The organism is Massilia pinisoli (assembly GCF_024753285.1).
Lineage (GTDB): Bacteria > Pseudomonadota > Gammaproteobacteria > Burkholderiales > Burkholderiaceae_D > Telluria > Telluria pinisoli.
Window position 1 is genome coordinate 1 of the sequence record NZ_JANUGW010000027.1, and the last position, 88,293, is coordinate 88,293.

The following is an 88,293-nucleotide window of genomic DNA, read 5'->3' on the forward strand; positions in this document are numbered from 1 at the left end:
AAAAAAATTGCAGTATGGAAGCTGGGTATGCGCCGGACAGGGCGCAGGAGACGCGGCCGCCAAGGCGGCAGCCGGTACGGGACGCAGAAAAAACGCTTATTTCTGCTGCTGGTGATTCATGCGCACGAGCATGCGGATGAATTCGCGGGCCAGCTGCTTGTGGTGCTCGTCCAGGCGCTGCAGGTCGGCGATCAGCTTGACGTCGGCCGATTCGAAGCGGGTGCTGCCATCGACGCTGTCGCCGTTGCCGGCGGCATTTTCCGAACCGCCGAAGCGCAGCCAGTCGGCCGGCACGCCCAGCCATTGCGCGATCATGCGCAGTTTTTCCTGCGTCGGAATCGCTTCTCCGACCAGCCATTTACGCGCCGCGTGGACGGTGATGGGACGGCCTTCGAAGCGAATGTTAAATTCGCGCGCGAGACGGGTCGGGCTGTCCGGGGAATAATGGGCGTTCTTCAGGGCTTGCTGCAGGCGCTCGCTGAAGCTCTCCCGTTCGTTTGTCGAATTCATGGGTGGCACTAAGGGTTCATGCAAAGCCGTCATTAGGTCGCTCCGTTGACCAGACCGTCTGTGACGGCAGGAGAGGCTGTTAGTAACAAATAAGTGAGTATTGACCAATTCTCACAGTGCTGTCCAGCAATTCCCAATGATTTCCGCGCACCATGAGCGATGTGTGAAAAATATCCTACAGGAAAAAGAAAACGTTTGCCCACACAATTCCCGTGAAGAAAGGTAACAAACATTCCTCCAGGCATCGAAAATGATGCCAACAGTCAACAAAATTACGGGAACAGTCACTAGTATGTCGCGATTTCTGCGACATGCAGGACGCGTAAATATGTTGTTTTACGTCAACTTAAACCGCACGATACCGTCGCCGCCGGTTACACGCACGAGACTACCGTCGTACCAAAGATAATGGAGGTGGGCGAGGGCCTCGCCGATCGCGAAACTGAGCTGGTGCGCGTCGAGTTGTCGCTTGAACATCAACGGAACGATATCCACGGCCGACTTCGGTTCGACACAAACGGCGCGCACCTCGTCCAGCCGCGCCGCGTGATGGCCACGCAATTGGGCGATCCGCGTGTGCAGGCCGCGGAACGGTTTGCCGTGTGCGGGCAGGACGAGCGTGTCGTCGGGCAGACCGGCGAATTTGGCGAGCGAATCCAGATACAACTGCAGCGGATTGCCGTCCGGTTCGACGGCGAACACGGACACATTGGTCGAAATGCGCGGCAACACCATGTCGCCGGAGATCAGGATCCGGTGCTGCTCGTCATACAGCGACACGTGTTCCGGCGAATGGCCGAACCCCGTGATCACGCGCCAGGTGCGCGCACCGACGGCGACGCGCTGGCCGTCCTGCAACCGGGTGTACGCGGGCGACACGGCCGGCACGAGCGACGGGTAGTAATTCTTGCGGCTTCGCATCTGCTCGAGCATGCCCGCATCGACGAGGCCGTGGCGCTGGAAATGGGGGATCGCCGACGGGCCGTCGACGCCGGGCAGCGCGGCGGCCATCATGCGCGCGAAGCCGAACTCGCCCGTGCTCGTCCAGAACGGCGCGCCGAACCGGTCGCACAGCCAGCCGGACAAACCCACGTGATCCGGATGGCAATGGGTCGCGAACACGCGCAACAGCGGCTTGCCCTCCATCGCGCCCACGAACAATTGCTCCCAGGCGGCGCGCGTCGGGTCCGTCCCGGCGCCACAGTCGACGAGGGACCAGCCGCGCCGCGCGCCGTCGACATCGTCCAGCAGCCACAGGTTGATGTGGTCGAGCGCGAACGGCAGCGGCATGCGCAGCCAGTGCAGACCGGGGGCCACCTCCGTCACGGTGCCCGGCGGCGGGATGAGGTCGCCGAACGGATAGCCGAGCTGGGATTCGAGAGGGTTCATGCGGGTCAACTTTCGTGTCGATACGGGGCGTAGCGCGTTACAATGCCGCAAACGCTTTGACGTAAACGTAAACGGAAGGCGCAGGCTGTGATTCTAAGCGATTCCAGACTTCGCCACTTCAGGACACCATGGCCACGACCTACACCATCGCCGAACTGGCACGCGAATTCGACATCACCGCCCGCGCCATCCGCTTCTACGAAGACCAGGGGCTGCTCAGCCCGAAACGCGAGGGCCAGGGCGGCCGCAATCGCGTCTACACGCCGCGCGACCGCACCCGCCTGAAACTGACCTTGCGCGGCAAGCGCCTGGGTCTCACCTTGTCGGAAATCAAAAGCATCATCGACATGTACGAGACCCCGAAGGACACGGTCGCCCAGATCAACCGCTTCCTGGGCGTGCTGGCGCACCAGCGCGAGACGCTGGAACAGCAGCGGGCCGATATCGAGATGTCGCTGGCAGAAATTTCCGTGCATGAAGAAGAGTGCCGGCGCCTGCTGGGCGAGGCGGGCGTCGCCGACGAGCAACTGGCCGGCGAAAAGGACGCCGCCTGACGGCATCGTCCCCGCTTACTTGACGTTTACGTTAACGTCACTCCGCGCTATCATGCAGGCTGGCCTACCCGCCATCACCTAGACGAGAACGAGGACGACATGCTGCATCTCCCTGGCTTGACCTTTGACCACGGCGAAGACATCGCCGCGCTGCGCGAAGCTGTACAACAGTTCGCCGCCAGCGAAATCGCCCCCCGTGCTGCCGAGATCGACCGCACCGACCAGTTTCCGATGGACCTGTGGAAAAAGATGGGCGAACTGGGCCTGCTGGGCATCACGGTCGGCGAGGAATACGGCGGCGCCAACATGGGGTATCTGGCGCACATCGTCGCCATGGAAGAGATTTCGCGCGCGTCGGCGTCCGTCGGCCTGTCGTACGGCGCCCACTCGAACCTGTGCGTCAACCAGATCAAGCGCAACGGCACCGAAGAACAGAAACGCAAATACCTGCCGAAGCTGATCTCGGGCGAGCACGTCGGCGCCCTGGCCATGTCGGAGCCGAACGCGGGTTCCGACGTCGTCAGCATGAAGCTGCGCGCCGACCTGAAGGGCGACCGCTACGTGCTGAACGGCACCAAGATGTGGATCACGAACGGCCCGGATGCCGACACGCTCGTCGTCTACGCCAAGACCGACATCGAGGCCGGCCCACGCGGCATGACCGCGTTCCTCATCGAAAAAGGCTTTAAAGGATTCTCGATCGCACAGAAGCTCGATAAGCTCGGCATGCGAGGTTCACATACAGGCGAGCTCGTGTTCCAGGATTGCGAAGTCCCGGTGGAAAACGTGCTGGGCGGCGTGGGCAAGGGTGTCAACGTGCTGATGTCGGGCCTGGATTTCGAGCGCACCGTGCTGTCCGGAGGCCCGCTGGGCATCATGTCGGCCTGCATGGATGCCGTCGTGCCGTATATCCACGAGCGCAAGCAATTTGGCCAGGCAATTGGTGAGTTCCAACTGATGCAGGGCAAGATCGCCGACATGTATTCGACGATGATGGCATGCCGCGCGTATGTGTACGCTGTCGGCCAGGCCTGCGACCGCGCATTGAACCCCGAGCAGGTGCGCGCCCTGCGCAAGGACGCGGCCGGTGCCATCCTGTACAGCGCGGAAAAGGCGACGTGGATGGCCGGCGAGGCGATCCAGACGCTGGGCGGCAACGGCTATATCAACGAATACCCGGTGGGCCGCCTGTGGCGCGACGCCAAGCTGTACGAGATCGGCGCGGGCACGAGCGAGATCCGCCGCATGCTGATCGGGCGCGAGCTGTTCGGCGAGACGATGTAGGTTTGTGGAGAGAGGGGAGACGCGGGCGAACAAGAAGATCGGTTGTAAAACCGGCACAGACAACACTCCACGCCGCCCGCTTTAAGAACGTCATTCCCGCAACGGCGGGGCTTCATGCCAGGTCTTCGGCCACGCAACTGCCGCGTTGCCGCGAGCCGCATGAAGCATAACGTGCCGGGGGGCTCGCCTCCCGCTCGCGCGGGGATGACGTTTCTTACGCCGTGTTGCATATCGTTCCCCGCTACAATGACCGCTGCCCCGTCCACCGCGCGAGACGCCCGATGACCCAGGCCACCTTTCCCAAGCTGCTGTCGTCGCAAATCGCCTTCGACATCGCCCGCACCATCCTGGACGGCTTCGACCGCCACTACACGCTGTTCCGCCAGGCCAGCAAGACGGCCAAGACCTATTTCGAGCGCGCCGACTGGATGACGGCCCAGCAGGCCGCACGCAAGCGCATCGACTTCTACGACAAGCGCGTGCAGGAATGCGTGCGCGCGCTGGAAGACGAGTACGCCCCCGAAGACCTCGACGACGACACGTGGCGCGAAACGAAGCTCCATTACATCGGCTTGCTGACGGACCACAAGCGCCCGGAACTGGCGGAAAGCTTCTTCAATTCCGTCTGCTGCCACATCCTGCACCGCAGTTACTACCGCAACGATTTCATCTTCGTGCGCCCGGCCGTGTCGACGGAATACATCGAGACGGACGAGCCGGCGCCCACGTACCGCGTCTACTACCCGGCGGCGGACGGCCTGCGCTTCGCGCTGCGGCGCATGGTCACGAACTTCCAGCTCGACTGCCCGTTCGCCAACCTCGACCGCGACATCGCGCTCGTCGAAGCGCGCATGGCCGAGCACTTCGGCCTGCACGAACGCGAGCCGAACCAACAGTTGCACGTGCTGTCGAGCCTGTTCTTCCGGAACAAGGCCGCGTACATCGTCGGCCGCGCCATCAACGGCGCGCGCGAGCATCCGTTCGTCGTGCCGATCCTGCACGACCGCGCCGGCCGGCTCGTGCTGGACGCCGTGCTCACCGATCCGGAGCAGGTGGTGCTGCTGTTCTCGTTCACGCGCGCCTACTTCATGGTCGACATGGAAGTGCCGTCGGCCTTCGTGCAATTCCTGCGCAGCCTGATGCCGAAGAAGCCGCGCAGCGAGATCTACACGGTGCTCGGCCTGCAAAAACAGGGCAAGACGCTGTTCTACCGCGACTTCCTGCAGCACCTGCAGCACAGCTCCGATTCTTTCCGCAGCGCGCCCGGCATCCGCGGTCTCGTGATGCTCGTGTTCGAACTGCCCTCCTTTCCATACGTGTTCAAGGTGATCAAGGATTTCTATCCGGCGCCGAAAGAAACGACGCGTGCGCGCATCAAGGAAAAATACCTGCTCGTGAAACACCACGACCGCGTGGGCCGCATGGCGGACACGCTCGAATACTCGGACGTGGCGTTCCCGCTGTCCCGCTTCGACGAGGAACTGCTGGCCGAACTGCGCCGGTTCGCGCCTTCGCTCGTCGAGATCGAAGGCGACCGCATCATCATCAAGCACCTGTACATCGAGCGCCGCATGGTGCCGCTGAATATCTTCCTGGACGATGCGCAGCGCAGCGGCAACGACGACCGCATCGAGCACGCGGTCTTCGAATACGGCAACGCGATCCGCGACCTCGTCGCCGCGAATATTTTTCCAGGCGATATGCTGTACAAAAATTTCGGCGTGACCCGACATGGCCGCGTCGTGTTCTACGACTACGACGAGATCGAGTACCTCACCGACTGCAACTTCCGCGACATCCCGCAGCCCCGCAATGAGGAAGACGAGATGGCCGCCGAGCCGTGGTACCCCATCGGCAGGCACGACGTCTTTCCGGAACAGTTCGCGCGCTTCCTGCTCGGCCATCCAAAGATACGCGCGGCGTTCATGAAACACCATGCCGCACTATTGACGCGCGTCTGGTGGCAATCGCACAAAGACCGCATCCTGGCGGGCGAAGTCGAGGACATTTTTCCGTATCCGCAGCACATCCGGTTCCATCACACGGACCCATCGAGCCCGGCGTTACCCACGCCGCAATCCCATTACTTGGAGACCTTACACAATGAATGATCCTATCGTTATCGTCGGCGCCGCACGCACCCCGATGGGCGCCTTCCAGGGCGACTTTTCCTCGAAGTCCGCGAGCGACCTGGGCGCCGTGGCGATCAAGGCGGCCGTCGAGCGCGCCGGCGTCGACGCGAGCCTCGTCGAGCACGTCTACTTCGGCAACTGCCTGATGGCGGGCCAGGGCCAGGCCCCGGCGCGCCAGGCGCTGATCAAGGCGGGCCTGCCGATGTCGACGGGTGCCGTCACCCTGTCGAAAATGTGCGGCTCCGCGATGCAGGCCGCGATCTTCGCGCACGACGTGCTCAAGGCCGGCAGCGCCGACGTCGTCGTCGCGGGCGGCATGGAATCGATGACCAACGCGCCGTACCTGATCCCGAAGGCGCGCGGCGGCTACCGCATCGGCCACGCGCCGATGTTCGACCACATGATGCTGGACGGCCTGGAAGACGCGTACTCGCGCAACGAGAAGACGGGCGAAGGCCGCTCGATGGGCACGTTCGCCGAGGAGTGCGTGGCCAAGTACGGCTTCTCGCGCGAGCAGCTGGACGCGTTCGCGATCGAATCCGTCAAGCGCGCGCAGCAGGCCACGGAATCCGGCGACTTCCAGTGGGAGATCGCACCGGTGACCGTCGCGAACCGCCTGGGCGAGACCGTCATCGAGAAGGACGAAGGCCCCGTCAAGGCCAAGGTCGACAAGATCCCCACGCTGCGCCCCGCGTTCAAGAAGGACGGCACCATCACGGCCGCCTCGTCGTCGTCGATCAACGACGGCGCCGCCGCGCTCGTCATGATGCGCGAATCGACGGCGAAGGAACTGGGCGTCACGCCGCTCGCGCGCATCGTTGCGCACACGACGCACGCGCAGGAGCCGGACCAGTTCTCGACCGCGCCCATCGGTTCGCTGCAAAAACTGTTCAAGAAGACCGGCTGGTCGCCGAAGGACGTCGACCTCTTCGAGATCAACGAAGCCTTCGCCGCCGTGCCGATGGCCGCGATGCACGAGCTGGACATCCCGCATTCGAAGGTCAACGTCCACGGCGGCGCGTGCGCGCTGGGCCACCCGATCGGCGCATCGGGGGCGCGCATCATCGTCACCTTGCTGGGCGCACTGAAGAAGACGGGCGGCAAGCGCGGCGTGGCGTCGCTGTGCATCGGTGGTGGCGAAGCGACCGCGATGGCGATCGAGATGGTGTGATGGTAGGGTGGACGGCTTGGCCGTCCACGCGTTCGACACACGCATGCATGGATGCGACAACGTTTATCCCGCGCTGGTTGAACGCGTGGACGTATGTAATCCAGGCCCCCGGCCTGGATTACCCCGTCCACCCTACCGGTCACGCGCCCCTCTTCAAAACACGGTAAGGTGACCACCTGTCATCGCTACTGAAGGAGAACCCCATGCCCACAGCCCTCATCATCGGCGCCTCGCGCGGCATCGGCCACGAACTGGCCCGGCAATACCGCGCCGACGGCTGGCGCGTCATCGCCACCGCGCGCAAGGCGGCGGACTGCGACGCGCTGCGCCGGCTGGGTGCGGAAGCGCACCAGGTCGACGTCACCAACGCGGAATCGATCGGCGGCCTGGGCTGGAAACTGGACGACGAGAAGATCGACGCTGCGTGGCTCGTCGCGGGCGTGTACGGCCCCGACCACGCGGGCTTCCCGACCGAAAAGGAGTTCGACGACGTGATGCACACGAACGTGCTGGCCGCGATGCGTTTATTACCCATCGTCGCCCCGCTCGTCGCCGCCACGCGCGGCAAGGTCGCGGTGATCTCGTCGCGCATGGGTTCCATCGGCGCGCGCACGAGCAATCAGGGCTCGCTGTACCGCGCCAGCAAGGCCGCGCTGAATTCCGTGCTGGCCGACGCCGCGCTGACCTACGGCCCGCAAGGCGCGACATGCCTCACGTTCCATCCGGGCTGGGTGCAGACCGATATGGGCGGCGCCGGCGCCACGCTCACGGTCGAGCAAAGCGCGGCCGGGCTGCGCGCCACGCTGGCGCAAGCGGCACCCGCGCAGAACGGCGCCTTCCTCAATTACGACGGCACGACCATCCCGTGGTGAAGCCGTCCACGATAACAGACAACGAGACACGATGATTCTGAACGAAGAACACCAGATGATCCGCGACGCCCTGCGCACCTTTGCGCAGGAGCGCCTCGCGCCGAACGCCGCGCGCTGGGACCGCGAGCACCATTTTCCGAAAGACGAGCTGAAGGAACTGGCCCAGTTGGGTGCGTTCGGCGTGGCCGTGCCCGAGCAGTACGGCGGCGCGGGCCTCGACTACGTGGCGCTGGCCCTCGTGCTGGAAGAAATCGCCGCGGGCGATGGCGGCACGTCGACCATCATCTCGGTCAACAACTGCCCCGTGTGCTCGATCGCGATGACGTACGCGAGCCCCGCGCAGAAAGAGCGCTGGCTGCGCCCGCTGGCGCAGGGCGAGCTGCTGGGCGCGTTCGCGCTGACGGAGCCGCACACGGGCAGCGACGCCGCCGCCCTGCGCACGACGGCCGTGCGCGACGGCGACCACTACGTCCTGAACGGCACCAAGCAATTCATCACGAGCGGCAAGAACGGCGACGTCGCCATCGTCATGGCCGTAACAAGCAAGGCGGCCGGCAAGAAGGGCATCAGCGCGTTCTGGGTGCCGACCGACACGCCCGGCTACATCGTCGCCGGCATCGAGCACAAGATGGGACAGCATTCGTCGGACACGGCGCAGATCGTGTTCGATCAGTGCCGGGTGCCTGCGGAAAACCTGATCGGCGAAGAGGGGCAAGGCTACAAGATCGCGCTGTCCGGGCTGGAGGGCGGCCGCATCGGCATCGCGTCGCAATCGGTGGGCATGGCGCGCGCCGCGTTCGAGGCCGCGCTGGCGTATGCGAAGGAACGTGAAAGTTTCGGCACGCCGATCTTCGACCACCAGGCCGTGCAATTCCGCCTGGCCGAGATGGCGATGCAGATCGAGGCTGCGCGCCAGTTGATCCTGCACGCGGCGTCGATGAAGGACGCGGGCCTGCCCTGCCTGAAGGAAGCGGCGATGGCCAAGCTGTTCGCGTCCGAGATGGCGGAGCGCGTCGTGTCGGCCGCGATGCAGGTGTTCGGCGGCTACGGCTACGTGGCCGACTTCCCCATCGAGCGCATCTACCGCGACGTGCGCGTGTGCCAGATCTACGAAGGCACGAGCGACATCCAGAAGATCCTGATCGCCCGGGCATTGTGACGACGGCGCTGAACAACGCGCGGGCGTTGACGATCCGCGCGGCCGGTGAAGCCGACCTCGCGCCGTTCTTCGCCTACCTGGACGACCATCTGCGCGACAACGGCGCGGAAGGTACGCCGCTGTTCCAGCCGATGGCGCCGGGCCAGCCACGCTTGCCGGCCGGGCTGCGCATCGCGTTCATCAAGGGCCTCGACATCCCGATCGGGCTGCCGGGCTGGCGCCGGCTGTGGCTCGCGATCGACGCGGGTGGCGAGATCGCCGGCCACATCGACCTGCGCGCGCGTCCCGAGCCGGCCGCCACGCACCGCGCCATGCTGGGCATGGGCGTGCACCGCGTGTGGCGGCGGCGCGGACTCGGGCGGCGCCTTCTCGAGACGGCCGCCGGCTGGGCGCGCGCCGACACGGATATCGCCTGGATCGACCTCGAAGTCCTGTCCGCCAACCTGCCGGCCGTCGACCTGTATGCGCACGCCGGCTTCACGACGGTGGCGCGCGTGGCGGACATGCTCAGGATCGAAGGCGTCAGCCATGACCTGAGCTATATGACCATCCACTTGCGCGAACGGTAATGTCGGGCGTGACAATTGGTGAAAAAATCGGACGGGTCGAACTGCTAGAGTTGGCGGACTATCTTTACCGGACCGTCCCACGATGAAAACCACCCTGACCCTGTTGCTCGCCTGCTGCCTGGCCCCGCTGGCCCATGCGGAGGGCGCCCCCGACTGCCAGGTCGGCAAGCTGTCGCCGGCACCCGTCGACCAGTCCGTGCACTGGAACGGCCCATGCAAGGACGGGTATGCAGACGGCACCGGCGTGCTCGAATGGACGACGAAGGACGGCACCGTCCGGCGCATCGAAGGCAAGTTCACGCATGGCGCCGTCAGCGGCGAAGCCAAGCTGAAGGCGGGCGACAAGTTCACCTACGTCGGCTCGCTCACGGACGGCGTGCCGGACGGCGAAGGCTATCTCCACTTCGCGAGCGACCTGCGCTATGAAGGCGGCCTCAAGATGATGCGGCGCGAAGGCAAGGGCGTGCAGATCTACCCGAACGGCGACACCTACCAGGGCGAATTCCACGCCGACCGCCCGAACGGCAAAGGCGTCCTCACGTTCGCCCTCGGCGGCACGATCGAGGGCGAGTTCCGCGATGGCCGTGCGGTCGACGGCGCCAAGATCACGTACGCGGGCAGCGGCCGCACGGGCACGTTCGACGCCGCCGCACGCGATGCCGGGCGCACCGGTCCCAAGCCGGACAACACGTTCAAGCAGCACCAGGACGAGGCTGACGTCGGCACCTTGCTGAAGAAGACCGTCGTGAAGTCCTCGCTGCCGACCAACGTCGGCTGGGACGGACTCACACCCGAGCAGAAGGACCAGTTCCGCAACGACTACCCCGCGCTGGAGCCGGGCGACGAGCCGCCGTATCCCGTGCACGGCCTGGCCGAATTCAACAAGGTCATCCTGGCCGCCGCGGGCAAGTTCAACGCGCAAGGCATGCTGCGCATGAACGTGCTGGTCGGCGCCGACGGCCGCGCGAAGGAAGTGCGCCGGATCGGCAATTTCGACGACGAGGTGGTGCGTTACGTCGCCGCCGCCGCCATTGCCCTGCGCTACAAGCCGGCCGTCTGCCACGGCCAGCCGTGCGAGATGCTGTATCCGATCGCGATGAACATCACGCACACCCTGCAGTAAGCCGACCGGTCAGAACCCGGCCAGCACGATCTTGCCCTGCGCGCGGTTCGACTCGATCAGCGCGTGCGCCCGCTTCAGGTTCGCGGCATCGATGCGGCCGAAGTTCTCGTTGGCCGTCGAGCGGATCGTGCCCGCGTCGATCAGGTCCGCCACGCGGTTCAGGATCTCGTGCTGGCGGATCATGTCGGCCGTGCCGAACAGCGACCGCGTGAACATCAATTCCCAATGCAGCGACACGGACTTGCGCTTTAATTTGCGCACATCGATGGGCGCAGGGTCGTCGATCAGGCCGAACTTGCCTTGCGGCGCGATGACCTCGGCGATCTGGTCGAAGTGCTCGTCCGTGTGCGTGAGGCTGATAACGTAGTCGGGTGCGGCGAGGCCCGCGCGTTTGATCTCGTCCGCGAGCGGCTTGCCGTGGTCGATCACGTGATGAGCGCCGTTGGACAGCACCCAGTCGCGCGTGGCGGCCCGCGACGCCGTACCGACGACCGTCAGCCGCGTGAGCTTGCGCGCCAGCTGCACGAGGATCGAGCCGACGCCGCCAGCCGCGCCGATCACGAGCAACGTCTTGCCCGCGCCCCGTTCATCGGTCGGCACGTCCAGGCGGTCGAACAGCATTTCCCATGCCGTGAGGCTCGTCAGCGGCAGCGCGGCGGCAGCGGCGAAGTCCAGCGATTGCGGCATGGTGCCCACGATGCGCTCGTCGACCAGTTGCAGTTCGCTATTGCTGCCGGCGCGGGCAATCGAGCCGGCGTACCACACGCGGTCGCCCGGCCGGAACAGGGTGACGTCCGGCCCGACGGCCTTGACGACACCGGCCGCATCCCAGCCCAGCACTTTCCGCTCGCCGTCGGGCGGCTTTACGCCGGCGCGGATCTTCACGTCGACGGGGTTCACGGACACTGCCCTCACTTCCACGAGCAGGTCGTGTCCCGTCGCGACGGGGTCCGGCAGGGTGACGTCGACGAGGGCGTCGGCATGGTCGATGGGCAGGTTGTTCTGGTAGGCGATGGCTTTCATGGATGGCTCCTTGGTGATCGATGACGTCATTCTGAGCGCGCCGATCTTTTTGATAAACTGGGCCATTACGAAATCAATTTCAATTTTTGTTTGAAAATGAACCTGCGCGACCTCGACCTTTTCGTGGCCACGGCCGAGCAAGGCGGCCTGTCGGCGGCCGCACGCCTGCTGGAGATCTCGCCCGCCGTCGCCAGCGCGAGCCTGAAACGGCTGGAGGCGGACCTCGGCGCGGCGCTGTTCGTGCGCACGACGCGCAGCATGCGCCTGACGGTGGCCGGCGAACGGCTGCTGGCACGCTGCCGCCCGCTGCTGGACGGCCTGCGTGCGGCGGAGGACGAGGTGCGCGCGGGCGGCGATGCGATCGACGGCCAGTTGCAGATCTCGATGCCGTCCGACCTCGGCCGCCACGTCGTGCTGCCATGGCTGAACGCGTTCCAGGCGCGCCACCCGGGCGTCACGTTACGCCTGCAGCTGACGGACCGCGTGGCCGACATCTACCGGGAGCCCGTCGACATCGCGCTCCGCTTCGGCAAGCCGCGCACGTCCGGCATGGTGGCGTTGCCGCTGCTGGAACACAATCACCGCGTGCTGTGCGCGGCGCCCGCGTATCTCGCGCGCCACGGCGTGCCCGCGTCGCCGCATGAACTCGCGGCGCACAACTGCCTGTGCTTCATGGTCGACGAGACGGTCAACAACCGCTGGCGCTTCAGGAAGGGCGACGAAGCCATCGAGGTCACCGTGCGCGGCGACCGCGTGGCCGACGATTCCGAGATCGTGCGGCGCTGGGCGCTGGACGGCCTGGGCGTGTGCTACCGCTCGCGCATCGACGTGCAGGCCGACCTCGCGCGCGGCGCGCTGCGCACCGTGTGCGCGGACTGGGAAGGCAACAACCAGCCGTTGTACATGGTGCTGGCGAACCGGCGCCAGGTGTCGCCGGCCGTCCGCACGCTCCGCGAATTCCTCGTCGAGAAAATGAAGGCGATGATGGCCTGATTCACACCTCGGGCTTACACCTGCTCGAGCGCCAGCGCGATGCCCTGCCCGCCGCCGATACACAAGGTGACGACGCCGCGCCGCGCGAGCCCGCGCCGCATCGCGTGCAGCAGGCGCACCGTCAGCACGGCGCCCGACGCGCCGATCGGGTGGCCGTGCGCGACGGCGCCGCCTTCGACGTTGACCACGTCTTCCGCCAGCGACAGCTTGCGCGCCACGGCGAGCGGCACGGCGGCGAATGCCTCATTGATCTCGTAGCGGTCGACGTCGCCGATGGTCCACCCCGCGCGCGCGAGGGCCTTCTTCACGGCCGGTACTGGACCGAGGCCGAACATGCCCGGCTCCACGCCAGCCACGCTTGACGCGACGAGGCGCGCGAACGGCTGCAGGCCCAGGCGCTCGGCCGTCGTACGGTCGGCGACGATGACGGCCGCCGCGCCGCTGTTCAGGCCCGGCGCGTTACCGGCCGTGATCGTGCCGTCCGGACGGAATGCAGGCTTCAGTTTCGCCAGCGTCTCCAGGGTGGTGTCGGGGCGATTCGCCTCGTCCGTGTCGAACACCTGCACGCCGCGCTTGCCCGCGATCTCGACCGCGACGATTTCATCCTTGAACGCACCGGCCGCCTGCGCGTCGGAAAAACGACGCTGCGAGCGCTCGGCCCAGCGGTCCTGCGCGGCGCGGGTGATGTCCACGTCCTTCACGAGATCTTCCGTGTGCCAGCCCGAGTGCTGCGCGGAGAACGCGTCGTTCAAGCCGTCGTGCAGCAGGCTGTCGTAGATCTGCGCGTGGCCCATGCGCGCGCCCCACCGGGCCTGCGGCATCAGGTACGGCGCCTGGTCCATGTTCTCCATGCCGCCGGCCAGCACGATATGGGACTCTCCCGCGAGGATCTCGTGCGCGGCCGACGCGATGGCTTGCGCGCCGGAGCCGCACACGCGGTTCAACGTCATCGCGGGCACCGTGACGGGGATGCCGCCGTGGACCGCGGCCTGCCGCGCCGGGTTCATGCGGTTGCCCGCCTGGACCACGTTGCCCATCAGGACGGCATCGATGGCGTCAAGCGGCAGGCCCGCGCGCGCGACCGCGGCGCGCACGGCCGCCGCGCCCAGCTCCACGGCGGGGATAGATTTCAGGGAACCGTTGAACGCACCGATGGCGGTACGCACGGGGGCACACAGGACGATGTCGCGGGCAGTCATGATGATTCCTTTCGGGTTGGATGGCGGGACGACGCAAATAGGAGTATATACACATATTTCGCGGACTGCTTGGCGCGCATGCGCGCGATCGGCGTGACATCAGGAGGGTTCGTGCTCGACGTCGTGGATGCCCGTCTCGACGACGGCGCGCAGCAGCATGCGCAATTCGAGCGCGCGCTCGCTGCCGAAGTTGTCCTCGAACGCCTGCTGGGCGCGGCGCCACAGCGGAAGCACGGCCTTGACCTTCGCGCGGCCGGCGGGCGTGAGGCCGATCACCCTTTCGCGCTTGTCATGCTCGCTGGGGCCCGTCGTGACGAGGGCGTCGCGCTCGAGCGGCTTGAGGTTGCGGGTGAGCGTCGTGCGGTCCATCACGAGTTCCGCGGACATCTGGTTGACCGTCATCGGCCCGAGCCCCAGCAGCTTGTACAGGATCGAGAACTGCGTGACGCGCAGGCCCGCCTCGCTCAGCACCTGGTCGTACATGCCGGTGACGTAGCGCGACGCCTGGCGCAGGGCGAGGCAATTGCAGAGAGGGTCGTTCGATGGCGGGCGCGATGTCATGGTACGGTGGTCGAGTGCGGAGGCGGCGTTAGTACCGTCCCTCTAGCGAGTATAACCCCCGGTAGGCCGCAACCCGGGCATAATCTCGCAGAATAGTTGCATATACACCCAATTACGGACAAACGAGGGAGGCACGCATGACGGCAGCACAGACGGTGGCGGAACAATGGGAAGAACAGCTGCGCATCGTGCGTGCGCGGGTGTTGGAGGGCGGCGGGCGACCCGGCGTCGTGCCGGCGCAGGAGGCGCGCGGGATGACGGGGCTGGCGATCATGCAGGCCCTGCTGGAAGGCCGCTTCCCGTACGCGCCCATCGCCGAGACGCTCGACTTCTTCCTCGTCGAGGTCGACAAGGGCATGGCCACGTTCCAGGGCACACCGCTGCCCACGCACCTGAATCCGATGGGCACCGTGCACGGCGGCTGGTATGCCACCCTGCTCGACTCGGCCGTGGGCTGCGCCGTGCAGACGATGCTGGAACCGGGCTTCGGCTACACGACGGCGGAGCTGAGCGTGAACCTCGTGCGCGGCGCGCGGCTCGATGGCGGGCCGCTGCGCGCGATCGGGACGGTGCTCCATTGCGGGCGGCAGCTGGCGACGGCGGAAGGGAAGATCGTCGATGCGCAGGGGCGCTTGTATGCGCATGCGACGACCACGTGCCTCGTGTTCGAGGCGCGCTGACTCACGCTGCGACGGTCGCGGCGCCGTACCGGCTCGCCGGCTTCGCGCGCGACAATTCGGGCTGCATCGCCTGGCGTGCGGCCTCGTACGTGTCCCACTTCGCGCCATCCTCCAGCGCGGGGATCGTCGCGAACTCACCCTGGTCGAACCCGGCCAGCGCCGCGTCGACGAGGTCGTCCGCGCGCATCACGATCTCGCTGGGCAGGTTTTCGACGGGCATGCCCGCGATCTGCCAGAAGTCCGTCGCCGTCGCACCCGGCAGCACCACCTGCACGCGCACGCCCTTGCCCGCCAATTCATGCTGCAACGACTGGCTGAACGCCAGCACGTAGGCCTTGCTGCTGCCGTACACGCCGTTCAGCTGTTCCGGTGCGATGGCGACGACCGACGCGATGTTGATGAAGGCGCCCTGCCCGCGCGCGACGAAGCCGGGCGCGGCGGCATAGGTCAGGCGCGTCAGCGCGGTCACGTTCAGCGCGATCATGTCCTGCATCTTGTCGACGTCGGAGTCGAGCAACGGCCCCGTGGCGCCCATGCCTGCGTTGTTGACGAGCAGCGTGATGCCGTCGTCCGTGCGCAGCAGGTCTTCCACGCGGCGCACGTCGGCGTCGACGGTGAGGTCGGCCGCGATCGTGCGCACGACGCGGCCATGCGCGGCCTGCAGGCGATCGGCCTGCGCGCGCAGGCGCTCGCCGTTGCGGGCGACGAGGACGAGGTCGTAGCCGCGGCGCGCGAGGCGGTCCGCGTACAGTGCACCGATGCCGGTGGATGCGCCAGTGACGACTGCGGTGCCGAGGGTTGCGTTGCTCATGTGATTCTCCTTGGTGGATTAACTGTGTGTACGCACATATCTGTGCAAAAAATTTTGCTACGGTGCCAGCGCGAGAAGCGACTGACGCAACTCTTCGGCCAGCCCGGCGCCGAACCTGCTTTCGAATTCCGCCTGCGCGTCGCGCCACACAGGCATGGCCTGCGCCAGCTTCGCGCGGCCCGCGTCCGTCAGGCGCACGACGTTGCGGCGCGCATCCTCCTCGTCCGGGCCGATGGCCACGAGGCCATCGCGCTCCAGCGGCTGCAGCGCGCGGATCACGCTCGTGCGCTCCATCACCAGCGCCTCGACCAGGTCCTTCATCGAGGCCGCCTCCACTTCATCGACGTAGACGAGGATCGAGAACTGCGTGCTCGTCAGGTCCACGCGCGACAAATGGTCTTCGTACATCTTCGTGATCAGCCGCGCCGCCTTGCGGGAAGCGAAGCAGTTGCAGGCAATGAGGCGTTCGGAAGCAGTCATGGGCACAGTATTATGTGTGTACGCACACAAGTCAAGCGCTTTTTGAGAATGTCCCGTAAGTGGAACAATGAAATCCGATAAACCGGCTTAATCCCATCTCGAGCAACGAATACAATGTTTTCCATCGACCCCAAACTTGTGGAGAACAACGATGAACATCCTGCAGATCAACGGTAGCGCCCGTGCCAACGGCTCCAACTCGACCCGCGTCGCCGACGCCATCACGGCGCGCCTGACGGCGCGTCATCCGGAAGCGACCGTCGAGCTGCGCGACCTGGCGCGCGACCCGCATCCCGTGCTGGACGAAGCGGCGCTGAACGCGATCTTCACGCCGGCCGACCAGCGCACGCCGGAGCAAAGCGCACGCGCCGCGCTGGACGACGCCCTGATCGCGCAACTGAAACGCGCCGACGTGATCGTGCTGGGCGTGCCGATGTATAACTTCAGCGTCTCCGTGCAGATCAAGTCGTGGATCGACGCCGTCGCCCGCGCCGGCCAGACGTTCCGCTACACGGCGAACGGCCCGGAAGGCCTCGTCACCGGCAAGAAGGTCTATGTGGGACTCGCCCGCGGCGGCATCTTCCGCGACACGCCCAACGATTCGCAAGTGCCTTACCTGAAGGGCGTGCTGGGCCTGATGGGCATGACGGACGTGGAGTTCATCTACGCCGAGGGCGTCAACATGGGCGCCGAGCGCGCCAGCGCCGCGTTCGACGAGGTGGCCACGCAGATCGACGAGATCGTCGCCTGATCCCGGGCGCCTACGCGATGGTGTCCACGACGCCGCCATCCACCCGCAGCGCGGCGCCCGTCGTGGCCGACGCCTGCGGCGAGCACACGTAGACGATCATGTTCGCCACTTCGTCCACGCTCGCCGCGCGGCGCAGGATGGAGCCGGGCCGCTGCGTGCGCACGAACTCGGTCGCGGCCTGCTCGACCGACGTCCCCGCCTCCCGGGCCGAATCTTCCAGCATGGCGCGTACGCCTTCCGACAGGGTCGGCCCCGGCAGCACCGCATTGACGGTGACGCCGCTGCCGGCCGCCAGTTTCGCCAGTCCACGCGACACCGCCAGCTGCGCCGTCTTCGTCATGCCGTAGTGGATCATGTCGGCCGGGATGTTCAGTCCCGATTCCGACGAGATGAACACGACGCGTCCCCAGTCCCGTTCCAGCATCCCTTTCAGGTAGTGCCGCGCCAGGCGCACACCGGACATCACGTTCAGCTGGAAGAAGTGTTCCCACGTCGCGTCGTCGACGTCGAAAAAGTCCTGCGGGCCGTACGTGCCCGCGTTGTTGACGAGGATGTCGACGGATGGCTCGGCGTTGACGAGTGCCGCCGCACCCTCGGCCGTCGACAGGTCGGCGGCGACGCCGCGGAGTATCGCGTGCGGCACGCGCGCCAGCACGGCCTCGCGCGCCCGCGCGATGGCGTCGTTCGTGCGCCCGTTGAGGATCACGGTGGCGCCTGCGTCGGCGAGCCCGATGGCAGTCGCCAGGCCGATGCCTGCGGTGGAGGCGGAAACGAGGGCGGTCTTGCCGGTCAAATCGATGTGCATGACGATTCCTTTCAGCGGGCGACGAGGCCCAGTTGCTGCATCAGTGCGAGGTTGTCTTCGATGTGCCAGTTGTCGGCGATCTTCCCGTCCGCGATGCGGTAGATGTCGGTGGCGATGAAGTCGATCGCCTGCCCTTGTCCCTGCTTGTCCGCCCACCGTCCCGTGAAATGGCCGTGGAAGCGATAGTGCACGGTGACGCGGTCGCCCGCAACGATCAGTTGTAGCAGGTCGGCCTGCAGGTCCGGAATCGCCGCGCGCACGAAGCTGGACGCCGCGATCGGCCCCGGCACGCCCTGCACACGGCCCGGTGGCAACGTGCGGTCCGTGAAATCGGCGGCGAGCGCTGCGCGGGCGTAGCGTGCGTCGCCCGTGTGCCAGAACGTGGCGTAGCGGCGCGCGGCGAGGATCTCGGCATCGCGCTGCGCCGGCGCCAGCGACGCGTCGGCGATGACTTGTTGTACGCTGACGAGTCGTTCGTCCGCGAGGGCCGGCAGCGTCACCAGCATGGCGGCGAGGATGGGGATGGTTTTCATGATCGTGCTCCTTGTTTCGACGCGTCCATCATAGATTTCACACTGCACGAAAAATAGCGGCAAAATACGAAATCATTGTTTCCGAAAAGCGCAAGATGGATACGCTCACCCACCACTTCCCTGCCCTCGTGGCGTTCGCCCGGATCGTTGCCGCCGGCAGCCTGTCCGCCGCGGCGCGGGAGCTCGACGTGCCCGTGTCCGTCGTCAGCAAGCGTCTATCGCTGCTGGAAGCGCACCTCGGCACGCGCCTGCTGCAGCGGACGACGCGGCGCCAGACGTTGACGGAAGAAGGCCACCTGTTCCACGCGCGCGTGCTGCGCATCCTGGACGAAGTCGAACAGGCCGAGGCCCTGCTCGCGCAACGTCGCGACGGTGTGCACGGGCTGCTGCGCATCACGGCGCCGGGGGAGCTGGGGCGGCGCTGGCTCGCGCCCATCGCGGCCGCGTTCCAGGAACTGCACCCGCAGGTGACGATCCAGCTGGCGCTGACGGACACTGTCGTCGACCTGCTGGACGGCGGCCACGACCTCGGCGTGCGCTACGGCGCGCTGGCCGATTCCTCGCTCGTCGCGCGCGCACTCGCGCCGAACTACCGCGTGCTGTGCGCGTCTCCGGCCTACCTGCAGCGCCACGGTGAACCGCGCACGCCGGCCGAACTGGCGGGCCACCGCTGCATCGTGATCGGCGACCAGCGCCGCTCGGACTGGGTATTCGATGGCGCCGAGACCGCGCCCGTGCGCGTGGACGCCGCCTTCGTCACGAACGACGGCGGCGCCGCGCAGCAGCTGGCGCTGGCCGGCAGCGGCATCGCGCTGAAATCGATCTGGGACGTGGGTGACGACCTCGACGCGGGCCGCCTCGTGCGCGTGCTGCCGCACCACGCGATGGCGGCCGCGCCGCTGCATGCCGTGTATCCGCACCAGAAGAACCTGGCGCCGCGCGTGCGCTTGTTCGTGGGCTATGTGAAGGAGCGGCTGCAGGCCGCGTGGCGCTGGTAGGCGTCAGCTCACGCCCGGCTCCAGCAAGGTCACCGTACGCGCTTCCGTGTCCAGGCGCGCACGCACGCCGACGGGCAGCGTGAACTGGTTGCGGATATGCCCGAACGAATAGCCCGTCACGGCGGGCACGCGCAGCGGCTGCAAATGCACGTCCAAGGTCTCGTCCAAGGTCAGCGACGGGCCGTCGCCCTGCGGTCCGCAGTTCTCGCAGATGCCCACCATGACCCCGGCCGCCTTGTCCAAGCCGACGGCCAGGTCGAGCTGCGTCATCCAGCGGTCGATGCGGTACGGCTCCTCGTTCACTTCCTCGATGAACAGGATACCGCCCGTGAAATCGGCCGCGTACGGCGTGCCCGCCAGCGCGCTCACGAGCGACAGGTTCCCGCCGATGAGCGGGCCCTCGGCCACGCCGTCGTGCACGGTGCGCGTGGCGTACCAGGGTTCGTCCAGCGCGCGCCGGTCGTTCTCGATCGACATCGGGATCGTGTACGCATCCCTCGGCTCCATCAGCACCGCGAGCAGGTGTTCCGTCGAATAGTCCGACGGCGTGCTCGATGCGACGGGACCGTGGAACGTCACGAGCCCCGCGTGGCGGTGGATGGCGAGGTGCAGCGCCGTGATGTCGGAATAACCGAGCAGGATCTTGGGGTGCGTGCGGATCAGACGATAGTCCAGGTGCCGCAGCAGCGAGATGCAGCCGGAGCCGCCGCGGATCGCCCAGATGGCGTTGACGTCGGGGTCGCGGAACATCGCATGCAGGTCGGCGATGCGCGCGGCGACGGTGCCGCCGTAGTTGCCCCACACGTCGCGCAGATAGGTGCCGAGCTTGACGCGGAAACCCAGCGCCTCGATGTGCTGCACGGCCTTCTCGATGGAGGCGTCGCTCGTGTAGCCGCCCGGCGCGACGAGGCCGACGACGTCGCCGCGGCGCAGGCGCGGAGGTTTGATCAATGGTGTCATGGTGGATGCGTGACGCGCACGCGCAGGCGCGAGCGGCAGCAGCAGCGCCGCCGCCATCGTCGCATTGAACCTGCGTCTGCTGCCGTTCATGGAGAGGTCGTCAAGTAAAACGGCCCGCGCCGCGGAAGCTTGTGGCTTCCAGGGTCGCGGGCCGCAGGTAATGCCAAGGATACCGGCGTTACCGGTTAGAAGAAGCGGTATTTGATGTCGAAACTCAGCGAGCGGCCGCGCGGATCGGCCACGCGCGGATCCCAGCCGGCGCCCACGACCTCGTCCACGTTGTGCGCCGTGAACGGCGGGTCGCGGTCGAACAGGTTCTGGATGCCGACGGTGATCGTCGTGTCCTTCAGGCCCGTGTACGTCGTCGACAGGCCCCACGTCGTGTAGCTGGACACGCGCGGCTTGAAGCCGGCCGGCGGCGTGCCGACGCCGCCGTTCGGCAGCTCGTCCTTGTAGCCGTCGCGGTACAGGTTACTGAGCAGGAAGCTCCACGGTCCCTTCGCGACGCTCACGGTGGCGTTGTGCTTCCAGCGCAGGTACAGGTCGCGCGTGTAGAAGTTGCCGACGTATTCGACGTACGGCTGGCCTTCGAACTCGGCGAACTTGTAGCTCTGGGTCCAGGTGCCGTCGAGGGTCGCGTTCCAGCGCCAGCCGTCCGGCAGGTTGCCGCGGCCGCGCAGGCCGACGTCGGCGCCGCGCGTCTTGAGGCCCGCCGCGTTGATCCAGCCTGCGTTGACGTAGCTGATGGTGCCGTCGGCCGGGTTGCGGATCACGTACTGCGACAAATACTGCTCGTTGGCCAGCACGACTTGCGGCGTGCGGTTCAGGATGCGGTCCTTGACGTTGATCGCCCAGTAGTCCACGGACGCCGAGAAGTTCGCGCTCGGCTCGACGATGAAGCCCAAGGTGCCCTGCTTCGACGTCTCCGGACGCAGGCCCGGATTGCCGCCGCTGAAGTAGCGCAGGCGCTCGATGGCGCAGAAGCGCGGGTCGCCCGGGTGCGTCGCGCAGCCGACGGGGTCCGACACGCCGTTCGGCAATTCCTCGTCCAGGCGACCCGAATACAGCTGGGCGAAGCTCGGCGCCAGGAAGCCTTTATTCGCCGAGCCGCGCAGCATCAGCCAGTTCGTCGGGCGGTAGCTGAAGGCGATCTTCGGATTCGTCGTCGCGCCGATCACGCTGTAGTCGTCGCGGCGCAACGCGAGCTGCAGTTCCAGGTTCTTCATGACCGGGACGACGAGCTCCGTGTAGATGGCCTTGATGTTGCGGTTGACGGTGTCCTGGTTCGCATTGCCCGGCGCCAGCAGGATCTGCGTGGCGTCGACGTTCTGCGCGAAGCCGTAGCCTTCGCGGCGCAGGTCGGTGCCGATCGCACCCTGCAGCGGGCCGGCCGGCAGCTGCCAGATCTCGCCCGAGACGGACGCGTTGAACTGCGTGAGCGTCGTCTTGCCGTGCTGGAGGCGGCCGTAGAACTTGGTCGCTTCCAGCGCCTGCATCGCGGCCGCGCTCTGGCCTTGCGACGGCGCGGCGAACGGGTTCACGACGCCGCTGCCCAGCACCTGGTACAGCGCGTTCGTGTACGCATAGCCATTGACGAGGTCCGTCGTCGTGTGGCTCTCGCTGTGCGACAGGTCGATCTTGTAGTCCCACTTGCCGGCGAGCGTGCCTTCCGCACCCGTCATCAGGCGCACCGTGTCCGTCGTGTAGGCCTGCGTGCGGTTACCCAGCGGCCAGGCGCGCCATTTGTAGATGATCGGTTTCGTCTTGTCGAACGAGGCGATGTACGGCGACAGGTCCTGGTAGTACGGGCCGCCCACCGGATACGCGTTGCCTCGCGCGAGCGACGTGGAAATCTGCGTCGGCGTGAGGATCGCCAGCGTGTTCGTGTGCGCGGCGACGGCTTCCGCAAACACGCGGTGCTCCGGCGTGATCTGGAACGTGGCGCGGCCGACGCCGTTCGTGCGCTCCGTCGGCAGCTGCATCACGTAGTCACCGCCGTAGTCGTAGGCGCAGGAAAACGTCGTGCGCAGCGGCGACGTCACGTCCTTCCACAGCGCGGTGGCGTACTGGTTCATGCCCGGCACGCTGTCGCACTTGCCCTGCAGGGAGAGGAGACCCGCCTGCAGGTATTTGTTCGGATCGCCCGGCATCTGGAAGTTCGACCCGAGCGCCGTGCCCGCGCCCGTCAGCTGGTTGGCGACGGGGGTGCCGGTCGTATCCGGCGACAGGCCGCGCGCCGGCTGGTAACCGTTCGCGAACGAGCGCTGGTGCGAATCGAGTTCGTCGTTCTTGTCGTAGCCGACGGCGACCATCATGTTGAAGCGGTCGGTGTCCAGGTTGCCGAAGCCGGCCACGACCTGCAGCCGGCGCGTGGCGCCGCCGCCGTGCTGCGTCCAGTTGCCGGTGGCGTTCGCCTGCACGCCTTCGAAATCCGTCTTGAGGATGAAGTTGATGACGCCGCCGACGGCATCGGTGCCGTAGATCGCCGACGCGCCATCCTTCAGCACCTCGACGCGGGCGACGGCCGCCAGCGGGATCGTGTTCAGGTCGACCGCCTTGCCCGACAGGCCGTAGCCCGAAATGCGGCGGCCGTTGATCAGGACGAGCGTGCCCGTCGGCCCCAGGCCGCGCAGCGACGCGAACGAGCCGCCGCCGCTGACGCGGTCGGCATCGGCGCCGAACACGTTATTACCTGAAGTCATATTGTCGGCACCCGTGCCGTTCGCCGAAATCAGGCGCATCAGCTGTTCGGCGTTCGTGATGCCCTGCTTGTCCAGCTGGTCGAGCGTGATCGTCTGCACCGGCAGCGCGCCTTCGGTGGCGATGCGCTTGATGCTGGAACCCGTGATCTCGACGCGTGGAATCGGCTTGCCCGCCTCGGCCTGCTGGGCAAAAGCCGGTGCGGCGACGCCGATCAGGGCGATCATGGACGCTAACTTCTTTAACTTCACGTGTCTCTCCTTCGATGCGTACGGTGACGATGGCATGGTGCTTATCGTTATGTTCATATGAAAGGTAAGCGCACTCGCGCGCGCCGAGCCAATGAAAATTCCGGCGCTGCGTATAACTACAAGGAATGTTTCGCTTAGTTAATCTAGCAAAAACTATCACTGTCCTCTTGCCGCACGTGCTCTTTCCGCAACATCGACGTCCAGATAACGCCATTGGGTGAATTCGACGGGGTGCCGTTTGTAGTTTTTGAGCCACGGTTGCCGGATATCCGCGGACAACACGTTCGTCAGCGGCACCCACGGGTTGTAGGCGTGGATCAGCTGGTTCATCTCGAAGTACAGCTTCTGGCGCGCCGGTCCGTCTTTCAGCGCGTGCGCCTTCTCGTAGCGCTCGTTATAGGCCGGCAGGTTGAAGCGCGCATAGTTGGCGCGGCCCGCGTTCGGGCCGTACAGCAGCTGGTAGAAGTTATCGCCGTCGGGGAAGTCGGCGATCCAGTTATTTTCGAACATCTGCACCTTGCCGAGGCGCGACGCCTTGATGATCTCCGTTTTTTTATCAGACTTGAACACGACGCGCAGACCGATGGCATTCAGGCATTTGCGCCACAGTTCGTCGCGCAGGCGGCCGCTGACCGTCGCTTCGCTGCTCATCTGCAAAGTGAGCGGCTCGGTGCCGCCACCCGGCTTGGGCATGCGTCGAAATCCGTCCGGGTCGCGCTTGTCGTAGCCGAAGCGGTCCAGCAGCGCGTTCGCGAGGGCCGGGTCGTACGGGACGGGGCTGCGGTAGTTCGGGTCGTAGCCGAGCACGCCCGGCGGCAGCGGCGACTCGGCCTTGATGGCGAATCCTCGTTTCAGCAGGGCGATGTCTTCGGCGCTGTTGTAACTGAGGGAAATCGCACGCCGCAGCGCCACCTTCGCCTTCGTGTACCCGCCCACCACGGGGTCGTCCATGTTCATCCACATGTAGTAGGTCTGCAGCACGGGGAAGCGGTACAGCTGCATGCCGCGCGCGGCCAGCTCCGGTTTCAGCTTGCCGTTCGTGATGACGAGGTCCGTCATCGATTCCGGCACCTGCTCCAGGTAATCGTATTCGCCGTTCAGAAAGCCCAGCACGCGGGCCTGGAATTCCTCCGCGATCTTGACTTCGACCTTGTCCACACGCGGCAGCTTCTGCCCTTCGAGCGCGCGCGCGATGGCGCGGTCGGCCTGGTCTGCGGCCGGGTCGGCCATCACGCTGGAGTGGAACACGGCCGTCGAGGCAGGATTGGCGACGAGGACGATGCGGTCGCTGTGCTTCCACTCGCCCACCATGAACGGTCCCGTGCCGACGGGGTGATTGCCGGCCTGGTCCGGATACGCCTCGATCACCTCGCGCGCGACGACACCCGTGGCCGGCGTGGCCAGGTAGAACAGGAAATTGTTGTCCGGCTCGGCGAGGCGGATGCGCAAGGTGTAGCGGTCGAGGGCTTGCAGGCCCGGAATGGCCGTCGCGTAGCTGAAGTGATTCATCCAGGCAGAGTCGCCCAGCAATTTGCCCTCGAACATGAACGACCACGGCGATTTCAGCGTGGGATCGTACAGGCGCTGGAGACTGTAGACGTAGTCGGCCGCCGTCACCTCGCGCGGTGGGCCCTTGAACGCGGGGTCCGGCGTGAAATGCATGCCGGGCCGGAGGTGGAACGTGTACGTGAGGCCGTCGGCCGAGATCTCCGGTAAATCCTTCGCGCCATTGCCCTGCAGTTTGACGGGCCGCGCCAGGTAGTCGTAGCGCAGCAGCGGGTCGAACAGGTTTTCCAGCAGCGACAAGGTCTCGATATTCGACGCGACGGCCGGGTCGAGGCCCGTCTCGCTCGTCGACAGATACATGTGCAAGACCTTGGGCGGACTGCCGTCCCCTTGCGCGGCGGCGAACGGGGCAAGCGCGGCGAGCAACAGGGCGGCGAGGAGGGAGCGGCGTGTGGGCATGGCGGGGTCCTGGAAGCGTTGCGTATCATAGGCCGAGGCGTTAGAGGCAGGCAACACGATCGCGTCGGGCGCAACAGGCCGAAGCGATAGCAGAACATCATGATTCGCCCTCGTGCATAACTTTTTTACATATCCCCAGCCCAATCTTTCATCAGCGCAGCTTGCTCAGCGCCTATACTCTCCGCTGCACAATCGAGCTCGGGCGCGGTCGCCCGAACCTACGACACCATGGCGTTAAATTACATCTGGACCGGCTTCTTCCTCGTCGGCTTTATTGCGGCTCTGGCCCAATGGATCTTTCTCGGGGATACCGAGATTTTCAAGCGCATCATCGACGGCACGTTCGACGCCGCCAAGATGGGCGTGATGGACATCGCCCTGCCGCTGGCCGGCGTGATGACCTTGTGGCTCGGCCTGATGAACGTGGGCGAGCGGGCCGGCGTCGTCGGCTGGCTGGCGAAACTCATCGCGCCCTTCTTTTCGCGCATCTTCCCGGACGTCCCGCCCGACCATCCGGCCACCGGCCACATGGTGATGAATTTTTCCGCCAACCTGCTGGGCCTGGACAACGCGGCGACGCCGTTCGGCCTGAAGGCGATGGAAAGCCTGCAGACGCTGAACCCGGACAAGGACACGGCCAGCAACGCGCAGATCATGTTCCTCGTGCTGCACACGTCGGGACTCACGTTGATCCCGCTCGCGATCATGGCGCAACGCGCGATCCTCGGCGCGAAGGATCCGTCCGACATCTTTATCCCCTGCATGATCGCGACCTATGTCGCCACGGTCGCCGGCATCATCGCCGTGGCGATCCGCCAGCGCATCAACCTCTTGAACGGCGTCGTGCTGGGCTGGCTGGGCGGCATGACGGCCGCGATCGCCGGGCTGATCTGGTATTTCACACATTACCTCACGAAGCCGGAGATCGAGACCGTCTCCAAGGTCGCGAGCAACCTGATCCTGTTTTCCATCATCGTCGCGTTCATCCTCGCCGCCCTGCGCAAGCGCGTGAACGTGTACGAGGCGTTCATCGAAGGCGCGAAGGGCGGCATCCAGACGTCGCTCACGATCATCCCCTACCTCGTCGGCATGCTCGTCGCCATCTCCGTGATCCGCAACGCGGGCGTGCTCGGGTTCGTCGTGCAGGGCCTGGAATGGGTCATCCGGGCGGTGGGCATCGACACGGCGTTCACGCCCGCGCTGCCCACCGCGCTGATGAAGCCGCTGTCCGGCAGCGGCTCGCGCGCGCTGATGATCGACGCCATGAAGACGTACGGCGTGGACTCGTTCGTCGGCCGGCTCGCGTGCATCTTCCAGGGCTCGGCCGACACGACGTTCTACATCGTCGCGCTGTATTTCGGCTCGGTCGGCGTGCGCAAGACGCGCTATGCGATTTCCTGCGGCCTGATCGCCGACCTCGCGGGCATCGTCGCCGCGATCGCCGTGGCCTACGTGTTCTTCGGCTAACCGCTTTTTCGACGCATTTTTCGACTCAAGGACAAGCATGCTTCGTCGTCACGCGCTTTCCCTTCTTGCCGCCGCGCTGCTGGGCGTGTGCAATCCGGCTGCGGCGCAGCTGCAGGCTGCCCCGGCGCTGCCGCTACCCGTGCTGGACGCACTGCGCGCTGCCGCGATTCCCGAGGATGCCGTCAGCGCGCTCGTGCTGCGCGGCGACAAGACCGTGCTGTCCCACCTGGCGGACCGTCCCATGCATCCGGCCTCGACGATGAAGCTCATCACGACGCTGATCGCCCTCGAGCGGCTCGGCCCCGTATTCCGCAGCCGCACGGAACTGCGCACGACAGGCGAGCTGAAGAACGGCGTGCTGCACGGCGACCTCGTGCTGCGCGGCGGCGCGGACGTCGACCTGTCCACCGAAACATTGACGACGATGCTGCGCAGCCTGCGCTACCAGGGCATCCGCACGATCGCCGGCAACCTCGTCGTCGACCGCCGGCTGTTCAACCCGGCCCGCGCCGACATCGGCGTGCCGCCGTTCGACGAATGGCCGGACGCCTATTACAACGTGATCCCGGACGCCGTCTTCGTCAACCGCAACATGCTGCAGCTGGACTTGCGTTCGACGCCGGGCCCGGACGGCAAGCCGGCCACGCGCGTGCGCGTCGCGATGCAGCCCGAGCTCGACGGCGTGACGGTCGAATCGGACATGAAGCTCATCGAGGCCGACTGTGGAAAATGGGAAGACGGCTGGCAGAGGCCGGACGTCGTGCCGCGCCCGAACGGTGGCCTGAAGGTCGTGCTGCACGGGACCTTCCCGAAGAACTGCGTGGCCAGCGATTCGATCAACGTGATCGACCGCCAGGAATATGTTTCCCGCCTCGTGCGCCGCGTCTGGAAGTCGCTGGGCGGCACCCTCGCCGGCACGGCCGTCGAAGGCCCGACGCCGCCGGACGCGCGCCTGCTGGCCGAGCACGTGTCGCGCCCGCTGCCGGAGATCGTCCGCGACGTCAACAAGCCCTCCGACAACACCCTGGCGCGCATGCTGTTCCTGAGCCTGGGTGCGCTCGAGCCCGATCCCGTACTGGGCACCCATCCGCAGCCGGACACGGCCGGCGGCACCGTCGCGACGCTCGCGCGCAGCGAGGCGGTCGTGCGCGCGTGGCTGCGCGCGCACGGCGTCGACGACACCGGCCTCGTGCTGGAAAACGGCTCGGGCCTGTCACGCATCGAGCGCGTCACGCCGATCCAGATGGGCGGCCTGCTGCAAGCCGGCCTGCGCAGCAATTGGGCGCCGGAATTCCAGGCCAGCATGCCGATCGCGGCCGTGGACGGCACGATGCGCCGCCGCCTGGCCGACAGCCCCGCCGCCGGCCGCGCGCGACTGAAGACCGGCACGATGTCGGACGTCGTCGCGCTGGCGGGCTATGTGCCGGATGCGGACGGACGGCTGTGCGTGCTGGTGGCGATGGTCAACAGCGACCGGGTCGGTAACGGCCGCGGGCGGGCGATACTCGATGCGCTCGTCGATTGGGTGGCGCGGCTGGATGGGACGACGCCGACCGGTAGGGTGGACGGCTCCGCCAGGCCGTAACGATACCGGCACGCCGCCCGAACAGGTCGAGCAGCGCCCGAGGCATGCCCGGCACGGCGTCGCCGGGCATGCGTGCACACTCAATGGCCCATCGTGTCCTTGGCCATGCCGTCCTTCTTCATCGCGTCCTTGTCCATCGCGGACTTCTTGGCATCGCCCTTGTGCATGCCGTCCTTGTGCATGCCGTCCTTGGCCATCTCGTCTTTCTTCATGGCGTCCTTGCCCATTGCGTCCTTCTTCATGGCGGGCTTTTTCATCGCGTCCTTGGCCATGGCGTCGTGGCTCATGTCGTCCTTCTTCATGCTGTCCTGTGCGTAGGCGGCGCCCGACAGCAGGCAGGCGGCGATCAGGGTGGTGGCGAATGCTTTCATGGTAAATCCTTTCAGGTGGGTGAATGCGTGCTGCGGGGAGGGTCGGGCGCTCAACTGCCGCCAAACCAGTTATAACCCTGGTCTTCCCAGTAACCGCCCGGGTAGGTATTGGTCACGAAGATGGCCTGGATATGCTTCGGATTCTTGTAGCCCAGCTTGGTGGGCATGCGCAGCTTCATCGGATAGCCATAGCGCGGCGGCAGGGTCCGGCCGTCGTAGGTCAGCGCCATGAGCGTTTGCGGATGCAGTGCGGTGGCCATGTCGATGCTGGTGAAATAGTCGTCTGCGCACTTGAAGCCCACGTACTTGGCGCTGAGGTCCGCGCCGACGCGCCGCAAGAAATGTGAGAAAGGTACGCCGCCCCATTTGCCGATGGCGCTCCAGCCTTCCACGCAGATGTGGCGCGTGACCTGGGACTGCTGGGGCAAGGCGCGCAATGCCTCCAGGGTCCAGGGCTTGCGGTCGGCGATCAGGCCGGACAGTTCAAGACGCCACGCGTCGCCGTCGACGACGCGCACCTCGTCTTCGCCGTAATACGCGTTGAACGGAAAGGGGCGTGTGATCATGCTGTCCGGGTAGGTCGGCGCGAGGCGCGTCGGGTCGAACAGGAAGGCCTGGGCACGGTCGTTGAAACGCGAGACCGCGGCCAGGGCGCGCTCGATGTTTTCCTGGCTGGTCGGCGTGCACCCGGTCAGCAGGCCGAGGCCGCCGAGGGTCAAGGTGCGCTGCAAAAAAGCACGGCGCGACGGTTGTGCGACGCGCTTGATGGCGTCGGCCAGCATGGCGGCGCCATCCTCGGGGATGACGATATCGCGGGGTCGGATCGGTGTCATGTCGATGTCCTCAGGGTCAGCGGCCGCGCAGCATGGCGACCAGGGTGCGCGGCACCAGGGCGACCATCACGACGTGCACGACGACGAAACCGCACAGGCCGGCCATACAAAAAAAGTGGACGCGGCGTGCGCCCTCATAGCCGCCGAGCAGGGTGCGCAGCAGCGGAAACTGGACCGACTTCCACAGCACGAGGCCGGACAACACCAGCAGGGTGATGTCCACCATCACGAACACGTAGGCCAGCCGCTGCACGCTGTTGTAATGGCGTGGGTCCGCATGCGATAGCCGTCCGCGCAACGCGGCGGCGAGGTCGCGCAGCACCTGGCGTGGCGGAATGGGCAGGAACTGGCGGCGCAGCCGTCCGGAAACGAGATTGATGGCCAAGTAAACAATGCCGTTGGCGACCAGCAGCCACATCGCGGCGAAATGCCAGGCCAGCGCGCCGCCGAGCCATCCGCCCAGTGTCCAGGCGGCCGGAATCGCGAAGCCGAGGAAGCCGGTGGCGTCGTAGATGCGCCAGCCGCTGGTCACCAGCACGACCACGGCGGCCGCGTTCAGCCAATGGACGATGCGCAGCCAGGCCGGATGGATGATGTCGTGGACGTCCATCACCGTACCCCCTCGCCGGTATGGAGTTCGACCGGGGCCGCGGTCGCAGGGCTGCTGTTGACTTCGCGGACCGATGCGGCATACGATGCCGGCGCGGGCAGGACGGCCGCAAGGACAGCGCCGGCGCAGGCAATAAACAGACGATGTGCGGACATGGCAGCTCTCTCGTTGGTGGGTGACGTGGTGTAATTCGCGCCACCCGCGCATCCGGTTACAGGCCGTACAACAAAAAATATTTTTTCTCGACGCTGTCACCAATCATGCCGATCCGACGAATTACTGGAGAATCGAGCGCGCAAGCGACGGAGTCGCGCCTGCACCAGTTGTTCGTGCGCGGCTGCGACGGCGACGCGGACGCCTACCGCGGCTACCTGGCCGGTGCCGCCGTGCTGTTGCGTGCCTACCTGCGCCGGCGCCTGCAGCGCTGGCCGGACGATGTCGAAGACCTTGTCCAGGAATGCCTGCTGGCGCTGCACAACCAGCGGGAGAGCTACGATACGGGCGTGCCTCTGACGGCGTGGATGCATGCGATCGCGCGCTACAAGCTGATCGACTGGCTGCGCCGCCATGCGCGCCACGAGGCGCTGCACGACCCGCTGGACGACACGGACGATCTTGTCTGGAACGGCCCGGATCCTGAATCGGGTATCGTACGTCGCGACCTGACCCGATTACTGGACGCCCTGCCCGACAAGCAGCGCGCCGCGATCGTGCTGACCAAGATCGAAGGCATGTCGGTGCGCGAGGCGGCCGGCGCGATGGCGGTGTCGGAAGCGGACGTCAAGGTATCCGTGCACCGCGGCCTCAAGGGCCTGGCCGCGAAAATGAAGGAATGGATATGAAGACGGAGGATCTGATCGACATGCTGGCGCGCGGCCCCGACGTACGGGTCGACGCGCATCGGTGGCGCCGCTTCCTGGTGCCGGCCCTGGTCGGCCTGGCGGCGTGCGTGCTGCTGATGCAGTTGCTGCTCGGGACACGCCACGACATCGGACGCGCGCTGCTGTTGCCGGCGTTCTGGATCAAGTTCTGCTTCGCCCTGGTCCTGAGCGTCGTGGGCGCGCTGGCCGTGCGGAAGGTGTCTGCGCCGGGCACGAAGCTCGGCGGGCTGGCGCCGATGGTCGGGCTCCCGTTCGTCGTCTTGTGGGGCTTGGCGGCGTGGGTGCTGTGGCAGGCGCCGCCCGAGGCCCGCGCCGAATTGATATGGGGGCAGACGTGGCGCGTATGCACGATATTGATCGTCGTGCTGGCCGTACCCGTGTTCGTCGCTGCGCTCGTCGCCATGAAGCGGCGCGCGCCGACGCGCTTGCGCACGGCAGGCGCCGCAGCGGGCCTGGCTTCGGGAGCGACGGCGGCGATGGTGTATTGCTTGCATTGTCCCGAAATGAGCCCCGCCTTCGTGGGCGTGTGGTACGTCCTGGGCATCGCGGCGATGACGCTGGTCGGCGCGCTGATCGGCCCGAAAGTATTGTCCTGGTGAGAAGCGGGCCGCACGGAGCGCCCGACCTCGCCGACGTGTTCGATGGACGCCATGCGAATTGGAGAATGAACCATGCCACAAGCAGTCTCTTTCAGCGGCGCGAGCGGCCGGACCGGCACCTACGTACCCGACGCGACGTCGTCCGTCGGCCTGCGCGCCAAGCTCGATCGTTACGAGAAGCAGCTGTCGGATTGCGTGAATTGCGCATCGGCCAAGACGCCGGAGGGCAAGGCCGATATCGCCGCCATCAGCGCCAAGATCGATGAGGTGAAACGGACGATCGCCGGCACGTCGAATGGCGAGGGCCGCGCGGCACCGGCGGACGAGAACCAGGCCGTGGCAGTGGCGTCGACGATGTCGCCACTTGGCAACCGCATCGACACGTATGCCTGATTGTCCCGCGCGCTTGCGGCACCCGCTGTCACAGCTCGCGCGGCAGTAAGCCCTACGGCTTGCTGGCCTGCGTGCCGACCGGCACATCGCCCCCTTCCAGCCACGGCGTGCCCGCCAGATTCGGCTTCGCTTCCACGAGCGACACCTGCGCGCGCGTGCTCGTGCGGATCGCGCGCACGATGTCCAGCATCGTGGTCTCGGTGAATTTTTCCGGTGTGCCCATCATCATGCCGCCCACCTGGCGCGGCCAGGACAGCCAGCCGCCTTCCGGCTTCGTGAAGATGGCGTACATGTCGAGGTGGTAGCCGTCCTTGTACGGGAACAGGCACGCGACCATGTTCATGTTGTCGCTGCCGCGCACGTGCGGCGCGGCGCTCGCCGTCCAGGCGGCGCCTTCGCACGTGGGGTTTCGGCCCGCGGCGGTGCCGGGTGCGCCGGTCGCCGGGTCGGCCATCCGGAAGTGGCCCGGCAAGGGCGTCGCTTCCACGCCGGGCGGCGTCGCGACCACGACGTCCTTCACGTTGCGGATGATGCCGTCGGTGGCGGCCGTGGCGACGGCTTGTGGTGCCGCATCGGTCCGGATGTCGAACACGCGGTAGTACTCGACGGTCGTGTCGTGCGCGGCGAACCGGCTGCCGCTTCCGGCGCTGCAGCCGGCCAGCAGGGTCAGCACGAGCAGCATGAAACGGGACCGCAACAGGCGCTTCATCTTCATCTCCTTCGCATAAGTCGGTGGACCGATTGTCGCGGTGGAGGAAGACGAGAGAATGAGGTCGGTCAACCGTGCGCGGTGGCGCGGCGGTGAACTCAGAGCACGCGGCTGAACGTCTGGCGTACGATGTTGCGGTCACCACAATCGAAGTGCCACCACTCAGTGTTAATGCCGACAAAGCCCGCCTGAAACATGGCATCGCGCAGCAGTTGACGGTTGGCGGCCTGGAGCGCCGTAAGTTCGCCGCTCGCGAGGAAGCGCGCTTCCAGCGCCGGGTGCGACAGCTCCGTCATGTCGTCGAAGCCCGTCCCCATATCGAGTTCGCGGCCGTCGGCGTCGAGCAAGGTGATGTCCAGCGCCATCCCGAACGAGTGGATCGAGCCGCGCTGCGGATTCGCGAGATACATCTGCAGGTCGGTGCCGGCCAGCGCGTCCCACAACTGCTGCTGCACGCGCTGCGGACGCAAGGCGTCGAGCACGAGCGCAGTGCAGTCGGGACGCGCCGTCTTCAGCCACGCGACGACGCTTTCCAGCGCCGCGGCCGCATCACGGTGCAGCCAGGCGCAGTCGTACGGCGAATACAGGTCGCGGCCGACGAAGTTGTCCGGAGTCGCGTAACGCAGGTCGACGGCGATGCCGCCGATGGTCGAGAGATGGCGGAACGCGGGATCGCCGGCGATGCCCTCGATGGTACTCATGCACATCCCTTTTCCAGCAGGTGGCGCGCCGTCGCGCCGATGCAATTGGCCAGCTCGCGCGCGCCGTGCGACAGCGGCGCGTGGCTGGCCGTCAGCAGGTACAGCTGGACGGGGATCGTCGGTGCCCACGACCGGCACTGCACCTTGCCCGGCGCGGCGGACGCGGCCGTGAACGGGTCGAGCACGGCCGAGCCCGCACCCGCCTCGACGAGCGAGCGGGCGATCTGGTACGTCTGCACGACGGTGTGGAACACGGGGTGTACGTCCTGCGCTTCGCACGCGGCCAGCACCATTTCGCCCAGCGGGTCGCGGTCGGCCAGGCCGATCAATTCACCGCTGAGGCCAGCCGGCGTGATCGGCTGCGCGCACTCCTGTTCGGTCCATGTGCCGGCCGGCGCCATCACCGTCAGCGCGCCCTGTGCGATAGGCTCCGCCTCGATGCCCGGATGGCGCGGGTCCTGCAGCGACAGCGCGAGGTCGGCCTCGCCGAGGCGCAGCGCGTTCACGATCTCGCTCGTGTGGAACGTGGCCAGCTCGCAGCGTGTCTGCGCGAAGTCGCGCCGCCACACGGTCAGCGCGGCCGGCAGCACGGAGACGGCGATGGTCGGCGTGGAGATCAGCCGCACGGTTTCTTCCGCGCGATTCTTCAGGCTCGCGGCGAGGCGGCGGATGCCTTGCAGGTCGCGGTTCAGCTTTTCCGTCTCGGCGAACAGGCGATGCGCTTCCGGCTTCGGATACAGCTTGCCGCGCACGCGCTCGAACAGCGGCATCCCCAATTGCAGTTCAGCGTGCTGCAGCACTTTCGTCACGGCCGGCTGCGAGATGTGCAGCACCTGGGCGGCGCCGCTGATCGTGCCGACCTGCATGATGGCGTGGAACACTTCGATATGGCGCAGACGCATCGTTCAATCCCTGGTACGCAAAGAGTGCCGCGGCAAACGCCTTACTGCTGGACCGGCACGGGCGGTGCCGCAGGAACGGCATCCTGAACCGGCGGCTGCGGTGCCATCGGTGCCTGCGGTGCCATCGGTGCCTGCGGTGCCATCGGTGCCTGCGGTGCCATCGGCGCCTGCGGTGGCACCGGCGGCTGCGGTGGCTGCGGTGGCACCGGTGGCTGCGGCGGTACCGGCGGCTGCGGCGGCACCGGAGGCTGCGGCGGCTGAGGCGGCAAAGGGGCGCCCGGAATGAAGACAGGCGACGTCGTCACAGGCGCCGGCAGCGGCTGCGGCAACGGACCGCTCGGATTCGTCAGCGCTTCCAGCAGTGCGGCCGTCTCGACGTCCGGCTGGCCGTCGATATTCGCCGGGCGATATTTCATCTGGAACGCCGACAGCACGGTGCGCGTCTGCTCGTCGAGCACGCCCGACTGGACGATCGCATAGCCCCACGTCGCCAGCTTCTTCTGGTACCACGCGACGTCCGGCAGTTGAATCTGGAAGATCGGCACGATGTTCGCGACGCGGTTGGCGTCCGGCCACGCGACGAGGCCGGCGGCCGCGAGCTGGCGCCACGGGAACATGGGGCCCGGGTCCTGCTTGCGCAGGGGCGCGATGTCGGAGTGGCCCAGCACGTTTTCCGGCGCGATGTGGTGGCGCGTGACGATGTCGCGCACGAGCGGGATCAGCGCGTCGATCTGCGACTGCGGGAACGGCGCGTAGACGCGGCCGTTCGGCGTGTCCGTATAGCCCGGGTTGACGATCTCGATGCCGATCGAGCTGTTGTTCAGCTGCGTGAAATTCTTCCAGCTCGAATTGCCCGCATGCCAGGCCGCGTTCTTCTCGTCGACGAGGTTGTAGATGACGGGGACGGGATCGTCCGTCACGAGGTAGTGCGCGCTGACTTCCTGCTGCGTGAGGATCTTGATGGAATCCGCGCGGTTGCTGACGGTGTAGTGCAGCACGAGGAAGCGCGCACGGCTGCTCTGGCCTTTCGCCGTGTACGTGTGGTCGTATTGCGGTCCGCTGGGCGGCGGCGTGGCGCAGCCGGCCAGCAGGGCGAGGAACAGGGTCGCGACGAAGATTTTCATGTCGGTGTCGTGGTGTGAAGTGGGTCGGAAGCGAGCGCCATGCGCGCCGCCGCGTGATGGGCCTGGCCCGGTGCGTGCGTGAGGGCGATGCCGGGCAGGCTGGCCCGCATCGTGTCGACGATGACGGGATGCAGCTCGGCCGCGCGTCCCGACACGGCCACGGGGCGCGGCCCGAAGCGCCGCGTCAGCGCGAGCGCGAGGCGTGCCAGCTCGCGCCCGGTCGCGCGCAGGATGCCTGCCGCGACGGGGTCGCGGTCCGCCGTCGCGGCCACGGCGAGGGCCAGCTTGCCGACGGCGCCCCGTTCCTGGCCGTAGATGAACTGGCGCGAATACGCCCAGTCGTCACCGCCGACGTAGTCGAGCACGGCGCGCGCCATCGGCGACGACCGCCAGCTGCCCGGACGTTCGTCCTCGTTGCGCCAGACGTGGCGCAGCGCTTCCTTCGCGATCCAGAAGCCGCCGCCGCCGTCGTCCAGCACGACGCCGCGCCCGCCCGCGCGGTGGAACTGGCCGTCCGCGTCGACGAACGCACCGATGGAGCCCGTGCCCGCGTACACGAGATAGCCCTGGCCCGGTTCGAACGCGGCGCGGTAGGCGATTTCCATGTCGCTGCAAAACTGGATGTGTGCGGGGTCGACGTGCAGGTCTTCCGCGAGCCAGCGCTGCAGCAGTTCGCTGTCGCCGCCGAAGCCCGTCAGGCCGGCGTGCACGCGGCCCGGCACGCCGTGCACGAGCGCGTCGACGGCCAGTTGCGCGAAGGTGGCGCGGACGGCATCCCGGCCTTGCGGCGTACCCATCTGCAGGGCGGACAGGCCCGCGACGCGGCCTTCCGCGACGATGGCGCCGCCGGGCGCCGCGAGGGCCCAGCGCGTTTCGGTGCCGCCGGCGTCGATGCCGAGGCCCAGCCCGGCGGGTTGCGGGCTCTGCGGTTCAGGTTCGGGTTGCGAATCGATCATGATCATCCGCCAGTGTACGCCGTCAGGCCGGCCTTGGGCGAATGAATGCTGACATGCAATGCATGACCACAGGTTATGCCTTGCGCCACGCTTCCACGCGGGCGCTTTCGTTGCCCAGGCGGTCGACGGCGCTGACGACGATGGCATCGGCCGCACCGAGCTTCGCATCGTCCGGCACGGCGCAGTCCACGCGCGACGCGGGCGCGACGGCGAAGCGCCACTGGTTGCCGAAACGCGCCCAGATCGCGTACGTCGCATTCGCCTTGCCGGCTGCCAACTTCAACGACACGGACGCACCCTTGCGCACGGCGGTGACGGTCGGCACGCCGGGCGTTTCGTTGCCGAGCCACGGCGTGGCCGGCACCAGCGCCGGGACGGCGTAGGAGACGGTGCGCAGCTGGTCGCTGATGCCCTTGCGGTTTTCCATCAGCGCGGCCATGCTGAAGTGGACGTGGCCGCCCGCGTGCGGACGCGCGCGCGTGTGATCGATCTGGTCGATGATTTCCTGCGGCGGAAAGTCCTTCGTCGGCGCGCCGATGCGGCTCGTGAACAGGCCCGGCCACACGTGGCGGGACTTCGGGTTCTGCGTCAGCCAGTAATCGAGCAGCACGTCGTAAGCCTGGCCCGGCTGGCGGATGCCCCAGTACAGCTGCGGCGAAAAGTAGTCGAGCCAGCCGTTCTGCAGCCACGTCTCGGCGTCCGCGTACAGCTTGTCGTACTGTGAAAAACCGACGATGCCGGCCGGGCGGCGGTCCGGGCGGCCCAGGCCGAACGGGCTGATGCCGAAGCGCACCCAGCTCTTTTCGCGGTGGATGCCTTCGTACAGCGCCTCGATCAGCCGGTTGACGTTCTGGCGCCGCCACGATGCGCGGTCGAGCCGTCCGCCGCCCGCGACGTAGCGCTGCCACGAGGCGTCGTCGGGGAAATCCAGCTCAGTCTTTGCGGTGCGGCCTTCCAGCGCCGCGCCTTCCGCGCCCGTCATGACGGGGGCCTCGATCGGGTACGGATAAAAATAATCGTCGATGTGGACGCCGTCGATGTCGTAGCGACGCACGACGTCCAGCACGACGTCCAGCGTCTGCTTGACGGCGGCATCCTCGCCCGGGTCCATCCACAGGTATTTGCCGTAGCTTTTGACGGCCGCCGGATTCGTGCGCGTGATGTGGTTCGCGGCGGCCGGCGACTTGGCGCCGTTGTGGCGGGCGCGGTACGGGTTGAACCACGCGTGCAGCTCGAGCCCGCGCGCGTGCGCCTGCGTGACCCAGAATTTCAGCGGGTCGTACCACGGCTGCGGCGGCTGGCCCTGCGCGCCCGTCAGGTATTCCGACCATGGTTCCAGCTTTGACGGGTAGATCGCGTCCGCGGCGGGGCGCACTTGCAGCACGATCGCGTTCAGGTTCAGCGACTTGGCGCGGTCGAGGATGGCGATGGCTTCCGCTTGCTGCTTCTCGGCCGGCAGATTCGGCTTGCTGGGCCAGTCGATGTTGGCGACGGTCGACACCCACGCGGCGCGGAATTCGCGCGGCGCCGGTGGCGGCTGGTCGCCGGCCGGGACATTCGTCACCAGCGGCGGCGTCGAGCTGCAGCCCGACATGAGGCCGCCCGCCGCCAGCGCACCGGCGACTCCCGCGAACGCGAACGCGCGTCGTTTCTGATCAGGTTGCAACACCAACTCCTAGACTTTTACGAACCACTTCTTGCGCCACATGCCCCACGCGATGAGGAACATGCACGCATCGAACAACACGGCATGCAGCAGCGACGTATTGACGGCACCGAGCGGCAACGCGGCGATCGGTGCATACAACGTCTGGCCCAGCGTGCGCAGGCTGCCGTCCGGCTGCGCGAATTTTACATAGCCCAGCATTTTCGCGATAAATCCGGAAAACGCAAAGATGAACAGTGCGTTCATGCCGTAGATGACGAAAGGACGTGTCCAGCACGCCGCAATCGACCGTACGCGTAAAGACGGGCTGACGTCGAGCGGCCAGTAAAACGCGGCAAATGCCAGGCATGCGAGGCCCGTCATCAGGAAGCAGTACGACGGCGTCCACAGGCTTTTATTGATCGGCATGAGGATGATATCGAGAAACATGCCCACCGCGACGCACGCGACGCCGGCGACGATCAATCCCGCCACTTGCCGGCCCCGGTCGACGCTGGATGCGAGCCACCGTCCGGCCAGCACGCCAAACAGCTGGCTGCACAGCGCGGGCAACGTCGACACGAGGCCTTCCGGGTCCCACGTCTTCGATTGCACCCACAAATGCTTGCCCAGCAGCGTGCGGTCGACCCATGCGCCGAAGTCCCGCCCGGGTTCCAGCACGCCGGCGCCGATGCCCGGCACGGGCACGCACAGCATCAGCACGCTGTACAACGTGAGCAACGCCGCGATCACGACCAGCTGCATGCGCCAGCCGCAGTACACGACGATCGGAGCGGCCAGCAAGGTGCACAGCGCGATCCGCTGCAGCACGCCGGGAATGCGCACTTTGTCGAGATGAAAATACGGCATGAAGTTCAGCAGGAAGCCGATCAGGAAGATCAGCATCGCCCGCTTCGCGAGCTTGGCCAGCAGCCGCGGTTTGTCGGCGCCGGCCGCGGCGAGGCGCCCCAGCGACAAGGCCATCGCCACGCCGGCGATGAACAAGAAAAAGGGGAAGATGCAGTCGGTGAACGTCCAGCCGTTCCACTTCGCGTGTTCCAGCGGCCCGTACAAATGGCCCCAATCGCCCGGATTGTTCACCAACACCATCGCGGCAATGGTAAAACCGCGGAAGGCATCCAGCGAGACGAGGCGGGCCGCGGGCGTGCTCACTTCTTCCCGAAGTCCGGATCGATCTTGACCAGCGCCGCCATCGCGAACGCGGGGATCGTCGACAGGAACGTCCAGACGAAGAAATGCTGGTAGCCGATCATCTCCTGCAGCTTGCCGCTCCACATGCCCGGCACCATCATCCCCAGCGCCATCAGGCCCGTGCAGATCGCGTAGTGCGCCGTCTTGTACGGCCCGTCCGCGACCATGATCATGTACATCATCATCGCGGTGAAGCCGAAGCCGTAGCCGAACTGCTCGATGGCGATGAAGCCCGAGATCACGCCCATGCTCTGCGGCTGCACGGACGACAGGTACACGAACACGAGGTCCGGCAGGTGCACGGCGAACACCATCAGCCACAGGCAGCGCTTGAGGCCCACGCGCGAGATCAGCCAGCCGCCGATGAGGCCGCCGATGGTCAGCGCGATGATGCCGATGGTGCCGTACGCGGTGCCGTATTGCTCGGTCGAGAGGCCCAGGCCGCCCGCGCTGACGGGGTCCTTGAGGAATGGCGCCACGAGTTTCAGCAGCTGCGCCTCGCCCAGGCGGAACGTCAGGATGAAACCGAGGATCAGCCAGATGTCGCGCTTGCGGAAGAAGCTGCCGAACGTGGCAAAGAAACTGGCGACGGGATTCGTGCCCTCCACCGCCTTGTGGTCGGCGTCGGGACGCGGCAGCACGAACTGGTGCCACGCGAAGAACGCGAAGAACAGCGCGCACAGCACGAAGAACACGATGGCCCAGGCCTGGTGCACGTCGCCCAGCGACGTCGACAGGTGGCCGGCCGCGATCACGAGCGGTCCTTGCGCGGCCAGGGTGGCGAGGCGATAGAAGGTCGAGCGCACGCCGACGAACGCGGACTGCTGCTGCTGGCGCAGGCCCAGCATGTAGAAGCCGTCGGCGGCGATGTCGTGCGTGGCGGACGCGAACGCCATGATCCACATGACGCCCAGGCTGACCATGAAGAACGACGGCAGGTGCAACGTGGCACCGACGGCGCCGAGCGACGCGGCCAGCACGAGCTGCAGCGACACGGTCCAGCCCCGCTTCGTGCCGACCAGGTCGACGATGGGCGACCACAGCGGCTTGATCACCCACGGCAGGTACAGGAGGCTCGTGTAGAAGGCGATGTCGCCGTTGGACAGCCCCATGTCCTTGTACATGACGACGGACAGGTAGTTGGCGACGATGTAGGGCAGCGCCTGGCCGAAATACAACGATGGCACCCACAGCCACGGGGTCTTGGATTGCGTAGTCTGCATGTTCTTTCGTCGTCGGGCCCGGCGGCGTTGCGGGAGGGCCCGGGCCGCGTCAGCCGGCCAGGGCGGCGCGCACGCTGCCGCGCGCGCTCTCCAGCAGGGCGCGCGCCTGCTCGACAGGGATGTTCTTGGACAAGGCCACGATCGCGACCTTGACGTGGAAGTCGCACTGCGCCAGCACCGCCTCGGCCGCCTCTTCGCCCGCCCCCGTCGCGAACGACGTCAGGTGGATGGCGCGGCGGACCAGCTTGGCGTTGGTCGCCTTCAAGTCTACCATCAGGTTGCCATAAACCTTGTTCAGACGCACCATCAATGCGCTTGAAAATGTGTTCAGCGCGATCTTCTGCGACGTGCCCGCTTTCAGCCGGGTGCTGCCGGAGATGGCTTCCGGGCCCGTGTCCAGGGTGATGCCGATCTCGGCCTCGTTCGCGACGGGCGCGTCCGGGTTGTTGGCGAAGCCGATCGTCAGCGCCCCGGCCGCGCGCGCGGCGCGCAGGGCACCCAGCACGTACGGCGTCGCGCCCGACGCGGCGATCGCGAGCACGACGTCGTTCGCGCCCACGTGCGCGCCGCGGACGTCCGCCGCGCCCTGTTCCGCATCGTCCTCGGCGCCTTCGACGGCGACGAACATCGCGTCCGTGCCGCCGGCCAGCAGCGCCACGGCGCGCTCGTGCGGCCAGGAGAACGTCGGATACAGTTCGACGCTGTCCAGCACACCGAGCCGGCCCGACGTGCCGGCGCCCACGTACACGAGGCGTCCGCCCTGCTCCATCCGCGGCAGCGCGGCGGCGACCGCCGCGGCGATGCGGGACGCGGCCGCGCGCACGGCGAGGACCGCGTTGAACTGGTCGTCGACGAGCACGTTCACCAGCTCGGCCGTGGGATATTGATCGAGGGACGCGTGTTCTGGGGCGGGGGTTTCGGTGTTCAGCATCACGTTGTTGTTCGAGTCGGCGGGCCTGACCAGTGTAATACCAATGCCGCCGGGCCTGTCATGAAAGGATCGGCCGTTGTCATTCCGAAAAGTTATGCGGGGTTGACATCCATGCATTTGCGCGGCAACCGCCGAGTCCGTATTCTCGCCTGCATATCGACGACGCGAAGGATGACGATGAACCGACGCAATCTGCTGGCGATAGCCTTGCTGGGCGCCACCGGGCCGCTGCTGGCGACGCCGTCACGCCGGCGCACGGCCGCGCTGGATGCGGAACTGCGCGCCATCGCCGCCGATCCGGCCTGCGAGCTGGCGAGCCTGTCCGTGCTGGCGATCCGCGCCGGCCGGACCAGCTATGCCGGCCAGTTCGGCCGCCGCTTCATCGGCCACGACGGCTTGCCGGACAAGCCCGTAACCCCCGGCACGCTGTTCCGCATCGCGTCGGTCTCCAAGCTGATGACGACGCTGGGCCTGCTGCGCCTCGTCGAGGATGGCAAGGCTGCACTCGACGCCGACGTGTCCGACTACCTCGGCTTCATCTTGCGCAATCCGCATTTCCCCGACCAGGCGATCACGTTGCGCCACCTGCTCACGCACACGTCGTCCTTGCGCGACGATGCCGGCTATTCGTGGGGCGCGGACGTTGCTTTGAAAGATGTGATCGATGCCAAGATGTACGCAACGAACGCCGGCCCCGGCGCGTTTTTCACGTACTGCAACCTCGGCTGGGGCGTGATCGGCACCGTGATGGAAAGAATCACGGGCGAACGCTTCGACCGCCTGATGCGGCGCCTCCTCATCGAGCCGCTGGGTCTGCGGGCCGGCTACCTGCCGGCGGAGCTGCCGCCGGCGGCGCTCGCGAACCTGGCCACGTTGTACCGCAAGCGCACCGTGGACACGGAAGTGTGGGACCCGGCCGGCCCCTGGATCGCCCAGGCCGACGACTACAGCGTCAAGGCGCCGCCTGCGATCGAGCGCTATGTCGTCGGCACGAACGCCACGCCGTTCAGCCCGACGGGCGGCCTGCGCATCAGCGCGTGCGACATGGGCGTCGTGATGCGCATGCTGATGGGTCTCGGCCCGCGGCTGCTGAAGCCCGCGACGTTGGACCTGATGTTCAGCCGACAATGGACTTACGACGGCCGCAACGGCGACACGTCGGACGGCCTGTTCCACTGCTGGGGCCTCGGCAACGAGCAATTCCCGGACGAACCGGGCACGCGCCTCGTGGAAGGTGGCGGCTTCGCCGCGGTCGGGCACCTCGGCGACGCGTACGGGCTGATGTCCGTGTTCGTGCTCGACCGGCAACGGAAGAACGGCATGATCGCGCTGGTGGGCGGCACCTCGACGGATCCGTTCGCGCCCGCCAACAAGGGACGGTACTCGCCGCTGGCGCGCTTCCAGGAGCGCATCCTGACGGCGTTGTACGAACACGCCGTAACATGAACACGGGTTATGCCCGGCCGCTCTACATTCATTGGCCGAGCGCAGGGCCGGCCCCTTAAGCTTCGCTGCATGGTTATGATCAAGAGCGGGCACGGATGCAACAAGTAATCGTCATCGGCGGCGGCGTGGTCGGCCTGACCTCGGCGTGGTGGCTGCTCGAGGCCGGCTACCGGGTCACGCTGCTGGAACGCGCGCCGGGCGTCGGCACGGGCACGAGCTACAGCAATGGCGGGCAGCTGAGCTACCGCTACGTGTCGCCGCTGGCCGATGCGGGCGTGCCGCTGAAGGCGTTGACGTGGCTGTTCCAGGAACACGGTCCGCTGCGTTTCCGGCCGCAACTCGATCCGCACCAATGGCGCTGGCTCGCCGCCTTCCTCGCCAACTGCCGCGCCGACCTGAACCGCAAGACGACCAATAAACTGCTGGAGCTGGGCGAGCTGTCACGCCGCGCGATGGCGGCGCTCGCACCGGCCGTCCCGCTGGACGCGTTTGAATGGCGCGACGCGGGCAAGCTCGTCGTCTATCGCACGCGCACCGCATTCGACGCGGCGACGGCCAAACCCGACACGGCCGGCACGCGCCAGGTGTGGAGCGCGGCAGAATGCGTCGCGCGCGAGCCCGCGCTGGCCGCGCTCGAAGACAAGCTCGCGGGCGGCATCTACAACGGCGGCGAGGCCGTCGCCGATTGCTACGCCTTCTGCGTCGCGCTGGCCGACCGCATCGGCGCGCATCCCCGTTTCGACGGGTTCGTGCATGGCGAGGCGCAGCGCTTCGTGACGTCCCGCGCGCGCGTCATCGGGCTGCAGACGTCGGACGGTCCGCTCGCGGCCGACGCGTACGTGCTGGCCGCCGGCATGCAGAGCCGCGCGCTGGGCGAGTCGGCCGGTATCTCGCTGCCGATCTATCCGCTGAAGGGCTACAGCCTGACGGCCCCGATCCGCCAGGACGACGTGGCGCCGGAGATCAGCGTCACCGACTTCGAGCGGAAAGTCCTGTACGCGCGCATCGGCGACAAGCTGCGGGTGGCGGCGATGGTCGACATGGTCGGCGAAGACCTGAGCCTGAACCCGAAGCGCCTGGACAGCCTCACGCGCCAGGTGAAGGAAGCGATGCCGCGCGCCGCCGACTACACGCGCATCACGCCATGGGCAGGCCTGCGCCCGGCGACGCCGAACAGCGCCCCCATCATCGGCGCGACGCCCTACGCGAACCTGTGGCTGAACGTGGGCCACGGGCCGCTCGGCTTCACGTTCGCCTGCGGGACGGCGAGCCTGCTGGCCGACCTGATGCGCGGGAAGGCGCCGCCGTTTGCGCTGGATGGGCTGACGCTGGGGTGAGGCGAGCCCTTTCCGCATTAAAATGTTGCGGATGACATATTCGTTTCAAGTTGTACAATGTTTCGATGAAACGAATTCCTTTTCCCGGTGCGGCGCTGGCGCTGTCCTTATGCTTCGCCATCCTGCCACCAGCCAGCGCGGCTGGCGAAGATACGCCGCAACAGGAACGCTGCGAGCCGGCCCGGTACCCTCAACTGTCCCTTCTTCGGCAGGAGGAGGGGCTGACGGTGTTGGCCAACCTCATCCGCAGTGAGGGAACCGTGAAACGCGTCGTCGTGTTGAACTCCAGCGGCTCGCCCCTGCTGGACCAGGCGGCCATCGAGGCGCTGTCGAAGTGCAAATTCAAGCCCGCGACCCACGACGGCAAACCGATCGAGTCGTGGGCGCGGGTCGAATGGCGATGGTCGATGAGCGAAAATGACGATATGGCACTCATCAAGTACCAAGCGAGGGACGCATCGAACCTCGGCGATCTCGCCGCACGCTACCACTTGAGTCTTCTTTACGCGGAATCGAAGAAAGCGTCGGAGCGCAAGAAAGCGCCAGAACTCTTGCGCAGCGCGGCGGAAGCCGGATGGTCCCAGGCGCAATTCGACGTTGCGAGGAATTACGAGCGCGGTATCGGCGTGGAGGCTGACCTTGAGGAAGCAATGCGCTGGTATGGCAAAGCGGCGGCACAGGGCAACGTTTTGGCACGCCAACGGCTGGAGCTCGGGGAACTGCTGCTCTAGGGATCAACGACACCTTTCACCAGGCGTCGAGGTCCACCACGGGCAGCGCCGAGGTGGACCGCCTTCACATCAATGCTTGCTGTATTGGAGCTCGAGCGGAACGGGCCGCGGCTGTTCCTCGCCGGGCGGCACGTACAGCACCGTGAGCTGAGAGCCGCCGCCTTGCTGGAAATACTCCAGTCGGACGGGATAAAAGCCTTTTTCCAGCGGAACCAGATACGTTTTCGGCTTTCCGTTGCCGTGGAGGCCGTCGTAATCGATCAGCAGATGGTCTCCCAAGTATAATTTGGCGCCATCATCCGAGTCCAGGAGGAGAATATAATGACCCGCCTGTTGAATCTCGAGATAGCCTTCCATCAGCAGCCCGAAATCGGTTGAACGCTGAAGCGTGCTTAAGTTAAATTCCTTGTCTGCGATTCCGGAATGGACGGGCTTCAGTTTGCGGAAATCTGGTAACGCATCCCAGTGTCCCTCGTAATACGTGTAATTGAGGCCGCCCGGCGTGATGTTTTTCGGCCTTTCAATCGCAGGGAGCGCATTTCCAATCTTGAATTCGCCCACCGTCGACTTGTTGAAGCGGTCGGTGCGATTCAGATCCTTCACGGTCAACTTGACGTTATTCATCAAGCTATTCCCAGGTAACATTTGCGTCGACGACGGGGTCGGCTCGCTGCCGTCGACCGTGTAACGCACCTGCGATTGTCCAAAATAGTAGACTTTATAGGGCGTATCCTTCAGGACGATGCCGCTCATCGGGTGGAATACGACGGGCGATGTGCCATAGCCCTTGTAGAAGAATTTCAGTCCGTCGTAGATACTTTTCAGCCGCAGTGAGCCGTGATGCTCATCCGGATAGCCGACGATTTTCCAGTTCAGATCCTTGGGCACCTTGCTTTTCAACACAGCGTCCATGTCCGTAATCCCCATCTGCTTGAGCCCCGCGTCGTCCCGACCGCCGATGAACAAGGCCTTGCCCTTGACCAGCGACGCGTTCAACTTGTCAGCAGCGAGTTTGTCGATGTAATTACTGTCCCACCAAAGGCTCGGGTCGACGGCCAGGTAATAATTGAAGAGCTGTGGCTCGGCGAGCATTGCGTAGACGGAAAACAGGCCGGTCAGCGAGTGTCCGTACAATATATTATTGCCGCTGACAGGGTATTTTTTGTTGATGTAGGGGACCAGCTCGTTCTTCAAAAAAGCCATGAACTTGTCCGCCCCGCCCGAGCTGGGGAGCTGATCGACATGGGTCGGCGTCATGTCGCGGTCACGATTGGTGTTGAATACGGCCACCATGATGACGGGCGGCATGAAAGTCTCGTTCTGCGCAAACTGCTGGATATCCGCGATGGTGTTCAAGTTGCCGTCGCCATCCAGGATATACAGCACGTCGTATTTTTGTGCTGGGTTAAAGTATTCCGGCAGCAGCACCTGGAACGCTCTATCTTCTTTCAGGACGGCCGAATGCAGCGAGTCGCGCTTGCCGGGAAGTTCCCGTGCCGTCGCACCGGAACATATGATCACGGACGAAATGATGAATAATGCACAGCGAGTCAATGATTGTTTCATGAAAGAGATTGTCGATTTCAGGTTTATCTTTGCCAATATCCAAGCGGGCAAATCAGCATAGCAGTTTGTTCAGCCGAAAAAATCACGGACTGTCACATGGGTCTTTTCCCGAACATGAAGTAGGCGAACGGCACGAAATAGAGAAACAACCAGTGCCCCGAGAAACCCCGTAATTCATTCGCCCGCAACGCCTCGTATTCGGCAAAGCTGAGTTCTCGAATGAGCCGTCCATGGTTTTTCAGCACGTACTGGCCCGCTTCGATGGCCGGATTACCACCCTGCGTCGCCGCAATGAACAGCGCGAAGTTGACCATCGCGTAGATGAAAACGGCCACGCCGACGGCAAAGACCGGGCCAGGTACCAATGCCCGCATGTCCGCAAGCGAAGGGCGCTTGCCGAGTATCTTCCGGCTGGAAAAAACAAACGGGACGAACACGCCAAATATCCCGACATGCAGGAGCCAGACGAACGGGACATGTTCCGCCACGTTGACGCCCGCCAGGGCAAATACGTGCGCAACGGCGGCCAGCACAAACCCTGTCAACGCCGCAAAGCCAAGGAAGCGGTTCATGAGATCACTCGAAATAATGGGGCACGAAATGGCTCATATTGGTGGTCACGAGCAGCGCATCTTCGCGCAGGCAGATGCCGGCGGGCTGATCGCCGACGATCCACGATCCGATCACGGGGTAATAGCCATCGAAATCGGGAAGCCTGTGCAGTTGCTGGTAGATGCACCGCTCGCGGCCATAGGGACCGTCGTCTTCCGCGATGACCTTGCCCTCTTCCACGAGAACGATGTTGGCGCCCTCGCGTGAAAAGAACGGCTTCTTGGCATACGACGCCAGACGTCCGGGTTCGAAAAACGCGGGCAGCAGGTTCGGATGGCCCGGATAAAGCTCCCACAGAACCGGCAGGATCGCTTTGCAGGACAGCACCGATTTCCATACCGGCTCGATGAACCGCGTACGGCATCCGACCATCTTTGGGCCGAATTCCTCGCGCATCATCCATTCCCACGGATAGAGCTTGAAAAGGGTGTGGATGGGTTTATCGTCCTCGTCCACGAACATGCCCAGGCCCGCGTGCCAGCCGAGCTTTTCGACGTCGATATGCCGGACGTCGAAACCCGCTTGCCTGGCCGTGTCCATCAGATAGTGCACGCAGACCCAGTCTTCCTCGTTGCCGGCCAGCGACGCAAAATAGATGCGGCCATCCTCGCTGCGTGCCTGCTTCCAGCGTGCGACGAGCCGCTCGTGCAGCGAATTGAATTGATCGTGCGCCGGGAATTTCTCCGTCATCCAATACCATTGCGCGACGGCCGACTCGAGCAGCGACGTGGGCGTGTCGGCGTTATATTCGAGCAGCTTGGGCTCGCTCTTGCCGTCATAGGCGAGGTCGAAGCGCCCATACAGGCTGAATTCACGCTCGGCGAACGATGTCTCGATCGCTTGCCAATACGCGCCCGGAATCCCCAGTTCGCCGAGGCGGCGATTGCGGATGATATGCGCGACGGCCTCGATGCACATCGCGTGCAGTTCCGCGGTACGCGCTTCGAGCAGGTCGATCTCCGCAGCCGAAAAGCGATAGCAGACGTCTTCACACCAGTAATCGTCCCAGCCGTGGAACGACAATCCGATCGCCTCGAGCTTCGCAGCGTGATCGGAGCGGGGTTGGACAAGTAATCGTTGCATATCAACCGCCTCCCGATCCGCCGCCATGACCGCCGCCGCCATGACCGCCTTCGCCACCACCGCCATGACCGCCTTCACCGCCGTGCGCGGTCGAGCCGAAACCGCCGCGCGCCACGGACACCGAATCGACTGACGTCGCGTGGGACGGTGCGCCGTGGCTCGCGTCGCCGGTCGTCAACGCGCGCGCCGTCCCGTTTTCGATGACCATTGGACGGCCCGCATCGCGATCCCAGTAATAGCGCGGACCGACAAATACGGTCCCGGCATGGCCGGTCGACGTCGAATTGCACCAATTGCCGTCGCCCCAATCCTTGCGGCAGTCATTGGCATTGGCATAGGCGTTTTGCAGCGCGGTCTCGGGGATATTGCTGGACCTGCTGCAACCCGCGAGCGACGCGAGCGCCCCGAGCAAGATCAGGGGTACGTGTTGTGATCGTTTCATTCCGGCCTCAAAAAATCGACTGTCTGCAAGCGGTCCGCGCCGCTTGGCTTCCAGTTCGTGTGCGTTCCGAATACCTCGCCGAGAAATGGCAGCGCCGCCCGCATGACGCATTCGGAATCCATGTCCTCCGCTTCCACCACGCCTTCACGTGGATTGCGCGTCATCCACTGCAGCGCCCCGACGATGCCGCCGACGACCTGCAGCGTCGTCGCGCTGTTAAACGGTGCGATTCGACGCGCCTGCGCGAGCGACAACACCGACCCGAACCAGTCGGCGCCCCGTTCGTGAATGAGCAGGACGCCAAGTTCATCGGCGCCGCTGGCGAGTTCGTCGCGCAGGATCGTCTTCACGGCCGGCGACGCGAAATCGTGATGGGCCCAGCGGCACAGGCTCTCGCAGGTCTTGAGCGTCGGGCGGTAGGCGTAATACACGGTCGGGCGATAGATGGCCGTGCCGTCGACTGCGGATTCGGTCAACAGATCGCCGATCGACAGCGCCTCGTGATGCGTAATCAGATACGCGTCCTGTTCGCCGACCGATGGTGTCCACGACACGACTTTCGTCCTTGCGCCCGAGGTGTCGAGTATCAGGCCCGCAGCGGTGGTCTCGTCGTGGCGGCGGGCGCCGGCAGGCAGATGCGCCTCATGGGTTCCCCACGATAATTCGGCCCGCTGCCTCGCTTCCGCCAACAGGCCATCGACCGACCACGTATTGGCGAATTCACCCGACTGCAATGGCACGTCGTCGGCCTGGGTGTCGCGCTCCGTGATATGGACCGCCTTGATGCCGAGTGCGCGCGCCAGCGCCGCGCTGGGCATCCCCGCGTTGAGCGCATGCGCGGTGGCCAGCCGGGCCAGCGCGATCTTGACGAAATGCGACACAAGACCCGGATTCGCACCATGCGCGATGACGCACGTCGAGCGCCCCTTCCCTTTTCGCTGCAACGCCCGTTTGCGCAGCCAGTAATTGGTCGTTTCGATCAACGGCTTGTCGTCGGCCTCGTATCCGCCCGCCCAGGGTTCCACGCAGGTGTCGAGATACATGACGTCGCGCGCCTGGCACCAATCGATCAGTGCGAGCGACGACACGTCGACCGAAAGATTCAGCATGATGTCGCCCGCACCCAGGCGACGATCGAGAACGGCATTGAGGTTCGCGGGCGTGAGCGCGCGGATCGTCAGGTCGATGCCATATTCGCGCGCCACCGCGGCGCCGCGCTCGTCCGCACTGATCGCGCTGACGTTGCGCCGTTTCAGGTCGGGAAACCGGTCGAACAACACCGGCGTCAATGCTTGCGCGATTGCGCCGTAACCGATGAAAAGAATTTTGCGTTCGTTCATTTGAGATGCAGGTCATGCACGATGCGGCGCCGTCCGAATCGGATCGAACATCGCGACATATTTAATTCATTCGACGAACAAACTCTACGCCTGATCGGCGTAAACTTAGTGTAAAAACATGGTCGGCTTATTCCCTCATGCCGCGGGTGACATACCAGGCGAAGCACTTGGCCAGTACCGTGGGAATGCCCGGCATTTCCTTCTCTTCCCAAGCCTGAATCTCCGGCCCTTCGTCGGCAGCGGCACCGCCGGCCCAGGCACCGGCATAGCGGCTAGCCTTGGTCGGATCGGTCGAATAGAACAGATAGGGCGTGTCCGTGGCATGGTTGTCCACGTACACGATGTACCAGCCTCGCGCGCGAAAAAGACTCAGCACGTCTTTGCGCTCCACGGCGATCAATGTGGACAGGCGCTGATCGAATTCGGCCCGCATATGCTTTTCCAGCACCGGCGCGAACGATGTTTTTTGTCGTTCGCTGAGCGACCGGTCGACGCCCCGGCATGGATTGGCGAACGCTGCTTGCGCAGCCACGTACAGCACGGACAGTGCCAGCAGTTTGCCCACAGGTCGTCACACCATGACGATGACAACGATTTGCGCCCTGGCGGCAGCCCGCCGATAGAACGCCACGAGCTCGCCGTAAGACATGAGCAAGGATGCAAGCGCCCGCGGCCCTTCCCGGTCCCAGACGGTGGGATAAATGTCGAGCTTCATCATCGCGTCCGCGTCATAGCGGGCGGCGAGGCTGTCGGGTGAAGTGTTGGCCAGCGCCGCGGCGATCGCCTTGACTTGCGCTGCCGTCAGCATGTGGGCCGGCCCGTAACCCAGGTCGTCGCCGAATTCTTCGCCGCCGAGAATGGCCTGTCCGGCGCCGTCCTTCACGTCCCAGGCCGTCCCCGTCAGCAAGTAATGAATGCCGTGCCAATCCTTATCGAGGGAGATCGTTTGGTCGCCCTTGGAAAACAGCATCCGGCCGAGCAGGTCCGGATTCTTTTGCACTTGTGCGAACTGAGCGGCATCGACGGCCACGGCGCGCCAGATCATGCTCGCGTGCGCGGAGAAGGTTGCGAAAAGCAGGGCGAATGAAACGAGGATTTTTTTCATGAGTTAAATTAAATAATTAAGGTGGCAAGACGCTGCCGTTGAGCTCAATGAAGTCGTTCCCGACAAAGCGCGCGCACAGCGTGTGCTCGATATCCCATGCCGTTTCATAACCGAGTTCGGTCATCATTTGTCCGTCCACCGGGCTGGCCGCAAGAAAAACGAGCTTTACGTGCTTCCACACCTCCGCCGGCTTTGATATCAGCGGAAACGGATCATCGGCGGTGTCGAATTCACCGCGTCGATAAGCGTCCAGGCCGGGAGCATAATGGTCGAACAACGCCCGTGCGACGATGGGCATCCAGCCGGGCAGCAGTCCGGGGGCGGCGCAGGCGGCCGCCAACGCGGCAGCATCCGGCCCCTGCCGGGTTCCCGACACGGCCACCGGCACCGGGTGCGACGCCAGCCGTAGCGCCCCTCGCCACATGCCGCGCGACCGCGTCAGCGTTCCAAGGTCCGGGTGGTGGCACGGACGTGATTTGAATAGTCCAAACATGTTCGGTACGTTCAATGACTGTCGACCTGGACCCCGCACTCCTCCAGCCGCAACCGCGTCTTGCTGCCGTCGTCGATGGTGACGGTGATATCGACGAAACTGCCCGGCTTCATGCTATCGCAGGGCACGCGCAGCAGGTATTGGCCGGGCTTGACGTCGACGGGCTGGCCGCGGTGCGCGATGGCGTCGGCCAGCGCGCCCGCCTGCACGCGCTCGAAGAAACGCGGCTGCGCGCCCTGCGGCGTCTTGTTGTCGACGGTGACCTCGGCCGCCGCGGCCGTGGCCATCACGCTCAACAGGGCGGTTGCGGCGATGATCTTCTCGTTTGCTGACATGGCGCCTCCTTCGGTGGGAATATATTGCCAATGGGTCATTTTATATAATCGAGCCAACCCTTTGTGCCATTCTTGCATCACTTTTCGGTACAACGACAGGGAAATGTTATGGAACAGTCATCCCGGGCACGGCGATACAAAAAATTTCTCCGCCCATTTAATGGGCAGTTCATTTATTTTCGGCAAAAGATCTGGGCAGATGCATTAACGCTCCGCCATCTGCCGTCATCCCGCACGACAGCGCCGCTCACCTTGGGGCGCGAAATGGCGGATAATTGCCGGCATGTCTACTCCTGCGAAGCCTCTTCCCTGTCCGTGCGGCGGCCCGTCGATCATGCGCTGCTGCGGCCCCTTCATCGCCGGCGCGGAGCTGCCGCCGACGGCCGAAGCACTGATGCGATCCCGCTACACGGCCTTCGTGATGCGGGACGAGGCTTACCTGCGCGCCACCTGGCACGCGAGTACCCGGCCGACGGATCCCATCGTCGACCCGAACCAAAAGGTTCAGTGGCTCGGACTTGAGATAAAATCTGCTTTACGTTTACGTCAACGTAAAGCAGACCTGCCGGACAACCCCAACGAGGATTTCGTCGAATTCGTCGCCCGCTTCAAGGTCCATGGCCGCGCGCACCGCTTGCATGAAGTCAGCCGGTTCGTGCGCGAGCCGGACCCGGCCGTGGGCGGCAAGATGCGATGGTTCTATGTGGACGGCAGTTTCCCTGAATAAAACCGCGCCACAAGCCGCGACCAGCAGGAGACAGGACCCGATGCCCCAGATCGACACGAAACTCAACCCGCGCAGCGAAGATTTCAAAGCCAACGCCGCCGCCATGCAAACCCTCGTCGACGACTTGCGCGCCAAGGTGGCGCAGGTCGCGAAGGGTGGCGGCGAAGCCGCGTGTGCCAAGCACGTCGCGCGCGGCAAGCTGCTGCCGCGCGACCGCGTGCAGATGCTGCTCGATCCGGGTACCCCGTTCCTCGAATTCTCCCAACTGGCCGCCTATGCGATGTACAAGGGTGACGATGGAGTCGGCGCGGCGCCCGCCGCCGGCATCATCACGGGCATCGGCCGCGTCGCGGGCCAGGAATGCGTGATCGTCTGTAACGACGCCACCGTCAAGGGCGGCACGTACTACCCGATGACGGTCAAGAAGCACTTGCGCGCGCAGGAGATCGCCGAGCAGAACAACCTGCCCTGCATCTACCTCGTCGATTCCGGCGGCGCCAACCTGCCGAACCAGGACGACGTGTTCCCCGACCGCGACCACTTCGGCCGCATCTTCTATAACCAGGCGAATCTGTCGGCCAAGGGCATTCCGCAGATCGCCGTCGTGATGGGCTCCTGCACCGCGGGCGGCGCGTACGTGCCGGCGATGAGCGACGAATCCATCATCGTCAAGGAACAAGGCACGATCTTCCTGGGCGGCCCGCCGCTCGTGAAGGCGGCGACGGGCGAAGTCGTCACGGCCGAGGACCTGGGCGGTGGCGATGTCCACACGCGCCTGTCCGGCGTCGCCGACCACCTCGCGCAGGACGACATGCACGCGCTGGCGCTCGCGCGCACGATCGTGTCGAACCTGAACCGCGTGAAGCCCCAACAGGGCGCGCTGCGCGAGAGCGTCGAACCGAAGTACGCCCCGGAAGAACTGTACGGCGTGATCCCCGTCGACACGAGGAAACCGTTCGACGTGCGCGAAGTCATCGCCCGCATCGTCGACGGCAGCGCTTTCGACGAATTCAAGGCGCGCTACGGCACGACGCTCGTCTGCGGCTTCGCCCACATCTTCGGCATGAAGGTCGGGATCATCGCCAACAACGGCATCCTGTTCTCGGAATCGGCACTGAAGGGCACGCACTTCATCGAGCTGTGCTGCCAGCGCAAGATCCCGCTCGTCTTCCTGCAGAACATCACGGGCTTCATGGTCGGCCGCAAGTACGAGAACGAAGGGATCGCGCGCAACGGCGCCAAGATGGTCACCGCGGTCGCGACGGCGTCCGTGCCGAAGTTCACCGTCATCATCGGCGGCTCGTTCGGCGCCGGCAACTACGGCATGTGCGGCCGTGCGTTCTCGCCGCGCTTCCTGTGGATGTGGCCCAATGCGCGCATCTCCGTGATGGGCGGCGACCAGGCGGCGTCCGTGCTCGCCACCGTCAAGCGCGACGGCATCGAGGCACGGGGCGGCCAGTGGACGGCGGACGAAGAAGCGGCGTTCAAGCAGCCGATCAAGGACCAGTACGAACACCAGGGCCACCCGTATTACGCCACCGCGCGCCTGTGGGACGACGGCGTGATCGACCCGGCCGATACGCGCATGGTGCTGGGCCTGGGCCTCTCGGCCGCGCTGAACGCGCCGATCGAGGACACGAAGTTCGGCGTGTTCCGCATGTGAGGCGATGAATATGGACTACCAGACCCTCACCGTCACGATCCTCGACCGCATCGCGCACGTCACGCTGAACCGCCCGGAACTGCGCAACGCGTTCAACGAGCAAAGCATCGCGGAACTGGCCCTCGCGTTCGACGAGCTGGGACGCAACGAGCTCGTACGCGCCATCGTGCTGGCGGCGAACGGCCCCGCGTTCTGCGCCGGCGCGGACCTGAACTGGATGAAGAAGATGGCCGGCTACTCCGACAGCGAGAACCGCGCCGACGCCATGCGCCTCGCCGACATGCTGCGCACGATTTACGTGTGCCCGAAGCCCGTCGTGGCGAAGGTACAGGGCGATTGCTACGCCGGCGGCATGGGCCTCGTCGCGGCGTGCGACGTCGTCGTCTCGGTCGACACGACGAACTTCTGCCTGTCCGAGGTAAAACTCGGGCTGATCCCCGCGACGATCTCGCCGTACGTGATCAAGGCGATGGGAGAACAAGCGGCGCGCCGGTACTTCCTCACGGCCGAACGGTTCGATGCGAAGGAAGCCCACCGCATCGGCTTCGTGCACGAGGTCGTGGCGGCCGCGGACCTCGACACGAAGGTCGCGGCCATCGTGCAGGCGCTCCCGAACAACAGCCCGAACGCGGTGTGCGCGGCAAAGAAACTCGTGCGCGAGATCGCGGGCGCGCCCGTGACGGAAGCGCTGCTGGAAGACACGGCGAACCGCATCGCCGCCATCCGCGCATCGCTCGAAGGACGCGAAGGGGTTGCGTCCTTCCTCGAAAAACGCCGGCCTTCATGGCTGGACTAGCTACAAGAAACAGGACGTAGATTGAAACCCACCACCACTTCCGCCGACTGGATCGCGCGCAGCCTGCGCAGCGTCTGGCATCCATGCACGCAAATGCAGCACCACGAAGAGGTGCCGCTGATCGCCGTCAGCCACGCCAACGGGCCGTGGCTGTACGACCATGAAGGCCGGCGCTACCTGGACGGCATCAGTTCGTGGTGGGTGAACCTGTTCGGCCACGCGAACCCGCGCATCAACGCGGCACTGAAGGACCAGCTGGACAAGCTGGAACACGCGATGCTCGCGGGCTTCACGCACGAACCCGTGATCGGGCTGTCGGAACAACTGGCCGCGCTGACGGGCCACCAGCTGGGCCACGCATTCTATGCGTCCGACGGCGCATCGGCCGTCGAGATCGCGCTGAAGATGAGTTTTCATTACTGGCGCAACGCGGGCCATGCGGACAAGCAGGAATTCGTCTGCCTGCAGGGCTCCTACCACGGCGAGACCGTCGGTGCGCTCGGTGTCACCGACGTCGCCCTGTTCAAGGATGCGTACGGTCCGCTGCTGCGCGCCGCGCGGACGGTGACGTCGCCCGATGCGCGCAATGCCGTCGACGGCGAGTCGGCGCAGGACGTCGCGCTGCGTGCGGCGAAGGATGTCGAGGCGCTGTTCGCGGAACGGGCCGACAAGATCGCCGCCATCATCGTCGAGCCGCTCGTGCAGTGCGCGACCGGGATGGCGATGCACGACCCCTTGTACCTGCAGCGCCTGCGCGAGCTGTGCGACAAGTACCACGTGCACCTGATCGCCGACGAGATCGCGGTCGGCTGCGGCCGCACCGGAACCTTCTTCGCGTGCGAGCAGGCGGCGATCTGGCCAGACTTCATGTGCCTGTCGAAGGGCATCAGCGGGGGTTATTTGCCACTGTCGCTCGTGCTCACCACCGACAAGGTGTACGAAGGCTTCTACAGCGAGGACATCACGCGCGGCTTCCTGCATTCGCACTCGTACACGGGCAATGCGCTGGCCTGCCGCGCGGCGCTCGCCACGTTGCAGATCTTCCGCGACGACGACGTGTTGAACAAGAACCGCGAGACGGCCACGCGCCTGATGCTGGAACTGGCGCCGCTGCTGGACCACAAGTGCGTCACTCACTTCCGCCAGCGCGGCATGATCCTCGCGTTCGACGCCGTCGAGCCGGACGCGCAGCGCGCCTCCACGTTCGCACGCCGCTTCTTCACGAGCGCGGTGGAGAACGAGCTGCTGCTCCGGCCGATCGGCCGCACCGTGTATCTGATGCCGCCGTACGTGCTGGACGAGGAAGAGATCGTGGGCCTGGCCGCGCGCACGCGCAAGGTGTTCGAGAAGGTGATCGCGGAATGATGCCGGACCTGATCGACAACGTCCGCGCCCAGCTGGACGCACTGGAAAGCCACAGCCTGACCCGGCGCCGGCGCACGGCGGAAACGCCCTGCGCACCGCGCCAGATCGTGGACGGCCGCGAGCTGCTCGCGTTCTGCAGCAACGACTACCTGGGCCTCGCGGCGCATCCGCGCGTCGTCGAGGCGCTGCGCGAAGGCGCGACGTTGTACGGCGCCGGCAGCGGCGCATCGCACCTCGTGTCGGGCCACAGCCGCGCGCACGCAGAGCTGGAAGAGAGGCTGGCCGCGTTCGAGGCGCCGCACCTTGAGTCAAGCCGCGCGCTGTACTTCTGCACGGGCTATATGGCGAACCTGGCCGCGCTGACGGGGCTCGGCGCGACGGCCGACGCGATGATCTTTTCGGAAGCGCTGAACCATGCGTCGCTGATCGATGGCGCCCGCCTCGCACGCGCGGGCGTGACCGTGTACCCGCACGGGGACGTGGCCGCGCTGGAGGCGCAGCTGGAGGCGAGCGTCGCGCCGGTGAAAATCGTCGTCACGGACAGCGTGTTCAGCATGGACGGCGACCTCGCCCCGCTGCCTGCGCTACTGGCCCTGTGTGAACGGCATGGCGCATGGCTCGTCGTCGACGATGCCCATGGCTTCGGCGTGCTGGGTGACGCGGGCCGCGGCGCGCTAGAACACTTCGGCCTGCGCTCGCCGAACATCGTCTACGTCGGCACCTTGGGCAAGGCGGCCGGCGTGGGCGGCGCGTTCATCGCGGCGCACGAGGCCGTGATCGAGCTGATGATCCAGCGCGCGCGTCCGTACATCTACACGACGGCTGCCGCGCCCGCGCTCGCGCATGCGCTGCTCGCCAGTGTCGACATCATCGAGGGCGAGGAAGGCGCCGCGCGTCGTGCCCATTTGCGTGCGCTGATCGCGCAACTGGACGACGGCCTGCGCCTGGAACGCTGGCAGCGTCCCGCGTCGACGACGGCGATCCAGCCCATCATCATCGGCGCCAACGACGAAGCGCTGGCAGCGGCGGCGCGCCTGCACGAGCAGGGCCTGTGGGTGCCGGCGATCCGTCCGCCGACCGTGGCCGTCGGCACGGCGCGCCTGCGCGTCACGTTGTCCGCAGCGCATACCGAACAAGACGTCGCGCAGCTGACGGCTGCGCTCAACCAGCTGGAAAGGATGCGGGCATGAGCCTCAACGATCCCGAACAACTCGGCGGCGGCGCTTCCGTCGGCACCGCGGAACCGGCAACGACGGTCGGCACGGCGCCGGCACCGCTGGCCGTCCCCGCGCCGCTGGCCGCGGAAGGCGTGCCGCTGCGCTTCGCCTGCTTCGTGACGGGCACGGACACGGAAATCGGCAAGACGCTGATCTCCAGCGCCATCCTGCATAAGCTCGTGCAGCAGGGCGTGCGCGCGTGCGGCATGAAGCCCATCGCGGCCGGTGCGGAGGAACGCAACGGCATGCTGCACAACGACGACGCGGCGATGCTGCGCGCGGCCGGCAACGTGCAGCTGCCGCAGTCGATCACGACGCCGTACCTGCTGCGCGAGCCGTGCGCCCCGCACATCGCGGCCAAGCTCGAAGGCGTGACGATCGAACCCGTGCCCATCATGACGGCATATGCCGAAATTTTGGGCGCGTCCGATGCGACCGTCGTCGAAGGCGTGGGCGGCTTCTGCGTGCCGTTCTCCGAAGACTTCGACAGCGCCGATCTGGCCGTACAATTGGGGCTGCCCGTCGTGCTCGTCGTCGGCCTGCGCCTCGGCTGCATCAACCATGCCTTACTCACGGCCGAGGCGATCGTCGCGCGCGGCCTCGTGCTCGCGGGCTGGGTCGCCAACCAGGTCGACCCGGACATGCGCTTCGCCGACGACAACGTCGCGGAAATCGCCCGCCGCCTGCCCGCCCCGCTGCTCGGCCGCGTGCCGCGCCTCGACGAACCCTCGGCCGCCAGGGCCTCCACTTACCTCGAGCTCGCGAGCCTGCCGGGATGGCCGGCCAAGCGTGCCTAACCAAAACAAGGAATCCGAAATGACCCAAGTCGTTACCCTTCACCCGCCGGTCACGCCGGCCTCCCTGCCGAAGGACGCCACCTGGCCGCTGGCCGACGTGCTCGCGCTGTTCGAGCTGCCGATGCCGGAGCTGATGTTCCGTGCTAGCCAAGCCCACCGCGCCAACTTCCCGGATGGCGACGTCGAACTCGCGACCCTCCTGTCGATCAAGACGGGCGGCTGCGAGGAAGACTGCGGCTACTGTCCGCAGGCCGCGCGCTACGACACGGGTGTCGAGGCCAAGAAGATCCTCGACCTCGACACGGTGCTGGACGCCGCGCGCGAAGCGAAGGCCAAGGGCGCCACGCGCTTCTGCATGGGCGCCGCCTGGCGCAGCCCGAAAGAGCGCGACATGGAGAAGGTCGAAGCGATGGTGCGCGGCGTGAAGGCGCTGGGCATGGAAACATGCGCCACGCTGGGCATGCTGGAAGAAGGCCAGGCCGAGCAGCTGAAGCAGGCGGGCCTCGACTACTACAACCACAACATCGACACGTCGCCCGACTTCTACGGCGACGTGATCTCCACGCGCGAGTACCGCGACCGCTTGGACACGCTGGGTCGCGTGCGCACGGCCGGCCTGAAGATCTGCTGCGGCGGCATCGTCGGCATGGGCGAGACGCGCGAGCAGCGCGCAGGCCTGATCGCGCAGCTGGCAAACATGAACCCGTATCCCGAATCGGTGCCCATCAACCACCTCGTGCAGGTCGAGGGCACCCCGATGCACGGTCTGCCGCCGCTGGACCCGATCGAATTCGTGCGCACGATCGCCGTCGCCCGCATCACGATGCCGAAGGCGCGCGTGCGCCTGTCGGCCGGCCGCCGCGAGCTCGGTGAAGCCGTGCAGGCGATGTGCTTCATGGCCGGCGCCAATTCGATCTTCTACGGCGACAAGCTGCTCACCACGGACAATCCGGAAGCGGACGATGATCGCAAGCTGCTGGAAAAGCTGGGCCTGAAAACGCGCTCGGCGATGCTGGAGTCGGTACAAAAACAAAGCTGCGGTTGTTAGTAGGGTGGACGGGTCTCCCGTCCACGCGGTGATTGTTGGCGGCTCCGTTGTCGTGCACGAAATCGGAGCCGTCGCGTATCACCGCGTGGACGGCGCAGCCGTCCACCCTACGCAAATGCTGTCAGGCCACAAGCCAGGTTTTATCGATTCATCAGGCCACAAGCCGATTTTCACAACACATAAAACAGACGAGACACCATGTTCACGAAGATCCTCATCGCCAACCGTGGCGAAATCGCCTGCCGCGTCGCGGCCACCGCGCGCCGGCTCGGCATCAAGACCGTTGCCGTCTATTCGGAAGCCGACGCGAACGCCAAGCACGTGGCGGTCTGCGATGAGGCGGTCCTGCTGGGCCCTGCCGCCGCCAAGGACAGCTATCTGCGCGGCGACAAGATTATCGCCGCCGCGCAGGCCACGGGCGCGCAGGCGATCCACCCGGGCTACGGCTTCCTGTCGGAGAACGCGGAATTCGCGGACGCCTGCGCGGCCGCGGGCCTCGTGTTCATCGGCCCGCCGGGATCCTCGATGCGCGCGATGGGATCGAAGTCGGCCGCCAAGCAGCTGATGGAAGGCGCGAACGTGCCGCTCGTGCCGGGCTACCACGGCGACGCGCAGGACCCGGAACTGCTGCAGGCGGAAGCCAACCGCATCGGCTATCCCGTGCTGCTGAAGGCCAGCGCGGGCGGCGGCGGCAAAGGCATGCGCGTGGTGGAGCGGTCGGAGGATTTCCAGGCCGCGCTCGCGTCGTGCAAGCGCGAAGCCATCTCCTCCTTCGGCGACGACAAGGTGCTCGTCGAAAAATACCTCACACGGCCGCGCCACATCGAGATCCAGGTGTTCGCGGACACGCACGGCAACTGCGTCTACCTGCACGAGCGCGACTGCTCCGTGCAGCGCCGCCACCAGAAAGTGCTGGAAGAAGCGCCCGCGCCGGGCATGCCGCCGGAGCGCCGTGCCGCGATGGGCGAAGCGGCCGTCGCGGCCGCACGCGCCGTGGGCTATGTGGGCGCGGGCACCGTCGAATTCATCGCCAACCAGGACGGCTCGTTCTACTTCATGGAGATGAACACGCGGCTGCAGGTCGAGCACCCCGTCACCGAGATGATCACGGGGACGGACCTCGTCGAATGGCAGCTGCGCGTGGCGGCCGGCCAGCCGCTGCCGAAGCAGCAGCACGAGCTCGCGATCCACGGCCACGCGATCGAAGCACGCGTGTATGCGGAAAATCCGGAGAAAGGCTTCCTGCCGTCGATCGGGACGTTGCAGTACATGGACACCCCGGCCCACGTCGCGTTTGAACTGGGCGGCGCGGACGGCAATCCGGCCGGCGTGCGCATCGATTCCGGCGTGCGCGCGGGCGACGCGATCTCGCCGTTCTACGATCCGATGATCGCCAAGCTGATCGTGTGGGGCGCGGACCGCGCGCAGGCGCTGGCGCGCATGGCGCAGGCGCTGTCCGAATTCCACATCGTCGGCCTCGCGACCAATATCGCGTTCCTGAAGCGGCTCGTCGAAGGCGGCGCCTTCGCGCAGGCCGACCTGGACACGGGCCTGATCGAGCGGCATTCCGCGGCGCTGTTCCCGCCGGCCGGTCCGGCGCCGCTGCCTGCGCTGGCACTGGCGGCCGTCGCGCTGGTCTCTGCAGACACGCCGACGAGTACCAACCCTGCCGACCCGTGGACCAGCACGCACGGCTGGCGCATGAACGGCACGTGCCGCCGCCGCCTCGCGTTCGGCGACGAGTACGCGGCCGCGACGGACGCCAAGGTCTACGCCATCGACCTGGCCTATCACGCGCACGGCTGGACGCTCGAAGCGGACGGCAAGGCGCACCCGCTGGCGCTCGTGGCGCAGCACGACGGGCGCTACGCGATCCGCCTGGACGGCCAGGCCATCGCGGGCACCGTGCGCCGCGACGGCGAGACGCTGCACGTGTTCACGGGCGGCCTGCACCACGTGCTCGCATGGAGCGACCCGCTCGCGCACGCGGGCGAACACGAGACGGCCGACGGCCGCCTGACGGCACCGATGCCGGGCAAGGTCGTCGCCGTGATGGCGGCGAACGGGCAGCACGTCCGCAAGGGCGAGCCGCTCGTGATCATGGAAGCGATGAAGATGGAACACACGATTGCCGCGCCGAGCGACGGCCTGGTCGAGGAAGTGCTGTACCAGGTCGGCGACCAGGTCGCGGACGGCGCGCCGCTGCTGGCATTCAAGGCAGCGGCGTAGCAACAGGCTCTATCGGGCCACACGAAGAAAGCCGCGCCGCCTGTCCAGAAGGCGGCGGCGCGCGCGCAAGACGCCGCAAAACCAGGGTGCGGCGTGAATGCACCAACGAGACAGCAAACGCAATCCATAAAAACTATTAGGAGACGAATATGCGGATACTGCTGTACAGGGGCGACGGCGTCATCGAGCCGTGGGCCCGCGATTTTGCCGAAGCCCTGCCGCACGCGGAGACCGTCGTGTGGCGCGAGGGCATGTCACTGGCGTCGCAGGCGCCTTGCGATTACGCGGTGGTGTGGGCGCCGACGCCCGCACTGCTGGATCAACTCGCCCACGTGAGGGCGATCTTCCTGATGGGCGCCGGCGTCGACGCGCTGCTGAAGTTCGGCGACGCGCTGCCGCCCGTCCCCATCGTCCGCCTGGGCGATGCGGGCATGGCCGAGCAGATGGCGGAGTACGTGGCGTATGCGACGTTGCGCTACTTCCGCCGCTTCGACGACTACGAGCAGCAGGCGCGCCAGGGCATGTGGAATCCGCTCGAAACGCGCCACCGCAAGGCCGATTTCACGGTCGGCGTGCTGGGCCTGGGCAAGCTCGGGTTGCCCGTGCTGCGCACGTTGCGCCAGCTCGGCTTTCCCGTGCGGGGCTGGAGCCGCTCGGCGCGCGACCTGCCTGGTGTCGAATGCTTCGCCGGCATGGAGTCGCTCGACGACTTCCTGTCCGGCACGCGTGTCCTCGTTTGCATGCTGCCGCTCACGCCGGACACGACGAACCTGCTCGACCGCGCACGCCTGTCCCTGCTGCCTGCCGGCGCCTACCTGATCAACGTCGCGCGCGGCGCGCTGGTCGCGGAACCGGATCTGCTGGCGCTGATCCGCGCCGGCCACATCGCGGGCGCGACGCTGGACGTGTTCCGCAACGAACCGCTGCCGGCACCGCATCCGTTCTGGAACGAGCCGCGCATCACCATCACGCCGCACATCTCGGCCCTCACGATGCGCGAGGAGGCGGTGCGCCAGATCGCCGCCAAGATCGAGCGGCTGGAACGGGGCGAGGCCATCGACGACATCGTCGACCGCGCCCGCGGCTACTAGGAAACCATCATGCACATTCAACTGCCGAAACAAGTCAAGATCGTCGAAGTGGGCCCGCGCGACGGGCTGCAGAACGAGAAGGAAGCGGTGTCCGCCGCGGTCAAGATCGAGCTGGTCGACCGCCTGTCACGCGCGGGCTTCCGCAATATCGAGGCGGCGTCGTTCGTCTCGCCGAAGTGGGTGCCGCAGATGGCGACCAGTGCCGAAGTCATGGCAGGCATCGAACGCCGCGCGGGGACGCTGTATTCCGCGCTGACCCCGAACATGCAGGGCTTCGAGGCGGCGCTGGCGGCGCGCGCCGATGAAGTCGTGATCTTCGGCTCGGCGTCGGAAGCGTTCTCGCAGCGGAACATCAACTGCTCGATCGCGGAATCCATCGCGCGCTTCGAACCCGTGGCGAAGGCGGCGAAGGACAACGGCCTGCGGCTGCGCGGCAGCATCAGCTGCGCGTTCGGCTGCCCGTACCAGGGCGAGGTGCCGCTGGATGCCGTCGCCGACGTCGTCGGGCGCATGCGCGACCTCGGGTGCGACGAGATCGACATCGCCGACACGATCGGCGTGGCGACCCCGCGCAAGACGCAGGCCGTGATGGAGACGGCGGCACGCGCGTTCGCGCTGGAGCGCATCTCCGGCCACTTCCACGATACGTACGGCCAGGCGCTTGCCAACATCTACGCCAGCCTGGAACTCGGTGTGTCGATCTTCCACTCGTCCGTGTCGGGCCTGGGCGGCTGCCCGTACGCGAAGGGCGCGACGGGGAACGTGGCGACGGAGGACGTCGTGTATATGCTGAACGGGCTCGGTATCGAGACGGGCATCGACCTCGACCTCGTCGTGGAGGCGGGTGCGTTCATCTCGCAGCACCTGGGCCGCAAGGGTGCGAGTCGGGCGGGGAATGCCTTGCTGGCGAAGCGCGCGGGTTGATGTAACGCGGAAATGAAAAAGGCCGACGATCTCTCGTCGGCCTCTTGCTATACTGGTCGGAGTACAAGGATTCGAACCTTGGACCCTCTGGTCCCAAACCAGATGCGCTACCGGGCTGCGCTACACTCCGAAGACAGCCATCATACCGTCCAGGTGCCATCGCGGTCAAGGAAAGCGCTCGACTCCGTGGTTTTCTCGCAGGTGACGACGTGACGTATGCAATCGACCACATCGACGGCGGCTTCCGCCCGGCCCTCCCCGACCGCAGGCAGATCAACCGCATCGCGGCCTGCATCGCGCTGTCGCTGGCCGCGCATGCGCTGCTGCTCGCGGTCCACCGCCAGCCCGTGACGACGTTGCCCGCCGCGCCGCCGGAACGCCTGACGATCCGCCTGCAGCCCGCGCCACCGCCGGCGCAGGTGAAACCGGCCGCGGTGCCGCCGATCCCGCGTGCGCAGCCGGAAAAGCACGCGAAAAAGACCCGCCCCGTGATCGCCGTCGCGCCGGAGAAACGCCAGTCGACGGAAGAGACCTATGCCGTGAAACCCGCACCGGAAACGCCGGAGACGCCCGCCGCACCCGCGACGACGGCCCCGCATTTCGACGCCGACGCGGCCCGCGGCATGGCGCGCAAGATGGCGACGAAACTGCTCACGGAACCCGATCCCGACAAGGTGGGCACGGCGCTCGAACGCCTGCCGAAGCCGCCGCTGCAGACGGAAAGCAAGTTCGAGCGGGCGATCAAGTCGGCCAAGCGCCCCGATTGCAAGGACGGTGTGCCGGGCGGCCTGCTGGCGCCGATCTTCCTCGCGATGGACAAGAAAGACAGCGGCTGCAAGTGGTGAATCCGGCTACTCGCCGCCCTTGATCTGCAGCGCGCGGTCGTACAACGCGTTCTTCTTCTTGCCCGTAATCTGCGCCGCCAGCGCCGCCGCCTGCTTCACGGAACATTCTTCGAGCAGGATGCGCAGCACGCGCTCCGCCTCCACGTCGCCCTCGTCGTCTTCCGCGCGCGCGCCTTCGACGAGCACGACGAATTCGCCTCGCTCGCGGTTCGCATCGGCCTTCACCCACGCCAGTGCCTCGCTGAGCGGACAGCGGTGGATTTCCTCGAACAGCTTGGTGAGTTCGCGCGCGAACACGACCTGCCGCGTGGGCTCGAATGCGGCCGCGAGAGATTCGACACAGTCCGTGATGCGATGCGGCGCCTCATAGAACACGAGCGTCGCCGGCACGGACTTGAGCGCGGCCAGTTCCCCTTCGCGCTGCTTCGCCTTCGCGGGCAGGAAGCCGACAAAATAGAAGCGGTCGTTCACGAGGCCGCTGGCCGACAGCGCCGCGATCGCGGCCGACGAACCGGGTACCGGAACGACGTGCAGGCCGGCGGCGCGCACGGCGTCGACGATGCGCGCGCCGGGGTCGGACACGGCCGGCGTGCCCGCGTCCGACACGAGCGCCACGCGCTCGCCCGCGCGCAGGCGCGTGGCGATTTTTTCGGCGACCTCGCGCTCGTTGTGCTGGTGCGCGGCGATCATGTGCTTGTTCAAGCCGAAACGCGTCAGCAGCGCGCCCGTCTTGCGCGTGTCCTCGCAGGCGACGACGTCGGCCAGCAGCAGCACGTGCAGGGCGCGCAGCGTGATGTCGGTGACGTTCCCGATGGGTGTGGCCACCACGTAAAGCGTTGCGGTAGGATAGGACTGCTGGGCGGCCTCGCCCATGACGGGCAGTTGGGCGATCTGGCTGGACTGGGTTTCTGTCATGTTGGGGATCGGATGCGGATGAACATTCTCGAGGCGCGCTGCGCCGGACGCGTCCGGCTCCTGGCGATGCTGCTCGCGCTGGGCGCGGGCGGCCACGCCCTGGCCGAGGCGCCGTGCGACGGACTGCCGTGCGACGGGCCGCCGTGCGACGGACCGCAGCGATTGTGCGCGTCCGCGGACGCAAACACAAGTGCGCACTCGCCTTCCCGTTCCGTTTCCTTCACGCCGCAGGCCGCGCCATTGCTCGCCCTCGCCGACCCCGCCATCCAGCCGCGTCCCGCCAGGCCGCAGGCAAACGAACCGTCGCCGCCGCCCCCATCGTCCGCCCCCATCCGCATCGCCCTGCTGCTGCCGCTGCGCTCGCCCACGTTGGCTGCGGCCGCGGAGGCCGTCCGCGCCGGCTTCCTGGCCGGCATGGAACGCGACGGCACCGGGTTCAAGGCCGACGTCGTCCCGACGGGCGACGCGCCGCGCGACGTGCTCGACGCGTACGCGCGCGCGGCGGCGGCCAGCGACGTCGTCGTCGGCCCCCTCGCCCGCAGTGCCGTCGCGGCGCTGGCCGACAGCGATGCCGTCATGCGGCCCACCATCGTGCTGAGCGTGCCCGAGGGCCGCGCGGCCGTGCCGACCAGGATGCTCGTGGCGGGACTGTCCGTCGAGGACGAGGCGCGCCAGGTGGCGGAATGGGCCGCGCGCGACCATCCGCACGGCCGGGCGCTGATCCTGACGGGCGGTGCCGCGTGGGCGCAGCGCGCGGCGGGCGCGTTCGAGGCGCGCTGGCACCAGCTGGGCCACACGAACCAGCGCTATGCGGTGCCGGCCGGCGAAGCGGGCAAGGCCGCCATCGACGAGCTGAAACAGAAGCTCGACATCGACCCGCCCGACCTGCTGTTCGCCGCCCTCGACAGCACTGTCCTGCGCGCCGTGCGGGCCACGATCGGCACCGCGATCCCCTGCTACGGCGGCGGCGCGGCGAATCCCGGCCGAACACTCCAGGCGGACGACCGGGGCCTGGACGGCGTGCGCATTGTCGACCTGCCCTGGATCGTGCTGCCCGATCACCCCGTCGTGATGGTCTATCCGCGCCCGCTGGATGCGGAACAGCCGCTCGACATGGACCGTCTGTACGCCCTCGGCATCGATGCTTTCCGCGTGGCGCGCGAACTGGCGCTGCGCGGCGGCGCGCCGTTCGGCGTGGATGGCGTCACGGGCCGGCTCGACGTGAGCGCGGGCGCCGATGGCCGGCTGCAGCTGCGCCGGCAGGAGGCGGCCGTCATCCTGCGCGATGGCCGGTTCGACCCCGTGGACAAGGCGCGCTGACATGTGGCCGACACGCCTGTCGCGCAAGCAGGAGCAGGGCCGCGCCGGCGAAGACCTGGCGCTGGCCTGGCTCGAGCGCCACGGTCTCGTGCTCGTCGAGGCGAATTTCCGCTGCAAGCTCGGCGAGATCGACCTGATCCTGCGCGACGGGGCCACGCTCGTGTTCGTCGAGGTGCGCCAGCGCGCGGCCGGGGCCCCGGTGAGCGCGTCGGCCAGCATCGGGCCGGCCAAGATTCGCCGCGTCATCCGCGCCGCCCAGGTGTATTTGCAGCGTTTCAGCCGCCTGCCGCCCTGCCGCATCGACGTCGTCGCCATCGATGGGGACGATATCGAATGGATAACGAACGCCATTGAAGTGTAAGCATTTTTTGCCGTGCTTGATCGCCGGGCATTGCCACTGCACTATAATCTTTGACTATGAATACTCAACGCATCCTCGCCCACTTCCAGGAAAGCGCCGAACTCAAGCTGAAGTCGGCGACTCTCCTCGCACAACCGATTTCCCAAGCGATTGAACTGATGTTCAATGCGCTTTCCAATGGCAACAAGGTCCTCGCCTGCGGCAACGGCGGCTCGGCCGGCGATGCGCAGCACTTCGCGGCCGAACTGGTCGGCCGCTTCGAGCGCGAGCGCTTCCCGCTGCCGGGGATCGCCCTGACGACGGACACCTCGATCATCACGGCCGTCGGCAACGACTACAGCTTCAACGAGATCTTCAGCAAGCAGGTGCAGGCGTTCGGCCAGGCCGGCGACATCCTGCTGGCGATTTCCACGTCCGGCAACTCGGCCAACGTGGTGGCCGCCGTCGAAGCCGCGCTGGAACGCGAGATGCGCGTCGTCGCCATGACCGGCAAGGACGGCGGCAAGCTCGGACAGATGCTGACCGACGCCGACGTCCACATCAACGTACCGCATTCGCGCACCGCCCGCATCCAGGAAGTCCATCTGGTTGCGATCCACAGTATTTGCGACGGCCTCGACGTCGCCCTGTTCGGAGAAGAAGATGCAAATTAACGCCGGCGCCCTGCTGCGTCCCCTGTCCAAGGCCGTGCTGTGCGTGGCCCTGTTGTCCTCGCTGCAGGGCTGCGTCGCCGTGATGGCCGGCGCGGCCGTCGGCGGTGCCGTCGCGACGGCCGACCGCCGCACCTTGGGCGCGCAGACGGAAGACAAGGCGATCGCGCTGAAAGCCGAGACCCGCATGGGCGAGATCGTCGGCGACGCCGGCCACGTCAACGTCAACAGCTACAACCGCAAGGTGCTGCTGACGGGCGAAGTGAAGGACGAGGCGATGAAGCGCGCCGTCGAGAAAGAGGTGCGCGGCATCTCGAACGTCGAAGGCGTCATGAACGAGCTGGAAATCGCCGGCCCGTCGAGCTACACGTCGCGCTCCAGCGATACGGTGATCACCGGCAAGGTGAAGCTGAGCCTGGCCGACAAGAAGACGATCTCGGCCACGTCGTTCAAGGTCGTCACCGAGCGCGGCACCGTCTACCTGATGGGCCTCGTGACCCAGCGCGAAGGCAATATCGCGGCCGACGTGGCGCAGGGCGTCTCCGGCGTCATGCGTGTGGTCAAGATGTTCGAATACATCAGCGAAGAAGACGCGCGCTCGATGCAGCAGCCGCAATCGCAGGGTTCGTGAGCCGTGCAAGCCGCCGCCGGCACGAAGGCGGCGGCAGTTCTATAATCGTGAGACCGCCCGATGGGCATCGCAGGATGAGTTGAATCATGACCGCTTCCTCTTCACGTACCTGGGTCAAGCCGGCCGTCATTGGCGCGGCCGTGCTCGCGATCGCCGGCATCGGCTTCGCTGCGTTCAGCCAGCAACAGCAGGCGCCGGACGTCACCTTCATTTCCATCGACGGCCAGAAGATCAGCTCGCACGACTTGCGGGGCAAGGTCGTGATGATCAATTTCTGGGCAACGTCTTGCGCCACCTGCGTGAAGGAAATGCCGCAGATGGTCGAGACGTACAATAAGTTCAAGCAAGATGGCCTGGAATTCGTGGCGGTGGCGATGAGCTACGATCCGCCGAACTATGTCTTGAACTACACAGAGACGCGCAAGCTGCCGTTCAAGGTGGCGCTCGATTCCGGCGGCGACTTGGCCAAGCAATTTGGCGACGTCAACATGACCCCCACCACCTTTGTCATCGGCAAGGATGGCAAGATTCTCAAGCGCTATCTGGGCGAGCCGGATTTTGCGGCGTTGCATGCGCTGCTCCAGAAGTCTCTGAAATCGTAGGGTGGACAGCTTCGCTGTCCACCCTACCCGTAACCCGACGTCCCGCGCACACCGCTGACCTCTCGCAAAACCTCCGCTACGGTTCGGACCAATCTTGACGCGCCCGCCAACGCTGTTCACACTGACGCCGGCAAAGGAGGAAGCGATGCGCAAGCTGATCACGGTTGCCCTCGTACCGGGCCTGCTGACGGCGGCAGGCTGTACCAGCGTCGATACCGGTCTGCGCAACACGGTCGTGTTGCATTACCAGCATGTTGCCAACGTCCACCGGATCGATTTCAGCACGCCCGTCGCGCTGCCGCGCCGCGCGCCCGTGCGCGCCGTGCTGCCGCTTGATTCGCATGGGTTCTGGGCCGTGTTCGTGCTGTGCGGCCTGGACGTCACCGGCGCCAACCTGCCCGGTTTCTATTTCGACGCAGATCGCCTGCGCGTGGCGTACGGCGAACGCCGCTACGGCCCGCTCCACCCGTACACGGTGGTGCTCGACGGCACGACCGACGTCAACAGCCGCTTCGACACGCCGGCCCTGGCCGACGCCATCGCGGCCGAGCTCCAGCGCGGCCCGTCGACTCAGGTCTTCCGCCACGGCTATTACGGGAACCTCGATTACCGTTTCGCCATCTACATCCCGCGCGCGCTGCCCGACTATGCGGGCGAGCAGCTGAGCCTGCGCTACGAAGGCGCCCGGACGCTGGCGCTGGGCAATGGCTATCCGCCGGCCGACGTCGCCGTCGCGGGCCCGGACGGTGCTGGCGTCGGCGCGCACTGCCTGCCATGAGCGCCGCATCGGCGTAAGCTGGCGTCATCGACACGGAGGCGACCATGAACGCACACACCGACACCCTGACCGTCGAGCAGGCCTACCGCGCCATGCTGGCCTTCCTCGAGCGCGAAGTCGATCTGACGGAATGCAGCGACCTGGCCGACTTGCTGTCCGGCTACCGCCTGGGCGCCGACGGCCAGCCCCGCGATCCGGCGTTGTGGGACGAGTGGATGGACGCGGTCGCGCAAGTGAGGACCGACAAGCCGGCGTGACGCGCTCACCAGCGCGACCGCTGCTTCTTCGACTCGCGCTTGCGTGCCGCCGCGTTCTGTTGCTGCAGCAGCGCGTCCACACGCTCGGACGCTTCGCGCGCGAGCGTCTGCGCCTCCTCGATGCTGGGGAAGAATTCCGGCATGCGGTAGCCGAGCCACGCATACGCCGAATACATGCGGCACGTGTCCTCGACTTCCTGCAAGTTTTGCCAGAACAATTCCTGCGGATGGGGCTGGAGCTTGCAGACTTTCCGCTTCGCCAGCGATTGCGCCCAGTGCGACCACGCGCTTTCCAACGTGGGCACCCTGGTCGAGATGGGGACGAGCGACAGCGTGAACTTTTCCGCGATGCTCAAGTCGAGCGTGTCGAGCCATTCCGCGCGCTCGTTCTGCTCTTCCGTGATGCGCGGGTAGAAAAAGCCGTCCGGCACGTCGATGTTGTGCACGAAGCGTTTCAGCAATTTCACCAGCGACGTCTCTCCGGTCACGGACGAGATGCGGTGCAATTGCTCCAACGACGGTGCCACGGCAAAACCGCTGGCCGGCACCGGTGGGATCTTTTCCTTCATCAACGAGCGCATGATGTCGTGCGTGTCGTCGTCGTAGCCGGCAACGAAGCCTTCCTCGTGCACGCCGTAGCGGCCGGCGCGGCCCGCGATCTGCTTCGCGAGCGCGGCGGAAATCTCTTCCTCCTCGACGCCGTTGTACTTGACCGCGGTCGTCATCACGATGCGCTGGATCGGCATGTTGAGGCCCATCGCGAGGGCGTCCGTACCGACGACGATGTCGGCCTGGCCTTCGCGGAAGCGCTCGGCCTGCGCGCGCCGCACTTCTGGCGATAAATTGCCGTAGACGGTGGCCACCGATAACCCCATCTCCGTGATCATGTCGCGCCACATCAGCACTTCGCGGCGCGAGAACGCGATGACGGCGTCGCCGCGCTTCAGGTTCCTCAGCTTGCGCACGGCACTGGGCTCCATCGACAGCGGCGCCTTGCGTTTCAGCACGTGGACTTCGAGCGGACACTCCAGCCGCTCGGCCAGCGCCTCGATCGCGCGCCGCGCTTCCGGTGCGCCGACGAGGTACACGGTCGACGCCGGCGCGCCGCACACCGCGGCCGTCCACGCGGCGCCGCGGTCGCGGTCGGCGAGCATCTGGATTTCGTCGATGACGGCGACTTGCACGGGCGTCTTCGTATCCAGCATCTCGACGGTGCTCGCGACGTGCGTGGCGCCTTCGGCCAGGCGGCGTTCCTCGCCCGTGATCAGGCTGACCTTGATCGGTTCGCCGTCCTTGCCGACCGCGTTCTGCAGGCGCTCGTAGTTTTCCAGCGCCAGCAGGCGCAGCGGTGCGAGGTAGACGCCGCTGTCGGCTTGCGCCAGGTGTTCCATCGCGCGGTGCGTCTTGCCGGAATTGGTCGGGCCCAGCAAGGCGATGAAGCGGCGCGCCATCTTGCTCGCGACCTCGAACGATGCCGGGTACTCGGCCAGGTTGATGCTTTCCTTCGTGCGTGCGGCGTGCCGTTCTTCCTGCTCGCGCTCGCCGGCGTGCAGCAGGCGCTGGCGGATGCGGTCGAACACGAACTCGGCTGGCTCGGACGTCTCCAGCTCTTCCAGCACGTGCAGGAACAGCATGGGGTCGAAGCCGAACTCGTCGGCCTGGTCGGCGATTTCCCGGACGAATTCCTCGACGTCCTGGTTCAGGTCGTCGACGGCATCGCGCGTGGCCCGTTCCTCGACGAGTTCGCGGCGTGCCTGCAGGTCCATCTTGCGCCACTTGCTGGGCTTCGCGAGCACGCCGCGCGACGGCACGAGGCGGTACTCGACGTGCAGGCCGTCCACGCGCACGGCACCGGAAAAGCGCAGGAAGACGCGGCCTTCCATGCGGACCAGTTCCACCCCGCGCGCGTGCAGGCCAAGCTCGCGCTCGAAGAAGGCGTCGTCGTCCTGGGTGTCGTCGTCGGAAGGAGAAAAACGAGGGTGGTGTTCGCTCATGTGTCCAATATAACGCGGGCCGCGCGGGAACACCGTTCGGCGCGTCACGCGCAGAAAAAAGGATCGGTCGGCGAGCGCCGGTTGGACGCGTGGACGGGGAACCCGTCCACCCTACGTTGGGAATAATGCCGGGGGCATTGTCTCCGCCCACGCGGCATACGTGACCGGTAGGTACGTAGGGTGGACGGCTCCGCCGTCCACGCGGTGATACGCAACCGGCGATCGGTCGCGCACTGAATCGGAGGAATGCTTATGCGGCGACGCCCGCTTCGTGCGCCTGCTGGTCGGCGTGATACGACGAGCGCACCATCGCGCCGACGGCCGCGTGCACGAAGCCCATCTCGTACGCCTTCTCTTCGAACATTTTAAACGTGTCCGGATGCACGTAACGGCGCACCGGCAGGTGCGAGTTCGACGGCGCCAGGTACTGGCCGATGGTCAGCATGTCGATGTCGTGTGCGCGCATGTCGCGCATGACTTCCAGGATTTCCTCGTCCGTCTCGCCCAGGCCCACCATCAGGCCGGACTTCGTCACGGCGTTCGGGTACTTGGCCTTGAAGTCGCGCAGCAGCACCAGCGAGTGCTGGTAGTCGGCGCCCGGGCGCGCTTCCTTGTACAGGCGCGGCACGGTTTCCAGGTTGTGGTTCATCACGTCCGGCAGGCCGTCCGCGAAGATGGCCAGCGCCTTGTCCAGGCGGCCGCGGAAGTCCGGCACGAGCACTTCGATCTTCGTGTTCGGCGACAGTGCACGGGTCTTCTGGATGCATTCGACGAAGTGGCCGGCGCCGCCGTCGCGCAGGTCGTCGCGGTCGACGGACGTGATCACGACGTACGACAGGCGCAGGTCGGCGATGGTCTTCGCGAGGTTACCCGGCTCGTTCACGTCGAGCGGGTCCGGGCGGCCGTGGCCGACGTCGCAGAACGGGCAGCGGCGCGTGCACTTGTCGCCCATGATCATGAAGGTCGCGGTGCCCTTGCCGAAGCATTCGCCGATGTTCGGGCAGCTGGCTTCCTCGCACACGGTGACCAGGTTGTTGGCGCGCAGGATGTCCTTGATCTCGTAGAAGCGCGACGACGGGCTCGCGGCCTTCACACGAATCCAGTCCGGCTTCTTCAGGCGCTCGTGCTGCTCCAGCGGCACGATCTTGATGGGGATGCGCGACGTCTTGCTCGCGCCTTTCTGCTTTTCGCTCGCGTTGTACGCATTTGCTGCGGATTCTGCTGCTGCGGTGCCGGTGTCGATTGGTGAAGTCATGTGCGTAGTCAGTTGGTTGCGGCCTGCGCGACCGCTGCGGTTGAAGAGGGTGCCGTGGACAGATGGTCGATCAGCGCGGCGGCGAGGGCTTGCTGCACATCGGCCAGCGGCGCATCGACGCCCATCGTTTTCATGTCCACCGTGGCGAGGCCGGAATAGCCGCACGGATTGATCCACGTGAACGGCGACAGATCCATCGCCACGTTCAGCGAAACGCCGTGATACGTGCAGCCGTTGCCGCGCACCTTCAAGCCCAGCGCGGCGATCTTCGCGCCCTTGCGCGGACCGTCGGCGATGTAGATGCCGGGCGCGCCTTCGACGCGTTCACCCGCCAGATTATACGCCGCCAGCACATCGATCACGGCCTGCTCGATCTTGTGGACGAACTGCCGGGCGTACAGCTTGCCGCCGGGCTTGTTGCGGCGCAGGTCCATCAGCAGGTAGATCACGACCTGGCCGGGGCCGTGGTACGTGACTTCGCCGCCGCGGTCCGTCTGGACGACGGGCACGGCGTGCGCACCGACGCTCAGCAGGTGGCCGCGGTCGGCACCGAGGCCGAGCGTGAACACGGGCGGATGCTCGACGATCCACAACTCGTCGGGCGTGTCGGGCGTGCGCGCATCCGTGAAGGCGCGCATCGCGGCAAAAACGGGTTCGTAGTCGGCGCGGCCAAGCTCACGGATAGCCGGCTGGTTCGCTTGCATGGATAGGGTCTGTGAAGGGATACCCCGTCATTATAAGCCAGCCTGATGGCCGGCGCTGTAACCCCAATTTACAGAACGATCTTGACCATCGGATGCGACGACAGCTCGCGGTACAGGTTGTCGAGCATCTCGCGGCTGGTGGCGCGCACGATCACCGTCAGCCCCGTGTAGGCGCCCTTCGCGGACGGCCGCACTTCCATCTTGCCTTCATGGAAAGTCGGATCGTGGATCGTGACGACTTCGACGATGGTGGCGGCGAAATCGTCGTGCGTCGGGCCCATGACCTTGATCGGGAAATCGCTCGGGTAGTCGATGAGGGAATCTTTCGGGTCCATGGCCACTCCTTTTCTAAAACAGCATTGTAGCCGGGCCTTAACGATCCTGCTGCTGCCGGCGCCCCCGTTCGTCCGCACGCTGGCGGCGCTCTTCCGGCGCCTTGGCTGCCGGTGCGGGGGCGGGCGCCGCGGCGGGCACCGGGCGCGGCGCCACCGCCGCGGGCGGCGCGGCCATCTGCACGGGCGGCGGCGCCGGGCGCTCGATGCGCGCCTCCGTCCGTTCGATCCGGGGCTCCGGCCGCTCGAAGCGCGGGCGTTCGAAGCGCTGCTGCGGTATCGGTTGCTGCATCGCCTGCTGCGGCGGCGCGGCCGGCGCCGTCATCATAGTCTGCGGCTGGGCCGGCTGCGCGGCCTGGATCGGCTGCGTGGGTTGCGCCAACTGGCGGTTGCGGCGCCATTCGTCCATCTGCTCGCGACGCTCGTCGCGGCGCTCGTCGCGATCCATGCGGTCGCGCCGCCAGCCGCCGGGCACGCCCGCGGGCGGCTGCGCCTGCTGTTGCTGGATCACGGGGCTGGCCGTCGTCAGCGGCTGCGGCGATTGGTGCGGCGTCGGGCTCGTCACCGTGCTCAGCGGCTGTTGCGGCAGATGCGGCGTCGGGCTCGTGACGGGCAGGCCTTGCGCCGTTTGCATGACGGGCGGCGCCGTCAGCACCTGGGCCTGCTGGCGCTGGCGCAGGAAGCCGTCGCGCCCGCGGTCGGCGCGGTCCGCGCGGTCGGTCTCCAAGCGGCGATCGTGACCGTCCTGACGGGCGATGCCGACCGGGCCGCGGCTGCCGTCCCGATCACGGTTGATCCAGCCCGGCCGCGCCGGCGGCGCACCGGCCGCGACGTTCTGCGCCAGCACGGGCGGCGCCGTCACGATCGCCGAGTGCGACACCGGAACGCGGCCCGGTTGGCCGAAGCGGTCCTGCGGGACCACCGTCAAGCCTTGCGGACGGTAGCCGTGCGAGTGCTGCGGATTGTCGCGCGCGTATTCGTTCAGCCAGCGCCGGTGGTTGTCCGGCGCGTGCCAGGTCGGCACGAAGCGGTCGTGCGGCGACAGGGGATACCAGCCGGTGGCGGGCCGGCTGCCGCGGTCGCGGAAGACGACGTTCCAGCCGTCGCCGCCGACCCAGCCGACCAGCGCCGGCGCCCACACGAGGTGCTCGTGGCGGCGGCCCGGTACCCAGGCCCAGCGGTTGTGCACGGTGACCCAGCGGCCGTAGTGGAACGGCGCATAGCCCCACGGCGCGTTGTCGACCCACGTCCAGCCCCACGGCTCGAGCCACGTCCAGCTGCCGTCGCGGTACGGCACCCACGTGGACGACACGGCCGGGTACCACACGGCGCCGTATTCCGCGTCCTCGCGCCAGTTGCCGTAGCGGTCGAGGTCTTCGTAGCCCGTCATCTCGCTCGTCACGTAGCGGACGGACGCGGCGTTGTCGGCATAGCGGTCGCGCGTGGCGGACCAGTCGTCGAACTGGTCACGCACGGCCGCGAGCGTGCGCACGTCGTCGTCGCCCAGCTCCGCGCGGCGGCCGGCGCGCAACGTGAGCTGTGAATTGCCGTCCTCGACGAGCGCCACGCCGTCGAACACGGTGACGGCACTCGTATCGCGCACGCGCTCGGCGTCCACGCGCACGCGGCCCGGCTGCGTCAGGCGCACTCTAGCCTGCGGCGTTTCCAGCTCGAAGCCGGCCAGGACGTCCGGGTTCAGCACGCGCACGCTGGCGCTGCCGTAGTGGAGGCGCAGGCGCAGGGCGTCGTCGTCCATCTGCAGCACTTCCAGCGAGGAGTCGCCGTCGAGCCGGATCGACGTGGAACCGACGCGCAGCTCCGTGCGGCTGCCGGCCGCCGTGCTGATGGTGTTGCCGGACGTGACGGGCCAGTTGACCTGGGCCGCCGTCATCTCGGCGCCGACGTCGCTGCCGATGGCGACCTGGCCCTGGGCCAGCGCGACGCGGCCCACGCGCGCGGGCGGATCGGCCGCCACGGCGAGCGCCGTCAAGGTGGAAAAAGCGAGGAGGACGGCGGTTTTCGCGGCGCGGTTCGACATGATGTCTCCAGGGCGGGAGTAAATGTACGTTTTTTATCGGTGGACGCGGACGGATTGCGTCTCCTGCATTACAACGCACGAACGTGCGCGACGACGACAGGAATTACAAATGGTTGCCAAATGCGGCCGCGCGCCGGCTCAGGCGTGGCCGCGCTTGACGAAGAATAGCAAGGTGCCGATGACCATGAGCACGGCGCCGAAGAAGCGGTTCTGCATTTTCACGGCGCGCGCATCGCGGAACCAGCGCTGCATCGACGATGCCAGCAGCGCGTAGCCGTGCATCACGGTGGTGTCGATGGAGACCATCGTCACGCCGAGGATGGCCAGCTGCGGCAGCACGGGCGCGTCCTGCGCGATGAATTGCGGCAGCACGGCCACCATGAAGATGATGCCTTTCGGATTCGTCGCATTCGTAAGAAAGCCGGTCAGCACGCGGCGGCCGAACGTCGGGTGCGGGGCCAGTCCTGCCGTCGAGATGGCCGACGTCTGTGCCTTCGAGCGCCACTGGCTGATGCCGAGCCAGATCAGGTACAGCGCGCCGACAACCTTGACCACGGTGAATGCGGTCTCGGACGCGAGCAGCAGCGAGCCCACGCCGGCGCCGGCGATCACCAGCACGAGCACGAGGCCCAGCTGCAGCCCCAGCACCGTGGCGCTGGCCTTCCTGACGCCGTAGGCGAGCCCGTGCGACATCGACAGGATGGCGCCGGAACCGGGCGATATGGCGATCAGCGTGCCCGCGATGACGAAGGCGATCCAGGTGGCGAAGCTCATGGGGGAAATGGGAGAGGCGGGAAAGGAACGCAGGCATGGCGCACGGCGCCGGCGATTGCCGGACTGCCGCGGCCAGCCGCGGGTACTGCTTACTTCTTCTTCGGGTTGACGGCGGCCTTCAAGGTCGCACCGGCAGCGAAGCGCGGGGTCTTCGATGCGGCGATCTTGATGACTTCGCCGGTTGCCGGGTTGCGACCCTTGCGGGCAGCGCGCTTGGTGACCGAGAACGTGCCGAAGCCGGTGATACCCACCGTGTCGCCTTTTTTCAGACGCTCGGTGATGATGTCGATGATGGTGTTCACTGCGTCGTTCGCAGCGGCGCCCGACATCTCGGTACGCTTCGCAAATTCAGCGATCAGTTCGCCTTTTTTCATAAATCCTCCGGGTTGAAAGAGCCGGAAGATTAGCATAATTAATTGCTCCGTGTAATCTTCTTACACGTCATACACCCTGTACTGGCGGGGTTTATGCGATTTTTTCACTCAAGCCGCGGCCGGATTGGCGTCGCCGCTGGCCAGACGCAGGCGCAATGCGGCGTTGATCAGCGTCTGATAACCGGTGCCGGTGCGCTCCGCGCGCGAGCGGAATTCGTCCAGCACCTCGTCGTCGAGGTAGATGGTGATGCGGGTCTTGCGCTTCGGCGGACGGGCACGGCGGCGCGGAACGGTCGGCAGGTCGAGGTTAGGATTCATGGGCATCTCCTTCAGGTCGGCAAGGCTGCTGCACCGCAGCCAATGTTGTCACTATACGTATCGAACGGGATCGTCTGTACGGGAAAGCGACGAGATGCAGATTTTCGGGTTTGAAACGCAGAAAACGCGCCTGAACCGTGTGCCGGTCGCGCCGCCGGGCTCGGTTAAGATGTGGCCATCTTGATATCGAGGAATAGACCATGGCTGCAGGAAGTTTATTGGCGCTCATCGACGACATCGCCAGCGTGCTCGACGACGTCGCCCTGATGAGCAAGGTGGCCGCCAAGAAGACAGCCGGCGTGCTGGGCGACGACCTGGCCCTCAACGCCCAGCAGGTGACGGGCGTGAACGCCGACCGCGAACTGCCCGTCGTGTGGGCGGTGGCGCTGGGCTCGCTGCGCAACAAGGCGATCCTCGTGCCGGCCGCGCTTGCCATCTCCGCCTTCCTGCCGCAAGCGATCACCCCGATGCTGATGCTGGGCGGCGCCTACCTGTGCTTCGAAGGCTTCGAAAAAGTCGCGCACAAGCTGCTGCACAGCGCCGCCGAGGATGCGGCGCATGAAGAAGAGCTGGCGACGGCGCTGGCGACGAATGCCGACATGCTCACGGTCGAGCAGGACAAGATCAAGGGCGCCATCCGCACCGACTTCATCCTGTCGGCGGAAATCATCGTGATCGCGCTGGGCGTCGTCAACGCGCAGGGCGCGTCGTTCGGCGCGCAGGTGGCGGCCCTCGTCTCCGTGGCCATCGCGATGACGATCGGTGTGTACGGCATCGTGGCGGGCATCGTCAAGATCGACGACCTCGGGCTGTACCTGAGCCGCCGCACGGGCGCGGCCGCGCGCGCGCTCGGCGGCATGCTGCTGGCGGCCGCGCCGCGCCTGATGAAGGCGCTGTCCGTGATCGGCACGGTAGCCATGTTCATGGTCGGCGGCGGCATCATCGGGCACGCGTTCGCCCCCCTGCACCACCTGGCGACGCAAGCGGCCGCGCTGGTGGCCGACGTCCCCGTCGCGGGACGGCTGCTGGCGGCCGTCGCGCCGAGCGTCGTCGATGCCGTCGCCGGTGTCGTCGTCGGCGCCGCCGTGCTGCTCGTCGTGGCCCTCGCGCAGAAGGTGCGCGGCAAGTAGTCGAGCGGTGCTTTGTGGTGCATGCATGCCCCGCGCATGCGCAACTGTTGCGTCCGCACATCTATTGCGGGTTGAACGAATTGACATCAGTAACGGGCACACCCCACTATCAGGACGAGCTTGCTTTGCAACAACGCTGCCCGAGTCGCCCCTCGACCGGGATCAGGACCACGTGTACCGAGACTAAGGATCAAGACATGCAACATCGATTTGTGCCGGAAAAAACCGTACTTGCCCTCTCCATCGCCGCCGTGTTCGCCGGCGGCCCCGCCCTGGCCCTCGCTCAGGACGCCGCAGGCACCGCGACCGTCGTCGTGACCGGCACCCGCGTGGCCAACCGCACCGCGCTCGACACCGCGTCCCCGGTCGACATCATCTCGGCCGACACCCTGAAGACCACGGGTTCGACCGAACTGAACCAGGCCCTGTCGGTGGCATTGCCGTCGCTGAACTTCCCGCGTCCGGCGCTGACGGACGGCACCGACACGATCCGCCCGGCCACCCTGCGCGGCATGGCGCCGGACCAGAGCCTCGTGCTCGTGAACTCGAAGCGCCGCCACGCGTCGTCGCTCGTGAACCTGAACGGCTCGATCGGCCGCGGCTCGGCCGCCGTCGACCTGAACACGATCCCGTCGGCGATCGTCAAAAACATCGAAGTGCTGCGCGACGGCGCGGCCGCGCAATACGGCTCGGACGCGATCTCGGGCGTCGTCAACGTCCGCCTGCGCACCGACCGCTCGGGCGGCGAAGGCACGATCACGTATGGCGCCCACGTCACCGAATACGACCTGCTGAATGCCGCGCCGCCGGCCGGCGCCACGTGGACCGGTCCGAACACGCGCAAGCGCACGGACGGCCAGACGACCACCGTCAGCGCCTGGAAAGGCCTGCCGCTGGGCGAATCGGGCTTCATCACCATCGCGGCCGAGTACAAGAACCAGGAACACACGGAGCGCAGCGGCTACGACATGCGCCAGCTGTACCCGAAGGTGAACGGCGCGTACGACCCGCGCGAACTGACGATCAACCGCTTCGACGCCTGGTACGGCGACCCGGAGATGCAGCAGAAGACCGTGTTCGTCAACGCCGGCGACAACATCACGCCCGACGTCAAGGTGTACGGCTGGAGCAGCTACCAGCTGCGCGACGCGCGCTCGGCCGGCTACTTCCGCCCGCCGCAGGACTCGCGCAACGTGCAGAGCATCTACCCGGACGGCTTCCTGCCGATCATCGCCCCGACCGTGGAAGACTTCAGCGCCGCCGCCGGCGTCTCGTGGAGCATCGGCGAGTGGGACATGGACACGTCGCTCGTGTACGGCCAGAACGGCATGAACTACGACATCAAGAACACGCTGAACGCGTCGATCGGCCCGACCAGCAAGACGACGTTCGATGCGGGCGGCTATTCGTACAACCAGCTCGTGTACAACCTGACCGGCGTGCGCAAGTACGACGTGGGCGGCCTCGCTTCGCCGCTGAACGTGGCGGTCGGCACCGAGGCGCGCCGCGAAGGCTACGCGCTGCACGCGGGCGAACCGGATTCGTGGCGCAACGGCGGCGTGATCCTGCCGAGCGGCGTCCCGGCGGCATCTGGCGCGCAGGTGTTCCCGGGCTTCCGTCCGGCCAACGCGTCGAACAAGTCGCGCACCGCCATCGGCGTGTTCGTCGACGTCGAGGCGAACGTCACCGACAAGCTGCTCGCCTCCGCAGCCCTCCGCGAAGAGCACTACAACGACTTCGGCAACAACCTGTCGGGCAAGCTGTCCGGCCGCTACGACTTCACGAAGAACTTCGCGCTGCGCGGCGCCGTGCAGAACGGCTTCCGTGCGCCGTCGCTGCAGCAGCAGAGCTTCACGTCGACGTCGACCAACTTCATCAACGGCGTGCCGTACGAGATCACGACGTTCACGCCGACCGACCCGGTCGCCGTCGCGCTGGGCGCCAAGCCGCTGAAGGCCGAGAAGTCGACCAACTACTCGTTCGGCGCCGTGATGCGCCTGGCTCCGGTCAGCCTGACGATCGATGCCTACCGCATCAACGTGCGTGACCGCATCGTGCTGTCGGAGAACCTGACGTCGTCCGCGGTGCGCAACTACATCGTGTCGCAAGGCTTCACGGGCATCGGCGGCGGCCGCTTCTTCATCAACGGCGTCGACACGAACACGAAGGGCGTCGACATCGTGGCGAGCGCGCCGTGGAACGCGGGCGCCATGGGCCACTTCGACTTCACCCTGGCCGGCAACTTCAACCGCACGGAAGTGACGAAGGTGCCGACCACCGCCCAACTGGCCGCGCTGAACCCGGCGCCCGTGCTGTTCGACCACGTGAACGTACTGACGATGGAACAAGGCCAGCCGAAGAGCAAGATCACGGCGAGCGCCAACTGGAAGCTGGATCAATGGGGCGTGACGGCCCGCGCGACCCGCTACGGCAAGGTCCTGTCGCCGAACACGCCGCCGGTCCCCGACTTCGAGCTGAGCGCGAAGACGATCGTCGACCTGGAAGCCCGCTATGCGCTGACCCGCCAGATGACCCTGGCCATCGGCGCGGACAACCTGTTCGACCAGTACTCGGAAACGCTGCCGCCGGCGCTGAACACGACGAGCAATACGCCGTTCTCGAACTACACGCCGTTCGGCAACAATGGCCGCTTCGTGTATGCGCGGGCGAACTACAGCTTTTAATTAACGCGTCGTATCCGCAGAAGCCCCTGAGCAGGGGCTTCTTTTTTTTGAAGGCCGCGCTATTGGCCTTCAAAGCTGCTGGTCGTGGCGATCAACGCGGCACCGCACGTGGTCTTGTGCCCGTCGTAGGCGACGGCGATGCCATCGATGAGGTGATGCGGATCGCCCTCGGCAATCTTGCAGTTGTCATGCCCCTTGATGGGACAACTGCATGGATCGCCGACGCGGGCGACTGCGATGCCGTCGACCGTAACATGCGTCGCGCTGACGCTTTCGACCTTGCCACCGTGGCTCGTGCCGTCACCAAGACGAATCACGTTGCGCATGGCTCAGCCATTGTGGGGCGGCGCGGTGTCTTCGCTGTGCGCGCCCGTGGCGTCGGTTGCAGGCGTTCGTGTCGCCACGTCGACATGTGCAGGTGTGTCGTCGTAGCCGACCAGTTTCCATACGGTCGCCGTACGGTAGGAAGGGATTTCACCCTTGAGCTTTTGCCATAAGGACGGTTTGCCCAACGTGATTGCATGGGGCATGATGTCACCGGCCTTGACGTGCTGGCTCCCGCCGCCGTTCTTGTCCGGTGCGTCGTCGGATGCCCACCAGCCGGTTTGCGGGCAGGTGCGCCCGGTTGCGGCAAGCTCTCCCAGAGGTCGGCGCGGCCCTGCATCCGCGGACTTTGCTGGCGCGGTGCTCGTCGGGCGTACGCGGATCGTACTCGTGATCCGGTCCCAGACCGCGACGGCTTCGTCATCGGTCAGGGTGGCCTTGGTCGCGCCGGCGACATTGTCGAAAACCCCGGTCTGCATCCGTATGTCCGCATACGGTTTGTACGGGTCCGAAGGTACACCCCTGAAGTCCATGCCGAAATCGTGGATCGGGTGCGCTTCCGGCTGGTCTGGCGTGTGCGACAAGGCTTCGAAGCCACCGACCCAATCATGGATCTGGCGGTCTCCCCTGCGCAGGTATCTGGTCTTCAATCGCGGGTGATTGGGGTCTTCGGCTTTCAGCCTTTTCTCGAGCTGCTCGAGTTGCCATTTCAGCGAGTTACTTTCGTCATTATGCGGGTTCGACGGTCCGACGAAAATCGAGAGATGCGTGTCAGGAAATTCCTTCAGACGGAAGCCGATGCGGATCAGTTCGCCCAGGTGCGCCTTGTCGGCGGCCGGGTCATCCGGCAGGAAGGCGTATTCGATGCAGTTGCCGGGCTCGGTGGGAATTTCTTTTTCGGGCAGGCGGCGCAGGCGGCGAGCGATGCTTTTTATCTCCGCGATAGTTTCGTCTTTTTCATCGCGCATAGGACGCGAATCGATGACGACGCCATCCCTGTTCGTTCTAAAATACCCATTGATCTTGAGATCATCGAGAGACTCAAAGTCCTCATATCCGGTCACTATTTTTCCCTCCGGTTGACTCATTTCGTCAATAGCCAGGAGCAACGGCACATAATTCTTATTGATATTCTTTTCACTTTTTAATTTATCTATGAATTTTTGTTCGAGTTCTTTAACCTCATCCACTCCATCAGGATAAACGTCAACGCCAAGAGGAACACTGACGTCGCCCCACGCTACCGTCGCCGACGCCGGCACGTCGACCAGGAATCGCCCGAAGCAAACAGTTTTGGTTTTCTCGAACATCGCTTGCAGGCGCGGCGTAAGTTTGGTCATATTCGGCGTCCTCCACTCTCTTGGATTCGGGTCACAGGCGGTCAGCGCCAACATGGCTGCACAAAGAAAAAACGGACGGATGCGCTCGAACGTATTCATATGGGGGTTCTCCTTAACATGTCCACGCTGCGCTCTGAGCAATGCGCACGATGCTGTACAAGGTTGACGCGATGGCACGCGGATCCTTATAACTGGATTGATGTTCGTAACCGGTCTGACGAAAAATCCCCTTGAAGACGCCACTTCTCAACTGATGGTCGGCCGACTTGGCGGGCACGGTTTGGTCACCCGGCGCCGAAGGTGGGAGAATGGTTGCGAATATCGATGTCGGCGTCTCATCGTCGAAGGGCAGCGCTCCGATGTTGTTGACGCCATCAGGATCGTAACGTACAAGTTCGACCCTACCTTGCCTAGAGTCGCCCAAAATAGGCCAATCCTGCCAGCCAGCGAGATTGGCGCAGTTCTTGTCGATTTCCCATATGACTTCGCCAAAGCTCCGCCGCGCCGAGTCTGCGCCATAGTGGGCGTAACTATTGGGATGAAACGTATTTACGATCTTCTGATGGAAAATTTGCGTCTTATCGAGATAATTGCAGGTCCGCTTAAATGTACCTCCTCCGTGGCGTGCCTCCAGACCGGACGGATTGATCCAGTCCTCCCTAAATAGCGAATACCACTTACCCTTTATCTTGTATATTTCACTGTACGGGTTGCCCTGCTTGGGCCATGCATCCAGATCGTGGCCATTATGCTTCACGCGCAACCAGCCATTACCATAGGACTCGCTCGGCAACAATTCTAAGCCGCCTCGCGCATTCGCCAATACCGCCGTGACCTCGTCGCCATGATTGCCGGCCACCTTGGCGGCAAGACTTTCTTCCGGGGCCGAGATTACGCCCGGATCCTCGAAGCCCGCGCGCATGCGCTTATAAGCGGCCGGGGCGCCGATTGCTGGCATCACGCCATGGACGATGCCCAGCACCTTGTCCCGCAAATTACCGTATTCAGGATGAATCAATGCCCGACCGACGAGGCCCCCCATGGAATGCGTCACGACGATCACTTGGTTGCATTCATAGCCAGACTGCTTGAACTCATCGATAACACGGTTGATGCGACCGGCGATCAACTTGGCGCTGTCGCCATTGGACTGCAGCCAGTTATAGCCAAATGCATACACGGCAAACCAGCAACCGGTGACGACTTTCTTGAGCTCATCCTCGGTTAGTGCCTGCTGCGGCAAACTCGGATCGGCAAGCCAAGTATTTGGATCGACGCCGACGACATCACGCCATTCATGGCGCAGCTTGCCGCCCGAAAAAGTATTGTTGAGGCGTGATTCAAGATGCTGCAGTAACTCCCCATAGCTCTTGAAAAAGACTTCGCCCCAGCCGCGTGCCCGCGCCTTTTGCACGGCGGTACGCCGGTTCTTTGCCGTAGGCGGATCGTCGGTAAGTAAGGGCGAATCAAAGGATTTATCCAGGCTGACATTGCTATGCCGTCCATCGCCGCTAACATCGGAAGGTCCGGAGGGATCGTAGATATCGACCGTTGTTTGCAGAGGATCCAGCCGCAGTTGGCGCTCTCGCGGCTTTTCAGTGGCGGCACCAGTGATATTCGACGGCCCCAGAACGTCCGGCCGCCACGCGATGTTGTCTTTCCTGTGCAGTTCCTTTTGCCGCTGTTCGCTCATGCGCAGATTCGATCCCATGATCCCCGGCAGAAAAATAATCGGTAAAACTTTTTTGGGAAGAAACCTGGCGCACTGGGGCTTCTTGTCCTGCTTCGGCGTCGCAAAGCCTTCGGCCTTGCGCGCTGCGTTCTTGTGTGGATGTGCGGGCAACGGGTGTTCTGCATTCTTCATCGTATCGATCCACCTGTATCAGTCGTCGAGCGCCTCGACGGTGTAGCGTCCGAAGGGGATGGCACTGGTAAAACGCTCGGTCATGCCGGCCGCATCCGTCCGTCCTTCGATCGTGCGCCCGTCTTCCGTCGTAATGCGATAACGCTGGTTCTTCATCGGTTCGTCGGTGCCTATCCAACGCAGAACGGTTTGCTGGTCGTGTGCCGCCTCGCTGGCGGGCGGTACGACACCTACGGGGCTGCCGTCGCCTGGGCGAACATGCGCGAATTTCGATGATTTGATCGTGTGCTCACCACTGCTTTGCTGGGTGATGGCGCCGCCGCCAATATCCACTTGAGCGCCTTGCGATACGACCCGGACCTTGGGCGCCTGCAGCACGATTTCCTCGGCAGCAGTCAGCACGATGCGCTTCGAGGAAGTGAGTTCGATGTCGTCACCGTGGGTCTGCAATTCGACTTTGCCGCTTGCAGCGATGAGTTTGATGCCGAGCCGATGGGCGAACAGGCTGATGTTCTCCGATACGCGTGCCAATAATTTTCTGCCGACCGAAAGCTGGGTATTGCCGAGGCTCAGCACATCGATATGCGTTTGTGCGCCTATCGCCACGTTGTCCTGGCTCGTCATTGCCAAGCCCGCGGGCGCCGACAACGCCACGATGGGTTGGGCATCGACGTCTGCGCTGCCGTTTTCGGTATTGCTGCCGGCCTCCCATTGGTTAAGGTAAGCAATCAGCTGCTTCAGCTGCTTGTCGTCGGTGCTGTCGGCATGATGCGTTGCCGATAATTCGGACAGATGTTGCAGCACGCCTTGCAGTGCGTCGACCAGACCGATCAATTCAGCACGGTCCAGTTGCTTGCCGCTCGCGTGTTGACGAGCCGCAGCGCTGATAAGCACGCCTCGAGCGCCGCGTACCGCGACGGCATGGTCGCTGCGCAGCTCAGCCCCCTCTCCTCGCCCCTCGCCTCTTCCTGCGCTGCGGGGGTGCGTGAGCCAGCCCAGATTCAATTCGGTATGGCCGTGCTGGGACGATAACTGGGCATTGATCTGCCCCGGCGTATCATCCAGCCGGAGCTGGTTATATCGGGTTCCTCGCGCTTCCTTGCTTTTGATGCCGGCCAAGTGCTTATTCCCAGGCAGGGTTCCGATCTGACTGAATGAAGGGGTCGCCGCACCGTAGACCTGCGCCACGATGATTGGTTTGTCCGGATCGCCGCCGAGAAAACCGACGATGACTTCGTCGCCCACACGAGGCAACGTAATCGTCCCCCATCGATTGCCGGCCCACGTGCTGGCGACACGTACCCAGGCGGAATCCCGGTCGGTATCGCTGGCGCCAGCGCCACCGGCATGGACATGGTCTTCTTCACGGGTGCCTGGGAAGCGGATCTTGACCCGCCCGTGCGCGTCGCAATATATTTCTTCGCCCGGCGGCCCGACTACGATCGCACTCTGCAACTGCGGTCGAGGCAGATCGGTCCGCGGATCGAAAGCAGGAACGATCGGGATATCGCGCCGCACACAAGAAAAGCGATTGGAATAACGGGTGCCGCCGTCATCACTGGCTTGGCGCAACAGGGTATCGGACGTGTCTGCGCCCCAGCGGTTAAGCGTGAACAGGCGCCGTACCCGGTCGTCGATCGTCTGCGGCAGATTGTTCTCCGCGTCGACCTCCAGACCTGTGATAATGAATTCCCGGTCTTTCGCAGGATGTCTGTCGATCTCATAATGGCCGCTCAGGGCAACCCACTGACCGACGCACAATGTGCGCACACTGCCTTCACCATAGAAGCACTTGGATTCATATTCATGGCGTTTCATGCGCAAGTCGCCGAGTTTCAGGTAATCGTCACCGTTGTCGCCCGCGTGCGGCACATCGATAAGATAGTCGTCGAGGCTGGCTGCGAATTGATTGCCTGTTGCGCCCTGATCGATACATGACGATGCGTTGGCGGTCATTGGACGGCCCTGCATGCCATCCCAACTGTGACGATTCACCTTACCCGGCTTGAGCCTGCGGACCGGACTCCAGGCAGTAATCGTGTCTCGCTGTTCCGTCGCGTTGTCACGGTGGTAGCGCACGGTACCAGCGACGTTTTGCGGCAGCACATATGCGTCGTCAACCAGCACCAGGGAATGGGAAGCGACACCTGTGTCTTGCGGCTGACTAGCGTGTCCGGCGCGAATGAACCACGCGATGCCGCGCCGCTTCCATAGCCGGCGTAGAAAGTCGGCATCGGACTCGTTGTGCTGCATCGTGAATTCCCGTTTCGGGTAGTCCCCGGAGACGTACGACCAGTCCACGCCGAAGGCGCTGGCAAGCACTGGATTGGTCTGGCGCCACTCATTCAGAATGACTTCGGAAACGTCGAGTTCATTCATGTTGCGGAACACTCGGGTATTGACCCGGTGTTCCATCATTGCGAGCGCATCACGCATGACAAGTTCATACGTAGCGAGACCACCATCGCTCTGGCCGGCGGCCGCTTGCGTCACGATGCCGCAGACGGCATGCAAATCGCCGCGGTCTGTCACGAACTGGATCTCAGCCGGTAACGCAATGAGTTCCTTCAACTGAAAATCGGCGCTTGTCGACACGCAGAGAAGCCTGTAATCCAAGCCGCCACACATTGTTTCGGATCCCGTAACGCGTTTGATCATCAAAACGTTATCGAGCAAACGCTTACCGTGCGAGAGCCGCAAACGGATGGGTCGCCCGGTTCCGGACCAGCCATCCAAAGTCTCTGCCAAAAACCTGAGGTCCAATCCAGCCTCCCCTAAGAGAACTCATTACGACGGCCTGGAAGTCACCGACACCAGCAAATCGGACACGCATCGATCAAT

The 88,293-nt window shown here is 65.7% G+C and carries 86 protein-coding genes, 1 tRNA gene and 1 pseudogene; 40 read left to right on the forward strand and 48 right to left on the reverse strand.

Translation table 11 applies throughout. The annotated features are described in order from the left end of the window. Positions 1-96 precede the first annotated feature (96 nt). Both NX784_RS25425 and NX784_RS25430 read right to left on the reverse strand, forming a co-directional pair. The gene (locus NX784_RS25425; RefSeq protein WP_166861914.1) at positions 97-510 is read right to left on the reverse strand and encodes a hypothetical protein; all 414 of its coding nucleotides are present in this window, start codon (positions 508-510) and stop codon (positions 97-99) included. 336 nt (positions 511-846) lie between these two features. Continuing rightward, positions 847-1,899, reverse strand: coding sequence for an MBL fold metallo-hydrolase (locus tag NX784_RS25430; RefSeq protein ID WP_258819475.1), 1,053 nt, complete (start codon positions 1,897-1,899; stop codon positions 847-849). 128 nt (positions 1,900-2,027) lie between these two features. On the opposite strand from NX784_RS25430, the gene NX784_RS25435 reads away from it, so the two are divergent. The 8 genes from NX784_RS25435 to NX784_RS25470 all read left to right on the forward strand — a co-directional run bounded on the left by NX784_RS25435 (position 2,028) and on the right by NX784_RS25470 (position 10,763). After that, positions 2,028-2,453, forward strand: a complete 426-nt coding sequence (locus NX784_RS25435) for a MerR family transcriptional regulator (RefSeq protein WP_258819476.1) — start codon at positions 2,028-2,030, stop codon at positions 2,451-2,453. Positions 2,454-2,552: 99 nt separating this feature from the next. Next, entirely contained in the window at positions 2,553-3,737 is a 1,185-nt protein-coding gene (locus tag NX784_RS25440; protein WP_258819477.1) for an isovaleryl-CoA dehydrogenase, read from the forward strand. 281 nt (positions 3,738-4,018) lie between these two features. Beyond that, a complete protein-coding gene (gene aceK / locus NX784_RS25445) occupies positions 4,019-5,848 on the forward strand; it encodes a bifunctional isocitrate dehydrogenase kinase/phosphatase (protein WP_258819478.1) in 1,830 nt (609 codons plus the stop codon). Continuing rightward, the gene (locus tag NX784_RS25450; protein WP_258819479.1) at positions 5,841-7,040 is read left to right on the forward strand and encodes an acetyl-CoA C-acyltransferase; all 1,200 of its coding nucleotides are present in this window, start codon (positions 5,841-5,843) and stop codon (positions 7,038-7,040) included. The genes aceK and NX784_RS25450 overlap by 8 nt, the downstream gene beginning before the upstream one ends. Before the next feature lie 203 nt (positions 7,041-7,243). Continuing rightward, positions 7,244-7,912: an SDR family oxidoreductase gene (locus NX784_RS25455; protein WP_258819480.1), complete on the forward strand. Its 669-nt coding sequence runs from the start codon at positions 7,244-7,246 to the stop codon at positions 7,910-7,912. 31 nt (positions 7,913-7,943) lie between these two features. Beyond that, the gene (locus NX784_RS25460) at positions 7,944-9,071 is read left to right on the forward strand and encodes an acyl-CoA dehydrogenase family protein (protein WP_258819481.1); all 1,128 of its coding nucleotides are present in this window, start codon (positions 7,944-7,946) and stop codon (positions 9,069-9,071) included. Beyond that, a complete protein-coding gene (locus NX784_RS25465) occupies positions 9,068-9,640 on the forward strand; it encodes a GNAT family N-acetyltransferase (RefSeq protein ID WP_258819482.1) in 573 nt (190 codons plus the stop codon). Before NX784_RS25460 ends, NX784_RS25465 begins: the two co-directional genes overlap by 4 nt. 82 nt (positions 9,641-9,722) lie before the next feature. Then, entirely contained in the window at positions 9,723-10,763 is a 1,041-nt protein-coding gene (locus NX784_RS25470) for an MORN repeat-containing protein (protein WP_258819483.1), read from the forward strand. 9 nt (positions 10,764-10,772) lie between these two features. On the opposite strand, the gene NX784_RS25475 is transcribed toward NX784_RS25470, so the two are convergent. Beyond that, on the reverse strand, positions 10,773-11,786 hold the full coding sequence (locus NX784_RS25475; RefSeq protein ID WP_258819484.1) for a zinc-binding alcohol dehydrogenase family protein: 1,014 nt from the start codon (positions 11,784-11,786) through the stop codon (positions 10,773-10,775). A gap of 96 nt (positions 11,787-11,882) precedes the next feature. Here NX784_RS25475 and NX784_RS25480 point away from each other — a divergent pair, with 96 nt between their 5' ends. Then, entirely contained in the window at positions 11,883-12,779 is an 897-nt protein-coding gene (locus tag NX784_RS25480) for a LysR family transcriptional regulator (protein ID WP_258819485.1), read from the forward strand. A 14-nt stretch (positions 12,780-12,793) separates the two neighbouring features. Here the strand turns inward: NX784_RS25480 and NX784_RS25485 are convergent, their stop codons facing one another. Continuing rightward, positions 12,794-13,978 carry a thiolase family protein gene (locus tag NX784_RS25485; RefSeq protein ID WP_258819486.1) on the reverse strand — a complete coding sequence of 395 codons (1,185 nt, stop codon included), beginning with the start codon at positions 13,976-13,978 and terminating at the stop codon, positions 12,794-12,796. A gap of 99 nt (positions 13,979-14,077) precedes the next feature. Then, entirely contained in the window at positions 14,078-14,539 is a 462-nt protein-coding gene (locus tag NX784_RS25490) for a MarR family winged helix-turn-helix transcriptional regulator (protein WP_258819487.1), read from the reverse strand. Positions 14,540-14,676: 137 nt separating this feature from the next. Here NX784_RS25490 and NX784_RS25495 point away from each other — a divergent pair, with 137 nt between their 5' ends. After that, the gene (locus tag NX784_RS25495) at positions 14,677-15,219 is read left to right on the forward strand and encodes a PaaI family thioesterase (RefSeq protein WP_258819488.1); all 543 of its coding nucleotides are present in this window, start codon (positions 14,677-14,679) and stop codon (positions 15,217-15,219) included. 1 nt (position 15,220) lies between these two features. On the opposite strand, the gene NX784_RS25500 is transcribed toward NX784_RS25495, so the two are convergent. Beyond that, the gene (locus tag NX784_RS25500) at positions 15,221-16,030 is read right to left on the reverse strand and encodes an SDR family NAD(P)-dependent oxidoreductase (protein WP_258819489.1); all 810 of its coding nucleotides are present in this window, start codon (positions 16,028-16,030) and stop codon (positions 15,221-15,223) included. A 57-nt stretch (positions 16,031-16,087) separates the two neighbouring features. Further along, positions 16,088-16,510: a MarR family winged helix-turn-helix transcriptional regulator gene (locus tag NX784_RS25505; protein ID WP_258819490.1), complete on the reverse strand. Its 423-nt coding sequence runs from the start codon at positions 16,508-16,510 to the stop codon at positions 16,088-16,090. A 151-nt stretch (positions 16,511-16,661) separates the two neighbouring features. Between NX784_RS25505 and NX784_RS25510 the strand changes: the two genes are divergently transcribed. Continuing rightward, positions 16,662-17,261, forward strand: coding sequence for an FMN-dependent NADH-azoreductase (locus NX784_RS25510; protein ID WP_258819491.1), 600 nt, complete (start codon positions 16,662-16,664; stop codon positions 17,259-17,261). 10 nt (positions 17,262-17,271) lie between these two features. Here the strand turns inward: NX784_RS25510 and NX784_RS25515 are convergent, their stop codons facing one another. After that, positions 17,272-18,066: an SDR family NAD(P)-dependent oxidoreductase gene (locus NX784_RS25515; RefSeq protein WP_258819492.1), complete on the reverse strand. Its 795-nt coding sequence runs from the start codon at positions 18,064-18,066 to the stop codon at positions 17,272-17,274. An 11-nt stretch (positions 18,067-18,077) separates the two neighbouring features. Further along, positions 18,078-18,599 carry an ester cyclase gene (locus NX784_RS25520; protein WP_258819493.1) on the reverse strand — a complete coding sequence of 174 codons (522 nt, stop codon included), beginning with the start codon at positions 18,597-18,599 and terminating at the stop codon, positions 18,078-18,080. A 95-nt stretch (positions 18,600-18,694) separates the two neighbouring features. On the opposite strand from NX784_RS25520, the gene NX784_RS25525 reads away from it, so the two are divergent. After that, positions 18,695-19,597 carry a LysR family transcriptional regulator gene (locus tag NX784_RS25525; RefSeq protein ID WP_258819494.1) on the forward strand — a complete coding sequence of 301 codons (903 nt, stop codon included), beginning with the start codon at positions 18,695-18,697 and terminating at the stop codon, positions 19,595-19,597. 3 nt (positions 19,598-19,600) lie between these two features. Here NX784_RS25525 and NX784_RS25530 read toward each other — a convergent pair whose 3' ends face one another. From NX784_RS25530 to NX784_RS25540, 3 genes are all read right to left on the reverse strand, one after another. Continuing rightward, positions 19,601-20,647: a S66 peptidase family protein gene (locus NX784_RS25530; protein ID WP_258819495.1), complete on the reverse strand. Its 1,047-nt coding sequence runs from the start codon at positions 20,645-20,647 to the stop codon at positions 19,601-19,603. Positions 20,648-20,742: 95 nt separating this feature from the next. Beyond that, positions 20,743-23,484, reverse strand: coding sequence for a TonB-dependent receptor (locus NX784_RS25535; RefSeq protein WP_258819496.1), 2,742 nt, complete (start codon positions 23,482-23,484; stop codon positions 20,743-20,745). 180 nt (positions 23,485-23,664) lie between these two features. After that, positions 23,665-25,473 (reverse strand): ABC transporter substrate-binding protein, encoded by a 1,809-nt coding sequence (locus NX784_RS25540; protein ID WP_370662974.1) that lies wholly within the window; start codon positions 25,471-25,473, stop codon positions 23,665-23,667. Between the two features lie 228 nt (positions 25,474-25,701). On the opposite strand from NX784_RS25540, the gene NX784_RS25545 reads away from it, so the two are divergent. Together NX784_RS25545 and dacB are read left to right on the forward strand one after the other, a co-directional pair. Beyond that, positions 25,702-26,940: a spore maturation protein gene (locus tag NX784_RS25545; RefSeq protein WP_258819497.1), complete on the forward strand. Its 1,239-nt coding sequence runs from the start codon at positions 25,702-25,704 to the stop codon at positions 26,938-26,940. 37 nt (positions 26,941-26,977) lie between these two features. Then, positions 26,978-28,525 (forward strand): D-alanyl-D-alanine carboxypeptidase/D-alanyl-D-alanine endopeptidase, encoded by a 1,548-nt coding sequence (gene dacB, locus NX784_RS25550; protein ID WP_258819498.1) that lies wholly within the window; start codon positions 26,978-26,980, stop codon positions 28,523-28,525. A gap of 80 nt (positions 28,526-28,605) precedes the next feature. On the opposite strand, the gene NX784_RS25555 is transcribed toward dacB, so the two are convergent. The 4 genes from NX784_RS25555 to NX784_RS25570 all read right to left on the reverse strand — a co-directional run bounded on the left by NX784_RS25555 (position 28,606) and on the right by NX784_RS25570 (position 30,494). Further along, positions 28,606-28,896, reverse strand: coding sequence for a pentapeptide MXKDX repeat protein (locus NX784_RS25555; RefSeq protein WP_258819499.1), 291 nt, complete (start codon positions 28,894-28,896; stop codon positions 28,606-28,608). 50 nt (positions 28,897-28,946) lie between these two features. Then, entirely contained in the window at positions 28,947-29,678 is a 732-nt protein-coding gene (locus tag NX784_RS25560) for a molybdopterin-dependent oxidoreductase (protein WP_370662976.1), read from the reverse strand. Positions 29,679-29,745: 67 nt separating this feature from the next. Beyond that, complete coding sequence (locus NX784_RS25565) at positions 29,746-30,339, reverse strand: cytochrome b/b6 domain-containing protein (protein ID WP_258819501.1); 594 nt, start codon at positions 30,337-30,339, stop codon at positions 29,746-29,748. Continuing rightward, the gene (locus tag NX784_RS25570; RefSeq protein ID WP_258819502.1) at positions 30,339-30,494 is read right to left on the reverse strand and encodes a hypothetical protein; all 156 of its coding nucleotides are present in this window, start codon (positions 30,492-30,494) and stop codon (positions 30,339-30,341) included. Before NX784_RS25570 ends, NX784_RS25565 begins: the two co-directional genes overlap by 1 nt. 105 nt (positions 30,495-30,599) lie before the next feature. Between NX784_RS25570 and NX784_RS25575 the strand changes: the two genes are divergently transcribed. The 3 genes from NX784_RS25575 to NX784_RS25585 all read left to right on the forward strand — a co-directional run bounded on the left by NX784_RS25575 (position 30,600) and on the right by NX784_RS25585 (position 32,212). Then, a complete protein-coding gene (locus tag NX784_RS25575) occupies positions 30,600-31,181 on the forward strand; it encodes a sigma-70 family RNA polymerase sigma factor (RefSeq protein WP_258819503.1) in 582 nt (193 codons plus the stop codon). Continuing rightward, positions 31,178-31,819 (forward strand): NrsF family protein, encoded by a 642-nt coding sequence (locus NX784_RS25580; RefSeq protein WP_258819504.1) that lies wholly within the window; start codon positions 31,178-31,180, stop codon positions 31,817-31,819. The genes NX784_RS25575 and NX784_RS25580 overlap by 4 nt, the downstream gene beginning before the upstream one ends. A 72-nt stretch (positions 31,820-31,891) precedes the next feature. Continuing rightward, complete coding sequence (locus tag NX784_RS25585) at positions 31,892-32,212, forward strand: hypothetical protein (RefSeq protein ID WP_258819505.1); 321 nt, start codon at positions 31,892-31,894, stop codon at positions 32,210-32,212. A gap of 52 nt (positions 32,213-32,264) precedes the next feature. Here the strand turns inward: NX784_RS25585 and NX784_RS25590 are convergent, their stop codons facing one another. The 9 genes and pseudogenes from NX784_RS25590 to murQ form a co-directional block, all read right to left on the reverse strand. After that, entirely contained in the window at positions 32,265-32,921 is a 657-nt protein-coding gene (locus tag NX784_RS25590) for a hypothetical protein (RefSeq protein ID WP_258819506.1), read from the reverse strand. A gap of 98 nt (positions 32,922-33,019) precedes the next feature. Continuing rightward, positions 33,020-33,622 (reverse strand): M15 family metallopeptidase, encoded by a 603-nt coding sequence (locus tag NX784_RS25595; RefSeq protein ID WP_258819507.1) that lies wholly within the window; start codon positions 33,620-33,622, stop codon positions 33,020-33,022. Continuing rightward, positions 33,619-34,524: a LysR family transcriptional regulator gene (locus NX784_RS25600; protein ID WP_258819508.1), complete on the reverse strand. Its 906-nt coding sequence runs from the start codon at positions 34,522-34,524 to the stop codon at positions 33,619-33,621. Before NX784_RS25600 ends, NX784_RS25595 begins: the two co-directional genes overlap by 4 nt. 347 nt (positions 34,525-34,871) lie before the next feature. Beyond that, positions 34,872-35,648, reverse strand: a pseudogene (locus tag NX784_RS25605) (N-acetylmuramoyl-L-alanine amidase); the annotation flags it as partial. Beyond that, positions 35,645-36,604, reverse strand: a complete 960-nt coding sequence (locus NX784_RS25610) for an N-acetylglucosamine kinase (protein WP_258819509.1) — start codon at positions 36,602-36,604, stop codon at positions 35,645-35,647. The pseudogene NX784_RS25605 and the gene NX784_RS25610, both read right to left, overlap by 4 nt. Positions 36,605-36,677: 73 nt before the next feature. Next, a complete protein-coding gene (locus NX784_RS25615) occupies positions 36,678-38,270 on the reverse strand; it encodes a glycoside hydrolase family 10-like protein (RefSeq protein WP_258819510.1) in 1,593 nt (530 codons plus the stop codon). Positions 38,271-38,279: 9 nt separating this feature from the next. Then, on the reverse strand, positions 38,280-39,422 hold the full coding sequence (locus NX784_RS25620) for an acyltransferase family protein (protein ID WP_258819511.1): 1,143 nt from the start codon (positions 39,420-39,422) through the stop codon (positions 38,280-38,282). Further along, entirely contained in the window at positions 39,419-40,684 is a 1,266-nt protein-coding gene (locus NX784_RS25625; RefSeq protein WP_258819512.1) for an MFS transporter, read from the reverse strand. The genes NX784_RS25620 and NX784_RS25625 overlap by 4 nt, the downstream gene beginning before the upstream one ends. Positions 40,685-40,733: 49 nt before the next feature. Continuing rightward, positions 40,734-41,615, reverse strand: coding sequence for an N-acetylmuramic acid 6-phosphate etherase (gene murQ / locus NX784_RS25630; RefSeq protein ID WP_258819513.1), 882 nt, complete (start codon positions 41,613-41,615; stop codon positions 40,734-40,736). A gap of 177 nt (positions 41,616-41,792) precedes the next feature. On the opposite strand from murQ, the gene NX784_RS25635 reads away from it, so the two are divergent. From NX784_RS25635 to NX784_RS25645, 3 genes are all read left to right on the forward strand, one after another. Next, positions 41,793-43,061 carry a serine hydrolase domain-containing protein gene (locus NX784_RS25635; RefSeq protein WP_258819514.1) on the forward strand — a complete coding sequence of 423 codons (1,269 nt, stop codon included), beginning with the start codon at positions 41,793-41,795 and terminating at the stop codon, positions 43,059-43,061. 95 nt (positions 43,062-43,156) lie between these two features. Next, positions 43,157-44,398, forward strand: a complete 1,242-nt coding sequence (locus NX784_RS25640; protein WP_258819515.1) for a D-amino acid dehydrogenase — start codon at positions 43,157-43,159, stop codon at positions 44,396-44,398. 65 nt (positions 44,399-44,463) lie between these two features. Beyond that, positions 44,464-45,129 carry a TonB family protein gene (locus NX784_RS25645; protein ID WP_258819516.1) on the forward strand — a complete coding sequence of 222 codons (666 nt, stop codon included), beginning with the start codon at positions 44,464-44,466 and terminating at the stop codon, positions 45,127-45,129. Positions 45,130-45,198: 69 nt separating this feature from the next. On the opposite strand, the gene NX784_RS25650 is transcribed toward NX784_RS25645, so the two are convergent. The 9 genes from NX784_RS25650 to NX784_RS25690 all read right to left on the reverse strand — a co-directional run bounded on the left by NX784_RS25650 (position 45,199) and on the right by NX784_RS25690 (position 52,105). Then, on the reverse strand, positions 45,199-46,695 hold the full coding sequence (locus NX784_RS25650) for an alpha/beta hydrolase-fold protein (protein ID WP_258819517.1): 1,497 nt from the start codon (positions 46,693-46,695) through the stop codon (positions 45,199-45,201). 92 nt (positions 46,696-46,787) lie between these two features. Beyond that, complete coding sequence (locus NX784_RS25655; protein ID WP_258819518.1) at positions 46,788-47,267, reverse strand: hypothetical protein; 480 nt, start codon at positions 47,265-47,267, stop codon at positions 46,788-46,790. Positions 47,268-47,271: 4 nt separating this feature from the next. Then, positions 47,272-48,456, reverse strand: coding sequence for a glutathionylspermidine synthase family protein (locus NX784_RS25660; protein WP_258819519.1), 1,185 nt, complete (start codon positions 48,454-48,456; stop codon positions 47,272-47,274). Continuing rightward, positions 48,392-48,832, reverse strand: a complete 441-nt coding sequence (locus NX784_RS25665; RefSeq protein ID WP_258819520.1) for a hypothetical protein — start codon at positions 48,830-48,832, stop codon at positions 48,392-48,394. The genes NX784_RS25660 and NX784_RS25665 overlap by 65 nt, the downstream gene beginning before the upstream one ends. Then, positions 48,829-50,172, reverse strand: a complete 1,344-nt coding sequence (locus tag NX784_RS25670; RefSeq protein ID WP_258819521.1) for a saccharopine dehydrogenase NADP-binding domain-containing protein — start codon at positions 50,170-50,172, stop codon at positions 48,829-48,831. The genes NX784_RS25665 and NX784_RS25670 overlap by 4 nt, the downstream gene beginning before the upstream one ends. A 127-nt stretch (positions 50,173-50,299) precedes the next feature. Then, positions 50,300-50,737 carry a hypothetical protein gene (locus tag NX784_RS25675; protein ID WP_258819522.1) on the reverse strand — a complete coding sequence of 146 codons (438 nt, stop codon included), beginning with the start codon at positions 50,735-50,737 and terminating at the stop codon, positions 50,300-50,302. 6 nt (positions 50,738-50,743) lie between these two features. Continuing rightward, positions 50,744-51,277, reverse strand: coding sequence for a YfbM family protein (locus NX784_RS25680; protein WP_258819523.1), 534 nt, complete (start codon positions 51,275-51,277; stop codon positions 50,744-50,746). A gap of 16 nt (positions 51,278-51,293) precedes the next feature. Next, positions 51,294-51,785 carry a DUF6985 domain-containing protein gene (locus NX784_RS25685; RefSeq protein WP_258819524.1) on the reverse strand — a complete coding sequence of 164 codons (492 nt, stop codon included), beginning with the start codon at positions 51,783-51,785 and terminating at the stop codon, positions 51,294-51,296. Further along, positions 51,782-52,105 (reverse strand): hypothetical protein, encoded by a 324-nt coding sequence (locus tag NX784_RS25690; protein ID WP_258819525.1) that lies wholly within the window; start codon positions 52,103-52,105, stop codon positions 51,782-51,784. The genes NX784_RS25685 and NX784_RS25690 overlap by 4 nt, the downstream gene beginning before the upstream one ends. Positions 52,106-52,388: 283 nt before the next feature. On the opposite strand from NX784_RS25690, the gene NX784_RS25695 reads away from it, so the two are divergent. The 10 genes from NX784_RS25695 (at position 52,389) to NX784_RS25740 (ending at position 63,962) form a co-directional block, all read left to right on the forward strand. Further along, positions 52,389-52,832 (forward strand): YchJ family protein, encoded by a 444-nt coding sequence (locus tag NX784_RS25695; protein ID WP_258819526.1) that lies wholly within the window; start codon positions 52,389-52,391, stop codon positions 52,830-52,832. 40 nt (positions 52,833-52,872) lie between these two features. Beyond that, on the forward strand, positions 52,873-54,495 hold the full coding sequence (locus NX784_RS25700) for a carboxyl transferase domain-containing protein (RefSeq protein WP_258819527.1): 1,623 nt from the start codon (positions 52,873-52,875) through the stop codon (positions 54,493-54,495). Positions 54,496-54,505: 10 nt separating this feature from the next. Then, on the forward strand, positions 54,506-55,291 hold the full coding sequence (locus NX784_RS25705; protein WP_370662975.1) for an enoyl-CoA hydratase/isomerase family protein: 786 nt from the start codon (positions 54,506-54,508) through the stop codon (positions 55,289-55,291). Between the two features lie 21 nt (positions 55,292-55,312). Beyond that, the gene (gene bioA, locus NX784_RS25710) at positions 55,313-56,656 is read left to right on the forward strand and encodes an adenosylmethionine--8-amino-7-oxononanoate transaminase (protein ID WP_258819529.1); all 1,344 of its coding nucleotides are present in this window, start codon (positions 55,313-55,315) and stop codon (positions 56,654-56,656) included. Further along, positions 56,656-57,846, forward strand: a complete 1,191-nt coding sequence (bioF, locus tag NX784_RS25715; protein ID WP_258819556.1) for an 8-amino-7-oxononanoate synthase — start codon at positions 56,656-56,658, stop codon at positions 57,844-57,846. The genes bioA and bioF overlap by 1 nt, the downstream gene beginning before the upstream one ends. Beyond that, on the forward strand, positions 57,843-58,670 hold the full coding sequence (bioD, locus tag NX784_RS25720; RefSeq protein ID WP_258819530.1) for a dethiobiotin synthase: 828 nt from the start codon (positions 57,843-57,845) through the stop codon (positions 58,668-58,670). The genes bioF and bioD overlap by 4 nt, the downstream gene beginning before the upstream one ends. A 19-nt stretch (positions 58,671-58,689) precedes the next feature. Beyond that, positions 58,690-59,718, forward strand: a complete 1,029-nt coding sequence (gene bioB / locus NX784_RS25725) for a biotin synthase BioB (protein WP_258819531.1) — start codon at positions 58,690-58,692, stop codon at positions 59,716-59,718. Between the two features lie 198 nt (positions 59,719-59,916). Then, positions 59,917-61,947 carry an acetyl-CoA carboxylase biotin carboxylase subunit gene (locus NX784_RS25730; RefSeq protein ID WP_258819532.1) on the forward strand — a complete coding sequence of 677 codons (2,031 nt, stop codon included), beginning with the start codon at positions 59,917-59,919 and terminating at the stop codon, positions 61,945-61,947. A gap of 149 nt (positions 61,948-62,096) precedes the next feature. Beyond that, positions 62,097-63,038, forward strand: coding sequence for a 2-hydroxyacid dehydrogenase (locus tag NX784_RS25735; protein ID WP_258819533.1), 942 nt, complete (start codon positions 62,097-62,099; stop codon positions 63,036-63,038). A gap of 9 nt (positions 63,039-63,047) precedes the next feature. After that, entirely contained in the window at positions 63,048-63,962 is a 915-nt protein-coding gene (locus NX784_RS25740; RefSeq protein WP_307736147.1) for a hydroxymethylglutaryl-CoA lyase, read from the forward strand. A 53-nt stretch (positions 63,963-64,015) separates the two neighbouring features. Here NX784_RS25740 and NX784_RS25745 read toward each other — a convergent pair. After that, positions 64,016-64,092 (reverse strand) — tRNA-Pro (locus NX784_RS25745). A 79-nt stretch (positions 64,093-64,171) separates the two neighbouring features. On the opposite strand from NX784_RS25745, the gene NX784_RS25750 reads away from it, so the two are divergent. Then, positions 64,172-64,807, forward strand: a complete 636-nt coding sequence (locus NX784_RS25750; RefSeq protein WP_258819534.1) for a hypothetical protein — start codon at positions 64,172-64,174, stop codon at positions 64,805-64,807. Between the two features lie 6 nt (positions 64,808-64,813). Here NX784_RS25750 and rsmI read toward each other — a convergent pair whose 3' ends face one another. Then, positions 64,814-65,722 carry a 16S rRNA (cytidine(1402)-2'-O)-methyltransferase gene (gene rsmI, locus NX784_RS25755; RefSeq protein WP_258819535.1) on the reverse strand — a complete coding sequence of 303 codons (909 nt, stop codon included), beginning with the start codon at positions 65,720-65,722 and terminating at the stop codon, positions 64,814-64,816. Positions 65,723-65,740: 18 nt separating this feature from the next. On the opposite strand from rsmI, the gene NX784_RS25760 reads away from it, so the two are divergent. The 7 genes from NX784_RS25760 (at position 65,741) to NX784_RS25790 (ending at position 70,321) form a co-directional block, all read left to right on the forward strand. Beyond that, a complete protein-coding gene (locus tag NX784_RS25760; protein ID WP_258819536.1) occupies positions 65,741-67,042 on the forward strand; it encodes a penicillin-binding protein activator in 1,302 nt (433 codons plus the stop codon). A 1-nt stretch (position 67,043) separates the two neighbouring features. Further along, positions 67,044-67,403 carry a YraN family protein gene (locus NX784_RS25765; protein ID WP_258819537.1) on the forward strand — a complete coding sequence of 120 codons (360 nt, stop codon included), beginning with the start codon at positions 67,044-67,046 and terminating at the stop codon, positions 67,401-67,403. Between the two features lie 56 nt (positions 67,404-67,459). Next, positions 67,460-68,056, forward strand: coding sequence for a phosphoheptose isomerase (locus tag NX784_RS25770; RefSeq protein ID WP_166861854.1), 597 nt, complete (start codon positions 67,460-67,462; stop codon positions 68,054-68,056). Continuing rightward, entirely contained in the window at positions 68,046-68,684 is a 639-nt protein-coding gene (locus tag NX784_RS25775) for a BON domain-containing protein (protein ID WP_258819538.1), read from the forward strand. The genes NX784_RS25770 and NX784_RS25775 overlap by 11 nt, the downstream gene beginning before the upstream one ends. Before the next feature lie 86 nt (positions 68,685-68,770). Beyond that, positions 68,771-69,286, forward strand: a complete 516-nt coding sequence (locus NX784_RS25780) for a peroxiredoxin family protein (protein WP_258819539.1) — start codon at positions 68,771-68,773, stop codon at positions 69,284-69,286. Between the two features lie 145 nt (positions 69,287-69,431). Next, complete coding sequence (locus NX784_RS25785; RefSeq protein ID WP_258819540.1) at positions 69,432-70,064, forward strand: hypothetical protein; 633 nt, start codon at positions 69,432-69,434, stop codon at positions 70,062-70,064. 44 nt (positions 70,065-70,108) lie between these two features. Then, entirely contained in the window at positions 70,109-70,321 is a 213-nt protein-coding gene (locus NX784_RS25790) for a hypothetical protein (RefSeq protein ID WP_258819541.1), read from the forward strand. Positions 70,322-70,326: 5 nt separating this feature from the next. On the opposite strand, the gene NX784_RS25795 is transcribed toward NX784_RS25790, so the two are convergent. The 8 genes from NX784_RS25795 to NX784_RS25830 form a co-directional block, all read right to left on the reverse strand. Continuing rightward, positions 70,327-72,315, reverse strand: a complete 1,989-nt coding sequence (locus tag NX784_RS25795; RefSeq protein ID WP_258819542.1) for a helicase-related protein — start codon at positions 72,313-72,315, stop codon at positions 70,327-70,329. Between the two features lie 250 nt (positions 72,316-72,565). Continuing rightward, positions 72,566-73,570: a lipoyl synthase gene (gene lipA, locus NX784_RS25800; RefSeq protein ID WP_258819543.1), complete on the reverse strand. Its 1,005-nt coding sequence runs from the start codon at positions 73,568-73,570 to the stop codon at positions 72,566-72,568. Positions 73,571-73,578: 8 nt separating this feature from the next. Beyond that, on the reverse strand, positions 73,579-74,274 hold the full coding sequence (gene lipB, locus NX784_RS25805; RefSeq protein WP_258819544.1) for a lipoyl(octanoyl) transferase LipB: 696 nt from the start codon (positions 74,272-74,274) through the stop codon (positions 73,579-73,581). Positions 74,275-74,342: 68 nt separating this feature from the next. Beyond that, positions 74,343-74,609, reverse strand: a complete 267-nt coding sequence (locus NX784_RS25810) for a DUF493 family protein (protein ID WP_258819545.1) — start codon at positions 74,607-74,609, stop codon at positions 74,343-74,345. A gap of 37 nt (positions 74,610-74,646) precedes the next feature. Further along, complete coding sequence (locus tag NX784_RS25815) at positions 74,647-76,644, reverse strand: DUF6600 domain-containing protein (RefSeq protein WP_258819546.1); 1,998 nt, start codon at positions 76,642-76,644, stop codon at positions 74,647-74,649. 138 nt (positions 76,645-76,782) lie between these two features. Next, entirely contained in the window at positions 76,783-77,418 is a 636-nt protein-coding gene (locus NX784_RS25820) for a LysE family transporter (protein ID WP_258819547.1), read from the reverse strand. Positions 77,419-77,507: 89 nt separating this feature from the next. Next, positions 77,508-77,792 (reverse strand): HU family DNA-binding protein, encoded by a 285-nt coding sequence (locus NX784_RS25825; protein WP_036239618.1) that lies wholly within the window; start codon positions 77,790-77,792, stop codon positions 77,508-77,510. 108 nt (positions 77,793-77,900) lie between these two features. Beyond that, the gene (locus NX784_RS25830; protein WP_258819548.1) at positions 77,901-78,110 is read right to left on the reverse strand and encodes a BrnA antitoxin family protein; all 210 of its coding nucleotides are present in this window, start codon (positions 78,108-78,110) and stop codon (positions 77,901-77,903) included. 200 nt (positions 78,111-78,310) lie between these two features. Here NX784_RS25830 and NX784_RS25835 point away from each other — a divergent pair, with 200 nt between their 5' ends. Both NX784_RS25835 and NX784_RS25840 read left to right on the forward strand, forming a co-directional pair. Beyond that, entirely contained in the window at positions 78,311-79,240 is a 930-nt protein-coding gene (locus NX784_RS25835; protein WP_258819549.1) for a DUF808 domain-containing protein, read from the forward strand. 197 nt (positions 79,241-79,437) lie between these two features. Next, complete coding sequence (locus tag NX784_RS25840; RefSeq protein WP_258819550.1) at positions 79,438-81,924, forward strand: TonB-dependent receptor plug domain-containing protein; 2,487 nt, start codon at positions 79,438-79,440, stop codon at positions 81,922-81,924. 59 nt (positions 81,925-81,983) lie between these two features. On the opposite strand, the gene NX784_RS25845 is transcribed toward NX784_RS25840, so the two are convergent. Genes NX784_RS25845 through NX784_RS25860 form a run of 4 tightly spaced genes read right to left on the reverse strand, consistent with a single transcriptional unit; the run spans position 81,984 to position 88,113 of the window. Next, positions 81,984-82,250, reverse strand: coding sequence for a PAAR domain-containing protein (locus tag NX784_RS25845; RefSeq protein ID WP_258819551.1), 267 nt, complete (start codon positions 82,248-82,250; stop codon positions 81,984-81,986). 3 nt (positions 82,251-82,253) lie between these two features. Next, complete coding sequence (locus NX784_RS25850) at positions 82,254-83,687, reverse strand: T6SS immunity protein Tli4 family protein (RefSeq protein ID WP_258819552.1); 1,434 nt, start codon at positions 83,685-83,687, stop codon at positions 82,254-82,256. 13 nt (positions 83,688-83,700) lie between these two features. Next, positions 83,701-85,452, reverse strand: a complete 1,752-nt coding sequence (locus tag NX784_RS25855; RefSeq protein WP_258819553.1) for a lipase family alpha/beta hydrolase — start codon at positions 85,450-85,452, stop codon at positions 83,701-83,703. An 18-nt stretch (positions 85,453-85,470) separates the two neighbouring features. Further along, positions 85,471-88,113 (reverse strand): type VI secretion system Vgr family protein, encoded by a 2,643-nt coding sequence (locus tag NX784_RS25860; RefSeq protein WP_258819554.1) that lies wholly within the window; start codon positions 88,111-88,113, stop codon positions 85,471-85,473. Between the last annotated feature and the right edge of the window lie 180 nt (positions 88,114-88,293).

Bases quoted from the DNA above. Each gene is read 5' to 3' on its own strand.
- NX784_RS25425 (WP_166861914.1), bottom strand. From the start codon at position 510: ATGAATTCGACAAACGAACGGGAGAGCTTCAGCGAGCGCCTGCAGCAA.
- NX784_RS25430 (WP_258819475.1), bottom strand. From the start codon at position 1,899: ATGAACCCTCTCGAATCCCAGCTCGGCTATCCGTTCGGCGACCTCATC.
- NX784_RS25435 (WP_258819476.1), top strand. From the start codon at position 2,028: ATGGCCACGACCTACACCATCGCCGAACTGGCACGCGAATTCGACATC.
- NX784_RS25440 (WP_258819477.1), top strand. From the start codon at position 2,553: ATGCTGCATCTCCCTGGCTTGACCTTTGACCACGGCGAAGACATCGCC.
- aceK (WP_258819478.1), top strand. From the start codon at position 4,019: ATGACCCAGGCCACCTTTCCCAAGCTGCTGTCGTCGCAAATCGCCTTC.
- NX784_RS25450 (WP_258819479.1), top strand. From the start codon at position 5,841: ATGAATGATCCTATCGTTATCGTCGGCGCCGCACGCACCCCGATGGGC.
- NX784_RS25455 (WP_258819480.1), top strand. From the start codon at position 7,244: ATGCCCACAGCCCTCATCATCGGCGCCTCGCGCGGCATCGGCCACGAA.
- NX784_RS25460 (WP_258819481.1), top strand. From the start codon at position 7,944: ATGATTCTGAACGAAGAACACCAGATGATCCGCGACGCCCTGCGCACC.
- NX784_RS25470 (WP_258819483.1), top strand. From the start codon at position 9,723: ATGAAAACCACCCTGACCCTGTTGCTCGCCTGCTGCCTGGCCCCGCTG.
- NX784_RS25475 (WP_258819484.1), bottom strand. From the start codon at position 11,786: ATGAAAGCCATCGCCTACCAGAACAACCTGCCCATCGACCATGCCGAC.
- NX784_RS25480 (WP_258819485.1), top strand. From the start codon at position 11,883: ATGAACCTGCGCGACCTCGACCTTTTCGTGGCCACGGCCGAGCAAGGC.
- NX784_RS25485 (WP_258819486.1), bottom strand. From the start codon at position 13,978: ATGACTGCCCGCGACATCGTCCTGTGTGCCCCCGTGCGTACCGCCATC.
- NX784_RS25490 (WP_258819487.1), bottom strand. From the start codon at position 14,539: ATGACATCGCGCCCGCCATCGAACGACCCTCTCTGCAATTGCCTCGCC.
- NX784_RS25495 (WP_258819488.1), top strand. From the start codon at position 14,677: ATGACGGCAGCACAGACGGTGGCGGAACAATGGGAAGAACAGCTGCGC.
- NX784_RS25500 (WP_258819489.1), bottom strand. From the start codon at position 16,030: ATGAGCAACGCAACCCTCGGCACCGCAGTCGTCACTGGCGCATCCACC.
- NX784_RS25505 (WP_258819490.1), bottom strand. From the start codon at position 16,510: ATGACTGCTTCCGAACGCCTCATTGCCTGCAACTGCTTCGCTTCCCGC.
- NX784_RS25510 (WP_258819491.1), top strand. From the start codon at position 16,662: ATGAACATCCTGCAGATCAACGGTAGCGCCCGTGCCAACGGCTCCAAC.
- NX784_RS25515 (WP_258819492.1), bottom strand. From the start codon at position 18,066: ATGCACATCGATTTGACCGGCAAGACCGCCCTCGTTTCCGCCTCCACC.
- NX784_RS25520 (WP_258819493.1), bottom strand. From the start codon at position 18,599: ATGAAAACCATCCCCATCCTCGCCGCCATGCTGGTGACGCTGCCGGCC.
- NX784_RS25525 (WP_258819494.1), top strand. From the start codon at position 18,695: ATGGATACGCTCACCCACCACTTCCCTGCCCTCGTGGCGTTCGCCCGG.
- NX784_RS25530 (WP_258819495.1), bottom strand. From the start codon at position 20,647: ATGAACGGCAGCAGACGCAGGTTCAATGCGACGATGGCGGCGGCGCTG.
- NX784_RS25535 (WP_258819496.1), bottom strand. From the start codon at position 23,484: ATGATCGCCCTGATCGGCGTCGCCGCACCGGCTTTTGCCCAGCAGGCC.
- NX784_RS25540 (WP_370662974.1), bottom strand. From the start codon at position 25,473: ATGCCCACACGCCGCTCCCTCCTCGCCGCCCTGTTGCTCGCCGCGCTT.
- NX784_RS25545 (WP_258819497.1), top strand. From the start codon at position 25,702: ATGGCGTTAAATTACATCTGGACCGGCTTCTTCCTCGTCGGCTTTATT.
- dacB (WP_258819498.1), top strand. From the start codon at position 26,978: ATGCTTCGTCGTCACGCGCTTTCCCTTCTTGCCGCCGCGCTGCTGGGC.
- NX784_RS25555 (WP_258819499.1), bottom strand. From the start codon at position 28,896: ATGAAAGCATTCGCCACCACCCTGATCGCCGCCTGCCTGCTGTCGGGC.
- NX784_RS25560 (WP_370662976.1), bottom strand. From the start codon at position 29,678: ATGCTGGCCGACGCCATCAAGCGCGTCGCACAACCGTCGCGCCGTGCT.
- NX784_RS25565 (WP_258819501.1), bottom strand. From the start codon at position 30,339: ATGGACGTCCACGACATCATCCATCCGGCCTGGCTGCGCATCGTCCAT.
- NX784_RS25570 (WP_258819502.1), bottom strand. From the start codon at position 30,494: ATGTCCGCACATCGTCTGTTTATTGCCTGCGCCGGCGCTGTCCTTGCG.
- NX784_RS25575 (WP_258819503.1), top strand. From the start codon at position 30,600: ATGCCGATCCGACGAATTACTGGAGAATCGAGCGCGCAAGCGACGGAG.
- NX784_RS25580 (WP_258819504.1), top strand. From the start codon at position 31,178: ATGAAGACGGAGGATCTGATCGACATGCTGGCGCGCGGCCCCGACGTA.
- NX784_RS25585 (WP_258819505.1), top strand. From the start codon at position 31,892: ATGCCACAAGCAGTCTCTTTCAGCGGCGCGAGCGGCCGGACCGGCACC.
- NX784_RS25590 (WP_258819506.1), bottom strand. From the start codon at position 32,921: ATGAAGCGCCTGTTGCGGTCCCGTTTCATGCTGCTCGTGCTGACCCTG.
- NX784_RS25595 (WP_258819507.1), bottom strand. From the start codon at position 33,622: ATGAGTACCATCGAGGGCATCGCCGGCGATCCCGCGTTCCGCCATCTC.
- NX784_RS25600 (WP_258819508.1), bottom strand. From the start codon at position 34,524: ATGCGTCTGCGCCATATCGAAGTGTTCCACGCCATCATGCAGGTCGGC.
- NX784_RS25610 (WP_258819509.1), bottom strand. From the start codon at position 36,604: ATGATCGATTCGCAACCCGAACCTGAACCGCAGAGCCCGCAACCCGCC.
- NX784_RS25625 (WP_258819512.1), bottom strand. From the start codon at position 40,684: ATGCAGACTACGCAATCCAAGACCCCGTGGCTGTGGGTGCCATCGTTG.
- murQ (WP_258819513.1), bottom strand. From the start codon at position 41,615: ATGCTGAACACCGAAACCCCCGCCCCAGAACACGCGTCCCTCGATCAA.
- NX784_RS25635 (WP_258819514.1), top strand. From the start codon at position 41,793: ATGAACCGACGCAATCTGCTGGCGATAGCCTTGCTGGGCGCCACCGGG.
- NX784_RS25640 (WP_258819515.1), top strand. From the start codon at position 43,157: ATGCAACAAGTAATCGTCATCGGCGGCGGCGTGGTCGGCCTGACCTCG.
- NX784_RS25645 (WP_258819516.1), top strand. From the start codon at position 44,464: ATGAAACGAATTCCTTTTCCCGGTGCGGCGCTGGCGCTGTCCTTATGC.
- NX784_RS25650 (WP_258819517.1), bottom strand. From the start codon at position 46,695: ATGAAACAATCATTGACTCGCTGTGCATTATTCATCATTTCGTCCGTG.
- NX784_RS25655 (WP_258819518.1), bottom strand. From the start codon at position 47,267: ATGAACCGCTTCCTTGGCTTTGCGGCGTTGACAGGGTTTGTGCTGGCC.
- NX784_RS25660 (WP_258819519.1), bottom strand. From the start codon at position 48,456: ATGGCGGTGGTGGCGAAGGCGGTCATGGCGGCGGCGGTCATGGCGGCG.
- NX784_RS25665 (WP_258819520.1), bottom strand. From the start codon at position 48,832: ATGAAACGATCACAACACGTACCCCTGATCTTGCTCGGGGCGCTCGCG.
- NX784_RS25670 (WP_258819521.1), bottom strand. From the start codon at position 50,172: ATGAACGAACGCAAAATTCTTTTCATCGGTTACGGCGCAATCGCGCAA.
- NX784_RS25680 (WP_258819523.1), bottom strand. From the start codon at position 51,277: ATGAAAAAAATCCTCGTTTCATTCGCCCTGCTTTTCGCAACCTTCTCC.
- NX784_RS25690 (WP_258819525.1), bottom strand. From the start codon at position 52,105: ATGTCAGCAAACGAGAAGATCATCGCCGCAACCGCCCTGTTGAGCGTG.
- NX784_RS25695 (WP_258819526.1), top strand. From the start codon at position 52,389: ATGTCTACTCCTGCGAAGCCTCTTCCCTGTCCGTGCGGCGGCCCGTCG.
- NX784_RS25700 (WP_258819527.1), top strand. From the start codon at position 52,873: ATGCCCCAGATCGACACGAAACTCAACCCGCGCAGCGAAGATTTCAAA.
- NX784_RS25705 (WP_370662975.1), top strand. From the start codon at position 54,506: ATGGACTACCAGACCCTCACCGTCACGATCCTCGACCGCATCGCGCAC.
- bioF (WP_258819556.1), top strand. From the start codon at position 56,656: ATGCCGGACCTGATCGACAACGTCCGCGCCCAGCTGGACGCACTGGAA.
- bioD (WP_258819530.1), top strand. From the start codon at position 57,843: ATGAGCCTCAACGATCCCGAACAACTCGGCGGCGGCGCTTCCGTCGGC.
- bioB (WP_258819531.1), top strand. From the start codon at position 58,690: ATGACCCAAGTCGTTACCCTTCACCCGCCGGTCACGCCGGCCTCCCTG.
- NX784_RS25730 (WP_258819532.1), top strand. From the start codon at position 59,917: ATGTTCACGAAGATCCTCATCGCCAACCGTGGCGAAATCGCCTGCCGC.
- NX784_RS25735 (WP_258819533.1), top strand. From the start codon at position 62,097: ATGCGGATACTGCTGTACAGGGGCGACGGCGTCATCGAGCCGTGGGCC.
- NX784_RS25740 (WP_307736147.1), top strand. From the start codon at position 63,048: ATGCACATTCAACTGCCGAAACAAGTCAAGATCGTCGAAGTGGGCCCG.
- rsmI (WP_258819535.1), bottom strand. From the start codon at position 65,722: ATGACAGAAACCCAGTCCAGCCAGATCGCCCAACTGCCCGTCATGGGC.
- NX784_RS25760 (WP_258819536.1), top strand. From the start codon at position 65,741: ATGAACATTCTCGAGGCGCGCTGCGCCGGACGCGTCCGGCTCCTGGCG.
- NX784_RS25765 (WP_258819537.1), top strand. From the start codon at position 67,044: ATGTGGCCGACACGCCTGTCGCGCAAGCAGGAGCAGGGCCGCGCCGGC.
- NX784_RS25770 (WP_166861854.1), top strand. From the start codon at position 67,460: ATGAATACTCAACGCATCCTCGCCCACTTCCAGGAAAGCGCCGAACTC.
- NX784_RS25775 (WP_258819538.1), top strand. From the start codon at position 68,046: ATGCAAATTAACGCCGGCGCCCTGCTGCGTCCCCTGTCCAAGGCCGTG.
- NX784_RS25780 (WP_258819539.1), top strand. From the start codon at position 68,771: ATGACCGCTTCCTCTTCACGTACCTGGGTCAAGCCGGCCGTCATTGGC.
- NX784_RS25785 (WP_258819540.1), top strand. From the start codon at position 69,432: ATGCGCAAGCTGATCACGGTTGCCCTCGTACCGGGCCTGCTGACGGCG.
- NX784_RS25790 (WP_258819541.1), top strand. From the start codon at position 70,109: ATGAACGCACACACCGACACCCTGACCGTCGAGCAGGCCTACCGCGCC.
- NX784_RS25795 (WP_258819542.1), bottom strand. From the start codon at position 72,315: ATGAGCGAACACCACCCTCGTTTTTCTCCTTCCGACGACGACACCCAG.
- lipA (WP_258819543.1), bottom strand. From the start codon at position 73,570: ATGACTTCACCAATCGACACCGGCACCGCAGCAGCAGAATCCGCAGCA.
- lipB (WP_258819544.1), bottom strand. From the start codon at position 74,274: ATGCAAGCGAACCAGCCGGCTATCCGTGAGCTTGGCCGCGCCGACTAC.
- NX784_RS25810 (WP_258819545.1), bottom strand. From the start codon at position 74,609: ATGGACCCGAAAGATTCCCTCATCGACTACCCGAGCGATTTCCCGATC.
- NX784_RS25815 (WP_258819546.1), bottom strand. From the start codon at position 76,644: ATGTCGAACCGCGCCGCGAAAACCGCCGTCCTCCTCGCTTTTTCCACC.
- NX784_RS25820 (WP_258819547.1), bottom strand. From the start codon at position 77,418: ATGAGCTTCGCCACCTGGATCGCCTTCGTCATCGCGGGCACGCTGATC.
- NX784_RS25825 (WP_036239618.1), bottom strand. From the start codon at position 77,792: ATGAAAAAAGGCGAACTGATCGCTGAATTTGCGAAGCGTACCGAGATG.
- NX784_RS25830 (WP_258819548.1), bottom strand. From the start codon at position 78,110: ATGAATCCTAACCTCGACCTGCCGACCGTTCCGCGCCGCCGTGCCCGT.
- NX784_RS25835 (WP_258819549.1), top strand. From the start codon at position 78,311: ATGGCTGCAGGAAGTTTATTGGCGCTCATCGACGACATCGCCAGCGTG.
- NX784_RS25840 (WP_258819550.1), top strand. From the start codon at position 79,438: ATGCAACATCGATTTGTGCCGGAAAAAACCGTACTTGCCCTCTCCATC.
- NX784_RS25845 (WP_258819551.1), bottom strand. From the start codon at position 82,250: ATGCGCAACGTGATTCGTCTTGGTGACGGCACGAGCCACGGTGGCAAG.
- NX784_RS25850 (WP_258819552.1), bottom strand. From the start codon at position 83,687: ATGAATACGTTCGAGCGCATCCGTCCGTTTTTTCTTTGTGCAGCCATG.
- NX784_RS25855 (WP_258819553.1), bottom strand. From the start codon at position 85,452: ATGAAGAATGCAGAACACCCGTTGCCCGCACATCCACACAAGAACGCA.